This window comes from Glycomyces dulcitolivorans, from assembly GCF_003265355.1.
GTDB lineage: Bacteria > Actinomycetota > Actinomycetes > Mycobacteriales > Micromonosporaceae > Glycomyces > Glycomyces dulcitolivorans.
In genome coordinates this window covers 1-112907 of record NZ_QFRW01000083.1, presented here as the reverse complement: position 1 = coordinate 112907, position 112907 = coordinate 1, and the positions used below count along the sequence as shown (strand labels likewise).

Sequence of the window (112907 nt, the reverse complement as noted above, 5' to 3'; positions counted from 1 at the left end):
GTCCTCGGCCCGGAGATGAAGTCCACCGGCGAGGTCATGGGCATCGACTCGTCCTTCGGCCTCGCCTTCGCCAAGGCCACCCTCGCCGTCTACGGCAAGCTCCCCGTCTCCGGGAAGCTCTTCGTGTCGGTCGCCGACCGCGACAAGCGCGCCATCGTCTTCCCGGTGCGCCGCCTCGTCGACCTCGGCTTCACCGTCTACGCCACCGAAGGCACCGGCCTGGTCCTCAAGCGCCACGGCATCGACTTCACGCCCGTCGCCCGCCACTCTTCCGGCGAGGCCGTCGACGCCGTCAGCCTCATCGCCTCCGGCCAGGTCGACCTCGTCATCACCACGCCCTCGGCCTCCCCGGGCCCGCGCACCGACGGCTGGGAGATCCGCTCCGCCGCCGTCGTCGCCGACGTGAGCTGCGTAACCACCATCCAGGGCGCGGCCGCGGCCGTGCAGGCCATCGAGTCGGCCTCGCGCGGCGAGATCCGCGTCGCCTCGCTCCAGGAGCTCCACCGCCGCCTCCGCGGCGCCGAGAAGGCCGCGGCCTGAAAACCATGGCGAAGCTTGCGAGCCATGCCTGAGCACAGGACCGGGTGAGCGGAACCGGCTGTAGCCGTTCCGCTCACCCGGTGAATTGACGTATACAGGAAAGAACATGCTGTACCAGAATCTCGCCCGCCCCGTCCTGTTCCGGGTCGGCCGCGGCGACGCCGAGCGAGCGCACGACTTCACGATGCGCTGGCTGACGCGCCTGTCCGAGCAGCGGCAGGTGCGCAACGCGCTCATCAAGCTCAACCGGCTGAGCGCGCCCGTCACCGTCTGCGGCATCCCCTTCCCCAACCCGATCGGGCTCGCCGCGGGCCTCGACAAGAACGGCGTCGCCGTCGGCGCCTGGCCCGCCCTCGGCTTCGGCTTCGCCGAGATCGGCACCGTCACCGCGCAGGCCCAGCCCGGCAACCCCAAGCCGCGGATGTTCCGCGCCAGGCAGTCCCAGGCCATCGTCAACCGCATGGGCTTCAACAACGACGGCGCCCAGGCGCTCGCCGCCCGCCTCTCGGCCTCCCCGGCCGTGGACTGCCCGCTGGGGATCAGCATCGGCAAGTCCAAGGCCGTCCCGCTCGAAGGCGCGGTCGAGGACTACCTCCAGTCGCTGCGGTTCCTCTACCCCTTCGCCGACTACTTCGCGGTGAACGTGTCCTCGCCGAACACGCCCGGCCTGCGCCAGTTGCAGGACGCCGGCGCGCTCCGCGCCCTCCTCGGGGCCCTGCACGCCGAGGGCCAGCGCCTGGCCGCCGGGCGGCCCACCCGCCCGATCCTGGTCAAGATCGCGCCCGACCTCACCGAGCCGGCCCTCGCCCAGCTCCTGGAGGTCTGCCTCGACGCCGGGGTCGCCGGGGTCATCGCCACCAACACCACCCTCGGGCGCGACGGGATCATCCCCGCCGAGGACGCCGTCGCCGCCGAACCCGGCGGCATGTCCGGCAGGCCCCTGACGCAGGTCTCGCGCGAGATCGTCCGCTTCGTCCACCGCGAGACGAGCGGGCGCCTGCCGATCATCGGCTCGGGCGGGATCATGACCCCCGACGACGCGCAGGCCATGTTCGACGCCGGGGCCAGCCTCGTCCAGATCTACTCCGGCCTCATCTACAACGGGCCGGGCGTCGTGCGCGCGAGCGCGCGCCGCTACCGCAAGACCGCGAACCGCCACCGATCCAACGCCCACGCCTGATACGAGGAACCATGCCTACCAAGGAATTCGGCGCCCGCGCCTTCCGCCTCTCCCAGGAGCGCGGCCCGCTGTGCGCAGGTGTAGACCCGCACGGGTCGCAGCTCCTCCAGTGGGGCCTCGACGACGACCTGGCCGGCGCGGAGCGCTTCGCCCTCACCCTCACCGAGGCGATCGCCGACAAGTGCGCCTTCGTCAAGCCCCAGTCGGCGTTCTTCGAGCGCTTCGGCTCCGGCGGCGTCGCCCTCCTGGAGCGCGTCATCGCCGAGTGCCGCCGCGCCGGGGCCCTCGTCATTCTGGACGTCAAGCGCGGCGACATCGGCTCGACGATGGCCGCGTACGCGCAGGCGTACCTCGACCCGGCCTCGCCGCTGGCCGCCGACGCGATCACCGTCAGCCCCTACCTCGGGGTCGGATCGCTCCAGCCCGCGTTCGACACCGCGGCCGCGCACGGCAAGGGCCTGTTCGTCCTCGCCCGCACCTCCAACCCCGAGGGCAAGTACCTCCAGATGGCCAAGCGCCGCGACGGGCGCTCGGTGGCGCAGAGCGTCATCGACGAGGTGAACGAGCGCAACGGCGAGTCCGAGCCCATGGGCTCCTTCGGGATCGTCATGGGCGCGACGATCGGCGCGTGCGCCTCCGAGGGGGAGGCGCGCCTGCGTGAGTCGACTTACGGAATCACCCACACCACGGTGAGCCAACGTGACTCCGCTCACGACCTCTCGCAGTTCAACGGCCCCATCCTGGTCCCGGGCATGGGCGCCCAGGGCGGGCGCCCGAGTGATCTTCCGCGCGTCCTCGGCGCCGCAGCGAAGTTCGCAATCCCGTCCTATTCCCGGCAAATCGCACAGCCCGGTCCTGCCGTGGCGAGCATTCGCACCGCCGTCGAGGCGTTGCAGGAGGAATGCCGCGCCGCCATGGGGGAATAAAACCGCCGTTTTCAGTGCGCGGAATTTGCCCCACCCCCGGTCGCAGGCGTGTCGGTAGGTGGGGTTACCGTCTCCGAGCTGGGTATGCTTTGGCGATACCCGCACGTCAAGGTCCACAGGGACGAAACCATCGACTGCAAGGAGACCCCGTGCCGCTCCCTAAACTGACTCCGGAACAGCGCGCCGCCGCCCTTGAGAAGGCGGCTGCGGCCCGCAAGGCCCGCGCCGAGCTCAAGGAGAAGCTGAAGTCGGGCGAGACCACCCTGGAAGCGGTCCTCAAGTCCGCTGCCACCGACGACATCTCCGGGAAGATGAAGGTCTCGGCCGTGCTCAAGGCCCTCCCGGGCATCGGCGACAAGCGCGCCACCCAGATCATGGAGAAGCTCAAGATCGCCGACTCGCGTCGGCTGCGCGGCCTGGGCGAGCACCAGCGCGCCGCGCTTCTGGATGAATTCAAGGGCGACCAGGCCTAAGTTCGGGTAGTAGTAGTCGCGTGAGCATCGATCACCACCACGCCGCCCTCGCCCAGCGACTGACGGTCCTCTCCGGCCCGTCCGGCGTTGGCAAGGGCAGCGTCAAGGCACTCATCCAGGAGTACTACCCGTGGGTCTGGCTCTCCGTGAGCTGCACGACCCGCAAGCCGCGTCCTGGTGAGGTCGACGGCGCCGACTACCACTTCGTGTCGACTGAGCAGTTCGAGTCGATGATCGCCGCGGGGGAGTTCCTTGAATGGGCCTCCTACGCGGGGAACCTCTACGGAACCCCCCGCGGCCCGGTCGAGGAGCGCCTGCGCGCCGGACTCCCGGCGCTGCTGGAGATCGAACTGCAAGGGGCCCGCCAGGTCCGCCGGGCCATGCCCGACGCGCAGCTGGTGTTCCTGGCCCCGCCGTCGTGGGACGAACTCGTCCGCCGCCTCACCGGGCGCGGGACCGAGGACGCCGCGACCATCGCGCGCCGCCTGGACGCCGCGCGCGAAGAGCTCGACGCCGAAGCCGAGTTCGATCACACAGTCACGAACGTGTCGATCGAGCAGGCGGCCTCCGAGCTGGTAGAGTTGCTCAGTTCTCCGGCGGTAGTGAAGACCGGAGCGCGCTAGCAACACCCAAGTCACACGAAGGACAACACGTGTCAGGGACTGTCGCCGACCCCGTCGGCATCACCAACCCGCCGATCGACGACCTGCTCAAGAAGAGCCAGTCGAAGTATCAGCTGGTCATCTACTCGGCCAAGCGGGCGCGTCAGATCAACGCCTACTACTCGCAGCTCGGCGAAGGCCTGCTGGAGTACGTCGGTCCGCTCGTCGAGACCACTCCCGAGGAGAAGCCGCTGTCGATCGCCATGCGCGAGCTCGACAAGGGCCTCCTTGAGACGAAGGCGTTCGACGACAACGAGGCCTAGCCTCTCCGGTCGTCGAAGAGGGGTCAGTTGAACGTCGTCCTGGGCGTGTCGGGCGGCATCGCCGCCTACAAGGCGTGCATCCTGCTCCGCCTCCTCAAGGAGTCCGGTCACGAGGTGACCGTGATACCCACCGAGGCGGCGCTCAAGTTCGTCGGTGAAGCCACCTGGGAGGCCCTGTCGGGCCGCCCGGTGGCTTCCGGCGTGTTCTCGGACGTCTCGCAGGTCAAGCACGTGCGGCTCGGCCGCGAGGCCGACCTCGTCGTCGTCGCCCCGGCCACCGCCGACCTGCTCGCGCGGGCCGCGCACGGCCGCGCCGACGACCTGCTCACCTCGACGCTGCTGACCGCGACCTGCCCGGTGGTGTTCGCTCCGGCGATGCACACCGAGATGTGGGAGCACGCGGCCACGCGCGCCAACGTCGCCACTTTGCGCGAGCGCGGCGTCCACGTCGTCGAGCCCGACTCGGGGCGCCTGACGGGCGCCGACACCGGGCCCGGGCGCCTGCCCGAGCCGGAGTCGATCTTCGCGCTCCTCAAGGGCTTCCTGACTTCCCCGGCACGTGACCTGGTGGGCCGCAAGGTCCTCGTCACCGCCGGCGGCACCCGCGAGCCGATCGACCCGGTCCGCTTCATCGGCAACCACTCCTCGGGCCGCCAGGGCATCGCCATCGCCGCCGCGGCCGCCGCGCGCGGCGCCGACGTCACCCTCATCGCCGCGCACATCGACGCGCCCCTGCCCGCAGGCGTGCGCGTCGAGCGCGTCGGCACCACCGGCGAACTCCACGAGGCCACCGTGAAGACGGCGGTCGAGGCCGACGCGATGGTCCTGGCCGCGGCCCCGGCGGACTTCACGCCGAAGGAGACCTCGGACCGCAAACTCAAGCGCAAGGGCGACCTGGACCTGGCGCTCACGTCGACGCCGGACATCGCGGCGGCCGTGGGCCGGGCCAAGCGGCCCGGGCAGGTCCTCGTCGTCTTCGCGGCCGAGACCCACGACGGCCCCGAGCACGCGAAGGCCAAGCGCGAGGCGAAGGGCGCCGACCTGGTCGTCCTCAACGACGTCTCGGGCGGGGCGGTGTTCGGGCGCCTGGAGAACTCCGTCACTGTGTTCGACGCGACCGGCCCGGTCGCCGCGCTCGACGAGGCATCGAAAGAACTGGTCGCGGACGCCGTGTGGGACGCGGTGGCCTCCCGGCTCCCGCTGAGTGGACCCCACTGACGGGCCGGGTGCGCAGCGCGCCGACTTGGTGGCAAGATCTTGAACGCATAGACTTGTGAGCTGCGAAGGCAGTTGGTAGTGCGCCGCTGGGCGTGAAAATGGTTATGAGGAGTGCCGTGGCACGTCGCCTGTTCACCTCCGAGTCGGTCACCGAAGGCCACCCGGACAAGATCGCGGACCAGATCTCCGACGGGATCCTGGACGCACTGCTGTCCGAGGACCCCGGGAGCCGCGTCGCGGTCGAGACCCTCATCACCACCGGCCAGGTGCACGTCGCGGGCGAGGTGACCACCCACTCGTACGCCGACATCCCGCGGATCGTGCGCGACACGATCCTGCGCATCGGCTACGACTCCTCCAAGAAGGGCTTCGACGGCGCCTCGTGCGGCGTGAACGTCTCGATCGGCGGCCAGAGCCCCGACATCGCGCAGGGCGTCGACAAGGCGTGGGAGTCCCGTGTGGACTCCGGCGACATCGACGAGATGGACCTCCAGGGCGCGGGCGACCAGGGCCTGATGTTCGGCTTCGCGTGCCGCGAGACGCCCGAGCTGATGCCGCTGCCGATCGCCTTGGCCCACCGCCTGTCCCAGCGCCTCACCGAGGTCCGCAAGGACGGCACCGTCCCCTACCTGCGCCCCGACGGCAAGACCCAGGTGACGATCGAGTACCACAAGAACAAGCCGGTCCGGCTCGACACGGTGGTCGTCTCCAGCCAGCACGCGCCCGACATCTCGCTGGACTCGCTGCTGTCCCCCGACATCGCCGAGCACGTGATCGCGCCGGTCGTCTCCGGGCTCGACCTCGACATCGAGGACTACAAGCTCCTGGTCAACCCGACCGGCCGCTTCGAGATCGGCGGCCCCATGGGCGACGCCGGCCTGACCGGCCGCAAGATCATCGTCGACACGTACGGCGGCTACGCCCGCCACGGCGGCGGCGCGTTCTCCGGCAAGGACCCGTCGAAGGTCGACCGCTCCGCGGCGTACGCCGCCCGCTGGGTCGCGAAGAACGTCGTGGCCGCCGGCCTCGCCGAGCGCTGCGAGGTGCAGGTCGCCTACGCGATCGGCAAGGCCAAGCCCGTCAGCGTCGCCGTCGACGCCCAGGGCACCGAGACGGTGGACCCGGCCCTGATCGAGAAGGCCGTCCTGGAGGTCTTCGACCTCCGCCCGGCCGCGATCATCCGCGACCTCAACCTGATCCGCCCGATCTACTCCCAGACCGCCGCGTACGGCCACTTCGGCCGCGAGCTCCCGGAGTTCACCTGGGAGGCGACCGACCGCGCCGCGGCGCTGAAGGAAGCCGTCTCCTAGACGCCGCAATGCTTCGTACCGGGAGCTCTCGATCGTCGGGGGCGCCCGGTACTTTTATCGGATGACGGAGTCGGCGGCGAGATATGCGGCGGTGTGCGTGGACCACCCGCTGCCGCAGCTCAACCAGCTGTTCGACTACCGGATCCCGGTGGAGCTCGCCGACCAGGTGCAGGCGGGCTGCCGGGTGTCGGTGGGGTTCAGCAACCGCAAGCTCAAGGGCACGGTGCTGGCGGTGCGCGACCACGCGGACTTCCCGGGGAAGATCCTGCCGATCCTCGACGTCGTCCCACCGGGGCCGGTGCTGACGGCCGAGGTGGCCGAGCTGGCGCAGCGGATCGCCGACCGGTACGCGGGGAACCTCGCCGACGTGCTGCGGCTGGCGCTGCCGGAGCGGAAGATCCGCGTCGAGAAGGAGGACCCGGCCGAGCGGCTGCCGGTGGCCGCGCCGGACCTCGCTCACTGGGATAGATATAACGCTGGCGAGGCATTCCTGCGCGCGGTGCACGACGGCAAGGCGCCGAGGATCGCCTGGAGCGCCCTCCCCGGCGAGGACTGGGCCCTGCGGCTCGCCGAGGCCGCCGCTGCGGCCGCCGAAGCCGGGAGGGGTGCCCTGCTCGTGGTCCCGGACCAGTACGACCTGGAGCGGCTCGACAGGGCCCTCAACGCGGTGCTCGGCCCCGACCGCCACGTCACGCTCTCGAACGCCATGGGCCCGACCCCGCGGTACCGGTCGTTCCTCAAGGCGCTGCGCGGCGAGGTCCGGGTCGTGGCCGGGACGCAGGTCGCGATGTTCGCGCCCGTCGAGGACCTCGGCCTGGTCGCCGTCTGGGACGACGGCGACAAGAACCTGATCAGCCTCCACGCCCCGCACCCGCACGCCCGCGAGGTCCTGCTCACCCGCGCCGAGCTCGCCGGGGCCGCCTGCATCGTCGGCGGCTTCGCCCGCACCCCGCAGGCGCAGCTGCTGGTCGAGACCGGCTGGGCCGTCTCCGCGGCGGGCCGCCGGGAGGCCCTGCGCGCCTCCGCGCCGCGCGTGGTCCCCATCGGCGACGACGCCGACCTCAAGATCGACCCCTCCAGCTCGACCGCGCGCCTGCCGTCGGTCGCCTGGGAGGCCGCCCGAAAGGCCCTCACCGCCGACCTCCCGGTCCTGCTCCAGGTGCCCCGCCGCGGCTACGTCCCGGCCGTCTCCTGCCAGCGCTGCCGCACCCGCGCGCTGTGCCCCGACTGCACCGGCCCGCTCCGCCTGACCGGGCCCCGGCGGCCTCCGGTGTGCACCTGGTGCGGGCGCGTCGACGACCCGCACCGGTGCGCCGAGTGCGGCTCGAACCGCATCCGCGCGGTGGTCATCGGGGCCGCGCGCACTGCCGAGGAGATCGCGAGCGCGTTCCCCGGCGTCGAGGTGGTCGAGTCGAACGCCTCCGAGCGCCTCGACACCGTCCCCGCGGGCGCGCGGGTCGTCGTCTCCACGCCGGGGGTCGAACCGCGTGCACCGCAAGGCTACGGCGCGGTGCTCCTGGTGGACACGTGGGCGCAACTGACGCGGGCCGAGCTGACCGCTTCCGAAGAGGCCCTGCGGATCTGGATGAACGCAGTGGCCCTGTGCGCCCCCGGCGGCACCGCGGTGGTCACCGCCGACGGCGGCCTCCAGGTGGTCCAGGCCCTCATCCGCTGGGACGCCGCCTGGTTCGCGGGCCAGGAGCTGGCCGACCGCGCCGAGCTCGGCTTCCCCCCGGTCATGAAGTTCGCGGCCCTCACGGGACTGAACGGCGAGGCCGAGAAGCTCGCCGCCGACCTGCCCTCGGACCTCGACGTCGAGATTATCGGCCCCATCCCGGTCGACGAGCACCACGAGCGCCTCCTCCTGCGCGTGCGCCGCCGCGATGGGGCCGCCCTCGCCGCGGTCCTCGCGAAGGCCGTCGCCGAGCGCTCCAGCGCCAAGGCCGAGCAGGTCCGCGTCCAGATCGACCCGCGCGAGATCGCCTAGGCGTTCTGGGGGCCGCTGACGCGGTCGAGGTAGGCGGCGATGGCGTCGCGGTTCTTGAGGACGCATTCGGCCTTGCGGGTCATGCGGTCGCGCTGCTCGGCGAGCTGGGCGAGCATCTCGGGGTCGGGGACCGGGAAGTAGATCTGGCCGGGGCCGTCGAGGCAGGGGAGGATCTGCTTGATGATCTTGACGGGGACGCCGGCGTCGAGGAGGCCGCGGATCTGGCCGACGCGTTCGACGACGGCTTCGGGGAAGTCGCGGTAGCCGTTGGGGGTGCGGTCGGCGGCGATGAGGCCGTGCTGCTCGTAGTAGCGGAGCATCCGGGCGGGGGCGCCGGTGCGCTCCGCCAGTTCGCCGATCCTCATATGGCCCGCCTCACTCCGACTGGACTCTGACATTAGTGTCAAGGTTAGACGCTTCTGGGCATGAGCGAAACGACCCTCTCCGCCCCGCCCGAGGCGGCGCCGCGCGAGCGGCTGCCCCTGTCCGGGCTGCTGGCCCTGTCGACCGCCGTGTTCATCACCGTCATCACCGAGTCGCTGCCCGCGGGGCTGCTGCCGGGGATGCGCGCGAGCCTCGGCGTGAGCGAGGCGGCGATGGGCCAGGCGGTGACGGTGTACGCGATCGGGACGGCGCTGACGGTGATCCCGCTGTCGGCGCTGACCGCCGGGTGGGGCCGCAAGCCGGTGCTGCTCATGGCGATGGCCGGGTTCGTCGCGGCCAACACCGTCACCGCGCTCTCGACGGACTACGCGCTGACGATGGGCGCGAGGTTCGTCGCGGGCATGGCCGCGGGCCTGTCGTGGGCGCTCATGGTCGGGTACGCGCGCCGCCTAGCCCCGAAGGGCATGGAGGGCAAGGCGATCGCGATCGTCATGGCGGGCATTCCGCTGGCGCTGGCGCTGGGGGTCCCGGTCGGGACGTTCATCGGCGGGGTCCTGGGGTGGCGCGAGTCGTTCGGGGTCATGTCGGCGCTCGCGGTGCTGTCGATCGTGTGGATCAGCCTCGTCGTGCCGGACTTCGAAGGGCAGCGGGCGGGGCAGCGGACGCCGGTGCTGCGGGCGGTGGCGATCCCGGGGGTCGCGGCGATCATGGCGGTGATCGCGGTCTACGTGATCGCGTACAACGTGCTGTACACGTACATTGCGGCGTTCCTGGAGCGGTTCGGCATGGGCGGGTCGATCGACCGGGTGCTGCTGGTGTTCGGGCTGGCGTCGATCGCGTCGATCTGGGTCACCGGCGCGCACATCGACCGGCGGCTGCGGCTGCTGACGATCGGCGCGGCGGTTCTCACGGCGGTTGCGGCGGCCGTGCTCGCGGTGTTCGCGGAGGTCCCGGCGCTCGTGTATGTCGCGATCGCCTTGTGGGGATTGGGGCACGGCGGGGTGCCGACGCTGCTCCAGACCGCGGCCGGGCAGGCGGGGGCGAAGGCCGCCGACACGGTGCAGGCGGTGGTGGTGACGCTGTGGAACGCGGCGACGGCCGCGGGCGGGGCGCTCGGCGGGCTGCTGCTGGTCTGGTTCGGGCCGCTGTCACTGGCGTGGACGGTGACCGTGCTGGGCGTGCCGATCCTGCTGATCGCGCTGCTCGCCCGCCGGCACGCGTTCCCGGCGGCTCAGGCGAGCCGTTCGGCGAGTTCGGTCCTGCCGTAGGTGCCGAGCCGTTCGTGGAGGCGCAGCGCGCGGGTCCACTCGGCCCGGGCGGCGGCGTCGTCGCCGCGGGCGGCGTACGCGTCGCCGAGGCCGTGGCGGGCGCGGGCCTCCTCGTAGGGGTCGGGTGCGGATTCGGTGAGTTCGAGCGCTTCGCGGTGGAGGCGTTCGGCCCCTGAGGGGACGCCGATGGCCGCGAACGCGAATCCGGCGGTGTTGAGGACGTCCAGGGCGAGTTCGGGGCTGGAGGTGGCGACGGCCGCCTCGGCAGCCGCGCTCGCGAGCCGCGACGCCGTGTCGCGCTCGCCGAGCTGGGCGTGCGCGAGGGCCTGGAGGCTCTGGACGTAGATCTCCCCGAACGGGTCGCCGACCTGGCGGTAGGCGTCGAGCGCCTCGTCCAGCAGGGCCGCGGCGGCTCCGGCCTCGTGCTCGCGCAGGCGCAGCCGCGCGAGTGCGGCGAGGGCCGAGCCGAGGTTCTGCGTCCAGCCGCGGTCGGCGAAGGTCTTCACGGACCGGTCGAAGCCGGTGCGGGCCTCGCCGTCGTTGCCGCTGAGCATGTCGACGTGTGCGAGCTCGTCGAGGGCGTTGACCTCCCGGTCGGCGTCCCCGAGGTCGCGGAAGAGCCGTGCGGCCTCGGTGGCGCAGGTGCGGGCGTCGTCCAGGCGCCACTGCTGGATGTGGCACTGGGCGAGCGAACCGAGGGTGAGGGCGGCCTCCATGGTGTCGTCGAGTTCGGTCGCGGTCCGCAGCGCCCGGCCGAGGTTCGCCTCGGCCTCGTCGAGGCGCCCGAGGGCCTTCTGGGTGCTGCCGAGGGCGCGCAGGCTCGCGATCTGGTGGTGGCGGTCGCCGGCGGCGCGGTCGGATTCGAGGGCGATCTTCAGGTCCGCTTCGGCTTCGCCGAGGATGCCGCGGATGAACTGGTAGCGCCACAGGGCGCCGGCGAGGCGGCTGGCGTGCCAGTGCCGCTTGCCGGCCGCGGCGTGGCGGATCATCTCGCTCAGCGCGCCGTGGCGCGGGTCGAGCCAGGCGAGGGCCGCCTCGGGGCCGTCGAACCCCGGGACGGGGACTTCGGTCTCGGGGACGGCCTCGGGGTCGAGTCCGAAGATCGCCTGCCAGGTCCCGGCGACGGTCGCCAGGTGCCAGTCGTAGAGCCGCCCGAGTGCGGCTTCGCGGTCGTCGGCGGCGCGCCGGTCGGCGTGCTCCTTCGCGTAGGCGCGCACCAGGTCGTGGACGGTCCAGCGGCCGTCTCCGGTCGCGGAGGCCAGGTGGACGCCCGCGAGGCGCCGCAGCGCTCCGTCGGCTTCGGTGAGGCCGATGCCGGCCAGGGCCGCGATCCCGGTGGCCTCGAACTCGGTCGCCGGGTGGAGGCCGACGGCGTCGAGGACGTCGCGGTCGCCCGCGTCCAGGTGGGCGCGGGTGAGGTCGAGGCAGGCGCGCAGCCCGGCCGCCTCGTCGCCGGGCAGGTCCAGGTTCGCCAAGGGCGCCTGGGCGATCCGGTCGCGCAGTTCGCCGAGGGGCTGCTCGGGGCGGGCGAGGGTCTGGCACGCGGCCAGGCGCAGCGCCAGCGGCAGGTCCCCGCAGGCGGCGGCGAGCCCGCGCGCGGCCTCGGGGTCGGTGGCGACGCGTCCGCGCCCGATCATCGCGTCGAGGAGGTCCATGGACTCCTCGCGGGTGAGCGGCGCCAGGCGCAGGTGCGGGACGCCGTGGGTCGCGGTGAGTCCGAACAGGTCGGTGCGGGAGGTGATGAGCGCGGTCGAGCCGCCGGTGCCGGGGAGGAGGTCCCGCAGCTGCTCGGGGCTGCGGGCGTTGTCGAGGACGACCAGGACGCGCCGGTGGCCCAGGAGCGAGCGGAACATCGCGGCCCGCTCGTCGCCGTCGGCGGGGATCTCCTCGGGCCCGGTGCCGAGCGCGGTCAGGAACCGGTGCAGCACCGGCCCGGGCGCGAGCGGGTCGGTCCCGGAGAACCCGCGCAGGTCCACGTACAGCTGCCCGTCGGGGAACGCGTCGAACGCGCGGTGCGCCCAGTGCAGGGCCAGCGCGGTCTTGCCGATCCCGGCGGGTCCGGCGAGGACGACCGCGCGCGGGGAGGCGGTCTGGAGGTGCTCGTCGATGAGGTGGAGTTCGCGTTCGCGGCCGGTGAAGGCGTGGGGCGCGGAGGGGAGCTGGCGGGGGACCTGCCCGGTGTCGGCGACATCGGCGGCGCTGATGCGCGCGCACTGGGCGAGCCAGGCCTCGACGGCGGGTTCGTCGCCGCCGCAGGCGCGGACGATGGCGGCCACGACCTCGGCGCGGGGGATCGCGTCGCGGTTGAGGACGGCGGCGAGGGTGCTGGTGGGGAGCCAGTCGCCGCGGTCGCGGGCGCGGCGGCTGACTTCGCGGATGCTCAGGCCGGAGGCGGCGCGCAGCTCCCGCAGCAGGGCGACCAGCTGCGGCGCCGAGCCGGCCGCGGAGGGGTCCAGGCCGTCGAGGGGATGACGCACGTCACCGAGTCTAGCGGTGGCCCGTATCGACGGCGGTCCCTGTCCCGGACGGACCGGGACACCCGCACCCCTTGCGCCCCAACCTTCTCGGTGCTGGACTCGGGTGGACCCCCACGGCTTGAGGACGGCGGTGCCCAGTGGCGCAGTACATCGCAGGACCGGACCACTTCGCGCAGAACGTGGTGCCGGCGCTGGACCGGTTCTGGGCGGCGCTGATCCGGCGGTGGCAGAAGGAGGCCGCCGCCTCGTTCCTGGCCGGCAACGACATCAGCACCAGCGTCCAGCACCCCAAGCAGGTCCTGGACTGGCCCTACTTGCGCAAGCCGGTCGTCAACTACCACCGGGACGCCTGCGATTACCGCACCTGGGCCGGTGCCGCCGACAACGCGGCGCCGCCGGTGCGCTGCCAGGGGCGGATCCCGGCGACCCAGGCCGGCAACCCGGTCTTCGACGAGCACGACAACCCCGCCGGCGTGGTGCCCTCCGAGATCACGTGCCCGCTGCCGCAGGTGATGACGGCCGTGCACGCGTGGGCGAAGGCCGAGCGGGACCTGATCGAGGCCAAGGTCCCGCGCTTCGACGGGCACGACCTCGGCGCGCTCGACCGGGCGTTCAACGGCCTGAAGTCGATCCGCGAGCAGACCGCCGTCGCCGGAAGCTCCACGGAAGGCACCCGGAACGCGAGCGGCAGCGCGCTCTCGTCCCTGGTCACCGACCTCTCCGACGGGGACGGCACGTCCCAGCACTGGCTGGCCGACTGGACCGGGCTCGCCGCCGACGCGTTCAAGGGCGGGTTCCTCAAGTCCACGAACCCGACCACGACCAACCACTACATCCTCGCCAACGAGCTCGGGAAGCTCGTGCAGCAGCGGTCGGGGATCGTCCAGGTCGGCCGCAACGACGCGGTCCACCTCATCTCGGAGGCCGCGAAAGGCCTGGGCGCCACCGGGACCGCGGCGATCGCGAACAACTGGGAGGCCCTCGAAGGGCTCGCGAAGGCGGTCGGGTTCCTCCCGGTCGTCGGCGACGCCGTCTCCAAGGTCCTCGACCTCGGCGCGTTCCTCGGCGAGCAGTTCCTCGCCACCCACGACGCCGTCGTCTTCAAAGGCGAGTTCCGGGCCATCGTCACGAACCTCTCGGCCGGCATGGACGCGCTGGTGCAGCAGATCGAGACGTACGAGGGGAAGTACCGGGCCCTCACCGCCGCGCTCCGCTCGGCGCTCGGCGCGGTCGGCAGCTTCGACATCGAGCTGTACGCCCTGGGCGAGAACAAGGCCCAGGGCCTGCCGACCGCCCAGCACAGCGGCTTCAGCGCCGACCCCGCGGCGCTCTTCGAACTCGCCGAGAAGCTCGGGCGCGCCGGCGCCGAGTACGAGGAGATGCTCCCGCTGCTCGACCCCGTCGAGGACGCCGCGGCCCACTTCGCCGACAAGGACGGCAGGGCCACCGGCGCCGACACGGACGCGCTCGCCATGGCCGCGGAGTTCCGGGGCTTCCTGACGACCACCGCCGCCCGCTACTTCATCGCCCGCGACCAGGTCCGCCAGGGCGCCGAGGACTACAAGAAGAGCGACGGCGACGTCGCCGCGTCGTTCACCAAGGCGCTGGCGAGGTTCGACAAGAGCGAGGGCGGCTCCCACAAGCCCGGGTTCGACGCGAAGACCGAGGCCGACGCGACCGGCCGCGGCACCGGCGCCGACCGCAACCCCTACCGCGACCACGAAGGCGACCTGGCCTACAGCACTACGAAGAACCCGGGCGGGAGCGTCGCGAACCCGACCAGGGAACCGGTCTAGGTCAGCAGATCGAGCCGCGCGTGGCCGCGGTGGCGCGGGCGAGGTCGCGCACCAGCTCCACGTCCACTTTCGCGGGGGTGGAGAAGCGCAGGCAGCCCTTGCCCATGTCGTGGCCCGCGAGGCGGTCCTTGAACAGGTCCTTGAGGTCGGGGCGCAGCAGGTAGACCGAGATGTAGCGCTTCTGGGAGGCGAAGCCGACCTCGGTCTCGCCGTCGCGCTCGTAGCAGGGCATCCCGTAGGCCATGACCTCGGTGAACCCGGTCAGCTCGGTGCGCAGGGCCTCCCGGATCGCCGTCACCGCCGCGCGGCGGTCCTCGGGGAGTTCGGCCAGGTAGGCGTCCACGGTCTCGGCGCTGCTGCTCACCATGTGCCAAACCTAGCGCCGGGGGCCGACGAAGCGATGAGTTTCGGCGCGCGGCCTCGTCTCGACTGATGCAATCGGATATTGAGACCCGTTCGGAAGGACGCGACCAATGCAGAAGATCGTCACCAACATCTGGTACGCCGACGGCGCCGCCGAGGCGGCCGCCGAGTTCTACACCACCCTCTTCGAGGACGCCAAGATCACCAGCACCATCCCCTACGTCGAGGACGCGCACGGCGAGGTCGGGACGGCCATGGTCGTCAACTTCGAACTCGCCGGCCAGTCGTTCACCGGCATCAACGGCGACGACTCCGCCAAGCACGACCACGCCATGTCGCTGCTGGTCAACACCGCCGACCAGGCCGAGACCGACCGCCTCTGGGACGCGTTCCTGGCCAACGGCGGCAAGGAGATCCAGTGCGGCTGGATCGCCGACCAGTGGGGCGTCAACTGGCAGGTGTGGCCCGCCGAGGCCGACCGGTACGTCGGCGGCCCCGACAAGGACGGCGCCGTGCGCGCCGTCAAGGCCATGTACGAGATGAAGAAGATCGACCTCCAGGGCCTCAAGGACGCCTACGAGGGCAAATAGACGAATAGGGATGAGACCCGGTCCCCCGCGCGGGGGACCGGGCCCGCCCCCCGGAGGGATTCGGTCGCCCGCGCTCGCCGGGAATGCTGGAGGCGTGAACGTCCGCTGGCACAATGACCCCATGCGCCTCCTCGCCCCGCTCCGGTCCGGGGCCACCTACCGCGGCTGGGTCTGGCTCATCCTCGGCGGCGCCCTCATGATGCCGTTCATGCTCGTCGGCGCCATCGCCTACAACTGGGTCCACCCCGACGCCGGCTTCGAAGGCGCCCTGCACCCGGGCGTGTTCGCCGCCGTCATCCCGCTCGTCGCCGCCGTCTCGCTCCTCCTGCCCGACCGCGAGGTCGAGCGCACCGCCGCCCGCCGCCTCCTCGGCGCCCGGTTCACCCCGCCCGACGACGACGACACCTGGAACTCGCGCTGGCGCACCGCCTGCTGGTTCACCCTTCACGCGGTCGTCGGCGGCGCCCTCTCCGGCGTCACCCTCGCGCTCGTGCCGTTCTGCGCCTACCTGGCGGTCAACGGCGCCCGCGCCGTCCTCGGCCACGAGACCACCGGCGTCTACTCCGGCTGGCTCGCCCGCTGGGGCCTCGTCTCGGGCCCGATCCTGCTGGCCGCGTTGATCTTCCTCGTCGCCGCGGCCGCCGCCGGTATGAAGGCCCTCGCGCCGGGCCTGCTCGGGCAGGGCGCGGCCGACCGGCTCGCGGCCTCGCGCGCCGAGACCATCCGCCTGGCCGCGCGCAACCGCATCGCCCGCGAACTGCACGACTCGGTCGGGCACGCCCTCTCGGTGGTGGTGGTCCAGTCCGAGGCCGCCTCCCGCCTCATCGACAACGACCCCGCCTTCGCCTCCCGCGCCATGGCCGCGGTCGGCGAGACCGCCCGGGAGGCCCTCGCCGAACTCGACGCCGCCATCGGCGCCCTGCGCGAGGACCGCGACGAGACCCGCGGCCCCCAGAAGGACCTCGCCGACCTCGAAGCTCTCGCCGCCGAATCCGGCGTCGACGTCGACCTGCGCATCACCGGCGACCGGAATGCGGTGGGCCGCTTGACCTCCCGCGAGGCCTACCGCATCGTCCAGGAGGCCCTCACCAACGTCCTGCGCCACGCCGACGAGCCCCGCGCCGTGGTCGAACTCGGCATCGGCGAACTCGGCATCGCCGAGGAGGTCACGGTGCGCGTCGCCAGCCCTGCCGCCCGGCGGCCCCGCCCGCGACCGGGCGGGCGCGGCCTCATCGGCACCGCCGAACGGGCCGCCGTCCTCGGCGGCACCGCCGAGACCGACTGGGCCGACGGCACCTGGACCGTCCGCGTCGCACTGCCGAAAGGGACCGCATGACCGCGCCGCTGCGCATCGCCCTCGTCGACGACGAGGCGCTCATCCGCTCCGGGTTCGCCGCCGTCATCGGCGCCGAACCCGACCTCGACGTCGTCGCCGAAGGCGCCGACGGGATCGACGCGCTCGCCATCGCCCGCAAGGGGAACGTGGACGTCATGCTCATGGACGTGCGGATGCCGAAGGTCGACGGCATCGAGGCCACCGCCCGCATCACCGCCGAACTCGCCGCCCCGCCGAAGATCCTCGTCGTCACCACCTTCGACAACGACGACTACGTGTGGCAGGCGCTGCGCGCGGGCGCCGGCGGGTTCCTGCTCAAGCGCACCCGCCTCGAAGACCTCCTCGCCGCCGTCCGCCTCGTCGCCCGCACCGACGCCCTCCTGTTCCCCGAGGCCGTCCGCCGCCTCGCGGGGTCTGCGACGCTGAACCGCAACGCGCAGAACGGGATCGGGAACCTCAGTGAGCGCGAGCGCGAAGTCCTCACCCTCACGGCCCGCGGCCTGTCGAACGCCGAGATCGCCGCCGAGCTGTTCCTCGGCCGCGAGACCGTCAAGACCCACCTGAGCAGCGTCTACACCAAGCTCGGCGTCCGCGACCGCACCCAGGCCGTCATCGCCGCCTACGAAGGCGGCCTCGTCTAACAACCTCTGCCGAACCCGGGGCCACCCGCCCCGGGTTTCTTCGTGCTATGGTTCATTAGTCAAGTAATGAACCCCAGCACCGATGAACCCGTACCCACAAGTTAGGAGGCGAGATGTTCGATGACGGCACGCCGATCTATCGGCAGATCGCCGACCAGATCAAGGCCGAGATCATGAACGGATCGCTCGAACCGGGAGGCAAGGTCATGTCGACCAACCAGTACGCCGCGTTCTACCAGATCAACCCGGCCACGGCGCAGAAGGCGTTCCGGGAGCTGGTCGACGAGGGCGTCCTCTACAAGCAGCGCGGCGTCGGCATGTTCGTCGCCGACGACGCCCGCGACCGGCTCGCGGCCGACTTCCGCGACCGCTTCTTCGAACGCGTCCTGGCCCCCCTGGTCCGCGAGGCCCGCCAGGCCGGCATCCCCCTGACCGACATCATCGACTACCTCAAGGCCCAGGAAGGCGCCCTCCAATGAGCTTCACCGTCAACCTCCGCAACGTCACCCTGAAGTACGGCGCCGAGGCCGCCCTCGCCGACGTCGACCTCGACCTGGAGGCCGGCAAGATCTACGGGCTCCTCGGCCGCAACGGCGCCGGCAAGACCAGCCTGCTCAGCCTCCTCGCCGCCTTCCGCCGACCCACCTCCGGCGAGGTCCGCGTCGGCGGCGAGCCGGTGTGGGAGAACGCCCCGATCGTCTCCCGCGTCGCCCTCATCCGCGAAGGCGGCGACTTCGACGACTCCGAGACCGTCAAGGCCGTCATCGAGACCGGCCAGATCCGGCCCTCCTTCGACACCGACTACGCCTACAAGCTCGCCGACAAGTTCGAAGTGCCCCTGAAGAAGCGCGTCAGCGCCCTCTCCCGCGGCAAGCGCTCGGTCCTGGCCGCCGTCTGCGGCCTCGCCGCCCGCGCCGAGCTCACCATGTTCGACGAGGTCCACCTCGGCATGGACGCCCCCACCCGGGACGCGTTCTACAAGGAGCTCCTCGCCGAGTACATGGAGCGCCCGCACACGGTCGTGCTCTCCACGCACCTGATCGACGAGGTCGCCAACTACCTCGAAGAGGTGATCATCGTCGACAGGGGACGCATCCTGCGCCACGCCGACATCGAGGCCTTCCAGGGCATGGGCGCCACCCTCACCGGCCCGGCCGACGCCGTCGACGCCCTCGGCCTCGCCGCCCTCGCCGAGCAGCGCCTCGGCGGCACGAAGTCCATCACCGTCGCCGACGCCCTGGACAAGTCCGTCCGCGAGCGCGCCGCCGCTGCCGGGATCGAGATCGGCCCGGTCGGCCTCCAGGACCTCTTCATCCACCTCACCGACCCGAACCGGAACGGAGCCTGAGCATGTCCTCCCTCGCCAACCTGCGCCTGCCCACCCGCCGGTACGCCCTCGGCGCCGGCTTCGCCCTGGAGGGCCTGAAGTACTTCAAGTACTGGGTCCTCGCCGCCCTCGTCCTGTCCTTCGCGGTGCCGCTGGTGATCTCCCAGTACAGCGACGTCGCGCTCTCGGCCTGGTACTACACCGCGAACGTCGGCAAGTGGTTCACCGCGTTCGTCGGCGGCGGCTTCGTGTTCACGCTGGTGCCCAACATGATCGCCGCGGGCCTGACCCGCCGCGAGCTCGCCGTCTCCATGGGCGTCTTCGGCGTCCTGTGGTCGCTCGTCCTCGGCGCCGTCGCCTTCGCCGGCATCCTCGGCGAGCGCGCCTACTACGACGCCCTCGGCTGGTCCCAGGGGATCGACGCCAGCGACGCCATCGCCCCCATCGGGTCCCTCGGCGACACCATCGCGTTCGCCTCGTACTACCCGCTGCTGTACCTGGTGTACTTCGCGGCCGGCACCGTCATCGGCATCGCCTCCTACCGCTGGGAGGGCGCGGGCTGGCTGCTGCTCGTCCCGATCATCCCGGTCGTGTTCAGCCTCGACAACGGCCTGTACGACACCGAACCGGTCGGCCCCGGCTGGGCGGGCTTCCTCGGCCTGTTCATGGACGGGTGGGCCCGCGGCGTCGTCATCGCGACCATCGTCGCGGTCACCGCCGTCCTCGCGGCCGCCGCCTACCGCATCCTCATCGACGTCCCGCTCCGATCCAAGAAAGCATGACCATGGCCGACACCACCGCCCTCGCCAAGCGCCGCTACCGGCTCGGCCTCAGCCTCTTCCTCGGCTCCACCCGCTGGCTGCGCTGGGTGATGCTCGCCTGGGTCGTCCTCACCCCGTTCCTGTCGGTGCTGCTCATCAGCGCCATCGAGACCGGACTGTGGACGATCACCGCCACCGTCTTCCAGTGGTTCGTCGCCTGCACCGCCGGCATGCTGCTGTACCAGACCCTGCCCGGGACGCTCGCCAAAGGCGTCACCCGCCGCGAGCTCACCGTCGCCTACTTGGTGTTCGGGGTCCTCGCCTCGATCGGGACGGCCGCGATCGTGACCGCCGGGTTCGCCGCCGAGCACGCCCTGCTCGCCGTCTTCGCCGAACCGCTCGACACCTGGGGCCAGACCCTCGCCGACGGCGCCCGGTACGTGCTCATCGCGCCGATCTACTTCTTCACCGGCGTCCTCATCGGCGCCGCCGCGCTCCGCTTCGGCGGCAACCACTGGTTCACCGCGATCGTCCTGGTCGCGGCCGCCGGACACTACGCGGGCATCCTCGCCCTGGAGTTCGGCTCCTACGACACCGCCGTCGCCGCCTGGGCCGCCGTCGCCCTCGCAGTCACCGCCGTCCTGGTCGCGGGCACCGCGGCCACCCTCAGGTCCATTCCCGTCCGAGCGAAACGAGTCTGACCGTGACCGCGCTGCTCACCCACCGCAAGTACCGCCTCGCCGCCGCACTGTCGGCCGACGCGGCCCGGACCTTCGGCCTCTGGTCCGTCGCCGCCTTCGCCGCCCTGGCCCTCGCCTCGATCGTCGTCCGCGCCGCCACCGGCGAGTACCGGGAGTTCGCCTACTGGGTCGTCTTCTCGGTGCCGCTCATCGTGACCGCGCTCGCCTGGGTGCACCTGACCAAGTCCTACCCGCTCGCTCTCGCCAACGGCCTCACCCGCAAGGAGTTCCTGACCGCGTACGCCCTGTTCGGCGCGGCCACCGTCGTCGCCACGGCGGCCCTGACCCACCTCGGGCTCGCGGTCATCGGACTCTTCTCCACCTTCCGCGGCGCCGAATACCATCAGGGGTTTTACGGGACCGGACTGCTCGAATCGGTCGTCAGGCCCGCGGTGTACTTCGCGGTCGGCGCCGCCGCCGGCGCCGTCGTCATCCGGCTCGGCCGCCGCTGGCTCGGCGCCCTCGCCAGCGCCGTCCTCGTCTCCCTCGTCCTGTACCGCATGCCCGCCTACCTGGCGGCGAGGATGGCCGCCGACGAGCTCCCCATGAAGGACGGGATCAACCTGGAGATCCCGACCCAGCTGTCGCTCGCGCCGCTCGACGCCGTCCTCGCGGTCCTGTTCGCCCTCCTCGCCTGGGCCCTGCTCGCCAAGGCCCCGATGCGCACGAGACCGGCCTGAGCCATGGGACTCCTCCTCGCCGACGTCCCCTTCCCCGCGCTCGTGGTCGCCGCGTGCGTCGCGGCGGGGGTCGTCGCGGGCCTGCTGCTCACCACCGGGACCCCTCCCGGGCCGCCCGAGCCGAGACGCGCCACACGGCCCGCCGACCCGGCACCGCGCAGCACAGGCGAATGGGACACTGGTGAACGGCCAGTACACGCACCGGAAGGTCAGCACATTGTCGATCCAGCCCATCCGCATCTTCGGCGACCCGGTCCTGCGCACCGCGGCCGAGGACGTCGACACCTTTGACAAGGAGCTGCGGAACCTCGTGAAGGACCTGCTCGACACCATGCGCGACGAGGGCGGCGCCGGCCTCGCCGCCCCCCAGCTGGGCGTGAGCAAGCGGGTCTTCTCCTTCGACGTCGACGACGTCATCGGGCACATCGTCAACCCCGTCCTCGAATTCCCCGACGAGGAGGAGCAGGACGGCCCCGAGGGCTGCCTGTCCCTGCCCGGCCTGTACTTCGACACCGTGCGCCGCCAGAACGTCGTCGCCAAGGGCTTCAACGAGTACGGCGACCCCCTCCAGATCGTCGGCACCGGCCTCATGGCCCGCTGCCTCCAGCACGAGACCGACCACCTCGACGGCATCATCTTCATCGACCGCCTCGACTCCGAGCGCCGCAAGGCCGCGCTCACCGAGATCCAGTCCCAGGACTGGTACAACGAAGAGGTCAAGGTCAAAGTCACCCCCCACGACTCCAAGGGTGTGTTCTTCAAGCGATGAGGATCGTCTTCGCCGGGACCCCGGAGGTCGCCCTGCCGACCCTGGAGGCCCTCCACGCGTCCGCGCACGAGGTCGTCGCCGTCCTCACCCGCCCCGACGCCCCCACCGGGCGCGGGCGAAAGCTCCACCGCTCGCCCGTCGCCGAGTGGGCCGACGGGCACGGCGTCGAGGTCCTCGCCCCGGCCAAGCCCCGCGAACCCGAATTCCTCCAGCGCCTGCGCGACCTCGACGCCGACATCGTCCCCGTCGTCGCCTACGGCGCCCTCGTCCCGCCCGCCGCGCTCGACATCCCGCGGCTCGGCTGGATCAACCTCCACTTCTCCCTCCTCCCCGCCTGGCGCGGGGCCGCCCCCGTCCAGTACGCCGTCCTCAACGGCGACCAGATGACCGGCGCGTGCGTCTTCCAGCTCGAAGCCGGGCTCGACACCGGCCCCGTCTACGGCCGCCTCACCGAGCCTGTCGGCCCCCGTGACACCTCCGGCGACCTCCTCGACCGCCTCGCGGCCGCCGGGGCCCGCCTCACCGTCGACGTCGTCGACGGCCTCGAAGCCGGCGCCCTCACCGGCGAACCGCAGCCCGAGGACGGCGTCTCCTACGCCCCCAAGGTCACCGTCGAGGACGCCCGCGTCCGCTGGAGCGACCCCGCGTTCGCCGTCGACCGCCGCGTCCGCGCCGTCACCCCCGCCCCCGGCGCCTGGACCGACCTCGACGGCCAGCGCCTGCGCCTGGGCCCCGTCACGCCCGACCCCGACGGTCCGCCGCTCGCGCCCGGCGAGGTCGCCCTCGCCAAGAAAACGGTGCACGTCGGCACCGCCACCGAACCCGTGCTGCTGGGCCAGGTCCAGCCCGCCGGCAAGAAGCCCATGGACGCCGCATCGTGGGGCCGCGGCCTCCAGACCGCACCGAGGTTCACATGAGCGACAACAGGTCCCGCAATACCGGCCGCAAGCGCGCGCCCCGCCGCGACGACGACGAGCCGCGCCCCACGGTCAACCCGCGGCGCATCGCCTTCGACGCGATCCGCGCCGTCACCGCCGACAACGCCTACGCCAACATCGTGCTGCCGCGCATGATCAACGAGACCGGCCACACCGGCCGCGACGCCGGGCTCATCACCGAGCTCACCTACGGGACCCTGCGCAGCCTCGGCACCCTGGAGAAGATCCTCGCCGCCGCCTCCGGGCGCGACGTGCGCGAACTCCAGCAGGACCTCCTCGACGCGCTCTGCCTGGGCGCCTACCAGCTGCTGTACATGCGCATCCCCGCGCACGCGGCCGTCGCCACCACCGTCAGCCTCGTCAAGGCCGCCGTCAGCCCCCGCGTCTCCGGGCTCGCCAACGCCGTCCTGCGCAAGGTCGCCGCCAAGGACCTCGACCAGTGGTGCGCCGACCTCGCCACCGGCGACCGGCTCCACGACCTGTCCCTGCGCCACGCCCACCCCGAGTGGATCGCCCGCGAGTTCGAGGCCGTCCTCGGCCCCGAGGAACTCGCCCCGGCCCTCGCCGCCGACAACGTCGCGCCCCCGGTCCACCTGTGCGCCAAGCCCGGACGCATCACCAAGGGCGACCTGTCGCGCGAGACGCGCGGGGGCCTGCACGGGCAGTTCTCGCCGTACGCGGTGTACCTGCCCGGCGGCGACCCCGGCCGCATCAAGGCCGTCGCCACCGGGCTCGCCCACGTCCAGGACGAGGGCAGCCAGCTCGTCGCCGTCGCCCTCGCCGAGGCGCCCCTGGAGGGCCGCGACGAGTCCTGGGTCGACCTGTGCGCCGGGCCCGGCGGCAAGACCGGGCTCCTGGGCGCGCTCGCCGCGCAGCGGGGCGCGCACCTGGACGCGGTCGAGGTCCAGCCCCACCGCGCCGAGCTGGTCGCCAAGGCCGCCAGGGGACTGCCGGTCACCGTCCACACCGGCGACGGGCGCCTGTTCGGGGAGCCGAACTCGGCCGACCGGGTGCTGGTGGACGCCCCGTGCTCGGGGCTGGGCGCGCTGCGGCGGCGCCCGGAGGCGCGCTGGCGCAAGCAGCGGTCCGACCTGGACGCCCTGGTGCCGCTCCAGCGCGAGCTGCTGGCGGCGGGACTCCGGTTGGCGCGCAAGGGCGGTCTGGTCGCGTACGTGACGTGCTCGCCGGTGCTCGACGAGACCTCCGAGGCGGTCGAGTCGGTGCTCAAGGCCGGGGGAGCGGAGCTCGTGCGGCCCGAGTGGCTGCTCGACCGCGTCCCGGATTCGGCGCGGGGCGATTTCGTGCAGCTGTGGCCGCACCGGCACGGCACCGACGCGATGTTCATGGCGCTGCTGCGCAAGACCGGAAACCGCTAACACCCCAGTTCGACGGCGGTCGATGTCCCATGCTGCCCTTTTGACGGGTGGGGTCGCTTTAACACCCAGTTTGGAAGCGCTACCATACATTGACATAAGTGAATTTCCTCCGGGCTAACCGGCACCTAGACCCCAAGGAGCACCAGATGAACCGACGGCAGCGCCTCGCAGGCGTGGTCGCGGCGGCGGCCACCGCACTGGCGGCGGCACTCGGCGCGGGATTCCTCCTCAGCCCGAACGCGGGCGCGCAGGACGACGTCTCCGCGCAGGCCCAAGCACTGTGGACGAACCCCAATACGCAGGCGGCCCGCTGGGTCGCCCAGAACCCCAACGACTCCCGGACGGCGATGATCCGCGACCGCATCGCCGAGACCCCCGCGGGCACCTGGTTCACCCAGACCAGCCCCACCGGCGGCATCGCCGCGCAGGTCTCGGCCGTCGTCGACGGCGCGGCGGCCGCCGGGGCGGCCCCGATCATGGTCGTCTACAACATCCCCAACCGCGACTGCGGCGGCGCCTCCGGCGGCGGCGCGTCCAGCCACTCGGTCTACCGCGGCTGGATCGACCAGATCGCGGCCCAGATCGACGGCCCAGCGTACATCGTCCTCGAACCCGACGTCATCGCGCACGACTGCTACGGATCGAGCGAGCGGGCCCAGATCAACGCCTCGCTCGCCTACGCCGCGCAGACCCTCAACGCGGCCGACCCCGGCGTCAAGGTCTACATCGACTCCGGCCACTCCGGCTGGCTCGACGCCCCCGACGCCGCCTCGCGGCTCCAGGCCGCCGGCATCCAGTACGCCGACGGATTCTCGCTGAACACCTCGAACTACCGCACCACCGCGGAGTCCACGGCCTACGCGAACCAGGTCCGCAACATCGTCGGGACCAATAAGGGCGCCGTCATCGACACCTCCCGCAACGGCAACGGGCCCTTGGGGGACCAGTGGTGCGACCCGTCCGGGCGCGCGATCGGCGAGCACCCGACGACCGCGACCGGCGTCGCGGGCATCGACGCCTACCTGTGGGTCAAGCTCCCCGGCGAGGCCGACGGCTGCGCCGGCGCCGCGGGCCAGTTCATCCCCGACATCGCCTACCAGCTCGCCAACAACGCCGGATCGGGCTGGCCCGGCGACGTCGAGCCGACCGACCCGGTCACCACGCCGACCGGCACCGGCCCCACCTCCGAGGACCCGACGACCGGCGGGCCCTCGCAAGGGGACTGCACCGTCCACATCGACGTCGTCTCGTCGTGGGGCTCGGGCTGGCAGGGGAAGGTCTCGATGACGACCGACGACGCGGTCAACGGCTGGACGATCGGATGGACCTGGCCGGGCTCGCAGTCGATCCAGTCGAGCTGGAACGCGCAGGTCACGACCTCGGGCTCCACCGTCACGGCCAAGGACGTCGGATGGAACGCCGCCGTCGGCGCGGGCCAGACGAAGGAGCTGTTCGGCTTCGTCGCCTCCGGCTCTGCGGCCGACTTCGACGTCGACTGCTAGTACCCCGGCCCGGTGGCCAGGTCCGGTAAAGCTGACCTGAGCCACAGAAGGCACCAGGTGTCCGGCCTGCGTCGCGGTTTCGCGACCTACACTGTCCGTGTGGCACAGTTCCAAGCGGCGCAGGCCGACACCGTCATCGCTCCGAGCCTCCTGGCGGCCGACTTCGCCCGCCTCGCCGAGGCGGCCGACGCGGTCGAGGGCGCCGTGGACTGGCTCCACGTCGACGTGATGGACAACCACTTCGTCCCCAACCTCACGCTCGGACCCCCGATCGTCAAGTCCCTCAAGGCCGCCACCGACATCCCGCTCGACTGCCACCTCATGATCGAGGACCCCGCGCGGTGGGCTGTCGGCTACGCCGAACTGGGCGCCTACAACGTCACCTTCCACGCCGAGGCCAGCGACGACCCCGTCGCCCTCGCCAAGGACTTGCGCGCGGCAGGGTCGAAGGCCGGCCTCGCCATCGACCGCGACACCGCGGTCGAGGACTACCTGGACCTCCTCCCCGAGTTCGACACGCTCCTGATCATGACGATCAAGGCCGGGTTCGGCGGCCAGCAGTTCCTCCCCGCCATGCTCGACAAGGTCCGCGCGGCCCGCACCCACGCCGCCGCCGGACACCTCGAACTGCGCATCGAAGTCGACGGCGGCATCGCCGACGACACCATCGCGGCCGCCGCCGAGGCCGGAGCCGACGCGTTCGTCGCCGGCACCGCGGTCTACGGCGCGGCCGACCCAGCCGATGCGGCGAGGCGCCTGCGCGCCCGCGCCGACGCGGCGCGATCATCCTCCCTATGAGCACCCCATGGCCACCCCTGACCTGGTACTCATCGCCGACGCGGACCCCGAGATCGCGGAGTTCCTCGCCTCGCGCCTGAGAGCCGACGGCTTCGACACCGCGCTCGCCCGCGACGGCTACCAAGCCCTCGCCGGGATCGCCCTGCGCCGCCCCGGCATCGTCATGCTCGAAGCCGACCTGCCGTTCATCGACGGCCTCGCCCTCACCCGCCAGCTGCGGGCCGACCCCGCGACCGCGAGCCTGCCGATCATCCTCCTCGGCGCCCAGCCCTCCTCGGCCGACAAGATCGCCGGACTCAAGGCCGGCGCCGACGACTACATCGCCAAGCCCTTCGACCCCGCCGAGGTCTCCGCCCGCATCGACTCCGCGATCCGCCGCCACCGCGAGGTCCGCGAGTCCTCGCCGCTGACCGGCATGCCCGGCAACGACCGCATCCTCCGCGAACTCCAGTCCTGGATCAAGCGCGGCGACCCGTTCGCCTTGTGCTACATCGACATCGACCAGTTCAAAGCGGTCAACGACGTGTACGGGTTCGTGCGCGGCGACGAATTCATCCGGGCCCTCGCCGAATGCGTCTACGCCGCCGCGGGCGACGCCGGCGCCGCCCCGGTCTTCCTCGGCCACGTCGGCGGCGACGACTTCACCATCCTGTGCGTCCCCGACCACGCCGAGGCCGTCACCGGCTTCCTCAACGACCACTTCGCGCGCCGCGTCCGCCAGCTGTGCGACCCCGCCGACGCCGAGCGCGGCTACATCGAGCACGCCGACCGCACCTCCCGGCGCATGACCCGCTCGCGCCTGCCCACGCTCTCCATCGGCGTCGCCCTCTCGACCCAGCGCCGCTTCTCCGACGCCTACGAGGCCGTCGCCGAGGCCACCGCCCTCAAGAGCGTCGCCAAGTCCCACTCCGGCAACTACGTCGCCTACCCCGAGGGCCGTCCCCCCGGAAGGAACGGACGCCGCCCCGTGTTCTGGACGAACGAGCACTGACCTGCCTGCCGGCAAGTAGTCTGCGTCACAGTCGACACCGCGGCGGAATAACCCCGTGGCACAATTCCTTGTAGCAAACGCGCGTCAGCGGGGTCGGTGAAATTCCGAGCCGGCGGTGAGCGGCGAAAGCCGCAAGTCCGCGACCCGTCCGCAACCAGCGGACGGTTGACCTGGTGAGAATCCAGGACCGACGGTTAAAGTCCGGATGGGAGCAGACGCAACGCGGGAGGCCACTGAGGGCCCCTGCGAGCTATTCTTCTGCCCCGCCTGCGTGCCGTACACAAGTTGTTGCAGCAGGTAGGGGGTCCCACCCGTGTTCACCGGAATCGTCGAAGAGCTCGGCGAGGTCGTCAAGGCCAGTGAAGCGTTCCTGGCCGTACGCGGCCCGCTCGTCACCTCGGACGCCGGACTCGGCGACTCGATCAGCGTCAACGGCGTCTGCCTCACGGTCGTGCAGGTCGACGGCGACGTCTTCACCGCCGACGTCATGGCGGAGACCTACCGCCGCACCGCGATCGGCGACCTCCGCGAAGGCGACCGCGTCAACCTCGAACGCGCCGCCACCCTCACCACCCGCCTCGGCGGGCACCTCGTGCAGGGCCACGTCGACGGCGTCGCCCACATCGTCAAGCGCACGCCCGCCGCCGAGTGGGAGGAAGTCACCTTCCGCCTCCCCGCCGGCCTGGCGAAGTACGTCGTCGAGAAGGGGTCCATCACCGTCGACGGCACCTCCCTCACCGTCGCGTGGATCGAAGGCGACGAGTTCAGCGTCGGCCTGATCCCCACCACCCTGGAAGCGACCACCCTGGGCCGCAAGCAGGTCGGCGACCCGGTCCACATCGAGACCGACGTCGTCGCCAAGCACGTCGAAAAACTCCTTCAGAGCACTGGGAGCCAGCTGTGAACGACATCCGCATGAACTCCGTGGACGAGGCCATCGCCGCCATCAAGGCCGGCCGGCCCGTCATCGTCGCCGACGACGAGGGACGCGAGAACGAGGGCGACATCATCTTCGCCGCCGAGGACGCCACCCCCGAACTCGTCGCGTTCACGATCCGCCACACCGGCGGCTACCTGTGCGTCCCGATGCTCCCCGACCGCGCCGACCTCCTCCAACTGCCCCCGCAGGCCGCCGAGAACCAGGACCCGCGCGGCACCGCCTACACCGTGACCGTCGACGCCCGCCGCGGCATCGCCACCGGCATCTCGGCCGCCGACCGCGCGCACACCATCAACGTGCTCGCGAACCAGGCCACCGTCGCCGGCGACCTCAGCCGCCCCGGCCACGTCGTCCCCCTGCGCGCCAAGGAAGGCGGCGTGCTCGTGCGCACCGGCCACACCGAGGCCGCCGTGGACCTCGCGCGCCTCGCCGGCAAGCAGCCGGTCGGCGTCCTCAGCGAGATGATGAACGACGACGGCACCATGATGCGCCTGCCCGAGCTCCGCGAGTTCGCCGACGAGCACGGCCTCGCCCTCATCACCGTCGCCCAGCTCGTCGAATGGCGCCAGCGCAACGAGGTCCACGTCAAGCGCCTCGCCGAGGCCCGCCTCCCGCTCGAAGCGGGCGAGTTCACCGCCGTGGGCTACCGCGCCGTCTTCGACGGCAACGAGCACGTCGCGCTCGTCAAGGGCGACATCGGCGACGGCGAGGACGTCCTCGTCCGCGTCCACTCCGAGTGCCTCACCGGCGACGCCTTCGGCTCCCTGCGCTGCGACTGCGGTCCGCAGCTCCAGGCCGCCCTGCGCGCCGTCGAGGCCGAGGGCCGCGGCGTCGTCCTCTACATGCGCGGCCACGAGGGCCGCGGCATCGGCCTGGTCCACAAGCTCCAGGCGTACCAGCTCCAGGACCAGGGCCGCGACACCGTCGACGCGAACCTCGAACTGGGCCTGCCCGCCGACGCCCGCGACTGGGGCATCGGCGCGCAGATCCTCGAAGACCTCGGCATCAAGTCGATGCGGCTGCTGACCAACAACCCGGACAAGCGCGCCGGGATCGAGGGCCACGGCCTGAAGGTCGTCGACCGCGTGGCGCTGCCGACCTACGCCACGCCCGACAACATCGCCTACCTGACCACCAAGCGCGACCGCATGGGCCACCTGCTGGCCGACCTGCCCGCGCTCGCAGTGAAAGCCGCCTGACCATGTCCGGACACGGAGCACCCGAAGTCAAGGTCCCCGACGCCACCGGGCTCACGCTCGGCGTCGTCGCCACGGACTGGAACGCCCAAGTCGTGGGGCAGCTGCTCAAGCGCGCCCTCGACGCCGCCGAGGACGCGAAGGTCGCGGAGGTGAAGGTCCTGCACGTCGCCGGGGCGGTCGAACTCCCGGTCGCCGCCCAGGCGCTCGCCCGGAAGTACGACGCCGTGGTCGCCCTCGGCACCGTCATCCGCGGCGGCACCGCCCACTTCGACTACGTCTGCAAGTCGGTCACCGAGGGGCTCACCCGGGTGGCGCTCGACGAGTCGACCCCGGTCGCCCACGGTGTGCTCACCGTGGACGACCAGGAGCAGGCCCTCGCCCGAGCCGGGTTCGCCGACTCGACCGAGGACAAGGGCTACGAGGCGGTCGTGGCCGCCCTCGGTGCGGCCCTGGCGATCCGCTCGCTCGACTAACTGAAGTGCCGGAACTCCTCCCAGAGTTCCGTCCAGGGCAGGGCCGGTCCGCGGCACACGACCACGGACCGGCCCTGCTCCTCGTTGTCCACGCCCACACCGTTGTCCAGCTCCCCGGCGACCGCGCAGTCGTCGAAGTGCGCGCCGAGCTCGGCCGCGTCCATCCCCACGGCGAGCACGGTCTCGGCGCCGGCCGGGGGAGGGCCGTACTCGGCGAGGGCGTTGTGCCCGCTGTAGACCGGCGGCAGGTCCTCGCCGTACCGCTCCAGCGCCCCGGCCTCGCCGTAGTTCGACGTGATGATCACGGCGTCCTCCGGCAGGCCCTCGGCCGCGGCCTCGACCTGGTCGGTGTACGCCTGCCAGCCGACCTGGTCGGGCACCGAGTTGTTCATGTCCGGGATCGGCGTGTCCCCAACGGCCGCAACGGGGATCAGCGGCAGCGCCACGACCGCGGAGATCGCGCCGTTGAGTGCGACCCCGGTGACCAGCAGGCTCCGGCGGTTCTGGCTTCGCGCCCACTCGGCCACGGGCACGCACCCGGCCGCGTAGAACACGATGACCAGGCCCATCGGGTAGTAGAACTGCCCGCCGGTGGCGAGCACGACCGCCAGCAGCACCGGGTAGGCCACCGCGAGCGCCCGCGCCGGGCGCCACTCGGGGCGCTTGAACAGCGCCCAGATCCCGGCGAACCAGACCGGCACCAGGAACAGCCCCACGAGCAGGAACTGGAAGGGCACCAGCAGGACGCGGTTCTCCGCGCCGTCCTCCTCGTTGATCGCTGAGGCCATCTCCAGCTGAGGCCAGCCGTTCACGGCCTGGTAGACCAGGTTCGGCGACCCGACGACGAGCGCGATCGCGACCCCGGCCCACAGCCACTTCGAGGCCAGGGTCCGCCGCGGGCCCGCGACCAGCAGGCCGACCGCGAGGCTCAGGAGCAGCAGCACGATCAGGTGCTTGTTGTAGAGCCCGATCCCGGTGACCGCGCCGACCGCGAGCCACCAGCGCTCGTCGCGCATCAAAGCCCGGACGACGAAGAGCAGCACCGCGGTCCACACCAGCAGGTCCACAGTGGCGGTAGAAAGGGTGTGCCCGAAGGCGAGGGCGACCCCGGCGAACGCCAGGCCCCACGCGCACAGCGCCTGGGCCCCTTTGCCGCCGTCGAACTCGCGGGTGACGAGGACGGCGAGCCACAGCACGCCGACCATGCACAGGACCGAGGGAATCCGCAAGGCCCACACCGTGTCGCCGAAGAGCGCGACGGCCGCGTGGCCGAGCAGCGGGGTGAGCGGCGGCTGGTCGACGTAGCCCCACGCGGGGTCGAGCATGCGGAAGTACAGCTCGTCGCGGTGGTAGTCGTACCGGCCGTTGGTGAGGGCGAGGACGGCGGCGAGCGCGAGGCTCGCCAGGGTCGGATGGAGGCGGTGGAGAGGACGCATGCGGCGGCCTTTCGAGGGTGAGGGGGCCCGGAACCGAGCGTACCGGAGCCCCACCGCCCCACGGGTTTCAGTTGTCGATGCGCGCGAAGTAGGCGTCGACCAGGGGCTTGCCGACCCCGGTCATCCACTGCTCGAAGGTGAGCAGGCCCGGGTGGACCTTGCGCAGGCCCTCGATGTCGACCTCCATGCGCGTGCGGTTGATGACCTCCATCGCGTTCGCCGTCGAGGGGCTGAACTTGCGGATCTCCTCGGCGTCGATCTGCTGGTACGGCACGTCGCGGCCGGCGAGCCTGCCGATGAGCGCGGCCTTCTCGTCCTGCCGCAGGTCGTCGCCGGCCAGGAGGTACGCCTTGCCGTCGTGGGCCTCGGGGTCGGCGAACGCGATCGCGGCGATCGCGCCGATGTCGTCGGCGGCGATGAGCGGCTCGTACGTGCCGGGGCCGAGCGCGGTGGCGTGGACGCCGTTCTGGAGCTCCCTGGGGGAGTCGAAGGTGTTCTCCATGAACGCGCCCGGCCGCAGGATCGTGAGCGACAGGCCGGTGTCGCGCCAGGCCGCTTCGGCCTCGGCCTTGCGAGGGAGCGTCGGCAGCTGCGTTTCGAGGTCGGTGCCGACGCCGATCGACGAGGAGTGCACGACGTGGCGCGCGCCCGCGGCCTTGGCGGCCTCCCCGAGGTTCGCCGCGCTGCGGCGCTCGTGGTCGAGGTCGTGGCCGTACGGCCCGCCTTCATAGGACCCGGCGTGGACGCTGTAGACGCCCCACGCGCCCGCGGTCGCCGCCGCGAGCGACGCCGGGTCGTCGAGGTCCCCTTCGACGACTTCGGCTCCGGCCGCCTTGAGCGCCTTCGCCTTCGCGCTGGAGGCGTCCCGGGTCAGCGCCCGGACCTTCCAGCCGTCGGCGAGGAGGCGGGCCGCGACGGCCCCGCCCTGGCGGCCGGTCGCGCCGGTCACGAGAATGGTCTGATCAGTGGAGGGCATGATGCGGTCCTTTCCGTTCCTGGAGCCGCCGACTAGTATCGGAGTCGGCGACCCGGTTGATGAAACGGAACAGTACACCCGTTTAAGGACGGGCGCGAGAGGGGGCACCGTTGCAGACGGCAGTGAAGCGGGCCGAACGCGTTGACGCCCAGCGCAACCGGCTCAAGGTCCTGGAGACGGCCGACCGGCTCTTCGGCGAGCGCGGCACCGCGGTCTCCCTGGGGGAGATCGCCACGGCCGCGGGTGTCGGCGCGGGCACCGTCTACCGGCACTTCCCCACCAAGGACGCCCTGCTCGCGACGGTCCTCGACCACCGTTTGGCCCAGATCGCCGACTACGGCGAAGAGGCCCTGCGCGAGAGCGACCCCGAGACCGCGTTCTTCGGCTACCTGCGGTTCATCACCATCCGGGCCCTGGAGAACCGCGCCATCTGCGAGGCCCTGGCCGCCCGCGGCGACTGGATCGAGCCCGCGAAGGCGAGCGGCAAGTGCGTGGTCGACAACCCCCTGGGCGTGCTCCTGCACCGGGCCCAGCAGGCCGGGGCCGTGCGCGCCGACCTGGACGCGGGCGACGTGCGAGCCCTCATGTCCGGCTGCACCGGCATCGCCCAGTCCGTCGTCTCCCCCGAGCGCGCCCGGCGCCTCGCGGAGGTCCTGTGGGACGGTCTCCGTCCGGAACGGAACCCCGCGACCCGTAACGAAACCCCGGTCGCGATCGAACCGCGTAACGAAATCACCGTAACGGAAGGGTCCTGCCCGGTCTGCGGTACGCCGATCGCCCACGCCGGGACCGGCCGCCCCGCGAAGTACTGCTCCGCGGCCTGCCGCCAGAAGGCGTTCCGCGACAAGCGGAAAGCGGCCTGATCCGGCCCCTGGCAACCGGTTGGCAAACGTTCGCCTAGGATCGGCCGGAGTCCACCCGCGAAGGAGGCCGCCATGGCCCGCCGATTCTGCCAGCACGTGCTCCGCCCGGTCGCCGACCTCGACGGCGTCTGGGACTTCGCCTACCTCGGCGACGTCGACCCCGACGAGGTCGCGGCCGCCGAGATCGTCTTCGACGACGTCATGGCCGTCCCCGGCTGCTTCGACGCCACCCCCGGCTACGCGGGCCGCCGCGGCCTGGCCGCCTACCGCACCCGAGTCACCACTGCGCCCGGCCGCCAGCGCCTGGTCTTCGAAGGCGTCCAGCATTGGTGCCGCGTCCTGTGGAACGGCGAGCCGATCCGCGACCACGCGGGCGGCTTCACGCGATTCTGGGCCGAGACCGAATCCGAAGGCGGCGACGCCGAGATCACCGTCCTGGTCGACAACCGCTTCGGCGAGCGCTCGCCGCTCCACCTGGAGCACTTCGACTGGTACCACTTCGGCGGCATCAGTCGCAGCGTCGCCCTCCACACCCTCGGCTCGGTCCGCCTCGACGGGCTGAAGATCGACACCGTCTCGGTGGGGGACAAGCGCATCCAGGTCCGCATCGACTACACCGCCGACGCGCCCGCGACCGTTCCGCTCGCGATCGAGTGCGACGGTCGCCCGATCCTGGCCGAGGACGTAGCCCTCGACGCCGCCGGATCGCTCACCCGCACGCTCGACCTCCCTTGGGCCGCACCGTGGTCCACGGCCGACCCGAACTTGTCGGTCCTCGCGGTCGCCCTCGGGGAGGACGACCTGCGCGAGCGCTTCGGCCTGCGCGAGGTCGCGACCGCGAACGGCCGCATCACCGTCAACGGCGAGCCGGTCCGCCTCCTCGGCGTCAACCGCCACGAGCTCCACCCGCAGTTCGGCCACGCCCAGCCCGCCGCGCTGCTGGTCGCCGACGTCCAGCAGCTGAAGGACCTCGGTGCGAACTTCGTGCGCGGCAGCCACTACCCGCTCGACCCGCTGTTCCTGGACCTGTGCGACGAGGCCGGGCTCCTCGTCTGGTCGGAGTCCATCGGCTGGCAGTACCCCGTCGAGCACCTCACCGACCCCGCCTTCGTCGAGGCCCAGCTGGCGCACATCGGCGAGATGACCGCCGCCGCGCACAACCATCCGTCGGTCATCCTGTGGGGCATCCTCAACGAGTGCCCGAGCTGGTCCGAGGCCGGATACCCCGTCTACGAGAAGCTCCTGGGGCGCCTGCGCGAGCTCGACCCGACCCGCCCGGTCACGTACGCGAGCATCAACGCCCACGACGACAAGTGCTTCGACCTGGTCGACGTCGTCAGCGCCAACACCTACCCGGGCTGGTACTCCGGCGACGTCCCCGGCATCCCCGAGGCCCTCGACCGCATCGCCGCGCACGTGGACGCCCTCGGGCACGCCGACAAGCCGCTCATCATCTCCGAGATCGGCGCCGGCGCCGTGCCGGGCTGGAACGACGCCAACGCGTCGCTGTGGACCGAGGACTACCAGACGCTGCTGCTGACCACCGTGGTCGACCACGTCATCGGGCACGAGCGCATCTCCGGCCTCGGCATCTGGGTCTTCGGCGACTTCCGCACCACCGAGCACCGCGAGATGCTCCTCAAGCGCCCGCGCGGGGTCAACGACAAGGGCGTGGTCGACGAGTACCGCCGCCCCAAGCAGTCCTTCAAGGCCGTCCGCGAGCGCTTCAGGTCCGCCTGAGCCGGGCACGGGTGAGGGCCTCCCGTCCCAAGCCGGGAGGCCCTGTGCGGCAGCGCTAGAAGGTGAGCGAGTAGCTGTTGCAGTTGAAGTTCTTGCCCCCGGACGCGGAGGTGATCTCCCAGCCCAGCTGGATCTGGTCGATCCGCACGTTCGGCATCCGGCCGGTGTTGACCAGCCACTGGCAGATCGCGGTGATGTTCACCGACCCGCTGGTGAACTGGCTCTCCGCCAGGAAGCTGTAGACCGGGTTGGCGCCGTTGCTGCCCTGGTGGTAGCGCCAGTTGCGGCCGCCGAGGTTGACGGTGGTCTGGTGGGAGCCGATCGGCCCGACCGGGCCGTACCACTGCGTCCAGATCATGATCTCGTGGGCGTGGCCGTTGCCCCACACGTCGTACGCGGTGTTGTAGGCCAGGCCCGAACCGGTGGGCACCGAGACGTTGAGGTTGCTCGACACGTTCCCCATGCTGGAGACCGTGCGCCCGAGCGTGCGGGACACGTTCGGGTAGGACTTGATGCCGCCGGTGTTCGGGTGGTCGGCCCACACGCCCCAGTTGCTGGCGGAGTTCGCCCAGATCGTCTGCGGCCCGTAGCCGCTGCCCCAGACGTTGTTGTAGAGCGTGTAGGACCCGGTCTGCCAGGAGCCCCACCGGTCGGAGGAGGACCAGGTGGCGGCCTGTGCCGGGGATTGGACGGCGCCTACGGCGGCCGCGGTGGCCAGCGGCCCGGCCAGCGCGGCGGTGAGGAGCGATCTGCGTCGCATGGGGAGCGCCTTTCTCAAGAATCGCGGGTTCAGTCACCGACAGTCATTAGATGAATGTCGATGTATTAATTAGATCATGCGACCCAATTAATGTCCAGGCCCGAAACGTGCGAATTTGTCCCCGCCGTGATCTCAGTCTCCGCCGTCCCGCACTGCGGTCGCCGCGCCGCGTCGGCGACGGTCCCGGCCGGTGCGCCGCGTAGAATTCGCGGACGTGAAGACCTTCGAGCAGCTCTACGCCGAACTCGCCGAGAAAGCAGTCACCCGCCCCGAGGGCTCCGGCACCGTCGCCGCCCTCGACGCCGGCGTCCATGCCATCGGCAAGAAGATCGTCGAAGAGGCGGCCGAGGTCTGGATGGCCGCCGAGTACGAGTCCGACGAAGCCGCGGCCGAGGAGATCTCCCAGCTCCTCTACCACCTCCAGGTGATGATGGTCGCCCGCGGCATCAGCGTCGACGACGTCTACCGGTACCTCTAGAAAGGCCCGTCCGCCATGCTCCGCATCGCCGTGCCCAACAAGGGCGCGCTCTCACAGGGCGCCACCGACATGCTGACCGAGGCCGGTTACCGGCAGCGCCGGTCCAGCCGCGACCTCCAGTCCGTCGACGCCGACAACGGCGTCGAGTTCTTCTACCTGCGCCCCGGCGACATCGCCACCTACGTCGCCTCCGGCGACCTCGACCTGGGCATCACCGGCCGCGACCTCGCCGTCAACTCCGGCGCCGAGGTCGAAGAGGTCCTGGCGCTCGGCTTCGGCCGCTCCACGTTCCGCTACGCGGGCCGCCCCGGCGAGATCGACTCCGTCGCCGGCCTCGACGGGAAGCGCATCGCGACCTCCTACCCGGGCGTCGTCCAGCGCGACCTCGACGCCCACGGCGTCAAGACCGCCATCGTCGAACTCGCCGGCGCCGTGGAGAACGCGATCGCCCTCGGCGTCGCCGACGCCATCGCCGACGTCGTCGAGACCGGCACGACCCTCAAGCAGGCCGGACTCGCCGTCTTCGGCGACCCGATCATGCACTCCGAGGCCGTCCTGGTCCGCAAGACCGGCAACGGCGAGACCGCGAACATCGAGCAGCTGCTGCGGCGCCTGCGCGGCGTCCTGGTCGCCCGCTCGTACGTCATGCTCGCCTACGACGTGCGCGCCGAGCTCCTCGAATCCGCGGTCGAGCTGACCCCCGGCATCGAGTCCCCGACGATCTCCCCGCTGCATCGGGAAGGGTGGGTCGCCGTCCAGTCGATGACCGAGCGCGCCGACCTGCACCGCGTCATGGACGCCCTCTACGAGCTGGGCGCCCGCGGCATCCTCGCGTCGAACATCGACGCCTGCCGCCTCTAGATCAGGAGAGCCGCGGCCGCTCCAGGGCGGCCGCGGCATCGGCCCGGTCCCGCAGCTCCGCCGCCATCGCGACCGCCTCGCGCGCGTCCCGGTGGTACGCGACCGCGTCGTGCCCGACCCCGCCCGCAGCGAGGGCCCGCACCGTTGCCAGGCCCTGCATCCGCTGAATGCGGCCCTGGGTCACCTTCACCGACTGGATGCGCGCGTACGGCACCGCCACATGGGTGTTCACCCACAGCCCGTGCCGCACCACGAACGCCCGGTCCGTCAACGCCGCACCGGTCTTCTTCCACGCCAACGGCATCCGCCACCGCGCCCGCACCGGCGGCCGCTCGGTCTCGAACACGCTCGGCAGGTCCGGGACCGCCGCGGCCGCCACGATCGCGACCTGGTCCGGATCGCCCACCGGCAGCGCCGTGGTCGACCTCGTCGCCGTCGCGCTCTGCTGCGCCACCGCCGCCGTCCACACCTCCACGCGCCGCCACCGGCGCGAGCGCCACATGACCGGTTCGTCGAAGCTCACGCCCGTGACCCGGTCGACCGGGACGGTCTCGTGGCTGGTGTCGGTCAGGCCGCGCTGGATGAGCAGGTTGCCGCCGTCGCGGCCGATGCGGAAGCGGCCGTTGCGCAGGAACCGGTTCACCATCGCCACGGTGCTCTGGAGATACCCCAGCAGTGCTGGGGCGAAGAAGCCCACCCACAGCGTGGTCGCGACCGTGCTGAATCCGAAGATCGACCCGGTCACCCCGAACGCCGTCCCCAGCACCAGGATCGCCGTGATCTGCACCGGCAGCGCCTCCAGGAGCGACGCCAGCGCCAGGCGCTTCACCGTGACCTGCGGGACCAGCAGCCCCGCGTCCCGGTCCACCGGCTCCCCTTCGGGCGCCTCCGGCTCCGGGGCCGCGGCCGGGCGTCCCGCGATCGCCAGCAGCTCGGCGCGCAGCTCCAGGGCCCGGTCGGCCTTGAGGTACGCCAGCCTCGCGTCGGTCCCGTCGCCGCCGGCGACCTCGATGTTCAACTGCGCCAAGCCGAACAGCCGCGCCCTGATCGGGCGCACCAGGTCCACCGACTGGAGCCGGTCGAGCGGGACCGTGCGGTGGCTGCGGGTGAACACGCCGCCGTAGATGTGCAGTTCGCGGCCCCAGATCACGAAGCCGCGGTACTGGAGCGCGATGAGGCTCGCGATCCCGCCGACCACGGCGGCCGCGAGCGCGATGTAGATCGCGAACAGGAAGTTCCTTGAGGTGAACGCCTGGATGCCCGCCGCGGCGGCGGCCGCGGTCAGGAACCGGAAGCTCTCCAGCAGCGGCGTGAGCGGGTGCAGGCGCTGGCGCTGGAGGCCTTGAGGCGGGGCGGTCGGCGCGTACGGCTCGGGCCCGAGCGGCGCCTCCGCCAGCGGGGGAGCGGGCTCGTCGCTCACAGCCCCTCCCGGACCTCGGCGGCCCGGACGGCGAGCCGGTCGCGCAGCGCGGACGCGACGGGCGGGTCGAGCCCGGGGACCTCGGTGGTCGAGCCGAGGGCCGCGGTGCGCACCTGGACGGTGGTGAGGCCGAACATCCGCTCGATGGGCCCGGCGGAGAGGTCGATGAGCTGGATGCGGCCGTAGGGGACGATGCTCAATCGCCTGGTCAGGAGCCCGTGGCGCACCACCAGGTCCTCCTCGCGCTCGGCGTAGCCCCAGGTCCGCACCGTCCGCGCGACGGCCCAGGCGCGGAGACCCGCGAGGACGACGTACCCGCCGAGGGCCCACAGGAGCCCGTCCCAGCCCAGCCAGATGCACAGCGGCACGGCCGCGAGGATCGCCAGGAGGAGGACGTTGAGGAGGCTCCGCAGTACCCACACGGTGCGCAGCTGCGGGGACATCGGCTGCCACTGGAGGTCGCCGGGCCACAGGTCCCACACCGGGGTCGCTTTCGGGCTCATGCCTTGATCATTCCACTCTCTCCGTCTCGCACGGGAATCCGCGTGCGGTGAGGAAGTCGCGCAGCACCGGCAGGTGCTCCTCGCAGGCGGCCCAGCGCTTGACGCGCTCGGCGCCGTGGATGCGCGGGTTGCGCCACAGCAGCATCCAGGCCGCGTCGCGGCGGCAGCCGCGGGAGGAGCAGACGGGTGTGGTCTCGCTGTCGTTCGGAGCGGCACTGTCGGGCACAGTGCGATTGTGCGTCATCGCGGTCAGCCGTGGCGAGGCCACACCGCTGTGTCGATGAACGCCTCGACCGCCTCGATGACGTCGGCGAGCGCGTTCGCCGAGTCCACCAGGGGCCTCCCGCGCAGGAACATGCCGTGGTCGGCGCCGCGGATCTCGCACACCTCGCCGGGCAGCTCGCGTGCGAGCGCCTGGTTCCACGCCGGGTCGGCGGTGCCGCCGATGAGCAGGAACGGGGCGGTGGCGCGGCGCAGGGCCTGGACGATCGAGTAGTCCTTGAGCAGGGGCGTGAACCAGATCGCCGGGAGCCCGTGGTGGGCGGCGAGCACGGCCGCGGCGGTGCCGAGGGACTTGCCGACCAGCAGCGGCGGGTCGTCGTTGTGGACCCGGTCGAGGACCGTCTCGGTCTGCTCGCACACGCCCTCGACCATGGTCTGCTCGTCGGCGGCCAGCCGGTCGACGTCCTTCCATTCGATCGGGTACGTATGCGCCCCACGCGATTGCAGCGCCACGTGGGTGTACATCAGCAGCGGCCCTTGGACGCTGTAGTTGCGTCCGGGAAGGAGGAGGGCCTGGCGGCGGCGGGACATGAGAGTGATTCTAGTGGCGCGCGGACCTGCGGACGGGCCGTCGCGGCGCGCCGTGGTCCGGAGAACAGGAGACCCGCACGACCACGGGGGAAGTCGTGCGGGTTGGAGAAAGCATAGCGCTCCGACATTTCGCAGCAACGGATTGAATCCGCGCGGCGTGTCACGCTCCAGGGCAAACACCCCCCAGGGGTTTGCCGCCCGGGGCCGCGCGCAGTCTAGACCTGCTGCGCCGCAAGGGGTTCGGGCAGAACTGTCGGGTTCCCGACAAAAGGCGGTGGGAATGCGCCAAACGGGTCCCTCCGGCCCCCTGCGGCCCTCGTACGGGCGCACTACCATCGACAGCACCGGACCGCTGCGCCACCGAAGAACGACGAACTTGGAGCCGATATGGGATCACCCGAGGGATCGGGATCGAACGGCCTTCCCACCCCGGCGGAGAACGCCGCCCTGCTGGAGAAGGCCCTGTTCGAGATCAAGAAGGTCATCGTCGGCCAGGACGCCCTGGTGGAGCGGATGTTCGCGGCGCTCCTGGCGCGCGGCCACTGCCTCATCGAAGGCGTGCCCGGCGTGGCGAAGACCCTCGCGGTCGAGACCATGGCCAAGGTCGTCGGCGCCGACTTCAACCGCATCCAGTTCACGCCCGACCTGGTCCCCGCCGACATCGTCGGCACCCGCATCTACCGGCAGTCCTCGGAGTCCTTCGACGTCGAGCTGGGCCCGGTCTACACCAACTTCGTGCTCGCCGACGAGATCAACCGCGCCCCCGCGAAAGTCCAGTCCGCGATGCTGGAGGTCATGGCCGAGGGCCGCATCTCCATCGGCGGCCAGACCCACGTCCTGCCCAAGCCGTTCCTGGTCATGGCCACCCAGAACCCGATCGAGCAGGAGGGCGTCTACCCCCTCCCCGAGGCCCAGCGCGACCGCTTCCTGTTCAAGATCAACGTCGGCTACCCCACCGACGCCGAGGAGCGCGAGATCGTCTTCCGCATGGGCGTCGACTCGCCCGTGCCCGACCGGGTCCTCGACACCGACGACCTCCTGCGCCTCCAGCAGGCCTCCGACGGCGTGTTCATCCACAACGCCCTCGTCGACTACGCCGTGCGCATCGTCATGGCCACCCGCAACCCCGCCGCCGCGGGCCTCGGCGCCATCGCCCGCCACATCCAGTACGGGGCCAGCCCGCGCGCCTCGCTCGGCCTCATCCGCGCCACCCGCGCCATCGCGCTCCTGCGCGGCAGGGACTACGCGCTCCCGCAGGACCTCGACGACATCGCGCCCGACGTCCTGCGCCACCGGCTCGTGCTCTCCTACGACGCCATGGCCGACGGCATCACCGCCGACCGCCTCGTCGTCCAGCTGCTCCAGGCCGTCCCGGCCCCCACCGTGACCCCGCGCCAGGACGCCGCCCCGCGCACCGCCGAACCCGCCTACCAGCAGCCCCAGCAGCCGGGGGCCTGGTAGCCGCGTGAACGCCGCCGACCTGCGCGCCCTCGACCGCCTCCAGCTCATGGTCACCCGCCGCCTCGACGGGCTGCTCCACGGCGACTACCTGGGCCTGCTCCCCGGCGCCGGCTCCGAGCCCGGCGAGGCCCGCGAGTACCGGGCCGGAGACGACGTGCGCCGCATGGACTGGCCGGTCACCGCCCGCACCACCGTCCCGCACGTGCGCACCACCATCGCCGACCGCGAACTGGAGACGTGGCTGGCGATCGACCTGTCGCCGAGCCTGGACTTCGGGACCGTCGGCATGCTCAAGCGCGAACTCGCCGAAGGCGCCGTCGCCGCGTTCTCCTACCTCGCCGGGCGCGGCGGCAACCGCATCGGCGCCGTCGTCACCGAAGGCGGCCCCGCCAAGGCGATCCCGCCCCGTCCCGGCCGCGGCGGCGCCCGCTCGCTGCTGCGCACCGTCACGGCCCTGCCGCGCGGCGAAGGCGCGGACCGCATGAAGGCCGAAGGCCGGAATGCGCCTGTGCAAGGTCTCGCCGACCTCATCGACAAGACCCGCCGCCACGCCCGCCGCCGCGGCCTCGCCGTCGTCATCTCCGACTTCCTTGAAGATGAAGACAATCCGAGCGACTGGTCCCGCGAACTGCGCCGCCTCGCGGTGCGCCAGCAGGTCCTGTGCGTCGAGGTCCTCGACCCCGCCGAGCTCGCGCTCCCCGACGTCGGCGTCCTCGACCTCATCGACCCCGAGACCGGCGCCACCGTCGAGATCCAGACCGGCAACGCCCGCTTCCGCGCCCGCTACGCCGAGGCCGCCGCCGAGCAGCGCGCCCGCATCGCCGCGGGCATCCGCTCCGGCGGAGCCGCCCACCTGCGACTGTCCACCGGCTCCGACTGGCTGCGCGACATCGCCGCGTTCGTCGCCGAGCGCCGCCACCTCGCCGCTTACCGCTGACCCGCAAGGAGAACCGTTGATCCGCCTGCTCGAACCCGCATGGCTGCTGGCGCTCATCCCCGTCGCGATCCTCGCCGGGGTGTACGTCTGGGCCCAGTTCGCCAGACAGCGGGTCGCCGTCAGGTTCGCCAACGCCTCGCTCCTGGCCAAACTCGTCCCGCGCATCCCCGGCTGGCGCCGCCACCTGCCCGCCGGACTCCTCGTCATCGCCCTCGCCGTCCTCGTCGGCGGCATGACCCGCCCCGCGGTCGACGTCGACGAGCCCCAGGAGCGGGCCACGGTCATCCTCGCCATCGACGTGTCCCTGTCGATGATGGCCACCGACGTCGACCCCACCCGCATCGACGCCGCCAAGGCCGCGGCCGCCGACTTCGTCGCCGAACTGCCCGAGCAGTACAACGTCGGCCTCGTGTCCTTCGCCGGATACGCCTCGGTCGTCGTGCCCCCCACCAAGAACCGCGCCGAGGTCACCACCGCGATCAACGGCCTCACCCTCGCCGAGGCCACCGCCACCGGCGACGCCGTCTTCGCGTCCCTCCAGGCCGTCCAGCAGGTCATGGCCGACGAGACCGGGCAGCTCGCCCCCGCGCGCATCCTCCTGCTCTCCGACGGCTACCGCACCGCCGGGCGCACCGTCGAAGAGGCCGGCGAAGCCGCCGCCGCCGCCGAGATCCCCGTCTCCACCGTCGCCTTCGGCACCGACGAGGGCGTCATCGAACTCGACGAGGAACTCGTCTCCGTCCCCGTCGACCGCGAGGCCCTCGCCGGACTCGCCGAGGCCACCGGCGGCGACTACTACGAGGCCGTCACCGCCGACCAGCTCCGCGCCGTCTACGAGGACATGGGCTCCTCCCTCGGCTACCGCACGATCGCAGAAGACGTGTCGCAGTGGTTCATCGGCACCGCGATGATCCTCCTGTTCGCCGCCGCCGGACTCAGCCTCGCGTGGACCTCCCGCCTGACCTGAGTCCGACACCACACCCTCCGTGAAGGCCCCTTCGCCCCTGAAGTGGGCCGTCGCTACGATCGTCGGTGGCTTCGTACAAAGAACATGAGGGAGTTCGGACAATGGCGCGCACGGTCCTCGTCACCGGAGGCAACCGCGGAATCGGCCTGGCGATCGCCCGGGCCTTCGCGGCCCAGGGCGACAACGTCGCCGTCACCCACCGCGGCTCCGGCGCCCCCGACGGCCTCTACGGCGTCCAGTGCGACATCACCGACACCGCCTCGGTCGACGCCGCCTTCACCGAGGTCGAAGGCAAGTTCGGCCCCGTCGAGATCCTCGTCGCCAACGCCGGCGTCACCGAGGACACGCTGCTGCTGCGCATGAGCGAGGACCAGTTCGAGCGGGTGGTCGACACCAACCTCAAGGGCGCCTGGCGCGTCGCCAAGCGCGCCTCCTCGAAGATGCTCCGCGCCAAGTTCGGCCGCATGATCTTCATCTCCTCGGTCGTGGGCCTGTACGGCAACGCCGGGCAGACGAACTACGCCGCCTCCAAGGCCGGCCTGGTCGGCCTCGCCCGCTCCATCACCCGGGAGCTCGGCTCGCGCAACATCACCGCGAACATCGTCGCCCCCGGCTTCGTCCAGACCGACATGACCGACGCGCTCCCCGAGGCGCAGCGGCAGGCGTACCTCGACTCGATCCCCGCCAAGCGCTTCGCGACCGGCGACGAGATCGCCGGGGCCGTCACCTGGCTCGCCGGCGACTCCGCGGGCTACGTCAACGGCGCGGTCATCCCCGTCGACGGCGGCCTGGGCATGGGCCACTAGGCCCGGACTAGTTTTCAAGCAGATAACGACGGAGGAACTCACATGTCTGGAATCTTGGACGGCAAACGGCTGCTCGTCACCGGTGTCATCACCGAGCAGTCACTCGGCTTCGGCGTGGCCAAGTACGCGCAGGAGCAGGGCGCCGACGTGGTCCTCACCGGTTTCGGGCGCCTCTCCCTGGTCGAGCGCATCGCGAAGAAGCTCCCCAAGCCCGCCCCCGTGGTCGAGCTCGACGCGACCGACCCCGAGCAGCTGGCCGGCCTCGCCGACAAGGTCCGCGAGCACGTCCCCTCGATCGACGGCGTCCTCCACGCCATCGCCTTCGCCCCGCCCGGCGCCCTCGGCGGGAACTTCCTGAACACCGAGTGGGCCGACGTCGCCAAGGCCGTCGAGGTCTCCACGTTCACCTACAAGTCCCTCGCTGTCGCCGCCCTGCCGCTCATGGAGAACGGCGGCGCGGTCGTCGGCCTCGACTTCGACGCGCAGCAGGCCTGGCCGGTCTACGACTGGATGGGCGTCGCCAAGGCCGGCCTGGAGGCGGTCAACCGCTACCTCGCCCGCGACCTGGGCCCCAAGGGCATCCGCGTCAACCTCGTCTCCGCCGGCCCGCAGCGCACCATGGCCGCCAAGTCCATCCCCGGCTTCGAGGCCTTCGAGGAGGCCTGGACCAAGCGCGCCCCGCTCGGCTGGTCCCTCACCGACTCCGAGCCCGTGGCCAAGGCCTGCGTCGCGCTCCTGTCCGACCTGTTCCCGGCGACCAGCGGCGAGATCATCCACGTCGACGGCGGCTTCCACGCCGTCGGAGTCGAGCGCACTGAAAACGTGAGCACTGGGCAGTAGCGGAGCCGCAATGACAGCCATAGAAACCACCAACGGGTACGACGCGGTCCTGCTCGTCTCCTTCGGCGGCCCCGAAGGACCCGGCGACGTCCTGCCGTTCCTGCGCAACGTCACCCGCGGCCGCGGCATCCCCGACGAGCGCCTCGCCGAGGTCGCCGAGCACTACTACCACTTCGGCGGCATCTCGCCGATCAACCAGTGGTGCCGCGAGGTCATCGAGGCGCTCCGCCAGGAGTTCCGCAAGGCCGGCATCGACCTGCCCATCTACTGGGGCAACCGGAACTGGCCGCCGATGCTCGTCGACGCCGTCACCCAGATGACCGGCGACGGCGTCAAGCGCGCCCTCGCCTTGTGCACCAGCGCGTACGGCTCCTACTCCTCGTGCCGCCAGTACGTCGAGGACGTCAACGCCGCCCGCGCCGCCGTCGGCGAGACCGCGCCGGTCATCGACAAGATCCGCCACTTCTTCGACCACCCCGGCTTCGTCGGCGGCTTCGCCCGCCAGCTCCAGGCCTCGCTCGACCAGATCGAGGACCAGTCGAAGACCCGGGTCGTCTTCACCGCGCACTCCATCCCCGACGTCATGGAGGAGTGCTCGGGCCCCGAAGGCGCGCGCTACTCCGACCAGGTCGCCGAGGCCGCCGCGCTCGTCGCCGAACGCGCCGGCTGGACCGGGCCCTTCGATGTCGTCTGGCAGTCCCGCTCGGGCCCGCCGTCGATGCCGTGGCTCGAACCCGACGTCAACGACCACCTCAAGGTCCTCGCCGCCGAAGGCGTCGACACCGTCGTGGTCAGCCCCGTCGGCTTCCTGTCCGACCACATCGAGGTCCTGTGGGACCTCGACAACGAGGCCAAGGAGACCGCGGCCGACCTCGGCCTGCGCTACCTGCGCGCCGGGACGCCCACCGTCGACGCCGACCTCGTCGGCATGTTCCGCGACCTCGTCGCCGAGCGCGTCCAGGGCGCCCCCATCCGCCGCCTCGGCAAACTCCCCGTCTGGGACCCGACCGTCGAGGGCTGCTGCCCCGCGCGCCGGCCCCCGGCCCCGGAGAAGCACCGCAACCGCTGACCGGAACCGGGCCCGCGACCGCGCCGAACGCACTTCTTGCAAGCGGTGCGGCGTGGCGGGCCCGGACCGGAATCCCCGCAGGTCCCGTGCGCGTGACATGCTTGACGGGTGGACGACGTATTCATCTGGATCATCGTCGCCGTGATCCTCGGCGCAGTCGAGCTCTTCACCGGCACCCTGGTCCTCGCCATGGTCGCCGTCGGAGCAGTGCTCGCCGGCGTCGGGGCCGCCATCGGCGCGCCCCTCTGGCTTCAGGCCGTGCTCTTCGGCGTCGGCTCCGTCGCCTCGATCTTCGGCCTCCGCCCCTTCCTCAAGCAGGCCCTCGAATCCGACACCGGGGCCGACACCTCCCACCGCCCGTTCGGGACCCGCGCGATCCAGGGCGCCGAAGCCCGCGTCATCGAGAAGGTCGACTCCTCCGGCGGCCTCGTCGAGATCTCCGGCGACAACTGGACCGCCTACCCCCTCGAACCCGACCAGCTCCTCGAACCCGGGGACACCGTCACCGTCGTCGAGATCAAGGGCGCGACGGTGATCGTGTGGAAGCAGTCGTTAAGTAGTCTCTGCCCATAGCCCGCCGATCCGCCAGAACACTGGAGGCTGAGAACACCATGGAACCCGTAGGCATACTGCTCCTGATCGTCGCGATCTTCCTGATCATCGTGCTCTTCCGCTCGATCAAGATCGTGCCCCAGCAGTGGAACTACATCATCGAGCGCCTCGGCCGCTACCGGCGCACCCTCGAACCGGGGCCGCGCCTGCTGATCCCGTTCGTGGACTCCGTCCGCGCCAAAGTGGACCTGCGCGAGCGCGTCGTCAACTTCCCGCCCCAGCCGGTGATCACCGCCGACAACCTCGGCGTGCAGATCGACACCGTGCTGTACTACATCATCACGCAGCCCACCGCCGCCGTGTACAACATCGAGGACTACCTCGCCGGCGTCGAGCAGCTCACCACCACCACGCTCCGCAACGTCGTCGGCTCCATGGACCTGGAGAAGACGCTCACCAGCCGCGAGGAGATCAACGCCCGCCTCGCCGCCGAGCTCGACAAGGCCACCGACAAGTGGGGCCTCAAGGTCACCCGCGTCGAGCTGCGCTCCATCGAACCGCCGCTGAGCATCCGCGACGCCATGGAGAAGCAGATGCGCGCCGAGCGCGACCGCCGCGCCGCGATCCTGAACGCCGAAGGCACCAAGCGCTCCGCGATCCTGAACGCCGAAGGCGAGCAGCAGGCCCAGGTCCTGCGCGCCAAGGGCCAGCGCGACGCCGCCGTCCTGCGCGCCGACGGTGAGGCCAAGGCCATCCAGACCGTCTTCGCGGCGATCCACAAGGCCAAGCCGACCGACCGCCTGCTGACCTACCAGTACCTCCAGACGCTCCCGTCGATCGCCCAGGGCAGCGCCAACAAGGTCTGGGTCGTCCCCGCGGAGCTCACCAGGGCCCTCGGCAGCGTCGGCAACGCCTTCGGCGGCGACAAGTCCGGGCCCGCCGAGGAGGAAGAGGTCGAGATCGACACCAGCGCCCTCGAACTCGACGACGAGGCCAAGAAGGCCCTCGAAGCGGCCCAGTCCGCCGCCCGCGAGGTCCAGGACTTCGGCGAGGGCAAGACCACGCCGCAGCTCCCGCCGTCTCCGGCTTAAGACCGAGTGACGCCCCCGGTCGGCCTTCGGGCCGACCGGGGGCGTTTCGCGTGCTGGGGGAGAATCACCGGGTGCCCGACCACGCAACCGAGATCCACGACCCCGAAGACGACCGCCTGGCCGACTACCGGGCGCTCACCGACCTGGCCCTGCGCACCCGCTTCGAGCAGCCCCACGGCCTGTTCATCGCCGAGGGCCACCAGGTCATCGGCCGCGCCCTGCGCGCCGGATACCGCATGCGCTCCATGCTCATCGACGCCAAGCGCGCCGACCAGCTGGCCCACCTCGCCGAGGGCGCCCCGTGCTACACCGCCGGGCCCGACGTCCTCGAATCGGTGACCGGCTTCCACGTCCACAGGGGAGCGCTGGCGTCGTTCCACCGCAAGGAACTCCCGGCCCCGGTCGACCTGCTTCGACGCGTCAACCGCCTCGTCGTCCTCGAAGGTCTGAACAACCACACCAACATCGGGGCGATCTTCAGGGTCGCCGCAGGCCTCGGCTTCGACGGCGTGCTCCTCGCCCCCGACTGCGCCGACCCGCTGTACCGCCGCAGCGTCCGCGTGTCGATGGGGGAGGTGTTCGCGGTGCCGTACGCGTATCTCGACCCGTGGCCCTCGGGTCTGTCCCTGGTCCGCGAGGCGGGCTTCACCCTCCACGGCCTCAGCCCGTCCCGCGGCGCGGTCGACATCGGCCGCCTCACGGCCGCAGAACGCGAACGCCCGGCCCTGCTCTTCGGCGCCGAAGGCCCCGGCCTCACCGAGGCCGCCCTCGACGCCTGCGACCGCACGGTCGTCATCCCGATGCACGCAGGGGTCGACTCACTCAACGTCGCGGCCGCGACGGCCGTGGCGTGCTGGGAACTCTCGCAACCGACCCCGCGCGGCTAGATTGCGACGGTGGTGAACTCCGACTCGCAAGGCGGGCCCCAGGTGTAGGAGAACCGGAGCGCGTCGAGTTCGAGGTGCGCGGCGAACGCGGTGTGCGTCCGCAGCTCCTCCGGGTCGGTCTCGATCGGGTGCCGGCACAGGGCCAGCGGTCCGCCCTCGTGGTCGCGCATGGCCGCGTACAGGTGCTCGGTCGACACGGGGGATTCCTTGGCGAGCAGGTGCTCCATGCGCTCGCAGCGGTGGTAGGTCGACACGCGACCGGAGTCGAGCCAGCTCTGGTAGACCCCGAGCGCTTCGGGAGCGCGGAAGTGGTTGGCGTGCACCAGAGGAGTGGTGCCGTCCTCATAAATAACTCTCGACCCCAGGGGAGAAGTCTCAACGGTGGCAACCCCGGAGGCTGAACTCCCGATGAAGAAGTTCGCAGAGCAAGCGGGCCGCGGAGCGGTCGCATGCCCGACGGCCTCTGCCAGCGTCGCCGACTGAAGAATCCGCCACGTCCGCAGGTGGAACGGAACCGAGTCGATCTTCCAGTCGTCGGCACTCGCGCCGAGCCCGTTGACGCACAACCCGATACCGGCCGAGTTGATCCCGATCTTGGCCCCGGCGACCCCGGCCTCGGTGAATCCGACCACGGTCGTCTCGCCGTGCTTCCACTGGAGCAGCGCGCCCTCGACCCCGGTGAACCAGTCCCAGTTCTGCCCGATGTGCGTCCCGCCGGCCGTGAACACCCCGTCCGATCCGCCGAACGAAGTGCACTCGGACCGAATGCTGTCTAGCGTCGGTCGCCCGAACTCGCTCCAAGCGCTGTACAGCAGCTCGTACCGAGCATTCAGAAGCGCAATATCCAGCAGGTTCTGCCCGGACCCGTCAGCGATCCCGTCCATGATCGCCCGGTACAGCGAGTCCTCCCGGGTGAACACCCCGAGGTACCGCTGGGACCGCTCGGCGAGCTCGTCCTCCTTCAAACCGGAGGTCAGCATCCGCGACCGGTACACGGCCACGTTCGTGGCGATCTGCTCCCGGAGCTGCTCACCGTGCTGCACGCCTTGCCGGTAGGGGCTTCCCTGGAGGTGGATGAGGGGCAGTTCAGTCATGCGAGCCATTGTGACAGAAGCGATATCGCCCCGCCACCTCGATTTTCACCGGCCCATGAGCGACTGCTCGACCTGCGAGTAGTGGATGGTCCACCACTTCACGAGCCCGGTCTGCCCGGGCAGCAGGTGGTCGCAGGCAGAGTTGTGACGCACGTAATGCCACTCGATGACCCAGTTGTCGGTCAGCCGATCCCACCAGAGCTGATGCGTGGCCAGCCCGATCTCAGGCTCGCCAACGTCAAAAACGGACCGATACCCCCCGGCGAAAGCCCGGATCCGATCACAGTCAAGACCCCGCTCATCGCCATAAGTGAAGTAGAACACCGCAGCGCGAGCCATCTCCCGAGCATAGGACGAAACGGTCAACCGGTCCCAGTCCAAGATCGCCGAGATCCGATCGTCAGGCCCATGCAGAACGTTATGAGGATGCAAGTCGCCGTGCGTGTACCCCGTGTACTGCGGCGCCAGGTCCGGAGGCCGCCGATCCCCGAGCCGAACGAGCAGCCCCCGCTTCAACCGAAGCGTCTGCTCAGCGGTCGCCTCGAACCCGGTCTTGTCCCCACGCCCGGCCGCCACCAGCTCCAACAACCGGTCGACTTTCTGCAAAGCAGCCTCGGTAGTAGGAGGATTCTCAGGCTTGGGAGCCCGATCGGCAGGAATGGAAGCGTGCAGAGTCCGGTGCAGCCGCCCAATCACGGAACCCAAATCCCGGCAAGCATCACGAGACATGGACAAACCAGACCGGTGCCGGCCGCCGACCCAGGGGAAGACGCCGAACTCCTCGCCCTCCAAGAAAATGGTGGTGCGCCCATCCCGGCTCAACACCGGCAAGACGACCGGCACCCCCGACCCGCCCAGCGTCTGCAAGACATGAAACTGAAACTGAAGCTCAGGCCCGGTGACGTCCCGGAACAACTTCAGCAGGTACGACCCGCTCGACGTGTCCACCCGCCAAGACCGGTTCATCAACCCGGTCTGCACCCGCTGCATCTGGTAGATCTGGCCCAGATCCCAATGCGCCAGCGCCGCGTCGGGGAGTCGAGGCGCGGTCACGGTCATACCCCCAAGCGTAGCCGCCGCCCGCCCCCCACCCCGACCGCGAACCCCCCTTGCGCCGCCCTCGGATCAGTCGTGTAAAGTTTCGTCTCGTGCCGGGGCAAGCCAAAAGGCCCAACTGGCAGCCAAAACAAACTCCATATACACTCTCTCTGTGCACGCGCGGGTGGCGGAATGGCAGACGCGCTAGCTTGAGGTGCTAGTGTCCTTTAACGGACGTGGGGGTTCAAGTCCCCCCTCGCGCACAGATAAGAAGGCTTCGGGTAACCGGGGCCTTCTTTTTCATGGTTTCACACTCCTTTTGCCGTTGGTGCCTGCTAGGGGTGAGCCGGGAAGTGAGCCAATTATTTGCCAGTTCTCCGTCCTTTTTGGTTTGGACGCCAGTTGCCCAAGGCATCGTCGATCAGCTGGGCGCCCTCGGCGATGACCGGCTTCAACTGGTGCCGGTAGACTCCGCGGGTGGTCGCGATGTCCTTGTGTCCCACCAGGTCGGCGATGAGTTCGATCGGTGCGCCACGGTCGGACAGGACCGACACGTACGTGTGGCGCAATTCTCGCGGTGTCCATGAGCCGGCGATCCCCGCCTTGGCGACGACGGCCCGGAACTGGTCGCGGATGACCTGGGCCTGCTCGACCGGGTCGTAGCGTGTGCCGAAGGCGTAGACGATGTTTGTCGACTTCCAGCCGTGTGCGGCCCGCCACTGCTGTTGCTGGACGCGATGCTTGCCCAGCATCTCGATGACGAGTTGCGGGAGTGCGGACGTGCGCCGGCTCTTCGGGGTCTTTGTGTCGCCGCCTTCGCGTACCGAGTGCCACATCTCGACATGCGGGGGGAGATCGTGGTCGTGAACGCTCCCGCACGAGCACCGCTGCCCCTCAACCGGGTTGAGGTGAAGATGTCGCCATTCGAGCGGTCGGGCCTCCTCGGTCCGGATTCCCGCCAGCGCCGAGATCGCGATGTAGGCCGCGATCGAGGATGCCGCCATGTCCTGGGCCAGGTCGTTGAGCCAGTAATCGACGTCGTCGGCTCGGAGCCGCTTCAGCTTTACGCGGCCCAGGCCGGGGATGATCCGCGCATTCACGTGGTAGGCGAGATCTTCTACGGACTTCTTGGCGAGATGCCGGGTGCCGTTTGCGAGAAAGTCGCGTGCGGCATCGGCGACGGTGTACTTGTTGCCCGTATTGATGCCGCTGGCGACCTCATGCTTCAACACCTCGAGCTTGGCCCAGGTTTCCGCCTTCGTGTGGCCGATCACCGCTGGTCGGATCCTGCTCCCGTCAGGCCGGGATCCCAGAGACGGCGAACCGACGAAGCATCCGCGATTCTTGTCCCAGTAGACCGAGCCGGCACCGTTTGGCGCCCGCTTGTGAGGGTGTTCGCGTGCTTCTTGGCGGTCATCTCGTCGCCTCCTGGGGAGGTCTCACCTTCATGGTAGAAGCCGCGAACTCCGCCGGATGGGAAACACTTCCCATATCCGACCGGCCCGCCGAGAATGGCCACGGGTTCGACTCCCACTACCTCCGCAAACGGAAAAATAGAACAATAAGGACCTTCATGTTGAAGGTCCTTCTTTTCGCATACGGCTTGATATCGACCGCATGTTCTAACGCGAGAGCTGCGAAAGGTGACGTACGGTTGCGGGCGACCTTGCGCGCGTCTCTCAGTGCATTGAGGGTCGCCGGAGTGGCTCGCCACCGCAGCTCGGGATAGTCGTTGAGCAGCACCGAGATCGCTCCGCCGCCGTTCACCGCTCCGATCCCGTCGAACTGGCGGTCACCCGGGCCTTCCAGGAGTTCCACCACCTGGACCGGTTTTTCGCCGCCCGCAACGTCTCCTCGGAATGGTCAGTCGGTGATGTCGCCGTAGATCAGGCCGCGGCCGTTGGTGGCGATGTAGACCCGGCCGTAGACGTCGGGGTCACCGGAGACGGCCTTGCCGGTCCAGCCCCACTGGTGGGCGTCGTCGTTGATGCGGACCCAGTTGCGGCCCTCGTCGGTGGAGCGCCAGATGCCGCGCTGGCCACCGGCTTTCGCCGAGGTGTAGATCGCCGGGTAGCCGTACCGGGAGCGGCTTCTGCCGAAGCCGACCGCGTCGGCCTCTTCGAAGTCGCGCACCCGCCTCCAGGTGGTGCCGGCGTCGACCGAGCGCCACATGCCGTACGTCCTGTCGGCTTCGCCGCCGGCGAGCCACAGGTGCTTCGCTCTGCCGGGGACTGCGCGGAGGTCCACGGGCCCTTCGGAAGGCAGGCCGGCCGCTCCCGTCGCGGCGAAGGCACGGCCGCTGTTCGCGCTGGCGTAGCAGACGCCTGCGGCGAAGGCGTACAGGCGGTTCGGATCGGCACGGTCGGATCGCACGAGCGCTCCGGCGGGGAGTCCCTCGACGGAAGTCCAGGTCTGGCCGAGGTCGGTGCTGAACACCGGTGCGGTCGAGCCGGGAGACCAGACGATCACCGCGCCGTCGGCGCTCACCGCGACGGTGCCCGCGTTGCCGCCGCCGGCGACGCCGTCCAGACGCGTCGTGGTCGACCAGGTCGCGCCGCGATCGAGGGAGACGCCCACATGCCCGTCGACGTCGCCTTCGACGTCGCCCGTGCCGACGACGACGTCGGGGTTCAGGCCGGCGAAGTCGAGGCTGCGGCCGGACGTCCAGTTCGGGCGGCGGATCATGGCGCCGGGCTGGTCGAGGTCGGTCTGGACGAACCCGCCGAGGTCGCCCATGGCCGAGACGAGGGTTCCGCCGAGTGCGGCGATGTCCTGGACCGCGGTCTCCTCGATGCCGTGGACGCGGATGCCCACTTCGAACGGCTCGACCGGCAGCGGCACCTGGTGTCCGGCGGCGTCGTCCCAGCCGACGAGCGGGCCCTGCTCGTCCCAGGCCGTCAGCTGCTCGGTGCCCCAGATGGTCCCGCCGATCCACATGATCCGGTCGGAGTCGTGCGGGTCGATCGAGAGGGCGTCGATCATCCAGCCGTGCTTGATCGCGTAGGCCGGTCCGTCGTCGGTCTTGCCGAACGTCAGCCACTCGTTTCCAGTGGGGTCCAGGGTGAACCGGTCGGTGCGCTGCGGCGGCCACGACCAGTTCGCGTCCCACGCGTAGTCCCAGCTGGTCTGCCACGTCGCGCCGGAGTCGGTGGAGCGGAACAGGATCTCGTCGGGGTACCAGTGGTTCTCGGTCGCGGCCATCAGCGTCCCGGGTCGCTGGCGGTCGACGGTGAGGCCGCCGAACCCGGGGATGGTGCCGAGCGGGTCGTACGCGGGGGTGACATCGGTCCACTCGCCGGTGGCCAGTGACAGGCGCTGGATCGAGCCGCCCCGGCCGGTGGCGGGCGGGCCGTTGTAGGGGCCGGGATCCCAACTGGTGACGATGAACAGGTGGCCGTTCTCGTGGTCGATCGCGGCCTGCTTGGGGATGGTGCGGTTGCCGTCGGCGGTTCCGAGCGCGGCCGCCGCGCCGGGGACGGGCTGCCAGGTCGCGCCCCGGTCGGCGGAGACGTAGAGCGGGTCGGCCGGGTCGGCGACACCGACGAAGATCCGGCCGTCATCGGCGAACTCGACCCAGATGACGCCCTGGTTGTCGCCGGAGTAGGGGTCGCCGGGGGTGATAACGAAGTTCCCGGGATTGGGAAAGTCGGCGACCTCGGACCAGGTGCGGCCGTGATCGACCGACCGCCACAGGCCGTTGCCGTTCGGGGCTCCCAAGTAGACGTTCGCGTTGTCGTGCGGGTCGACGGCCAGGCGCTCGCCCATGCCGCGGCCGGGCATGTTGCCGCCCTGCTTGAACGGCAGCTCGGCGGCGCCCCAGGTCTCACCCTTGTCGTCGGAGTAGAGGACCGCGCCGTCGGTGGGGTCCCAGTCGTTCGTATAGGTCCCGACCGCCGCGTACACGCGGTTCGGCTCCACCGGGTCGGTCGCGACCGAGACGACGCCGGTCCAGCCCCAGTGGTCCCAGCCGATCCAGTCCAGGAGTGGCTTCCAGGTCTGCGAGCCCTCCTGCCAGCGGTAGAGGCCGCCGATGTCGGTGCGGGCGTAGATGAGATCGGCCTCGGTCTCGTTGAAGACGATGCCGGGGACCCAGCCGCCGCCGTTCACGATCGCGTTGCGCCAGGTGTAGGCGTCTTCGCAGTGGCCGGAGGCTTTGGCTTGGGCGCCGGCGGGAACGGAGGCGGCCGCGACAGCGGCGGCGCCGAGTGAGGCGGCGAGGGTGCGTCGTCGCACGAGTGCTCCAAAAGGGAGAGAGGAGTGGCCGGGGCGGTGGGGACCGGTAACCGCTTAGTTAGTTTTGAGTCCCAACATAACAAGCCGGTCCCTTCCGGGCAAGGGGCTCGGGCGATGTTCTGTTCAGCGGGTTGACCATCAGCGCCAGCGCGCTCGCAACTCGCCGAACATGGCCTTGGACTCGGGGCCGACCACGAGCCGAGGAGCTTGAGGGCCTCGTGCGGGGCCGCCCCGGGTTCGGCCGACCACCGCACGAGCCGCCGGCCGGGGTCGCCGGTGTCAGCGCACGCCGGCTGCGTCGAGCAGGATGGCCACCGTGGGGGCGAGGAAGCCGTCAAGGTGCTCGGCGCCGATGCCGGCGCGGGCGCTGGCACCGTCGAAGACCAGGGTGAGCTGCCGGGCGAGGAAGTCCGGATCGCCCGCCCCTCCCTGCTCGGCCTCGGCGCGGAAGAAGGAGGTCAAGTCGGCTTTGACCTGCCGTGCCACCCGGCTCGCGGGGTGGTCCGGGTCTTTGAGCTCGATCTCCGCCGACAGGTAGGGGCAGCCGCGGAACTCCGGGTCGGCCGACTGCGAGGTCACCCGCTCGAAGACGTGGGCGATCCGGTCGCGGGCCGCGCGGCCGTCGTCCGCGGCGGGCAGGAGGCCCGCGACGTACGCCGAGGCGCGCCGCTCCAGGCTGGCGGCCAGGAGCTCGTCCTTGCCGGCGAACAGCTGGTACATGGAGCGCTTGGACACCCCGGCCGCCTTGCACAGCGCCTCGATGCCGATGTTGACGCCTTCGCGGTAGGTGAGCGTCGCCGCCGCCTCCAGCAGCCGTTCGCGGGAACTGGGCTTCACGTCTGTCGTCATCGTGCCAGGTTAGCGCGGTTGCGGAAAAAAGAAAACCGATCGGTGTACATCACTTGCATTCAGGAAACCGATCGGTTTACACTTGCTGAAACCGATCGGTTTCCAATCGAGTCCGAGGAGCACCGCAATGTCGACCGAAAGTCCGCGTCCCACCATCCGCATCCCGGGGACGACCAGCCACACCATCGCGCCACGCCACGCCCGCGAGGGGGCGCTGCGCTACCTCAAGGCGGGCCGCGGCGCGCCCTTGGTCCTGCTGCACACCGTGCGCACCCAGGCCGAGCACTTCCGCGCCCTCATCCCGCTGGTCGCGGACCGGTACACCGTGTACGCCCTCGACCTGCCCGGCATGGGCTACTCCGAGATCGTGCCCGCCGCCTCCTACGACGAGCCCGCGATGCGCGCCGGGGTCGAACGGCTCCTGACCGAGCTCGACCTCCGCGACGTGACGCTGCTCGGCGAGTCCATGGGCGCCACGCTCGCCCTGACCGCCGCCGCCGACCTGCCCAAGCGGATCCGCCGCGTCATCGCGGTCAACACCTACGACTTCCGCGGCGGCATCGCCCGCTCCAGCTTCCTCGCCCGCGCCGTGACCGGCGGCGCCCGCGCCCCGCTCATCGGCCCCGTGATCGCCGGAGTCGAGCCCAAGCCGCTCTTCCGCGCCATCCTCCAGGGCGGACTCGGCGACACGACCGCCCTCCACGAGGACTACGTGGACGAACTCCTCCACGTCGGCACACGCCCCGGCTACCCGACCGTCGCCCGCGGCGTCTACCGCAACCTCCCGAGCCTCATCGCGGCCCGCTCCCGCTACCGCGAGGTCGAAGCGCCCGTCCACCTCGTCTACGGCGAGCAGGACTGGTCCCGGCCCTCGGACCGGGAGGCGAACCGGGCGCTGCTGCCCGATGCCGAGTTCACGCAGGTCCCGGGCGTCGGCCACTTCATCGCCCTGGAACGGCCCGACGTTCTGGCCGACCTCCTCACCCGCAAAGGGGCCGCGTCCGCGAACTGACGAATGCGAGGGTTGCATGCGCCACAAACCCTTCAATGAGAAAACCGATCGGTTTACAGTTGTTGAAACCGATCGGTTTCCCAATTTCGGGAGCCAGTTTCAGGAGGTAGTCATGACAGCGATCAAGGGCGCAGCCGTCCTCGTCACCGGCGGCAGCCGGGGCATCGGCAAGGCCATCGTCGAGGAGCTCTTCGTACGCGGCGCCGCCAAGGTCTACGCCACGGCCCGCGACCCGCGAACGGTCGCGCACCCCGGTGCCGTCCCGCTCGCGCTCGAGGTCACCGACCCGGCGTCGGTGGCGGCCGCCGCCGAGCAGGCCCAGGACGTCACCATCCTCATCAACAACGCCGGCGCCGCGACCGGCGCCTCATACCTCGACTCCCCGATGGAGGACGTGCGCCGGGACCTGGAGACCAACTTCTACGGCCCGCTGCTGGTCACCCGGGCCTTCGCCCCGATCATCGAACGCAACGGCGGCGGCCGGATCCTCAACGTCCACTCCGCACTGTCGTGGCTCGCCGACGGCACCCCTTACAGCGCCTCCAAGGCCGCGCTGTGGTCGCAGACCAACTCCCTGCGCCTGGCCCTGCAACCGCGCGGCATCGGCGTGACCGGACTCCACGTCGCCTACGTGGACACCGACATGACCGCAGGTCTCGACGCGCCCAAGTCCGACTCCCGCGACGTCGCCGCGGCCGCGCTCGACGGCATCGAAGCCGGAGCCCACGAAGTCCTCGCCGACGACACCACCCGCTGGGTCAAGTCCCAGGTCTCCGGCGACCTCGAAGCCCTCTACACCCAACTGCAGCTGTAACGCTCAACCCACCGAATCAAGGAGGCGATGGCGACGAAGGCGGCGATGTCGGCGCGGGAGACGGCGAAGCCGATCCGGTCGGTGCCGTAGAAGCCGACCCGGAGTTCCCCTGTCGGTGGCGTGTCCTTGGGTGCGGTGAACCGGACGATCGTCCAGTGGAGGCCGGAGTTCTTGATCAGGTCGCTCATACCGAGAAGCTCGCGGAAGGCGCGCGGCAGGAGGTTGCGTCCCATGAAGCCGATCAGCCGAGTCTGGAACGTGGGCCGCTCGCGGGGGTCCGAGAGGCCGGGGGTGCCGACCCAGGGCGCTGACGACCGCGTCGGCCCCGGCCACGGCGTTGTCGATCGCCTCGGCGTCGGACATCTCGCCGATCACGGTGCGGACGCGGTCGCCCCAGGAGGTGGGGATCTTCTTCGGGTTGCGGGCGTACGCGGTGACGGTGTGGCCGCGTTTCAGAAGCGACTCTACGGTGAGCGAGCCGATTGCGCCGGTGGCGCCGAAGACGGTGACGTGCATCGGGTTCGGCCTTTCTGGGTGTCGAGGACGTGGCGGACTGCCGAGACGACGGTCGCTCCGAAGCGGTTGATCGAGGCCGCGACCATGTCGGCGGGCATGCCGCCGAGGTCGACTTGGCCGAGGAACCTGTCGATGCCGAGCGCTGCCCGGAGGTCGAGGATCTTCTCGGCAACCTCGACCGGTCCCGCCGACCATGAGCGCGCCGCGGCGGGCCGCCAGTTGGGTCATGGCGGCGCGGTCGGCGCGGAAGCCCCTGCCGCCGTTGGTCTCCGGCTAGAGGTAGCGCCGGCAGTACGGGAAGAGCTCGTCCAGGGCCTGCTCGGTCGACTCGCCCACAAAGCAGTGACTGGTGACGCCGACGGTGAGGTGTTCGGGCGCGTGCCCGGCGGCGGCCCCGGCGCGCCGGTACAGGTCGACCAGGCCCTCGCGCAGACACCGAAGGCCTGCCCGAGAGCGTAGTCGAGGACTTGCTCGCCTCGCCGCGATCGACCGTGATCCTCGTCGGCAGCCATGAACGCGCCCGCAAGGTGCTCCAGGCGGTCAGTGAGCGGGGACTCTCCAACGCCGACGTATCCGTGGCCGGTTACGACGACGCCGACATTGCGGTTCACCCGGCGAACCGAAACGCTCACTCCGCCCTCGAACTTCTGGCTCCGTGCCCATGGCGCCAGCGGGTCCCGAAGGCTGTGCCGGGCGCCCAGAGGCGCTCGGGTCCGTCGGGAGCCGGCGAGGTCGCTTCGCTAGACCGGCCAGAGTGGTGGTATCCGTTCTGGTCTCGTAGGGTTGACGGCGGCTACGGGAGGTCATTGTGGGCGAGGCGATCGGGTCGGCGAAGGAGGCCGCCGGCAATGAGCTGGTGGTGGCGTTCGGGCGGTTCCTGGGGGCGGCGAACCGGCTGGAGCACGTGCTCGGGCGGGCGATCGAGGAGTCGTGCGGGATCTCGCACCTGATGTTCGAGGTGCTGCTGATCCTGGCCCGCGCGGGCGAGGCGGGCCTGCCGATGCGCGCGATCAGCCGCGAGCAGGTGCTGACCACCGGCGGGGTGACGCGGCTGATCGACAGGATGGAGGCCGCGGGCCTGGTCGCGCGCGGCGCCAACCCGGACGACCGGCGCGGGCGCATGGTGCGGTTGACGGAGGCCGGTGAGGCGAAGGCGGTCGAGGCCTCCCGCGTCCACGTGGAGAACGTCCGCCGGTACTTCCTGGAGCCGCTGCCCGCCGAGCACCGCGAAGTGTTCGTCGAGGACCTGCGGGTTCTCAGTCGTTCGGCGGGCGACGCGGTCGGGCGTCTGCGATAGTCGGGAGTGCTCCGCCGGGTGTGATCCACGCTGCGGACGAGCAGAAGGAAATATCTGACTACTCAGATACTGTTGTGTCAGGTGAACGGTTCCCGTGCCGCGCGGGACCCGCACGCGATACGAGGAGCACTCATGGCCGCGCTCGATTTCCACATCCATGACCTGGACTTCCCGGCCGGCAACCCGGCCAAGACCGCCACACTCGTCACCGGCGAGTCCGAGGCGCTGCTGGTCGACGCCGGGTTCACCCGCGCCGACGGCCACCGCCTCGCTGCTGCCGTCCTGGACTCCGGCAAGACGCTCACCACCGTCTACATCAGCCACGGCGACCCCGACTTCTACTTCGGCGCCGAAGTCCTCGCCGACGCCTTCCCCGACGCCCGTTTCGTCGCCACCGCGCCGGTCATCGAGCACATCAAGCACTCGTACGAAGGCAAGCTGAAGGCTTGGGCGTCCTCGGGCGCGAACCTGCCCACCCGCCTGGTCGACCTCGACGTCCTCGACGGCGACATCGACCTCGAAGGCCACCGCTTCGAGCTCAAGGGCGGCGCCCCCGGGCTCGCCGACCGCCACTACCTGTGGCAGGCCGAGCAGCGGGCCGTCCTGGGCGGCGTCCTCGTCTTCTCCGGCCAGCACGTGTGGACCGCCGACACCGACGAGGCCGCCCGCGCCGTCTGGCGCCGGGTGCTCGACGAGATCGAGGCCCTCGACCCGGCCCTGGTCGTGCCCGGCCACCGCGCTCCCGGCGCGGCCGCGACCGTGGAGGCCGTCCGCTACACCCGCGACTACCTGAACGCGTTCGAGGAGGTCCTCAAGGACCAGCCGAACGGCGAGGCCGTCACCGGCGAGCTCGTCCGCCGCTACCCGGACGCGCAACTCCTGGTCGCCGCCCAGATCGGCGGCAAGGTCGCGAAGGGCGAGATGGCATGGGGCTGAACGAGTTCGAGGCCTCGACCGCACCGCGGGACGTCGTGCGCCGCCAGTACCTGGCCTCCGCCGCAGGCGATCTGGAGGCGCTGCGCGCCACGCTCGCACCGGACGTGGAGTGGACCGAGATGGCGGGCTTCCCGCTCGCGGGGATCTACCGCACGCCCGAAGGCGTCACCGCGAACGTGATGGAGCGCCTCGGCGCCGACTGGATCGACTGGACCGCCCACGACGACGTCTATGTGGTCGACGGCGAGAACGTCGTGGTCCTGGCCCGCTACACCGCGGCCAACAAGGCCACCGGCGAACCGATCGACGTCCGCGTCGCCCACCACTTCACCGTCCGGGGCGGGCTGATCGTGCGCTTCGAGCAGTTCGTGGACACCGCCAAGGTCCGCGACGCCATGGCCTAGAAATACAGCTCCACCGGGTGAGGACCAGTCGCCGATCGCCGGAACACCAGGCAATCGCGTGCGCTGGTCCTCATCACCTCGGCTCCTCGCCTGCACCCACGGGCGGCAGGCTCAAACGGAGGCGCGTTCGATGACGGCCGCGCCCGGTCGCGGGACACCGGTGTGGTCCTGGCCGAGCGCGTCCCGCGCGGCCCGCAGCCCGAACTCCTCAGCGTCGATGCGAACACTGGACAGCGGCGGCATCGCGTACGCGCCGTAACCGGCATCGTCGAAGCCCATGACCGCGATCGCGTCGGGAACCGCCAGGCCGATCTCGCGAAGGCCGTCTTCGGCGCCGGCCCGATCGGCCTCGGCGCCGCCATCGGCTTCAAACTCAGTGGCGCCTCGCACGTCACCGTCATCGACATCCAGCCCTCGCGCCTCGAGAAGGCCCTCGCGATCGGCGCCGACTCGGTGATCAACTCCGCCGAAGAGGACGTCGCCGAGCGCCTGACCGAGCTGCACGGCAAGGGCGCCACCGCCTTCGGCAAGCCCCGCGCCGGCACCGACGTCTACCTCGACGCTGCCGGCGCCCCGGCGGTGATCGCCACCGCGCTCGCCAACGCCAAGCACAACGCGACCCTCGGCATCGTCGCCGTCCACAAGCAGCCGGTCGAGGTCCCCTTCGGCGACTTGCTCGACTCCGAGGTGAACATCGTCCTCTCGATGGGCTACCCGAAAGTGGTAGTCACCTTCGACTGAGCGAATCGGCTCTTGTTCGGACTCGACTCGGTCGGGTTCGGCGCAGTCCGGGCATGAGGTGTACCCGGTCCGGTGGTGGATCTGGGTTGTCCGTGTCAGAGCCAGGCTGCGGCGAGGGCGTGTTCGAGGGTGTGCTGCCATCCGTGGGGGGCGTGGGTTTCGCGGCTGGCGATGCCGGCGAGCCAGAGCAGGTTGAGCATGTCGGCTTCGGTGAAGTCGGGTGAGAGGACGCCGTCGCGGTGGGCCTGGCGGACCAGGTCCTTGCCGAGGGCGGTCGAGTGCTCGCAGATGCCCAGGAGCGCGACGGCGTCAGGGTAGCGGAGCAGGACGGCGTCGTTCAGGGCCGGGTCCTGCCGCTGGAGCTCGATCATGCCGTGGACGAAGGCTTCGCGTCGGTCATGTCCCTCCCATCACATGTTGAGGATGCCCTCAATTTAGATGCTACAGTCATATCTTGAGGCACCACTCAAGATACAGGAAGGCGGTCCTCCCATGGCCACGCGAACCGCGACCGAGCCCTCGACCCGACTGGTCGTCGACGTCTGGGCAGACGTGCTCTGCCCCTGGTGCTACATCGGCGAGCACCGCCTGGAAGCCGCGATAGCGCAGTCGCCGCATGCCGATCGGATCGACGTGAGCGTCCGCACCTTCGAGATCAACCCGCACGCGAGCAGCGCGGTGGTCCCCACCTTGGAGTTCTTGACGGCCAAGCACGGCGTCTCGGCCGCGCAGGGAAGGGCGATGGAGCAGCGCATGGCCGGCCTGGCTGCGGCCGAGGGACTTCCTTTCGCGATCGACCGGCCCGCGGGCAACACCGGCGACATGCTGCGGCTGATCCACCTCGGGGCCGAGCACGGCCGCGCCTGGGAGTACCTGCGTGCGATGCAGGCCGAGGTCTTCCGCGGCGACTACCGGGCCTTCGGACACGCCACGCTCATCCGCCTCGGCGAGGAGCTCGGCATCCCCTCCGGCGAGATCCGCGACGTCCTGGGAAGCGACCGGTACGCCGCGGCGGTCCGTGCCGACCACGCCGAAGCCCTGGAGCTCGGCGCTCGGGGCGTCCCGTTCACCGTCCTGGGAAAGCGCCTCGGGATCCCCGGCGCGGTCAGCACCGGCGAGTACGCCGCCGCGATCGAGCAGGCATGGGAGCAGGTCAATGGCTGACGCCGCGACGACGACCGACCCGCCGCTGTACCTGATCACGGCCGAAGCCGAGGGCTACTGCGACCCCGAGACCGGCGCCTGCGCCCTCCCCGGCGGCACCGACCAGGGCGAGGCCGACCAGGTCGCGCCCGCAACACCCACCACCGACCGCTGAACACCGAACAGAAGGAGCACCATCATGCCCGTCATCGCCATCGTCGGGGCCGGTCCCGGCCTCGGATACGAGATCGCCCGCGCCTTCGGCGCCAAGGGCTTCACCGTCGCCCTCCTCGCCCGCAGCGCCGAGAAGCTCGACGCCCTCGCCGCCAAGCTCGAAGGCGAGGGCATCGAGGCCGCCGGATTCACCGCCGACATCACCCGGCCCGAGACCATCGCCGCAGCGTTCACGCAGATCAAGGACCGCTTCGGGCGCATCGACGTCCTGGAGTTCTCTCCCGCCGATGCGACCCTGGGCGCGGCCGGCGTCCTGGACGTGACCCCGGAGAACCTGCAGCCGCAGTTCGACTTCTACCTCGGCGCGATCGCGGCGGTCAAGCAGGTCGCCCCCGACATGATCACGGCGAAGGACGGCACGATCCTCATCACCACCGGCGGCGGCTCGATCGACCCGGTCCCGTTCCTGGCCAACATCAACGTCGCCGCGGCCGGGCTCCGCAACTGGACCCTGAACCTGCACAACGAACTCAAAGCACACGGCGTCTACGTCGCCCACCTCGCGATCACCGCCTGGATCGGCGCCGGACACCCCGACGCCGAACCCGACGTCATCGCCCGCAACTACATCGAGCTCTACCAGACCCGCACCGAACCCGAACACCACCACATCGCACTCGACCAATAGCCCGCCTGGGTTCAGGCAGTCGGGATGGTCCAGTCCTGCCGTGCGGCCCACTGCGCAAACGTGGTCGTGGTCAGGCCGTAGCGGGCCGCGTGGTGCGGGCGCGCGGGGTATCCGACGCGGTCGTTCCAGACCTGGCTGTCCGCAAAGGGTGCGCCCAAGCGCTGCTCCTGCTCCTTCCAGGAGAGGGAGACGGCGGTGATCTCGCGGCCAGCGGCTTTGGAGAGCGCGTCCGCGATTTCAGGGAAGGTCAATACGTCGCCTGAGAACTCGATCTCGGCTTCGCGGAACTCCACGGGATCGGCCACGGCGGCGGCGACGGCTGCACCGAAGTCGTCGGCGTTGATGAGCGCCAGCTTGGCCTGCGGGCTCGTAGCCGTGATCAGTTTGCCCTCGGCCAGGCCGGGGGACTGGGTGTCCTGCCTGGCGGGAAGAAAGTTGTCCATGTAGAAGGCGGGTTTGAAAATGGTCCAGTGGTCCAGGCCCGCTTGCCGGATCGCGTCCTCGGCGGCCTCCTTCTCGTCCCAGTACGCCGTCATCAGGTCGCCCAGCTCGTAGCCCGGGTGCTGGCTGCGCCACCCGGTCGCGGACACGGAGGTGTGGATGATCTGCGTGAGACCGGCCCGCTTGGCCGCGGTGGCGATGTTGCGGGCTTTGCGCTGCTCGGCACCCGGATCGGCCGGGTCGACACCTGCCAGCTGCATGGAAAAGACCGTGTCGTGCCCGGCCGCGGCAGCCTCCCGTTCGAGCGGGCCCGCGCGATCGCCGGTCCGCCTCGCTCAATCGGACGACGTGAGCGGGGTCCAGACGCCGAACCACTGTTCGGCGTCCCATTCCTCGAACCGCTTCACTACGGTGAACCCCAGCTTCGCCGCCAGGCGCAACGAGGGTTCGTTGGCGGTCTGCGTCGTGAGCACGACCGGCTCGCCGGGCAATGCTCGGGCGCACCACTCCAGTGCGGCCGCGCACGCCTCGGCAGCGTACCCGTTTCCCCACGCCTGCGGCAGAAACATGTACCCCAGCTCAACCTCCGAGGCCCCCGGGCGGACGTGGACCGGATGTTCGCGATCGCGACGGTCAAGCGTGACGATCCCGATCATCGCCCCGTCGAGATCGACCGCGAACAGGCCGGGACGCCGCTTCGGGACCTGGGGCATCGCACGTTCGAACTCCTCACGCGGTCGAGGGCCGCCGATGTAAGCGCCTACCTCGGGGGAGGTGAACAGCTCGATGATCGCCGCCCTGTCTCCCACCTCGGGCTCGCGAAGCACGAGCCGCTCGGTCTTGATCGGGTCGGGCGGCCAGGCGACAGGTCCGAGTTCAGGCATGGCAGACAACCTACCGCCACCGTGAAAGCGATCCGAACGAACCAGGGTCTGTCCTGTGAGTCGTTGAGCCAGCTCATGGATCGGGGATCATATCGTGCGGTTGGCGGGCTCGATGGCTCGTTCCTTTACGGCTGGGGACGATCTGGGCGTCACGGTGGTCGCGGACAGGAGTGCGCCCAGGCCGCAGAGCACAGCGGTCCAACCCAGGGCGGCACCGGGGGTGGTGTGGTCGGCGAGTGCGCCGGCGAGCCAGGGGCCCGCCGTCTGTCCGGCGGCGAATACGGCGGTGAAGACCGCCATGGTGCCGGTCAGCCGCTCCGGCGGCGTGGCGGCCCCCACGAGCGCGGTGACCGCGGCCGGGACGGCCATGAAGGTCGCGCCGTAGACGAGCGCGGACGTCATCACGACCGGTTGGGCGGGTGCGAGCAGCGGGAGTGCGGCGGTGGCAGCGATGACGCCGAGCAGAACGGCGAGGAGCCGACCGCCCGGCCGCCGAGCGATATGCCGCTGCCACAGGGCGGGTGCGGCCATGACCGCGACACCGAGCAGTGTCCAGGTGAGCGTCGTCTGCGTCGTCGTCGCGTGCCGGTCGGCGAGGTAGGCGGACAGGAACGTGATGTACGTGATGTAGCCGGCGGCGAACAGCAGGTATGCGACCGCGACCGCCCAGAGTCGATGGCCTGCGGCCGTATGCGTGTTGCTTGCGGAGGTTTCGGGGGGACGGGCGGCGGTCCAGCTCACCGCCGCGGCCAGGCCGCCCGCCGCGGCGAGTCCCGCCCAGGCAAGCGGCCAGCGTTCGGGGTGCTGGTCGAGCAGGAGCGGGAGGGCCGCGCCGCTGAGTGCGATCCCGAGTCCCGTGCCGGCGAAGTAGACGATGGTCGGTGTCATGACGGCCCCGGCGACGAATACGAGCGCTCCGGCGAACCCGGCCAGGGCCCTGGCAGCGAGCAGTGCGGGGTACTCGCCGCTCGCGGCGGTGGCGGCGAGCGCGACCGCGCACAGGACCATCCCCAGTCGGAACGTCGCAGCGGTGCCGATCCTCCGGGACACCGCGGCCGTGGTCATCGCGCCGACGAGGTAGCCGAAGCCGTTCGCTGTGGTCATCGCGCCGGCCTGGGTCAGGTTCCACCCCAGCTGGTCGCTCATGGCCGGCAGCACCAGCCCGTAGGCGAAACGGCCGAGCCCCAGTGCCGACGCGGTCCCCAGCGCGAGTCGCGCTGATCGCCAAGCGTTCTCGGTCACGAGGACGTCCGCAGGTGCCGGCCGATGAAGTCCACAATGGTGCGAGCCAGCTCGAGGCGGTGATCGGACAGCGCGTGATCGGTCGGAAAGACCCGGTCCTCCAGTCGGCCGACCGGATGTGCTCGATACGCCGCGACCAGCGGCCGGTGGTGCAACTCGGCGGGTGTGACGGGATCCCGGCCGGTGCCGATCAGGAGGACCGGCCGATCAGCCAGGCGGGGCGCGAGCCGGGCCAGGCTCCACGCCTGCCCGGCGGCCTCCATCTCGGCGACGAGCGCCTCGCCGCTGGTGCCCCGCAGCGGCAGCAGCTCGCCGTCCCAGTCCTCGACATACGCGGACCGTTGCGCCGGATCCGCACGGCTGAGCGAGGCCGCCGCGCCGAAGTCGAAGCCGGCTACTGAGACGACCGCGCCGACGGCCGCATCAGCGGCAGCCGCCATCAGCGCCGCGAAACCACCGAGGCTGTGGCCCACGACCGCCACCTTCCCGGGATCGAGGCGGTGGGTGGAGCAGAACTCGCGCTCGCGCACCGCGGCCGCCACGCGGGCGGCGTCGTCGAGCACGTTGCGCCATGACCAGGAACCGCCCACGCCCCAAGAGCCGCGGTAGTGGAACACCAGTGCCGCGTATCCGGCCCGGCGCAGCGCCTGGGCGAGGTCGAAGTTGCGCTCGTTCCCTGGAAACCCGTGCAGCAGCACCGCGATCGGATGCGGGCCGGGGCCGGCCGGCACGTGCAGGACGCCCAGCAGCGTCTCGCCGCCGCTGGTGAAGGTCACCGCTGGGGTGCTCGCCACCGGCGTGACCGTGGGCAGGGGGTCGCTTACGAGGAAGTCGGTCGACATGCGCGCCTCTCAGATGGTACCGATCAGTTCGATGTGAGGCTAGCAGCAGCTTCGAACCGATCGGTACCATGTGTGGCATGCCAGTTCCCAAAGGCGCCGTGCTCGATCCCGCCCAGACCCGCGCGGCCATCCTCGATGCGGCCACCGTCCTGCTCTATCAGCGCGGCCTCGACGGCATCGGGGTGGCAAAGCTCTGCGCGGCCATCGGCATCTCCAAAGAGACGCTGTACCGCCACTTCGGCTCCAAGGACGGGCTCGTGCAGGACGTCCTGGATGCCCGCCACGACCGACTGGCGCGGTCGCTCGACGACGCGGTCGACGCCGGCGCCGATCCCACCGACCAGCTCGCCGCCGTGTTCGACGTCCTTGCACGCTGGCACGCCGAGCCCGACTTCCGGGGCTGCGCCATCCTCAACGCGGCCACGCAGCACCACGCCGGCCCCGCGCGCGCCGTGGCCGCCCGACTCCTGGACCACCGCCTCGACCTGCTGACCGGGATCGCGGCCCGCTCGGGCGCATCCGACCCGGCCCGCCTGGGCCGGCAACTGCTGACCCTGCTGACGGGCGCCACGGTCCTCGCCGACCACCACGGCGACGCCGACGCAGCCGAGCACGCCAAGCAAGCGGCGCTCGCTCTCCTGCGGTCCGCCGGTCCGACCGCAACGCTATAAGGGACCGACGTCCGAGCGATAATTGCACCAGCCGGGCGCAAGCGGCGCGGTCCTCACCTTCGGACCGGACCGGCCACGGGACGGCGCCGCTCCCGATGGAGCACGATCCTGCGCACCGAGCCGGTCAGGCCACGCTCTGCATTCCGACGCCACTGACGCCGCTGCGGGCGGCCTCCACCAGAGCTGCATGTAGCCGAGCTCGTCGATGCGGAGCAGGTCAACTCTGCCGTTGCCTTCGTCAGCCTGAGTCCGGACTCGAACAGGTGCGGGTGGTGGTTATCGGGCGGCTGCCACGGGGTCGGGGTTTGGGGTCGGGGCGGGCTTGGCGTCCTGGGGTGTGTGCAGGGCGCGGATGCGCCGGGCGAACATGGGCAGGGCCGAGATCGCGAGTCCCGCGGTGCCGACGGCGACGCCGATGCGGCTGTCGGCGGTCGATCCGATGAGTCCGCCGATCAGACTTCCCAAGGGCAGCACGCCGAACGTGAGGACGCGGTATCCGCCGTTGGTGCGCGCCAGGGCCCCGGGGGCGACGACCTGGCGCAGGGTGACCGACAGGACGTTCGCCGAGCCGAGCCCGATCCCGGCCGCGAACATGACGGCCGTGAACCCCGAGGCCAGCACCGCCCCGTCGCCGGGGAGCAGCGCGAGCAGAAGCGGCAGCCCGGTCGAGAACGTCAGCGACATCGCGAAGGCGTGGCCGAATCCGAAGCGCCCGGCCAGGCGCAGTGCGAGCATGGTGCCGACGAAGGCGCCCGCGCCCGAGGCGCTGAGGGCCAGACCGTACATGCCGGCGCTGAGGCCGCGGTCGTTGACGGCGTACACGATCAGGTTCACCGTCAGGATCTGCGCGGCGCCGTTGTAGAGCATGGCGTGCGCGGTGAGCGCGCGCAGGAACGGGTTCGCAGCGATCGTGCGGATGCCGCTGAAGATGCCGAGCCGCTGCTCGGGCTGGGGCGGTGCGGGTTCGGATCGACGGGCCCCGGCCACGCCGATCGCGCTGGCGAGGTAGCTGAGGGCATCGATCACGATCGCCAGCGCGGGGCCGGCCAGTTGGGCGAGGCCGCCGGCGAGGCCGGGGCCGGCGACCTGCGCGGCCGTGGACGAGCCCTGGATGTCGCGGTTGGCCGCGCCGAGGTCCTCTTCGTCGACCAGGGTCGGGACGTAGGCGAAGCCGCCGATCTCGAAGACCACACTCGCCGATCCGACGAGGAACGCGACCGCGACCAGGAGCGGCACCGACAGCGCGTCGAGGAGGTAGGCGGCGGGGACGACCAGGAGGACGGCGGCGCGGGCAAGGTCGGTGGCGACCAGGATGCGGCGGCGGCGGCGCTGTTCGAGCCAGTGGCCGACGAGCAGGGGCAGCAGGAGGTTCGGCAGGTACGCGGCGGTGGCGATCGCGGCGACGCCTGCGGCGCCTGCGTCCATGGTCAGGGTCGCCAGCAGCGGGAGGGCGACGGCGGTGACATGGGTGCCGGCCACCGAGAGGGTGTGCCCGGTCCAGAAGCGGCGGAAGTCGCGGTTGCGACGCAGCAGACCTGGAGATGTTACTACCATGAGGCTCCTTCAGGTAACGGTTACTTGTTGATAGTGCCATAGTGGTAACGTCGGGTCCATGCGGCAGCCAGGCGACCGCGCCCCGGCACCGGAGGCGCTGGTGATCCTCCAAGACCTCGTCAACACGATCGACATCGAAGAAGACCGCGATGCCCTGCGAACCGTCGGCGACCTCGCGGGGTTCTGCTCCGGGCACGGCCTCGACGACCTTGTCTTCGACGAAGCGGACGTCGACGGGGCCCGGCGGCTGCGCGAGGCGCTCCGGGAGGTGTGCCAGGCCCACACCGGCATCGACGTGCCGTCCGCGACGCAGGCCGCGCTCGACGAGCTGCTCGCCGCGGCGCCGCTGCGACTGGTCATCGGCGCCGACGGGTCGGCCCGTCCCGAACCGGCCCCGGGCCCGGCCGGTCTGCCCGCGCTCACCGCCCGGATTGCCACCGGCATCCTCACCGCGGTCGCCGACGGCACCTGGCCCCGGCTCAAGGCCTGCAACGCGCACGAATGCCGCTGGGTCTACTACGACCGCAGCCCGGCCGGGCGCAGCCGCTGGTGCACCATGAGCATCTGCGGCAGCCGCGCCAAGATGCGCAACTACCGCAACCGAAGCCGATGACACCCATAGAGAACGCAGCCACTGCGACGGCCGCTCGAGATCCCTGGTCTGCGCCTCCACGACCGAGCGGAAGAAGCGGGCCTTCCGGGTCGGGCGGCCCTTCGCCCTGCAGTCGTCGATCAGCTTCTGAAGTGGTTAGAGACCATAACCGGATATACAGGTAGTTACATCTCATGACTGATGATCCAGGTTTGGTTATCACTGGTTGCGACCAGAAATCCCCGGTCCCAGTCCCCCAAGCTCAGTCAAAAGCTGCTTTTGAGTGATGGCGGTACATCTGGAGTTTGATCCGAGCCTGAAGTGTCCGGTTCTTCTCGGCAGGGGCCGGCGGTGGCCGGTGGCGAGAACCTTCCCAGACCGCGGGTCGTGCCGGCGGGTTGGTCGAGACGACGCCTGCGGGTCAGGCCCCTTGGGCACGGCCGTCCCGATATCGGCGGGGATCGGCCCCCAGCTTCAGGGAACTGCCGGCCCCAGCAAGGACTGATTTTCTCGGCCGGGTTCGAGAGCATTTCGGCCCTGCCGAGTGTCGGGTTCCTTCAGTGCTTTCCCGGGTGCCTTGGCGCCCACTACGTAGCGTGGGTCCGATCTTCCGACTTCCGACCCTGGCATGAGGAGACCCCATCTCAGAACCGTCCCGGCCTCCGGCCAAGCCCGAGGTCGTCACCGTGACGCAGGCGCTGCTGTGGGTCCACTTCGCCCACGGGTTCGCCGTCATGGGATACGAGTTCATCCGAACGCAGTCCGGGGGCAAGGGGTTGGTCGGGCGCCGGTTGTCACAGCGGCGAGGATCAGGTGCCACTGTCGCTGGTGACCTCGATGTTCGCGAGGTTCGGCGACACGCTCCGGGCGAGTTCGCCGGCTTGGTCCAGATCCGTGCCCGCAGCCACGACGATGCCCGCGCGGTCAGGGGCCAGGCCCGCGCTGACGACCGAGTACTCAGCGGCCACCGCCTCATAGGCGGCGATCGCCGCGGCGGGGACATTCCCGTCCTGGCCGGTTTCGACCCTGAGCGACGGCCTCGTATCCTGCCTGGTGTTGACCAGCAGATACGTTACGGCCGAGGAGAACGGCCGGTACAGGTCGGCATCGGCGGCCATGTCCTTGAACAATGCCAGCGCGCTTGCGGCATCGACCGCAACGATCTCGACGTTCCAGTCGTCTTCGTTCCGGTATCCGTTGCCGATGAGGCCGCTCGCCACCCGGTCGTCAGCTGCCAGCGACTCCCACAGCGCCACTACGTCACCGGTGCGCCCGCTGTCCGGGGCGACGGCGAAGGTGATGCCGTCCGCCGAGATCTCGCCGGTGACCTCGTCGTGGTCGGCGATGTACTCCCCGAGCTCGTTCGCCAGCTCGGCCACGCGGTCGGTCGAAGCGCCGTCCTCGAGAATCAGCGTGCCAGTCGCCGATCCGGCGAAGGGCAGCGTGTTGTCGCCGTGGGTGTCGATCTCCGCGACATCGGGGGCGTCGGCCCAGTCTTCCTCGAAGTCCGCGGCGAGCGCCGTGCCCTTGTCGATTGCGCACCCGGCCAAGAGGGTCAGGCCCAGCGCGAGCGTTGTGGTCCGCATGAGCCATCGCAGGGCGTCCGTATTCAGTGTCATCTCCTTGGAAGCGGGCCGAGCCTGGTCGGCGACCTCGGCTATCGCGGTGTCGTGCCGCTCACCCCGTATCGGAGGCCGGACTACCGCGAGCTGACCGCCGCCGAGGGGCTGCCGCCGCTGGGTCGTCGAGCAGGGTATCGCACATCTTTGCTCGTGGAAGGTTCTCGCCACCGGCTACCGCCGGCTCGCAGTCCGCCATGGGGCCACCATCCTCGACCGGCAACCAGGCTCGTAGATACGGCCTAAAGCCGGGACCCCTCCCTCGGCTCCCGGGATAGCGTCCTTATTGCGGTTGCGGGCCTCGGAAACAAAGGTAGATGTGGGCGCCGTCCGCCAGCCAAAAAACCAGCCATTTGGATCTAAGAACCATGACTATTGATGCCCACCGTTGACCAATAGTAACGACATCATGGTATGTTTTACCTGCGAGAACGGCTCTCATAACGGACAAAGCTGCCCTCCAAATAGACTTGAGGTGCTAGTGTCCTATTATGGACGTGGGGGTTCAAGTCCCCCCTCGCGCACAATGAGAGCATTATCCTGACTCGGATGATGTTGATAATCATTACCAGTGGCGCGGCTCGCAAGAGCCGCGCCACTGGCGTTTCTACGCTCCATAAACCTGATCACTGGACCCGCCGCCTCACCGTGTTCGACTCCGAGCACCATCGGCCCGAATTGGCTTTTGTCGAGGAACAGCGTTCCGAAGCAGATCTGGTTGAGCGTCCGCCGCTGGTCATCAGACGCCTCGACGTAGACCCGCTTCGGCGAAGCAAGCAGTTCAAGGAGCAGTCCCACGGCGCCCTGCGCTGACTGGAGCCGGTCTGAATGAGCGTCTTTGAGCTTCGCCGTGATGGCTTCCCGTTGATCCCGCAGCCGGCGGATCTTCTCCGTCAGCATGTCCGTCGGCCAGTCGGGGTGCCCGATGAGCTCGACGCACTGCTCTTCCGAGATCGTGATCCGGCGAAGCTCCCGCTCAAGCTCACGCCGCATAGCGGTCGTCACCGCTCCCTCCGCTTCAAGTGCGCACGCAAGATCCGTACGAACCCGGTCAGCCTCGATGCGGTCGATGCCGAGTGTCGCCGAATGCACCGCAACTTGGTCCTCGACCGCAGGGACTTGCAGGCGGGGGAGGTCGCACGCTCCTTCAGCCCGACCGAGGCACAGGTAGTAGAAGTAGAACCGCCCCGTCTTTGACTTCGCCCGCTCCAACGTCAGGAGCCGCCGACAGCGGGCGCACCGTACGGTCCCCTTGAGGTAGTGCTGCCACTTGCGATCCCGCGTACCGGCGTTCCGCTGCCGGTAGAGCACCTGCTGCACCTGCTCGAACAGCTCTGGTGCCACCAGGGCCTCATGCCGTCCCTCGTACTCCTGCCCCTTGTAGGGGACCTTCCCCAGGTAGTAGCGATCCCGCAGGATCTTCCCTATGGCGTGGATAGACAGTTCGCTCCCGGCTGGGTACGCCTTCGTCGGCCGCGTCCGCAGCCCTGCGTCAATCGAAGCCTGGCGCAACTGCACGAAGGTGAACCGCCCGGTGGCGTACTTCTCGAAGATCGCTTTGACCAACTGCGCCCGTTCAGGATCGGGAATCACCGTCCGCACGGGCCGACCCTCGACGGTCTCGGTCACGTTCAAGTACCCCAACCGAGCCCGGTTCGGCGTCCCACCCCGCTGTGCCTTCGCCTCCATCTTGTAGGTGATATCGTCCCCGGCCGCACGGGACTGGTACTCGTTCACCACATCGAGGATTCCGGCCAGCATGTCGCCGGATATCGAGTCGGCGGTCGGGTCCTTCACCGACAGCAGCGAGACACCGAGCTGCTTGAGTTCCCTTCGGGTGAGTGCCGCATCGGCCGCGTTGCGAAAGATCCGCGACCGCATGTAGATGACGATCGCATCGACATCACGCCGCTTCCGCACGCGCTCCATCATCGTGTTGAACCGTGGCCTGCGGTCGATCGTCTTCGCGGACTTGCCCGGCTCGACGTATTCCTCGACTACTTCCAGCCCGAGCTCGCCAGCCAGCTGCATGCACGCTTTCCGCTGCGCTGGAATGGAGTTCCCCTCGGGGTCGTAGTCGGTGTTGACCTGCTTCGGGTCTGACACCCGAAGGTAGAGCACTGCTCGACCACCCCGAGTGATCTTGTCGCCCTGGTTGGTCTGCTTTCGCGAAGTCATCTGCCGTCCGCCCTCTCCGCCTCATCGATTCGGTAGACGCCCTGGCGCGGATGCGGCCCGCTGGGGTCGCGCTTGCGGTCGGCTATCGCGATGAGCAGGTGCGCGAGCTGGCGCGTGTCGATCGTCTCGCGCCGCTCGCCGGTGACCCGTATCGAGTCGTCACGGCAGCTCATCGCACCCACCGCCCGCTAAGACCGCAGGCCAGGGCGTCTGTGCCGACCGTAGCGAGACTTCGCCGCAGCGACGAGCACTCGGCATTCCCGTCGATTCGAAGGGCAGGAGAATGCTGACGTCGAACTTTGGTTCGGTGATTCGGCGAGAACGGCAGGCACGCGGAAGTCAGGTAGAACAAGGCGAGGTCTCGTCGCTACCGATACAGCCTGGACAGGCATCCATTTTACCGGCGGGAGCGCTCGAGCTCAACCTGCCGCTGTTGGAGGCAGAGCTGGCAGGTAGAGAAGCTGCCTCTTCGCGAAGGTTACTGGCTTGGTTACCGGCCACCTACGAATCTCGACATGCGAGCGGTGGTTCAGCGTGCGAGGACTCGTGACACTGCTACGAAGATCCGCAGTGTGCCTCCGATTGACTGCCTTGCAGCAGTTCTGCGATCTCGATCCTGCACCCCTTCCGGACCGGGGCTTCCAGACTGGGGCTTCCAGATCCCCCCTTCCACGGCTACTTCCACGTCACCAAGCCCAGTAACCAAGCGTTTCCGCAGGATGAGCGGCAGTTTAAGCCAGCCGTAGAAACTCGAATATATACATACCCCCCGAAGACGCTATAGGGAAAAGTTGCCCAGCGGCACCTCAGACTGGGCCTGAAGCCATGCCTGCGCGCCGAAGCGACAGCAGAAGCCACCTTGAGACCGGGGCCTCCCCAAGCTCGTCAAGGTTACTGATCCAGCGGGCTTCGGCGAGCTCAGGCGAGCAGGTGACGCTCCTCGCGGGAGCAGTGGCAATCAGAATGGTCAACGTGTCCCGCTTCGCCTCCAGAGCCGTCGCAACGGTGTCCAGAACGGTGAACGAGGACGAAGGTATCGCAATGCCCAGCTCCTCACCTACCTCGCGTGCAGCGGCCTGCTGAGGCGTCTCACGCTCTGGACGAAAGCCCCCACCCGGCAGTCCCCAGCGGCGGGTGTCCGCGTACGAGTGCCTGACAACAAGAAATCGGGTGGGCTCGTCGGGATGAAGCAACAGAGCCTTGACACCGAACGTCGTGGGCCTGCGGATACGCCACCACCACCGCATCACCGGCGAGATCACTCGAAGCACCGGTGCGGGGAGACGGACGAACCTCATCGGCCGAGTATGACGGTCCGGTAATGCGGATCGTCGTACCGGTAGCGGGCCATTACCCGCCGGCCGGTGAACGGCTGCCGAGCATGAACCATGATCCGGTTGTTCACGATGACCAGATCACCTGGCCGCCACCGATGAACCACTGCGACGGCATCAGACAGGTGCGATTCCACGCAGGCGTACATCTGCGCCTCCGTTAGACCGTTCGGGAGGGGGTGTTCAACCGAGTTGGTCTCCAGCGCTGATCGATAACGCAGCACCGGCCCGTGTTCGGGATCAATCGCGATCAAGGGGTGCGTGGCGGTGCTTGAGCGCCACATCGTGGCATAGGTGATCCTGACGTGCTCCAACTCCGGGCGCTCCTCCAGAAGCGCGCTGGCCGCCAATCGCCCGTCGTACAGGCAGGTTGCTCCGCCTTTTGCGGCCGCCTCCAAGCACCCCAGCGCGAAGTAGCGGAGCGGCTCAAGATCGTCGAGCTGCTCAGTGTGCCGAGGCAGCCAATCGACGGAGTCCATTCCTTCAAGCAGCCTCGATCCCATCGAGGCTGCCCCGATATGGGCTCCGAACTGCTCGGCTAGAGCAGTCAACGCCTCGAATGTCGCGTCGGTCCGCACCAGGGCATATCCGCGAACTTCCAAATCCTGCATCAGGTCATCGAGATCAAGAGCGACAGCAGACACAGGTCTCCTTTGACGTCGTGAGAATGCGGGGCCGCCGCCCACCCGGCGACCCCGCGAAGGGGGAGGAGGTCAGATCAGCCCTCGCTCGGCTGCCCGGGTCAGGATGGCTTCCGATTCGAATCGCCAGAGCCGTCTGCGCTCCTCTGGGGTGCCCTTCCAGCCAGGTCTTGTCGCCATGCCGCAGATTCGTCCAGCATCGTGAAGAAGGTCGGCGACCGGGGTGAGGACGTTCTCGATGTTCACGACGCTCAAGACCGCGTGCTCTGAAGCCACCGTCGGCTCAACGGCGAACCGGAAGCCGTCGACGTTGAACGTGCCGACCACGCTTGATGGCAGTGAAGGAGTCGGCGCTTCCCGAACACCTTCGGCATGCCAGACTGCAAAGAGCGAGGCGATCTGACTACGCTGCTGCGCCTTCCACGCATCGGTCTGTTCGGACCAGAGGACCTCCCACCCAACCTCCCGAACGACCCCTCCGGAGTGCACGGCGTAGCCGATCTTGACCGGATGCCCGTTGTAGTCCAACCAGACTGAGGCATACCCCGTCCTGCGACGGGCCTTGAGCGACAACCAGTTTCCCGTGCTCGACTGCCACCGCCCCAACACCTCGAAGCCGCTTTTGCCTCCGCTACCAGCTACCTGCGCACCCTGACCCGCCACGGGCAAGCTCCCCTCGTACGTCCCCATCGACAACACCGCTCAAGTCAGCAACCCAATCCCGGCGTAGTCCTATGGTCACGAATCTGGAGATTCGTCAGCTAGCCCTCTTTTGGTATCTCACGATGAGATGTAGGCTCGATTCCATGGACATTCCGATGTTCGTGCCGGTCGATCTGCCAGACACCCTCTGGAACCGCGACGCCATGCGCCAGGCCCTCGCCGCCCGCGACATCGCCGCTGTCTTCGGCCTCGCGCGCCAATACGGCGGCCTCTCCCAATCCCGCATAGGCATCGCCACAGGCATCGGCCAGGGCCGCACCAACGAAGTCTTCAACGGCAAACGCAAGATCGTCAGCATCGAAGTCCTCGAACGCATCGCCGACGGCCTCGGCATGCCCGACCGCGCCCGTCAACTCCTCGGTCTCGCCCCCGCCATAGGCGAACCCCAGGACTCCGAAGCCCAAGCTGCCCGCATCGGCATCACCAGAGTCTTCGCCGCCCAAGCCACCGCCGCTCAAGAGATCCGCGACGCCGCCTGGCAAGCCCGAGAAGTCGACCTCCTCGCCGTCCGAGCCCTCGGCCTGATCGGCCTCAACGACTCACTCCTCCGCGAACCCCTCACCACCGAACGCCCCGAACCCGTCAAAGTCCGAGTCCTACTCCTCGACCCCGAATCGGCCGCCGCATCCCACCGAGCCCGAGAGATCGGCGAGTCAGAAGAAACCTTCAAGGCCGGCATCCACCTATCGATAGCCCGCCTCCGCGAACTCACCGACAACCCGAACCTCAACCTCAGCGTCGCCCTCTACAACATGCTCCCCACCTGGCGACTCTTCCGCATCGACCAGACCATCTACCTCTCAATGTTCAACGGCGCCACCGAAGGCCACCAATCAGCCATCTACCGCCTCAGCGCCGCCCAGTACAACCTCCTCCACACCGGCTTCACCCGCCAATACGAAGACCTCTGGACCACCGCTGAACACCTGATCTGAGAGGAGCCCGCCATGATCGAAGCAGAACTCAAAGCTCGTGTAAAGGACATAGAAACGGTCCGAGCTTGGCTTCAAGCTCGAGCCAAGGAAGAGAGAGCCACTTACAATGACACTTACTACGACTGGCCCGATCATCGCCTAAATACGGAAGGCCGAGAAATCCGCGTCCGGACCATCACAACTACGGATGGCAAGATCGATCTCCTAACATACAAGAGACCTCCGGTGGAAATCAAAAGCGGATCAAAGCCTGAGTTTGAGTCAACTATCACTGACCCTATGGTTGTTAAATTCATGTTGGAAGATCTCGGATTGATCGAGCTAGTTCGGATTACCAAGTATTGTCAGAACTACAGTTTTCACTATGATGGCCGCCTGGTCATTGCCACACTTGTGGTTGTTCCTGAACTCAATGGAACATTTATCGAGGTTGAAACTCAAGCAGATCCTGACGAGCTCGGTCCCGCTCTAGAGGTGGTTCAATCAGTTATGGTAGATCTTGCAGTTATTGACGATCTAGAATCTGCCGCATACACTGAATCGGTTATTCAAGCTCGAACCTAAGCAACGATATTGGAAAGTGTCACTGATATTCTCCTGTTGCCTGGGGACGGTCTAAGGAATGGCAGTGATAGGTCTTTCTATGACTGTTGATTTTTGTCGGGCGGCTGCTCAAGCTGCTGTTCGCGTTTGCGCTGCTCATCCTTGATCCGCTCGACTTTCTCTGCGAACCGTGCATATGAGGGGATGAGATCGTCATCAGATTTTCTCTTATATTCGTAGATTCCAAGTTCGACTGCAGTGTGCTCATGCTCTATATCATCGGCCGCTTGTTGTGAGTTCATACTGCGCTCTTTGTGTTTGAAATACCCGGACATCCCCGCAGAGATTCCAACCGTGAGGGCGATAATAGGCGCCACTGCGCGCAATACTTCAAATTGGCCGGCCGCACTTGTGACGCTGGTAGTGATAATTGATCCGATGATTACAAGAGTTTGATAGAAGTTGTGAATCCTACGAAATTTTCCGGCTTTGGATCGATATTCTTCGATGTCTGATAGAATTGAAGAATGATAATTTCGCAATATGACGAGATCTCCCGACTGCGTCATTCTTGAAATCAGTATCTTTCGTGACGCCCTGCAGCGGAATATTTTCCTGTATAGTTCACGTTCTCGTTTTAGGCGTCGAATGAGCACCATCAAATAGCTGATCCATATTGCCAGAAACACCGCTGCGGCGCCAATGGATGCTGCTAGTTGCCAGATCTTTTCTTCGATAAGGTCGGCATACAAGGAGTATATGAATATTCCGGCAATTAGGATGGAAGAAATTAGAGAAGTGGTTAGTGAAAACCTTATCCACCACTTGTTTACTTCAATGTCGCGCTGAGCATCTCGAACTTGCTCGTCGACTTCGTCAATGTCATGTTGCAGTGTCGTATCAGATTCTGCGCCGGGCATGCGACCTCGTTTTGATTGAGCGGCTAGAGTCTCGTCCTTAATACTCTCTAACTCGCGCTCCATCGCCTGTCTGTTACCTGACACAAGGTGGTCTGTATGGTTCAGCGGGCCGGAATCTACGATTTGAACGCCCCGCAAAGGAAGCCCACAGCCAGCGTTTCTGGGCGCCCGCTGAGGCCCGGGCCGAGCGCTACGCACGCGCCGCCTGAACCTCAACCGTTTCGAGATCCGTGTCCAGCATCCTTGCTGCACCTCACCGCCGGCCGACTTCGAGATCCCGAACAGTGGGGCGATCCGGTGCAAGGTCAGGTTGGTAGACCAGTAGGTCGCGACCAGCAGCACCTGGTCGGCCAGTTGCAGGCTCCAAAGACGACCTGGCCGAAGAGGATCGGGGCTTTCGCCAGCTAGCGCGATCGCAGCCACGAGAACGGCTCGAGCCGGGACCCCTCACGCGCCTTCACCACATCTACCGCGAAATCGTAAAGTCCAGCATCCCAACGGAATCAAGTAGACCGGTCTCACAACGCAAGGCTCAGTGACGCAGGTTCAGCATCTTGACCTGGACATGCCGTAGCAGGGCGATGGCGTCACCACAGCTGAGACCCGTGGTCGCTTCTCAGTCGAAGCCCGAACCGTAGATGTCGCTGCTGAACAGGATCTCGCAAGCCAGCTGGTTCCGTTTGAGGCCGACCTCGGCGATATACTCTTCCAGGTCCACTCGGGCTGCTATGTCGTGGCAGCGCTTGACCATGTCGTTCGCATCTGCGAAGCCGACGAACACCGCCAACGGGTCGGTGACCTGAGCCGGACCACCGCTCTCTTCAAGCACACGAGCGAAGAACTCCCGCTCATCATGGTCAAACCTCAGTGCGATTATCTCCGCCATGCCTCGTCTGCCCACGCCCGATCAGGCTACCTTCGGGCTCCTCCATGACAGCAGAGAATCGGGACAGGCTTAGGTCGTGTTTACGAACTGAGGAAGCCTCTTCTTGAATCTGTTGTGCTGCAACGGATTTCAACAGGAGGCTTCTGTGTCGAGCCTATCAGGGCGCGGGGATCTGACCGATAAGCAGTGGGAACGCCTGCGCAGGTGGATCCCCGCTCCGGCAACGACCGCCCGGCCGATCACCAGGTCGAGGCGCCAACTGGTCAACGGTGTCGCCTGGCGGGTCCGCGTCGGATCGCCCTGGCGCGACATCCCCGAGGCATACGGGCCCTGGCCGACGGTCTACCGGCCCTTCGCCACCTGACAACTGCTGGGCACCTGGGCACTGATGGTGAAGCCGATCCTGGCGTTCCTTGACCGGCAGGCCCGTCTGACCTGGACCGTCAGCGTCGACTCCACGACCATCCGCGCCCACCAGGCCGCGGCCGGAGCGCGGCGCCGCCCGGTCCCCGGCGAACCCGTAGACCATGCCCTCGGACGCTCACGTGGCGGCTGGACCACCAAGATCCACCTCGCCGCCGACACCACCCAGACCATCATGGCGCTCAAGCTCACCGCCGGTCAGCGGGCCGACTCGCCCCAGCTCGGGCCGGTGCTCGATGTGATCAGCGTGCCTCGGTCCGGAGCCGGCCGGCCCCGCACCCGGCCGGTCACCGTCCTGGCCGACAAGGGCTATCCGAGCCGGGCGAACCGCACCTACCTGCTCAAGCGCGGGATCCAGGCAGTGATTCCGGACCGGAAGGACCAGCGGCGCAACCGCAAGGCCAAGGGCCGCCTCGGCGTACGGCCCCCGGCCTTCGATACCGAGGTCTGCAAACAGCGCAACACCGTCGAGCGGACCATCGGCCGCCTCAAGCGATACCGCGCCGTCTCGACCAGGTTCGACAAGCTGGCTGTCCGATACGAGGCCACCATCCAGATCGCGACCATCCTCGACTGGAAACCGACTTCGTAAACACGACCTAATCCGCCAACTGTGGGCTGGAGAGCTCCGGTCCGGTGGTCAGAGGCCGACCTCGAAGCTTCTCCTTGGAGAACCGAATCAGGTTGGTCGAGGGTGGAAAACCGTCGCCTACTCATCAGCACCGTGGTTCAGCTTGCTCCAACTTTCCGTACGGCGAGCCGACAGGGACGAGCCCCCCGATCCTCATAGCACTTTTTCGGACCGATCGACACATGGTGGTTGGAGCGGATTTCACCCGGTCGGTGGCGGTGGTCTTATCAATAGTTATACCTATATGCGCCTAAATTCGACGTTTTAGATAGATTCTAGTCGGACAATTTGGGGAATCTTACGAGTAGATTACTTGTAACTCTTAAGCATCAGTAGTCTCTAATTTACTCAGATGACTATGCGGGGAGGTGCGACGCCACCGTTCACTGCGGTAAAGTGAGTCCATGTCAAATCCCTCTCTGGGCGAAGCCCTGTCAAGCCTTAGAAATGAACTTCGTGATGCACATCTCACATCTGATCCTGAGCTTCGATTGGTAATCAAAGAGATTCAACTAGACCTTGCGGTTGAGTTTGTAGGAGATGTTGAAGTCAAGGCCGGGGCTACTGCATGGCGGGTTCTGAAAGCCGAGGCATCGGGGAGAGTGTCTTCAACCAATTCTCACCACATATCATTGAAAATTGAGCCGGAGCTCGTGAAAAATGAAACCGCTCGCGTAAGTTTCGAGGTTTCTACGGAGCCAATTCGAGACACAATTTAGAATCCTTGTGATATGACAGCAAATCTCTCCGATGCTGTGGGTTCTCGTGCGGTAAAGATCAAGATCCGAAATAAGGATGACAATGAGAATCTGATCGGCAGTGGTTATTTGATATCCGAGACGTTGGTGCTCACTGCCGAGCATGTTGTCAAACCCTATGAAGAATCACGATTGATTGTGGCGCTGCTGGATGGCTCGAAGCGGTCGGTTGCTAAAGTCATCTCGCTTAGCGGTGGAAACTCGCCTATTGACGTCGTGGCAATTCGCATAACACCTGGCATTGAAATGATGCAAAAAGCCATCGGGGCCGTATTCAGGGGAGACCAACCTCTTGAGCAATGCTCTATCGTCGGGTTCCCTCGTGCAAACGCTCGAGATGGTGGAGTACCTGCAACCCATGTAGAGGCCCGACTTCAGCCGATCTCGGGCGGAGAAACGGGAGATCTATCGCTGCAAATTACGTCTCCACTTCCCCGTCAAGAAGACGGATGGAAAGGGATCTCGGGTTCCGCGGTGATTGACCCGGAAGGTAAAATACTTGGAATCGTGCCGACGCGCTCGGTAGGCTGGTACGGGGTATTGGATGCAATTCCCATCTCGGTTATCAGAGACGCTGCGATAGGTACGAAGGCAGTTGATGTTGCGGAACTGGTAATCGCTGAAGTATTTACCAACGACAGCCTGCTCGATCCCGACAAGGTGAACCCCCGCCTTTTGGATATCCGCCGACGTTCACTCTTCGAGGCTCTACACTTTAGGAATCGTGTCGTCCCATTCGTAGCAGATCAGCATAGAACGCGAATCATTCACGATTTGCTTGGCTGGACGAAAGTTTCGATTCTTGAACCCGACGTTCAAGTCAGCGTCTTGACCGGCCCCGCCGGCACGGGCAAGTCAAGGCTTGCAACCGAGATCTGCGATCAGCTTCTAAAGGAGCGATCGAATTGGCGTGCTGGATTCATCGATTACGAGAAGCTTCCGATCGCGGCAGTTCCTCGACAGCCCCTCTTTGCTATTTGCGACTACCCTGAGCGAGAACCTGAGGCTATCGGTGAATACCTTGCTCGAATTCAGAAGCTTCAATTCGGAAACAAGCTTCAGGCGCCAGTACGGTTTCTGCTTCTCGCCCGTCACGACGGAAGCTGGCTTCAAAGGCTCTGCGATCGTGCTGAAGATGATCAAGCTCTCAGGATTAGTCATCAGTCCCTCAATCTAACCGACTTCGAATTCGAAGAACGGTACCGTCATGCAGAAGCGTCGTACAAGGCGTTCTGCTCTGCGCTCGGCGTTTCGGAAAAACATGCGCCTTATCTTGATTTCGAGTGGCAGACATATGATCGCCCATTGACCGTTCATATCAAGGCACTGCTGGCAGCGTGCGGGGATGATCTTAGCGAGATCAACCAAACTGGTTCAATGAATCAGCTTTTGGATAGGCTGATTCGCCGCGAGAGCAAGCGTTGGCTAAATTACCGAACGGAAGCTGGAAGACCGGTATTCGAGGACCGACAAGAGGGGATGGAGGCTCTCTGTGTTACCACCCTCACTGCCCCAGCAAAGCAGCACCTTCCCGAACTGCTTCAGACGACCGAAGTGTTCAGATCAGTAACCAGCAAGACTCTTGTCGCAACCGCCAACGCTCTCGCGGACCTCTATCCCGGGTCCCACGAATCAGTCCAACCGAACAGCCCGGCCGAGCCGCACGTGGCACCCATTGAACCAGACCTGATCGCCGCCCGACTACTGGCGACCACTCCACGGCGGCCTGAGATCATCCGAAGGCTTGTGGGAAGTCGCCTGGTAAATGCCTTCCCTTCTTATCACGCGCGTCTACTGCTGACACTCATGCTTGCCGCAGACGACTATCCTGAAGTGAAGGATGATCTCGAAAGAAACCTTGCCGCGTCCCTAGCTGCAATCGTCGAAGCGCCGCTCCGAAGTCGTACCCTAATTGAACTACTCGAACAGGGACTGGGTAACCTTGTGGGTGTTTTGCTCCGAGGATCGGCAGGTGGACAGCACGTCGGAGCAGTTCGACAAACGGTATCCGCGTTGAGAATCCCGGAAACCCTCCGTAGTCCACGAATCACAACTGCGGCGGCAGAGCTTCTGGAGCGAATTGATCCGGGCGAATTCGACTCTACGACTTTGGCTTTGGCCGAGGTGCTCTCACGGCTCGCCGTCCAACATTGGGAGGGTCAGTATGCGGCTTCCCCCACGCTGTTCTCGAGGCAGCTCTCAGAGGCTCATGCGCGCCTATCCCACTGGCGCTTTCTTATCCGCGATGTCAGCGGCATGATTGAATCTTCCAGGAGATGCGTCGAGATTCTTGAGGCCCATTGGCCAGACAACCCTGAGCGATTTCTCCCGGCGTTGGCTCGAGGCTACCTAATGTTCAGCAAGCGTCTCGTTGCCGTGGACCACAAGACAATTTCTCCATTCAGCCCTGGTTTGTATGCGGTGAGGACATACAAAGAAGTGGTTGAAATCAACAGGGCTTTCCGCTCGGAATACGCTGAAGCTCTGTCTCATTACTCCTACCTGCTGGGGAAGAGTTCGTACAAGGCTATGGCTGTTACTCCGACGATAGATGCAATCGTTGAATACACTGATGTTGTTAATTCGGGTCGACTTCGTGCTCTGATGCCACTGTCATATCAACTAAGGCAATTGGCCCGCCGTATTGACTCCACGATTTGGAGTCGAGGGTTGGATGGTCCCGTGCTGGGGGCGGTACGTCCGTATGTGCGTAAGAGAGTCTTGAATCCTCTAGAATATGCCGATTCTCTTCACCAGGCAATGGACAGATTGATTTCAGTCTTGTGTCGATCATTCGAGGAGCATAAGGATGCTAAGGGGATTCAGGAGCAGCTGGAGAAGTTGAAAGAGTCGTTCCACGTTGAGCCGATTCGAGGGATCTGGGACTTGGCGGAGCTGATCGAGACTTACTATTTCCCCACTGCAGTCACCGAGTGAATGAGCTCCGTCCTGCGGAGGCGTGTCCCGCCAGGTCCATACGCGGGCAAAATGTACGTGAGAAGTTCCAGAAGCTTTCGGGAGATCAGGTCTGAGGGCTGAACACTGCTTGAGTTCATAAGGCCATCGACCCGAGCCCACTCAGCAACGCCCTGACCTGGGGTGATGGGTTTAGGTAGGGCATCGCTAGGTGCACAGAATTTGTTATCCGAACCCGGCAGGTTACCCTGCCGGGTTCGGTGTTCTTGTTACCAGTCCTGCTCGAAGGTGTCTTCGTCGTCTTGGGGTCTGCCGTTGTCGATGAGGAGCATGTCGCTGAGGAAGCAGGTGACGGCTCCGGTGTCGTCTCGGCCGATCCAGGTCGGGTAGGAGCCATCGCCGTAGTAGCAGTTGTAGGCGTAGAGGTTGTGGTCAGTTCTGGGGATCGCGAACTCTTCGCGGAGCGGCATCTCGTCGATGAGGCGGTGGAGGTCACCGTCGATGTGTGCGATGAGTGGCTCCTGGGCGGAGTCGTCCATGAGACAACCTAGGCCAGCATCGACTCCGAATCCGTAGAATTGCCCTTCTTCGAGGAGGCTCATGTCCTGCCCTGGGCGGAGGGCCATCTCCCATGTCAAGGTCGGCTGGTCGGAGATCCTGAGCAGGTATCCGGCGCCGGCCCAAGAGTCGTTCGATTCGCTGTGGATCTGGATCTCCAGGACCGGGTACTCGCCAGGCTCGACGGATACCGTGAAGGGTTCGAGTCTCTTGAGCCAAGTCGGATCGCACGCGACCAGTTTCCCTGTGGGAAGGCCGAGAAGACCCAGGTATTCATGTCGGACACGCATGCGTGAGCCGGAATCTTCGTGGACGACGCTGGCATCCTCGACCAGCAGTTGGTCGAGGTAGGGAGCTTGGAACGACATTGGGGGGTCCCAGGGTCGTTTCGCGCGCTCATCGAAGGGAAGGCGCTGGATGGGTGTGCCGACGGTGAGGGCCAGCGAGTCTGCGCCTTCCAGCAGGACACCCCAGCGTTCGAAGGACACAGCGGGGCGGACGAATTGCTCGAACGGCTCGTGCTTTGACGTGTGTCCGCCTCCACCTCCTCGGGAGCGGTGGTAGATCTGGGTGCGACCATTGAACTGCCGCTTGAAGGTCCTGCGAGGGACAGTTGGCGTCCCATCTGGTTCACCGTCGTCGTACTGCCATTCGGTGAGCTTCCGCTCGAAGAGCGAGCCGCCATCCATCCGGACGTAAACGGCACGGGTGCTGCGCCGTCCATGGTCGTCGAACGTCCATCGGGCCAGGTAATTCTGCCGCCAGGCGATGTCGAGGATGAATCGCGGGCGGTCGTCGTCAACGATCAGCACTGAGTAGGGATGGCCCATCTCGTTTCTGCTTCGTGCTTCCTCTCGGCTGAGGAGACCGATCGGCCTTGCTTTCTCGCCGTCCCAGCCTTCGCAGTACATCGCTGTCCAAGTGTTGCTCATGTGTGGGATGTTATTGAAGAGGCCCGACACCCCTCCTGTGGGCGTCTGGTCGAGGTTCGATCTCATACTGGTGCTTGGAGGATTCCGGCTGCTGGGCTTGCAGAGAATGAAGCCTTTGGTGCAGTGCCGTTTGTCTCTGATTCTGACTTTGGTGATGGTTTGTGGATCTGTTGCGACGCGTGGCAAGATGTCAGACTCACTTGCATGGGTCTTGCGGATCGAATCTTCAGTAGGAGAGATCGCCGACAGTCGAGGGAGACCGGCCATTCCCCTTATGTCGAGTACACCATTGCGATTGAATCCAGTCCGCTGGTGAAGATTTCAGGGACCACGACGGTTGCGGCATTGGCGGTAGAAGCACTGGTCAAACGTCATGGAACCGCTCAACGAGCTCTGCTTGAGGTTGGCTCGAAGTTGGTTCGGGAGCCTGACAACCCAGTAGATCCGCTGGCGGTCGCGGTTTGGGTCGAGGGGGAGCGGGTCGGGTACCTGCCTGGGTACCTTGCCAAATCCCTCCCCCTTCGCGCGGGCGAGGCCTGGCCGGTTCCCTTGCAGTTGTTCAGCGTCGTGCAGGGTCATGGGATTCGGGGCGAGGCATGGGTCTGGCTGGGTGAAGGGCCGCCTCAGTGGGAGTACAGCGCTGCCAACCCTCCGCCGTTGACAACGGAGGAGAAGCGGGCTGCGGAGCATCGAGCACGTTCTGAAATGGTCCGGAAGGGCCTCTTCGAGGGCGGCTCTCGCGAGCGAGAGCTTCGAGCCGGGATGGTGAACGGGGTCCATTATCTGGAGCTCGTCGAACCCATCAAGCAGTTGAAGCGTGAGGGGAAACTCCGCGAAGCACTGGTGCTCTGCTACGGGGCCATCGAGGCCGCGGAACGCGGTGCCGACGGGAGGGAGTCAGCTCCTTGGTATACGGAACAGGCAGCCATCGTGCACCGCAAGCTGGGCGAACGCGATGAAGAGATCGCCGTACTTCGCCGCTGGATCGAGTTCGCACCCGCGGATCGACGAGACGGGCGGATCTCCGAGCGCTTGTCGAAGTTGTTGGGCAGCAGCTAGCGGTCGCCTTGGAACCGGACGAAGTTCCGAGCATTTTCAGGCCGGGTCGGCGTACACGGTGCTCAGTTGAGCAAGTAGGGCGGTGACCTGGGGTGATGGGTTTAGGTAGGGCATCGCTAGGTGCACAGATAAGAAGGCCCTGGTAACAGAGCCTTTTTTGTGTCCTCTGGTTCGGTTAGGCGGTACGGAGCCTTCCGCGCAGCCACGAGGCGATCTGGAGGAGCGCGCCCAGGGCGATCGTCCCCACGAGGAGGTACAGGAGCACCTCGTCCGTGGTGGCGATCGCCGATTCCAGGTGTTCGCCGGTCCGCAATTGCGGTACCTGGACGCTGATCGCGAAGGCCGCGCAGCCCAGGGCGGGCAGGCCGTAGGCGAGGCGGCGGCTGGGCAGGGGCCAGGCGGCCGCGATGAGGACCGCCGCGGTGGCGGCGTACGCCGCGGTGAAGCCGGGTGACGCCGTCTCGTTCGGATTGGCGGCGCCCAGGAAGTACACGGCGGTGACGAAGAGCGAGAGCAGCATCGCGGCCAGGGCGCCTCCTTCGGCGAGGTAGGTCTTGACGCGTGGGCGCGGCATTCGCCATGAGGCCCAGAGCAACCAGGGGGCGGGCAGGGACAGGAGCGCGATGCCGAGCGCGGTCTGGACCGGGCCGGACAGCTCCCCGTCCAGGTCGAGCCAGCCCACGAGAAGGAAGAACCATGCGAACGGGGCGAGTCCCCAGAGGACGGCGGGCACGATGCCCTTTGCGGCGGTGGTCTGCGAAGTCGTGTTCATGGGGCCAGTGTCGCAACCGTGCGCAAGGGCCTCACCACGGAAATCGCGCCTCAGTTGTACCGCTCCTACAACGGATCCCTGCGATCGGGGCGCGATGCCCCCGTTTTTTCTCGGATATCCACAAGCGGTCTGCCGCGGTCGCCCGGTCGGACCGTTGATGGACCCTCGGACTTGCAGTTTCTCGGTAACCTGCGGTCATGTCCACAATCCCTGTCAAGGCGAAATGGTCCCGCGGCCGAAAACTCGCGATTGCCGCCCTCTGCGCGGGAGTGGCGGCGGCCGGGACGCTCGCATACGTTCTCCTTCGCGGAGACGAGGCCACGACTCCCGAGTTCCACGGCGACGACCATGTGATCATCTATCTCGATCGCGACATCGAGGACGACGTCCTGGAGCAGCTCGAATCGGCGCTCCAAGAGCATCCGCTGATCGAGGAGGTCGAGTTCGAGTCCCAGGCGGAAGCCTTGGAGCGATTCCAGGACACCTTCGAAGACTCCCCGGACCTCGTGGATTCCGTAGAGGCCGATCAGCTCCCGGCAGCCTTCCGAATCACACTGACCGATGCCGACAGGTCCGTGGAGATCGTCGAAGAGTTCCAGGACGCCGAGGGCGTCTACGAGATCAGCGACCTCATGGAGCTCTACCGGTACTGGGTGCCGGCCTGCATCGAGTTCGAGGACGAGGGCATCGGTCCTGCCGAGGGCGACACCGAGTCGCTCCTCTACGAGGCGCAGCAGGTATGCAGCAGCTTCGGTTACGAACTCTGAGCTAGAAGGGCCATTCCATGTCGAAGGGTTTGGTCGAGTTGAGTTCGGCGCGGATGACGCGGGCTTCGTGGGTGCGGCCGGTGTGGTCGAGGCATTCGGACAGGAGGAAGAGGGAGACGCAGAATTCGCTGAGGTGCTCGCGGTCCAGTCGGTGAAGCTTGCGCAGGAGCTCGACCGCGCGGCTGGCATTCGGTACGGCTGCGCGCCATTCGCCGCGATCGTGGTGCAGGACCGCGATTTTGATCGACGCAAGGGCGAGGAGACTCTCGACGTCCTTCGACTGATCGACGAGGTAGAGACGTTCAGTGATGCCGACGGCCCGTTCCAGCAGCGGCTGCGCCTCGGACAACCGGCCTTCGCTTGTGGCTTCGTCGGCCTTCTCGATCAGGTCGAACGCCTCGATCGGGTCGGTCGAATCGGGACCGCCGGTGTCGGCCGCCTTGTCGAACGAGCGTTGGAGCAGTTCGCCCGGGATGTTGAAGGTGAAGGTTCCCTCGGTTCCGAGCGTGCCCTTCGTGCCCGGCTTTGCGAGTGCGTCCGAGATGTGTTTGAGGTTCAGTTCGGCGCTTCGCCTGATGGAGGCGAATACGCCAGGACTGCGTGGTTCGAGCATTTCGCACAGCTCGACCACCCGGGTCAGCGGCTCGTGGGCCTCCTCGTAGTGTCCGGCCTCACCTGCGATGGAGCCGTAGTTGAACAGCATCTTGGTGAGGGAGACCAGGCTGTCCTCATCGTCCTCGGACCGCTCGCGTTCGAACCGGGCGCACGCCTCTCGAATCTCGGTGAGCGCCTCCTCCAGTCGGCCTTGTGCGCGCAGGGCGAGCGCGCGGGTCACGGCGGAGCTCGCCATCGTCGCAACGTGCACCTGTTCCCCTCCCGGCAGAGTGACGAGCATTGCGTCGACCTCCTCGGCTGCGGCTCGGGCATCGTCGATGCGGCCGGCGCCTTGCAAGACCGCCGATTTGATCGAGAGGATCTGGACGAGGTGGGACGGGTCGAGCATGCCCAACGGCTCCTGGTACCGGCGGCTGAGCTGTTCGGCTTCGTTGATGGTGGTGACCGCCTGGTCGAATTGGAGCCGCGAACCGAGAGTCTGGGCGTACAGGGCGAGCGCGGAGCTCAGCGATGCGATGTGTCGTTGCGGGTATTCATCGGCGAGGAGTCGCAGGTAGGCGATCGCCGCAGAGACGGCCTCGTCGGAGCCCTGGAAGTCGCCGATTCGGAGACGCCGCTGGGCGACCTCCCAGAGAAGGTAGGCGCGATCGGTCGGGGAGCTCTCGGGCTTGGACAGGTGGCGGTCGGTGATCGCGGAGATGATCGCCTCCGCTCCCGGGGCGAGGTCGAGGCTGATTTTGGACGGCAGGTGCTCGGCGACCTGTTCGAGTGTTTCGACGTCGAGGCCCGGTACGGCGGCGATCGCGTGGAGTGCGGCACCGCCGCCGAGCACGGCGAGCGCAGGGTCGGTCTGGAGGACTCTGGTGAGCGTCTGGGCCAGGTGCGGCCAGCGGGACGAGGCGGCGGTGAGGAAGATCAGCGCCTGGGAGGTGTACGCGAACGGCTCCTCTCCCGTCCGCCGCCGCAGCAGGTCGGTGGGGGCAATCGCCGCCCATGGATTCGTTTGGAACGACACGCCGTGGCCCGGGGTGAGCAGCCCCAGGAAGTCCTCGGCGAGTCGGTCGGGGTAGAGTGGTTCGAGGCTGTACCGGCCGTCGGCGGGCGGATACAGGGCGCGGTGATCGTCGAGGAGCTGGTCGAGATTGTCCCCGATCCCGGTCCGGCCCAGCGCGCCGCGCGCATCCCGGTAGTCCGCGTGCGGCCCGGTGAGGACCGCGGTGAACACCGCCTGCGTCAAGGCGCGGTAGCCGCTCAGGAAGTCGCGCCCCGCGACGCGCAGCCGCTCCCAGTTGCGAATCTCCCGTGCGAGCAGGAACGCCGCGACCTCGTCGATCTCCTCCGGCGGGCGATCGAGCTCGCCCTCTGTGGGAACCGCGGCGAGCGCGGCCATGTGGACGGCCAGGACCGAGGCGTACTGCTCGGTGTCGATGGACCGCGGTGTCAGGCCGGTCCGCTCCAGCGGCACTTCGAACAACTCGGCGAACTGCGATTTCGCCGCCTCGAACAGTGCACCTCGCCCGCCGGGGGCCTCGATCGGCTGGAGGTGCAGGTCCGTGTAGTCCACTTCGAGCTCGTCGAGCTCGCCGCGCAGCGCCCACCAGCCCCGCAAGGTGCGGGACACGAGCAGGAGGCGGACGCCCTCGCCCGGATCGGATGCGGCCGAGGCGCAGAGCGCGTGCAGTGCCCGATGGCTCCAGCGGTCGGCATAGTCCGCCACGACCAGGTGGCGTCCGCCTGAGGCTCCGACCGCGTAGACGGCCGTTCCGCGTTCGGCCGGGTCGTGGGCGTGGCGCGCGTGCCAGGTGCGCCAGCCGGCGCGCGCGGAGTCCTCGGTGAACTCCAGTGCCAAGCGGGTCTTCCCGTGGCCGCCCGGTGCGTGGACGAGCATGACCCGCACTGGGATCGGGGAGTCCCGCCATTGCCGCAGCAGGCGGACCTCATCGGATCGGCCGGTGAACTCGATGAAGCGGTGCTGTGCGTGGAGCAGGCGGCTGGGCTGTCTGCGCAGTGCCTGCGGGTCGGTCCGGACCCGGGCGTCGACCTCTTCGACCCAGTACGGAGGTTCACCGTCGTACAGGGACACGTTGCCGAAGACCGGCGCGATGATGCGTCCGGCGCTGTTGTACTGGTTGATCGACGGGATGAAGGTCACGGCATCGGCTCCTTTCCTTTTGGTTCGTTGCCGAGGTTGACGTCGCCGATGATCGGCGCGATCACCTGGCCGTCGCGACTGGCGCGGTTGTGCTGTTCGATCGAGATGGCGGGCGCGGCAGGAGCGGAGGGAGCGGGCTGCTCGGTGCGCCCGCGCCGGAAGATCCAGGCGAGGCATCGTTTCAGCGCCCGCCACACCCAGGCGGCCGCGTGCTTGGCGAACTCGACGGCGGCCGTCTCGCTCACCGGGTCTGGGAGAACCATGGCCCGTCCCCTTCTCCCTTGCGGGGCCGATTGACGACGACCTGGGCATGGCGGATGACCGTCTCGCCGCTCGCGTAGCCTCGGGCCCACACGGCGACCACCGCGCCGGGCGCCGCTTCCGGCTGCTCCACCACTCGGACCACCCGGTGCAATGAGGAGTCGACTGCGCCTCGGCACTCCACGGGGTGGACGCCGTTGAGCGCCAGGAGCTCCAGCAGGTCGTCCCGCACCGATCCCGCTGACGCGGGGTCGGATCCGGCATAGGCGTCGAGCCGGTCGATGATCGCGGCGATTCCGAGGACGAGGCCGCTGCTGATCCGCTGCTCGCTCATTCGCGCCCGGCCTCCAGCTCCAGCAGGGTCCGACGGCTCGCCTCTTTGGCCTCGCGGGTCATGTTCTCCGGCCGGCTGAGCTGGTACTCGCCGAGGAACCGCTCGTTCGTGACGTCGAACAGTCCTATGTACATGGTGGCGTCGGCGTCGAAGCCCATGCCGACCCGCAGTGGCGCCTGCTCGGGCAGGTCCGGTGGCAGCGCGATCATGTCGAGCACGGTCACCTCGACCTCGTCGATGTCCTCCGAGTCGCCCTCGGTCAGTTCGAAGCACACCTCGGCCTGGTTCGCCCTGGTGGTGTAGAAGTCCCGCAGGCGCTTGCAGGGAATCGGCGTGTTGCGGGGGATGACCACGGTGTTGCTTCTGACGCCGCGGTCGTCGAGAGCGGCGATGCCCATGCCGTGCGAGGTGACGTCCCGGAACCCGCCGGCGCCCGGGCCGACGACCACGGGCCTGTCTTCCGGCTCGATCTGGTCGGCCAGCAGTGCCGCTCCGAGCGCCACCGCCTCGTCGGGATTGATGTCCATCGACGGTCGCCTCCCCGTGAGCCGCTGGAGCATGTCGGCGACCATCGGCATCCGGCTCGACCCGCCCACCAGCAGCACCTTGTCGATGTCGGTCCAGCCGAGGTTCGACTGCGCCAGGACGCTCTCCGAGATGTCCTCGGTGCGGGCCAGGAGCCCTGCAGTGATCTCCTCGAACCGCCGCCGCGTGACGGGAACCTGATGCAGCCGGTCGGGCCCGGCCACGCGGATCATCGCCCGGTCCAGCTGCGACAGCCGCCGCTTGGCGTCCTCGCAGGCGGCGCGCAGCCGCGCCTCGCCCTGGCCTCCGTCCCGCAGCTCGGGGCCGCCGGTTGCGAGGATCTCCAAGGCCGCGTAGGTGATCAGGATGTTGTCGAAGTCGAATCCGCCGAGTGCGCGGTTCCCGTCGGTCGCGATCACCTCCAGGTCGTCGCCGCCGACGCGCATGACCGTGACGTCGAAGGTGCCGCCGCCGAGGTCGTAGACCATGAACGTCCCGGACTCGCTCCGCAGGAGTCCGTAGGCGATTCCGGCCGCGGTGGGCTCGTTGAGGATGCGCAGCGGCCGCAGTCCGGCGATCTCGGCGGCGTCCCTGGTGGCCTTCCGCGCCGCGTCGCCGAAGTACGCGGGAACGGTGATGACCGCTTCGCGCACTTCGCCGCCGAGCGACAGGCCCGCCTGGGAGGCCAGGTGCGCCAGGATGATCGCCGACATCTCCTCGGGTCGGTATTCTCGGCCCTTCTCGTCGATGTGGACCGGTCCGGGCATCCCCATGCGGCGCTTGACGAGATCCACATAGTCTTCCGGACTCACCGCCGCCATGTTTTTGGCGGACATGCCGACCACCGGTCGGCCGTCGTCGAAGAACACCGCGGAGGGCGTCAGACGCCCGTCCTGGCAGTCGACGATCTCGGCGGTGCCGCCGCGCACGGCCGCCACCGCCGAGTACGTCGTCCCCAGGTCGATGCCGATCCGCATCAGTAGACTCCGCTCCCGGTGCTGACGATGCCGGTGACCGACGGATCCAGCACACCGTACTTGTGCAGCTTGGCGACCTCGGCGTTCACCTCCCACTGGAATTTGCGGCGGTCGCCGATGACCCACACGATGTAGCCGATCGAGATGCCGACCACCAGGATCCCGAACAGCGCCCAGCCCGCGCTCACGGTTCCGGCGCAGGCGAACGACGTGATCGCGAGGGCCAGGCCGACGACGCTCGCCTTGAGCACCTCGCCGACGGGGAAGTCCGGCCAGTACGTCTCGACATCGCAGCTGGCGAGGTACTTCTGCTTCCTCCGGACCTCCGCGAGCAGTTCGGCGTCCTCGGTGACGTTCGGGACCCTGGCGAGCAGGGGCCGCATCGCGGCCATCTCCTCGGCGGTGGTGATCAGGTACCCGGTGACCGTCCGGACCTTCGGGATCTGCTCGACGCGGAAGATCAGCGCGATCGCGAGGTAGCGGCCGACCACCGCCTTGAACCCGCCGCTCGCCGACTCGCGGAGGCGGTCGAGGAGTTTGATCGCCTCCTGGAACCGGTCGGTGCTGATGTAGGCGTTGGCGATGCCCATGTCGGCTTCGTCCGCCGCACCGGGCATCACCCGCACCTGCTCGTAGATCCCGATCGCCTCCGACCAGTTGCCCATCGACTCCAGGACGTCGGCGACCAGGAAGTGCCGCTCGGACCGGTCCTGCTCCAGCCGGGCCGCCTCCTTGGCCTCGTAGAGCGCCTCGTCGAGCCGGTTGAGCCCGTAGTTGGCCCGGGCCAGCGTCGCCCAGACCTCGCCGATGTCCCCGACCTCTTTTCGCGCCTCCCGTGCGGCGTACGCGGCCGAGTGGTAGTCGTTGCGCCCCAAGTATGTCGTGGCACGTTCGAGCCAGTTGCCTCCCTCGGCTCCGGTCGGCGCCGGCGCGGCAGCGGGGGGTGATGCGGCCAGAACCCGGTCGTACTCGGCGCGCTTGGCCTTGTCGAGCAGGATCCGCCGGGCCTCCTCCAGCCGCGCCAGGCGCGTCTCGGCCTCCTGTCGGCGGCTGAGGTCCGAGCTGTTGACGCGCTTGTTCCAGATGCGGAACTTCTGCTTGATGGCGGTTTCGATGTCGCTTTTCGACGCGGTTCGGCTCACGCCGACCGCGAGGTACAGATCTTCCATGGGAGTGTTTCCTCCATGCGAGGGGAATCGATGTATCCGAAACAGCATCGCATGAATTACCGCAGTCGCAATAAAGGCAAACCGGCGCATAGTCCGGCAATGGCGCCTCATTCTTTCGTGTTGCCTGTTGCCATTTCTATTGACGATGGCAACGCCCGCCACGGAGACTGATAATTGCTCGGAGCGACCCCTTGTCGATCACTCGCGAAGCATTTCGACGGACCCGAGAAGGACCCCCAATTGGATCACCCATCGCACGAGTTCGGTGCCGCCGTTCGAAGACGCCGCCTCGACAACCACCTGTCTCTCGCGCAGCTCGCCGCGAAAATTCACTATTCCAGGGGGCATCTGAGCAAAATCGAGACCGGCAAGCGAACTCCTTCCCCACAACTCGCCTCGCTTATCGACACGGCACTCCGAGCGGGCGGGGCGATCGCGGCACTGCTCGACTTCGCCGAGATGGGCGACGACCTCGACTACTCATGGGACGCGCCCAGCGACGCAGGCGCCGACGACGCCATCGGGAGTGTCGACCTCCCGCCCGACCTGGCCGGGTCCACGGCCGTCAACGGCGATGCCATCGCCCTCGCCTTCGAGCACAGCCTCGTCCAGATCCGAAAGCTCGGACAGACCACCAGCCCCGGCGCGATCTTCCCGATCCTCGAAGGCTCGCTCCGGTCGCTTCGGGCACTGCTGGGGAACACCCCGGGGTCCGGTCGAATTCGCCTGCTCGGGGTCACCGCCCGCTACGCCGAGTACTTCGGCTGGATGAAACAGGAGGCCGGCAACGACGCCGAAGCCCTCGCCTGGACCGCACGCGCCGTCCGTCTCGGCAAGGACTGCGGCAGTACTGACATGCACAGCCACGCACTGGTTCGCCAAGCACTCATCCGGCTGTACCTCGGCGACGGCCCGGGCACCGTCTCGCTGGCACTCAAAGCCCAGGCCGATCCGCACACCCCCTCCCGCATTCTCGGGTTCGCCGCCATGAGGGAAGCCCAGGGACACGCCCTCAACCGCGACTACGAACGCTTCCGCGAGGCGATGACCCGAGCGCGTGAACTCCTGGAGACCAACGGGAACGATCCGACCGACGCGCTGTACGGCCCCTACACCCTCGACGATCCGGTGAGGATCGCCGAGGGCTGGTCGCTGTACCACCTCGGCAGGCCGGCCGACGGAGCCAGGATCCTCGCCGAGGAGCTGCCGCACCTGCCGCACTTCGCCGCCCGGTCGTACGGCCGGTACGCCACCCGCTGCGCCCTCCAGTACGTCGTGTGCGGCGAACTCGACCGCGCCTGCGAGGTCATCGCCGAGCTGCTGCCGCGCATCACCGACGTCGTGTCGGCCACGATCCTCGCCGACCTGCGCGAGCTCAGCCGGCAGCTGATCCGACGGCGCGAGCACTCGCGGGTACGCGAACTGCTCCCCGACCTCGCCTCCGCCATCCACTACCAGACCAACATGATCGGAACGACCTCGAATGAATGACCTCAAAGTCTTCGTCAACTTCCGCAACGGCGACGGCCAGCAGGCCGCAGCCCACCTGTACGACGCGCTCGTTGACCGCTACGAGCCCCACCAGATATTCCGTTCGAGCGAGACCATTCCTCCCGGAGGCGACTACGTCAAAGCGCTCAGCACCGCCCCCGCCGACAGCGAGGTCACGCTCTCCCTGATCGGCTCGCGCTGGCTCGAGATCGAGGACGCTCAGGGCCGGCCGCGGCTGGCGGACCCCGACGACTGGGTCCGCAGGGAGATCCGCGCCGCCCTCGACGCAGGCAGACGGGTGATCCCGGTACTCCTGGACGAGGCCCGTCCGCTCCAGGAGCACCAGTTGCCCGCCGACATCGCGCTGCTCGCCCGGAACCAGTACGTGCGCTGGTACTCCAGAGACACGAGCAGCAGTTTCGAGGCGATCGCCGGAAAGCTGGACCGTCTGGTTCCGGGATTGCGCAAGAATCCCTCCGCATCGGAGGGAGCAGTGGTGCAGCACAACAGCCCCTCGAACGGCGGAATCGTCATGGCCCCGATGTTCGGCGACAACAAGACGAACTGGCCGCCCCAGGCCGGGCAGAACTAGAAGAGTCCGGACGAGAACGATCTTGAGGCGAGTCGACCGCCCCGCGAATTCGACTCCCTCAGGAGTGATCCGACGACCCTGGACGCGCATTCGGCGTCCATCGAACGAGAAAGGCATCGTCATGAAGTGCAACAAGTGCCATCGACAGCTGCACGATTGCCAGTCCTGCAAAGGGCAGGGAGGCGGAAACGGCATCTTCGGGAAGATCAACTGCTCGAAGTGCAACGGCGGACTGGTCTGCCCCACGCACGGGAAACACTGGTAGCCAACCGGAAATCGAGCGCCTCGGCCGGCCGTTGCCGCGCTCCGACGTCGTGGTCGTCCGGGGCGGTCGACTCCGCTCGCCAGGATACTGCGGGATCCGGGGTGCGCGAGGGGTTGTTGTGCACCCCGGCTTTGGTTCGGGGCCATTATCATTCGAGGGCCTGCCCATTCCGTCTTCATGCGCGCGGACCTGTCACATCCGTTGCCCCGCGCCGACTCTGGCGAAAGGACCCCTCTGTGGCCGAAGTACCCCTCATCGGGCTGGGTGTGGTCATCCAGCTGTACGTCGTCCTGCTCCTCGCCTACGCAGACCGGGTCGCCGAGATCGGCATTCTGCACCTGACCTCGGCGATGTTCCCCGCAGGGGCGGCGCCGACGCAGCGGCCGTCCGCGGGGCGGCTGCTCGCGGTGTGGGTGCTGCGGGTGGTCGTCGCGGTCGCGACCCTGTTGATCGCGGTGCTGCCGTTCGCGCTGGTGGAGGCGGTCACCGTGGAGTACACGCTGGAGGGGCCGACGTGGCGGTGGTTCTACGCGACGTCGGCGATCGCGATCGGCGCCGGGATGCTGATCTGGGTGATGATGCTGCGAGGCAAGCGGTCCGAGGCCAAGATCCGGCGCGGCGCGCTGGTGCTGCCCACATTGGAGTCCATCGGCGGGCATGCCGCCGCGGCCGACCCGGAAGACCAGATCCGGGCGGCGGGGCTGATCAGCCGCCGCGGCTTCTTCACGCGGACGGTCGGATTCACCGCGACCATCGCGACCTGCCTCGTCTACGCCTCCGGCCCCGCGCTCGTCTCCTACACGCGCGCCGAACCCGACGGCATCGGCTACGCGATGCTCATGGCCGGGGCCGTGATCGTCGGCGTCGCCTCGTACGTGTTCGGACGCCTCCAGATCCCGGCGGGAGAGGCGCTGCGGCGCATCGAGTACCTGTACGGGGCGCGCCTGACCGACGCGCAGCGCGACTACCGGCTCGTCACCGCCTACCGGGCCTCGCTCCCGCGGTACCTGCGAGCGGCGGCCGTCCGCTACCTGCGGAAGGACTGGTTCGCCGACGTGGACACCAAAGGCCCCCGCATGGCGTCCATGGCGCTCATCGCGGCCGCGGACATCATCGAGAAGGCCGACTTCAACGGCCACGCGTTCGCCGCCTCGCCTCCGCCGCAGGTCCGCGAGGTCGGACTGCGGGCCGGCGCCGTGCTCGTCTCCCCGTGGGACCCCGCCGCGCTCGCGGCCCTGGCGCGGGCCGCAGAGGTCCTCGACGAACGCGGCGAGGTCCGCTCCGAACTGGTCGAGGCCACGGAATACCGCCTCCAGCGCCGCCTGCGCGACATGACCGACCTCAGTGGACGCGTCATCGCCGCGATCGCCGGCGCTATTGCCGCGGTGACCTCGATCGTGACCCTCATGAACGTCTTCCAGTGACCTCCGGACGGCTTCGCCGGGGAGGCGCGGCGTTCGCCTGAGGGCCGTGATCGCACCGGCCACGACCGGCGGACTCGGTGGGCACGGCACCGAAGGAGCCGACCTGCCGGTGTCCCGCCGTTCTTTCGCCTCGCAACTGAACGACAGCGCTGCTTGACTGGTCCTCATCGGACTCGTTCCGGGATCCCCTCCGCCCCTACTGGAAGGTCTCCAGCGCCATGACCGAGCACGACGACGCCCCACCGGACCCCGTACCCTCCCGCCGCGGCCCGAGCCGCCGACTCGTCGCCCTCGTCGCGGCCGGCGCCGTCGCGCTGGCTGCGGCCGGGGTCACCAGTTGGGCGCTGTGGCCCGACGCAGTCGACGACCCGTACCCCGATGTGCCCGAAGGGGTCTACCACGCGGCCGACGTGCGCGCCTTCGACGACCTCGCCGTCATGACCGCCAGCTCCGCCCTGGTGGTCAAGGGGACCGCCGTCGAGATCCGTCCCGGGGCCGAGGTCGTGTACGACGACGGGTCCGAGGCCGCGGTGACCGACCGCGAAGTCGTCGTGGACGTCGACAAGGTCGTCTACGACCGCTACGGCATCGGGGCGCCCGAGACCGTCGTCGTGGTGGAGGGCTACTGGGAGAACGGCATCGGCTACACCCGCGAGGGCATGCCGTGGACCGAGGTCGGCCAGTCCGGCTACTTCTACCTCACTGCGCCGCCCCCGGACGTCCTCGCGACCGAGACCTACGCCTACATCCACGAGGCCGGCCGGGTCCTGATCGGATCGGGCTCGGCGGTCTCCATCCCGGGCCACTGGCAGGAAGAGGGGCCCTGGACCGCCGTCGACCACGTCAACGGGGGCGCCCCGGCCTTCGAGACCGCGATCCAGTCCGCCGCCGATGCGGCGGCCGCCGGCGAGGCCGTGCCCGAGCTCATCTCGGTCTGCGTGCCCTCCGATCCCGCAGTCGAGGACTCCGCACCGCTGTGCTGGGAGGAATGATGACCACGTCGACCCAATCGAAAGCGAACCGCGCCTTGCGATCCCGTCCGATGCGAATCCTACTGGCGACCGCGTCCGCCGCGCTCGTACTCCTGGCGGGCGCCGCTCCCGTCCAGGCCTCGCACGGAGGCGACGCGAACAGCGGTCCCCCCGACAACACGACCCACTACCTCGAACGCTTCAACCTCACCCGCGCCGCCAGCGGCGCCACCACGCACGGCCTCGGCCAGCTCGACCGGTCCGTCATGGACGCGACCTACGCTGACGGCCCCGAGACCGACGTGCTCATCTACGACGCCTACTACGGCAGGACGGGCTCCTGGCAGGGCATCGCGGGCCGGACCAACTGCCAGGAGGACGAGTGGTGGTGGGACGGCGACTGCGACGTCTACCGGCTGCGCTACAACCTGTCCTACGCCGCCTCCTACGGCATCGACTCGTGGAGGTCGCTCGCCTGCCACGAACTGGGCCACACCGCCGGGCTCGGCCACCGGTCCGCCCCCAGCGACACCGACAACAACTCGTGCATGCGCAACAAGATCGACTCCAGCCGGCCGCGCTTCGACGCGCACGACATCAGCGCGATCAATGCGACGTTCTAAGGCGAACGCCCGCATGGCGATCGCGGCAGCGGCCGTGGCGGTCGCCGCCGCAGCCGCCGCGGTCGCCTTCGTGAACCGCACCCTGGACGACTGGCCGCAGCGCGAGGCGTTCTGCGACCAGGCCACCGCCCTGGAGGTCGGCGCGGTGGGCTTCGAAGAGCCGGGGGAGAAGGCCGAAGTCCTGGCGGCGCTCGCCGAGACCGCGCCCGACGAACTCGCCGACGAGTTCGAAGGCATCCTCCACGCCAACGAGCACGACGACCGCGCCATGGTCGACGAGGAGCACGTGACCACCGTCGGCGTCTTCATCGAGGAGACCTGTGGCGTCAACCTCCCCGGCGTCACCACCTGAGACCGGCAGGGGCCCAAGCGGTCCCTGCCGGTCTTTTTGCGGTGTCGTCCTCTCAGATCCGCGTCGGAGTCGGACGCGTCGGGGTGAGGGCGAGTTCTCGTCGGAGCATGCGGCCCCCGTCGTCGGTGAGGCGGAGGTAGTAGTCGGAGGAGCAGGGGGTGCCGTCCTCGTCGAGGGCCCAGATGCCCGAGCCCGCGGGGACGTCGCCGGCGACCGCGGCGGTCTTGGCGATCTGGTTGCCCTCGTTGTACTCGTCGAACATGGAGATGTAGGTGCTGGTGACGCCGGCGCGGGCGTGGTTGTAGAACTGGCGCCACATGAAGTCGCCATGGGCGCGCTGGCGTTCCTGGAGGTCGCCGGGGAGCGTGCAGGGCTGGTAGTCGATGCCGAGGCGGTTGCACTCGGCGAGGTCGGGGACGGTCGCGGCCGAGTAGAAGTTGTCGGCGCCCGCGGCATTGCCGATGCGGCCGACGAGCCACGGCGAGATCATGTCGAACGAGCGGTAGACGTTCGCGAATCCGGGCCGCGAGTCCTCGCCGAGGGTGCGCCACCAGGTGGGGACGCCGCCCATGACGTAGCAGCCCTGGGCGTGGAACCAGTCGACGACCTCCTGGCACTCCTGCGGGGTGAACGGGCGCTGCGGGTCGTTGAACCCGAAGCCCCAGATGCCGACCACGGGCTTGCCGTTCTGGCGGGCGTAGGCGGAGGAGGCGGTGTGGGCGGACATCTTCGTCGCCCAGTCCTGCGTGATCTGCGATCGCATTGCGAGCCAGTCGCTCACGTCGTACATGATGTAGTACTTCGTGCCGGTTCGCTCTGCGGCGGAACGGACCCGGTTGGCGACGGCGTCGCGCGTGGGGCCTTCGGAGCCGAACGGGTTGAACCGCTGGAGCGCCGCGGTGTGGATGCCGTGCTGGGCCATCCAGCGCAGGTGGACGTCGACGGTCTGCTGGTCGTGCGAGGAGAACAGGTGCGCCAGGCGGCCGTCGTTCAGCGGCGGGAAGTTGGTGCCGTAGGTCGTCGCGTACTCGCGGGTGTCGGGCCACGACTTGATCGCCGAGTTGGAGATCGACGGCGGCTGGTCGGCCTGGCGGGCCCAGTGCCACCACGCGTCGATCGGGGCGCCGTCGCCGCGGCACGCGAACCAGCCCTGGTAACCGGCCGTGACCTTGCCGACGACGTCGCCGGGCGGGCTCGCCGCCGAAGCGGCCGTCGGGAGGGCGGTGGTCGCCGTGGCGGCGACCGCCGCGGTGAGGCCGAGGAAGGAACGTCGGGAGATGCTCATCGTTGAGGTCCTTTCGTCGTGTGTCGGAACGCTGGTCAGCGGCAGTTGACGGCTTCGTATCGCAGGGTCAGGACGCCGGTTGCGCCTTCGGCGTCCTTCACCGTCACCTCGACTTCGCCGGCCTGGATCCTGGTGGAGCGGGTCGGGATCTGGAGGCGGGCCCCTGAGTCGGGGTCGAGCTCGTCCACCTCGCGCTGGCCGTACGGGGTTGAGAGTTGGATCGAGACGGTCTCGGTTCCGGTGTTGTAGAGGCGGACCACGATGTGGGCCTTCTTGCCGGTGCACTTGCTGACCGCCACCGCTTCGATCCACGTTTCGGGTGCGGGTTCGAATACGGCGACCAGTGCGGTGTCCGCCTGGAGTGCGAAGGTGTAGCGGGCGTCGGTCGAGACGGTTTCGCCGGAGCCGTTGCGCCACTCGGTGAACCGTGCGCCCTCGGCCGGTTCGGCGACCGCGGTGACGGTGCTGCCGGTCTCGTACCGTCCGGGCGCGACCTCGTTGCCGTCGATCCGGATGGTGCCGTTGCCCTCGGGTGCCGCGGTCAGCGACGAGGTCGCCATGTTGATGGCCATCGGGTTGACGATCGTGACCGGACCCCTGCTGGTGGTGCCGTTGTACCGCATCAGGTTCACGACCGTGACGGCGCTCGATTCGTCGGCGTCCACTGTGTATCCGCCCGGCCCGAGGTTGTCGGTGCCGAGGTTGAAGGCCGTCACGGTCGCGCCGTCGCTCGCGACGATCCCGTCGTGCGAGCCGTAGGCGAACGTGTTGCGGACTTCGAGGTCCTGCGCGCCGATCGCTCGGACGAGGACTTCGCGCTGGCGGCTGACGCCGTCGATGACCTGCGCGAAGAGGTTCGCCTCCTCGACCCGGCCGGGGAGCCCGTATGCGTTGCGGGTCATGACGTTGCCGTTGGACAGCACGCCGTCCACGACGCCGTCCGAAGCCCCGTCGACGCGCACACCTTCGGCGAGGAAGATGCCGAGCGCGCGCCGCACCAGGAATCCGTCGGCGTCCTCGGTGAGGTCGATCGCGTTCCAGGCGTTGTCGAGGCCGACGTTCACCGCGTACACGCCCGGGGCGTCGCCTCTGATCGCGAACGGGTACGGCACGGCGCCCTCATTCGAGGCCGGATTGTTCTCCGGGTACAGCACCCGCAGGCCCCGCACGCCGGCGTCCTCGCCCGCGAGCGTCACGACCGCGGTCGCTTCGGCTGCGGTCTCCACCGACGCATCGTCGGTGTCGTATTGGCGGCCTGCGTAAGCCATCAAGACCGTGCCCGAGGACTCCACGAGCGACGTGCGGTTCGGCACCGCCGAGGCGCCGCGCAGTTCGACGCCCGCGGGGACGGAGAGGTGCCCGCGCACGGTGTACCAGCCCGCGGGCAGGTAGACGATGCCGCCGCCGGCTTCGCCCGCGTCGTCAAGCGCCGCTTGGATTCCCGCGGTCGCATCGGTGTCGGAGAACTGCTTCGGCGTGCGCGGGACGTCGTACGGCGAGGCCGTGACGTCGAAGAGGAGTTCCTCCGGGCGCGGGGCAATGCGGGTGTCGGTGAGATCGGGGACGTCGTCCGGGCCGTCGAGCACGTGCACGGTGCCTTCGATCGAACCGTCCACTTCGGTGTCGGTGAGTTTGACGTAGCCGCCGGAGGTGTTGCGCACGGCCGCGTCGGAGCCTTCGAGGACGCTCGATGCGAACGACGTCCCCCAGCGCTCGTCGGCGTCCTCGACCAGGACCGCGATGCCCGAATCCACGATCTCGGCGTCGACGAAGACGCCGGTGAACGAGGCCCGCGGGCCCTCGACCGCCTTGATGCCCACCGCGTAGTCGGCGGCGTGGAGCCCGGTGAACTGGTCCCATTCGAGGTCGGCGAGCACGAAACCGGTGCCGTGCTCGCGGGTCCACGCGTTCAGGACCTCGCGGTCGGGCGCGCCGTACTCCTCTCCCGCCCCGGCCCAGTAGCCGTTGTCGAAGCGCACGTCCTCCCACACGCCGACGTCGGCGCCGTTGTACCCGGCCGCGCCTTCGAAGAGGACGGTGCCGGACACGTTGCGCACGTTCGCGAGTTCGTGCCCCTGCGCTCCGGGACCCTCGCCGCGGTCGTTGCGCATTGTCGAGATGCCAAGGCCGCGATAGGAGTTGAGGAAGGTGACGTCCTCGACCGTGCCGAGCATGTAGTTCTCGTTGCCGATCCACGCGAGCCCGGGGATCTCCACGGTCCACCCGTACGGCACCGGGTCCGCGGCGTCCTGCTCCGGGTAGTAGGTCGTCAGGCCGACGACCCCCGCCGATCCGCCGACGCGCAGCAGCGCGGGGCCGTCCTCGCCCGAGGGCAGGTGCGCTTCGAGCACGGTCCCAAGCCCTTCGGGGGCTTCGGGGTCGCCGAGCGGCTGCTCGTCGAGGTCGCGGTGGTCTCCGCGCAGCGTGCAGTAGGCGAACACCTCAAGGGTGTCGCTCACCTGGTAGGTCCCGGCCGGCGCCCACACGGTGCCGCCGCCGGCGTCGCGGCAGGTGGCGAGGGCCTCCTGGATCGCGGCCGTGGAATCCGTCTGGCCGGTGGGGTCGGCGCCGAAGTCGGTGACGTCGAGGTCGGCGACGATCACGTCGTCGCTGGGGAACACGGTCTCCACGATGCGCGAATCAAGGTCTACAAGGGATGCATTGCGGACCTCGAACGACCTGAGGCCGTAAGCACCGCGCTGGGTGGCCTTCTCGTCGAGCGCGAGGCGCACGTAGCGGCCGGTCGTCTCCTCGAAGCGGGTGCGGATCGGTCCGCCGCCGAGCGCCCCCGACGTCGCCACCGTCTCGAACTCCTCGCCGTCGTCGGACACCTGGACCCGGTAGACGTGCGCGTAGTCCCCGCTCCAGTCCGCGACGACCTCGTCGATCGCGGTCGGCGCGCCGAGGTCGACCTGGACCCAGGCCGTCTCCTCGTCGCGACCGGACACCCAGGTCGAGTCGGTCCCGTCGGTGACGGCGCCGGGTTCGCCTGCGCTGGTGGAACTCGCGGTGACCGCGGCGCCGCGCGCGAGGTCGGTCGTGACCTCGGCGGCGAGGAACGTCTCCAGCGCGTTCTGCAAGGCGTCGATGGCCGCATCGATCTCGACTTCGGTCGCTCCAGGGTCGTCGACCACGGCCTGAGCCGCCTCGATCTCCCCGCGCAGCACGGACTTCGACCCCGCGGGGTACTGTCCGTCGCGCTCGCCCTCTCTGGCGGCGTAGTGCGCGATGTCGGCCTGCTCGACGAGCTCGCGGAGCCCGACGGCGGGGTCGATCTCGTCAGGCACCACGGTCACCGCGAGGGCGTCGATCCGCACGTCCTGAGTGGAGTCCTCGACCGAGACGCGGAAGTCGGACCCGTTGGAGCGGTTGGTGAGGATGGCGTCGTCGAGCAGCCAGGAGCTGGACGTCCAGGACCCGTCGTCGCCCAGCTGGTGCCGGGCGGACGGCTTGAACATGTCGGGGATGGTGTCGCCCGGCGAGTCGTACTGGAGGAACAGCGACCCGCCGCCCTGCTGCACGGTGGCGTCGACGAGTACCCGGTCGGTGGTGTTGAGCGCGTAGGTGTTCGAGACGTTCGCGTAGACGAAGTTCGTGCCGAGAGCCCGGCCGGTCTGCCAGTAGCCGCGCCCGTCGTCGGTGCCGGTGACGAGTCCGGCGGTGTCGTCGCCGGCGCGGACGGCGATGCCGTTCTCTGTCACCGTGGGGCCGAGGTCCACGCTCGTCCCTTGGGCGACGACGCGAACCGACGCGACCGTGAGGTCGCCCTCGGCAGCCGCGAGTTCGACCTCGGGGTCGGCGGCCGCGTCGAGGGTCCCGGCGGGCAGGGTCACGACGGTGGTGGTCCAGCCGTCCCCGTCGCCGTCCGCTTCTGCGACACCGGCATCGAGGGTCTCGGTCCCGCTCGTGGCGACCAGAGCCTCTCCCGCGCGGTGGTCCACGACGAGGTATCCGGGGGTGCCGGCGAGCCGGCCCACGTACTCGTCGACCAGGTCCAGCGCGAGGCGCTCGGCTCCCGCGGCGGTGTCGGTTCGCCAGTACTCGCGCCCGCTCTCCTCGCCCGTGACCTGCGCGTCCGGTGTGGGCGCAGTGGCGACGGCGATCCCGTGAGTGCGCGGGGCCGCGGCGAGATCGGCGCCGATCCCGGTGGGGTAGCGGTCGACCTCGACGGTCGGCGCGGCCGCCGCCGGTGGCGCAGCACCGATCAGCGTCATCGCGAGGACCGCGGTCGCGACGACCACCCGGCCCGTGAGAGCTCTCGTGGCGTCAGTCGCGAACGCATGCCGCCGTGACGGTTTCGTCATTGAAACTCCTGTGTGGGGGGTGGCCGTGATCGGTTGGGGGATCGGTCACGGTGTCGCCAACAAATTAACTCCATAGGTGTTAGTAAGTCAAGCGGTGTGCGGGACCGGCTTGCGCCGACGCGTCCCCGAAAAAACTTCCACGGGAGTTGTCGAAACGGGGCGGGCCCGTTCGTGGAGGGGGTGAGGCCGCCCGCGAGGGGCGGTGCGGACACGAGAAGGAGCACCATCATGAGCGCGACTTTCACCGTCGACTTCTTCTGCAGCCTCGACGGCTACGGGATGGCCCGGGGCTGGCCCGGGTACTGGGGGAAGGAGGGGCCCGAGATCCGCGAGGACCGGGTGCGGACCTTCGCGCAGGAGCAGGTCCTGGTGTTCGGGGCGACGACGTTCCGGCAGTTCCGGAAGTTCGTCGTCGAGTACGACGAGCCGTACTACGACAGCCTGAACGCGCTGCCGAAGATCGTCTTCTCCAGCACGCTCACCGAGCCGCTCGGGTGGGAGAACTCGACGGTGATCAGCGAGGACGCCGTGACCGCGATCAAGCGCCTGAAGCGCACCACCGACGTCCCGATGCGCTGCCACGGCAGCGTCGCGCTCAACCGCGCGCTGCTCGCCGCCGGGCTCGTCGACCGGATCGAGGTCGTCATCTTCCCGGCCATCACGGGCCGCTCGGGGGAGGCCGCGCTCTTCCACGGCGGGGCCGAGTTCGACCTGGAGCTGGTCGAGTCGACCGTCCTCGACGGACGGACGCAGAAGCTCGTCTACCTCCCGCACCCGCACGGCGCGGTCCCCGCAGACGCCGGGCCGCAGCGCCGCACCACGGACTAGAGGGGGAGAATCCCAGCATGCAGTACCTGGTCAACGTCATCCACCACCGCAGCAACGACGGCACCGCCGAAGAGGGGGTCGCGATCGACGCGTTCAACGACCGGCTCCGCGCCGGCGGGCACTGGGTGTTCGCCGCCGGGCTGGCCGACCCCGCCGTCTCCACCGTCGTCGACGGCCGCGGCGACGAGCCGGTGTTCACCGACGGCCCGTTCGTCGAGACCAAGGAGTGGGCCGCCGGCTTCTGGATCATCGAAGCGCCCGACCTCGACGTGGCCCTGGCGCTGGTCGCCGAAGGCTCCAAGGCCTGCAACCGCCGCCTTGAGATCAGGCCGTTCCTGTAGACGACGTCGAAGAGGCCCTGGCCCGCGCCCACCGCGACGAGTGGGCGCGGGTGGTGGCGAGCCTCGCCAAGCGGTTCGGGAACCTCGGCACCGCCGAGGACGCGGCCGCCGAGGCCTTCACGACCGCGGCCGAGCGCTGGCCGGCCGCCGGCGTCCCGCCCAACCCCGGCGCCTGGCTCACCACGACCGCGGCCCGCAAGGCGATCGACCAGATCCGCCGCGAGCACAAGCGCGACGGCAAGCACGAGGAGGCGCAGCGCATGTACGGTGCCCCGCCCGAACCGCCCGGCGCGATCGACGACGACCGCCTGCGGCTGATCTTCACCTGCTGCCACCCGGCGCTCGCCATCGAAGCGCGCGTGGCGCTGACGCTGCGGATGGTCGGCGGCCTGTCCGTGCCCGAGATCGCCCGCGCGTTCCTGGTGCAGGACACCGCGATGGGCGCCCGCATCACCCGCGCCAAGGCGAAGATCGCGGCCGCCCGCATCCCCTACCGCGTGCCGTCCGCCGCCGACCTGCCCGGCCGCGTCTCGGGTGTGCTGGCCGTGCTGTTCCTGATCTTCAACGAGGGCTACTTCGCGTCCGGGCCCGGCACCGCGCCGGTCCGCGAAGACCTGACCGGCGAGGCGATCCGGCTCGCGCGGCTGCTCCGTGAACTGCTCCCCGGCGACGGCGAGGTCACCGGGATGCTCGCCCTCATGCTCCTCACCGACGCCCGCCGCGCCGCACGCGTCTCCACGGCCCGCGAACTCGTCCCGCTGGACGAGCAGGACCGCGGCCTCTGGAGCACCGCGCTCATCGCCGAAGGCCATGCGCTGGTTCGCGAACGGCTCGCCTCCGGCCTCGCACCCGGCCGGTACCAGCTGCTCGCCGCGATCAACGCCGTCCACACCGACGGCGACGCGACCGACTGGACGCAGGTCGTCGCCCTCTACGACCACCTGCTGCGGCTCGACGGCTCACCGGTCGTCCGCCTCAACCGCGCGATCGCGGTCGGCGAACGCGACGGCCCGCAGGCCGGACTCGCCCTCGTCGACGACCTCGGCCCCCACCTGTCCGGCTACCACGCGTACCACGCCGCCCGCGCCGACCTGCTGCGCCGCCTGAACCGCGCCGACGAGGCCCGCGACGCCTACGACGCCGCGATCGCATTGGCGGGCAACACGGCCGAGATCGCCTTCCTCACGAGACGACGCGACGCGACCTGACCGGCCTCCGGTCTATTTCGGAGGGATCTCTCCGCTGCCCCGCACGATCAGGGTGGTGCCCACGACGATGCGCTGCGACGGGGAGTCGTTGCCGTCGAGGCGGGCGAAGACGCGTTCGGCCGCAAGGCGGCCGAGGTCTTCGGGGTGCTGGGCGACCACCGTGACGCCGGGGTCGAGGAGGTCGGCCAGGGCGACGTCGTCGAAGCCGACCAGGGCGGTGTCGCGGTGGCGCCCGCGCTCGCGGAGAGCGTGGAGCGCGCCGATCGTGATGAGGTTCTGGGCGCTGAAGACCGCGGTCGGCGGGTCCGGGGCGTCGAGCAGGCGCACGAGCGCCTCGCGGGCGGCGTCCTGGTCGTGGAGGTCCTCGGTCACCGAGGCGGCGGTGACGCCGGCGCGGGCGAGGGCGTCGAGGAAGCCGCGGAGGCGCTCGCGGGCGGTCTGGATGCTGCGGAGGTCGCCCAGGTACGCGATGCGCCGATGTCCTTGCGCGAGCAGGTGTTCCGCGGCCCGGGCGGCGCCCCCGGCGTTGTCGCTGACGACGGCGTCGGTCTCGATGCCCGAAGGTTCGCGGTCGACGAACACGATCGGGGTGCCACGCCGCAGCTCCGGCTCCAGATAGGTCTGGTCGGCCGTCGCCGTGACGAGGATGAGGCCGTCCACGCGGCGGCGCAGGAACGCGGCCACCGCCTCGCGCTCGCGCTGGGGGTCGTCGTCCAGGCTGGAGGCGAAGACGGCGACGCCGCGGCCGACCGCGGCGTCCTCGACCGCGCGGTGGACCGCGCCGGAGAACGGGTTGTCGACGCTGCCGACGAGCAGGCCGAGGGTCCGGGTGCGGCGGTCGGAGCGCCGGAGGTTGCCGGCGTGCAGGTCGGGCTGGTAGTCGAGGGCGCCGGCGGCGTCGAGCACGCGCTGGGCGGTCTCGGGGGTGACGTTCGGTTCGCCGTTGATGACGCGGGAGACGGTCTTGATGCCGACGCCGGCGAGTTCCGCGACTTGTCGCATGGTGGGGCGGGACCCGCTGCCCGGGTCTCGCGCTGACAACGATGTCACGAATTGACCTCCAGAATTCAACTGGTCTTGACCTTACACGCCCCCATGCTCTAGAACTAGTGATGACATCGTTGTCAAACGGGCGGCGATGGCAACGCCTCATGGGAGATTCACCGATGAATCGCAATCGACGCGGCGGCCTCCGCCGGACCCTCGTGACCACCAGCGCGCTCACGATCGGCGCCGCACTCGCGCTGACCGGGTGCAGTTCCGGCGACGGAGGCGACGACGACACCGTCGGCGTCTCGCTCATCGTCAAGACCACCTCCAACCCCTTCTTCGTGTCCATGCAGGAGGGCGCCGAAGCCGCCGCCGAGGAGATCGGCGTCGAGCTGACCTTCGCCGCCGGCCGCGAGGACGGCGACGAGGACACCCAGATCCAGGCGGTCGAGAACGCCATCTCGCGCGGCGACAAGGGCATCCTCATCACCCCGAACGGACCGGGCGTCGAGGACGCGCTGATCCGGGCGCGCGACGCGGGCCTCTACGTCATCGCCCTCGACACGCCCCCGTCCGACCCCGAGTCGGTCGACATCACCTTCGCCACCGACAACTTCCTCGCGGGGCAGCGCATCGGCGAGTGGACCGCGGCCCAGCTCGGCGGCGAGAAGGCCGTCATCGCCATGATCGACCTGTTCGACGACAAGGTCGTCTCCGTCGACGTGCAGCGCGACCAGGGATTCCTCGACGGGATGGGCATCGAAACCGCCGACGCCGCCGTGATCGGCGACGAGGCCGCCACCGGCTCCTACTCCGGCGGCGAGTACGAGATCGTCGGGCACGAGGCCTCCCAAGGGGCCGAGGACGGCGGGCGCACCGCCGCCGAGAACCTCCTGTCGATCAACCCCGACGTCAACGTCGTCTACACGATCAACGAGCCGGCCGCCTACGGCGCGTACGAGGCCTTCGACGCCGCCGACGCCACCGAGGGCCTCATCGTCGCGTCGGTCGACGGCGGCTGCGCCGGCGTCACCGCCGTGACCGACGGCGTCATCTCCGCGACCAGCCAGCAGTACCCGGTGCGCATGGCCGAACTCGGCGTCGAGGCCATCCACGCGCTCGCCACCACCGGCGAGGCCCCCGAGACCTCCGAAGGGCTCGACTTCTTCGACACCGGCGTCGAACTGGTCACCGACCAGCCGCACGAGGGCGTCGAGTCGATCACCTCCGCCGAGGCCGCCGAGGTCTGCTGGGGCTAGGTCCCGGCCGTCCTGAGAACAACGGAGCACACGTGAACCAGCACGCCGCCGCGCCGTCCGGGCCCGACCTGGCCGAGGAGTTCCTCGACCGGTCGACGCCCCTCGGCGCGATCCGCAACCTCCTGCACCGCTACCCGGCGATCAGTCCGGCCGTCGTCCTGATCGCCGCGGTCGCCGTGTTCGGCGCCCTCAACGAGCGCTTCCTCGAACCGTCGAACCTCTCGCTGGTGAGCCAGCAGGTCGCGGTGGTCGGGACGCTCGCCCTGGCCCAGACCCTCGTCATCCTCACCGCCGGGATCGACCTGTCGGTCGGCGCGGTCATGGTCCTCGGCTCCATGGTGGTCGCGCAGACCACCGTGCAGAACGGCGTCCCGGCGCCGGTCGGGCTCGCGCTCGGCCTCGCCGTCGGGCTCGGCGCGGGCGCCCTGAACGGATTTTTGGTCACCCGATTGAAACTCCCGCCGTTCATCGTCACCCTCGGGTCGCTCAACGTCTTCCTGGCCCTGACACTGCTGTACTCGGGCGGCGCGACCGTCCGCGGCGGCGACATGCCGGCGCTGCTGACGCTGACCGGCGAGACCTTCGCCGTCGGCGGGGTCAACGTCACCGTCGGGGTGGTGATGATGCTGGTGCTGTACATCGCGCTGGCGCTGATCCTCCAGGGGACGGCGTGGGGCCGGCACGTGTACGCGTGCGGCGACGACCCGGAGGCCGCGCGCCTGGCGGGCATCAGGGTCCAGCGGGTGCTGGCGAGCGTGTACCTCGCGGCCGGGGCGATCCTCGCCGTCGCCGCGTGGATCCAGATCGGACGGTCGAACGCCGCGTCGCCCAACACCGGCGTCGACCTGAACCTCGACTCGATCACGGCCGTGGTGATCGGCGGGACGAGCCTGTTCGGCGGCCGCGGCACCGTGTGGGGGACGCTGCTGGGCGCGCTCATCGTCGGCGTCTTCCGCAACGGGCTGTCCCTGGTGGGCGTCGACGTCCTGTGGCAGACGTTCGCGGTCGGCGTGCTCATCATCGCGGCGGTCTCGATCGACCAGTGGATTCGGAAGGCGCGCACATGACCGCGAACAGCACCAGCGAGCCGATCCTCCAGGCGACCGGCCTGGTCAAGACCTTCGGCCGCGTCGTCGGCCTCGACGGGGTGGACCTGGAGCTCCACCACGGCGAGGTCCTGGCCGTCATAGGCGACAACGGCGCCGGCAAGTCCACGCTGATCAAGTGCCTCACCGGCGCCGAGGTCCCCGACGAAGGGGAGATCCGGCTCGAAGGGGAGCGCGTGCACTTCAAGCGTCCCCAGGACGCCCGCGCGCACGGCATCGAGACGGTGTACCAGACCCTCGCCGTCTCGCCCGCGCTCGACGTCGCCGCCAACCTGTTCCTGGGCCGCGAACTCCGCAAACCGGGTCCACTGGGGACGGTGCTGCGCGCGGTCGACAAGAAGCGGATGCGCCAGCGGGCCAAGGAGGAGCTCGCCGCACTCGGGATCACCACCCTCCAGGACGTGACGGTCCCGGTCGAGAACCTCTCGGGCGGGCAGCGCCAGGCCGTGGCGGTCGCGAGGGCGGCCGCCTTCGGCTCCAAGGTTGTCGTGCTCGACGAGCCGACCGCGGCCCTGGGCGTGCGCGAGTCGCAGCAGGTCCTGGAGATGATCGCGAACCTGCGCGACCGGGGCGTCCCGGTCATCCTCATCTCGCACAACATGCCGCAGGTCTTCGAGGTGGCCGACCGCATCCACATCCAGCGGCTCGGCAAGCGGGCGGCCGTGATCACGCCGAAGACGCACTCGATGACCGACGCGGTGGCGATCATGACCGGTGCCGCGCAGGAGGACCCGCGTTGATCGGCGTCGTCGGCGAGGCATTGATCGACCTGGTGGTCCCCGAGTCCGACCCGTCCCGGCCGGCGGCGCATCCGGGCGGCAGCCCGATGAACGTCGCGGTCGCCTTGGGGCGCTTGGAGTCGCCGGTGGCGTTCCTCGGACGCCTGGCCGGTGACGCGTTCGGCGAGCTGCTCCGGGGCCACCTGAAGGAGTCCGGAGTGGACCTGCGGTGGGCGGTAGACGCGCCGGAGCCGACCAGTCTGGCGGTCGTGTCGGTCGCCCCCGGCGGCGGCGCGAACTACCGCTTCCACGTGCACGGGACCGCCGACTGGCAGTGGGCGGCAGCCGAACTCGCCGCGGCACCCGGGTTCGACGCCGTGCACGCCGGGTCGCTCGCTTTGGCGCTCGACCCCGGCGGGCCGGTGGTCGAGGCGTGGCTCGGAAGCCTGCGCGGAGAGACCACGATCAGCCTGGACCCCAACGTGCGACCGGAACTCCTGGGCGACCGGGACCGGTACCGGGCGCGGCTGGACCGCTGGCTGTCGTTCGCCGACCTCGTCAAGGTCTCCGACGAGGACCTGGCGTGGGTGCGGCCCGGTCGCGACCCCGCCGAGCTGGCGCGCGGCTGGGTCGACGCGGGGCGCCGCCTGGTCGTCGTGACCCACGGCGGGGACGGCTCGCGGGTCTTCGGGCCCGGCTTCGAGTTCACGGTGGCGGCGCACCGCACGTCCATCGTGGACACCGTCGGTGCGGGCGACTCCTTCAGCGGCGGCCTGCTGCACTGGCTCGACCGCGCCGACCGGCTCCGCCCGGACCGGCTGGCGCGCCTCCACGAAAGCGAGGCCCGCGCGGCGGTCGAGTTCGCCTCCGCGGTCGCCGCCGCCACGTGCTCGCGCGCCGGGGCGAATCCGCCGCGCCGCAGCGAACTCGCGGTCTGAAGTCCCGCAACGCAAAGGGCCGCGCCGCATGATCGCTCACCGATCATGCG

112 protein-coding genes, 1 tRNA gene, 5 pseudogenes and 1 riboswitch (1 of these 119 running past the window's edge) are annotated in these 112907 nt (G+C 69.0%); of the genes and pseudogenes, 74 read left to right on the top strand and 44 right to left on the bottom strand.

The genetic code is table 11. From position 1 onward, the window contains the following. From carB to DI269_RS09010, 9 genes are all read left to right on the top strand, one after another. Positions 1-540: the 3' end of a carbamoyl-phosphate synthase large subunit gene (carB, locus tag DI269_RS09050; protein WP_112134926.1), read on the top strand. The gene continues 2781 nt to the left of window position 1, outside the view; only the last 540 of its 3321 coding nucleotides appear in the window; its start codon lies beyond the left edge, outside the window; it ends in the stop codon at positions 538-540. Between the two features lie 106 nt (positions 541-646). Next, on the top strand, positions 647-1720 hold the full coding sequence (locus DI269_RS09045; RefSeq protein ID WP_112134924.1) for a quinone-dependent dihydroorotate dehydrogenase: 1074 nt from the start codon (positions 647-649) through the stop codon (positions 1718-1720). Positions 1721-1731: 11 nt separating this feature from the next. After that, positions 1732-2646, top strand: coding sequence for an orotidine-5'-phosphate decarboxylase (gene pyrF, locus DI269_RS09040; protein WP_112134923.1), 915 nt, complete (start codon positions 1732-1734; stop codon positions 2644-2646). A gap of 149 nt (positions 2647-2795) precedes the next feature. Next, positions 2796-3119 carry an integration host factor, actinobacterial type gene (gene mihF / locus DI269_RS09035; RefSeq protein ID WP_030156658.1) on the top strand — a complete coding sequence of 108 codons (324 nt, stop codon included), beginning with the start codon at positions 2796-2798 and terminating at the stop codon, positions 3117-3119. 20 nt (positions 3120-3139) lie between these two features. Next, the gene (gmk, locus tag DI269_RS09030) at positions 3140-3742 is read left to right on the top strand and encodes a guanylate kinase (RefSeq protein WP_112134921.1); all 603 of its coding nucleotides are present in this window, start codon (positions 3140-3142) and stop codon (positions 3740-3742) included. A 29-nt stretch (positions 3743-3771) separates the two neighbouring features. Continuing rightward, a complete protein-coding gene (gene rpoZ, locus DI269_RS09025; RefSeq protein WP_112134919.1) occupies positions 3772-4044 on the top strand; it encodes a DNA-directed RNA polymerase subunit omega in 273 nt (90 codons plus the stop codon). 27 nt (positions 4045-4071) lie between these two features. Continuing rightward, complete coding sequence (gene coaBC / locus DI269_RS09020) at positions 4072-5262, top strand: bifunctional phosphopantothenoylcysteine decarboxylase/phosphopantothenate--cysteine ligase CoaBC (RefSeq protein ID WP_112134917.1); 1191 nt, start codon at positions 4072-4074, stop codon at positions 5260-5262. A 116-nt stretch (positions 5263-5378) separates the two neighbouring features. Beyond that, positions 5379-6572 carry a methionine adenosyltransferase gene (gene metK, locus DI269_RS09015; RefSeq protein WP_112134915.1) on the top strand — a complete coding sequence of 398 codons (1194 nt, stop codon included), beginning with the start codon at positions 5379-5381 and terminating at the stop codon, positions 6570-6572. Between the two features lie 61 nt (positions 6573-6633). Next, positions 6634-8559, top strand: coding sequence for a primosomal protein N' family DNA-binding protein (locus DI269_RS09010; RefSeq protein ID WP_157974858.1), 1926 nt, complete (start codon positions 6634-6636; stop codon positions 8557-8559). Here the strand turns inward: DI269_RS09010 and DI269_RS09005 are convergent. After that, positions 8556-8924, bottom strand: coding sequence for a MerR family transcriptional regulator (locus DI269_RS09005; protein WP_112134911.1), 369 nt, complete (start codon positions 8922-8924; stop codon positions 8556-8558). The genes DI269_RS09010 and DI269_RS09005 overlap by 4 nt on opposite strands. A 60-nt stretch (positions 8925-8984) precedes the next feature. Between DI269_RS09005 and DI269_RS09000 the strand changes: the two genes are divergently transcribed. Next, positions 8985-10211, top strand: coding sequence for an MFS transporter (locus DI269_RS09000; protein ID WP_112134909.1), 1227 nt, complete (start codon positions 8985-8987; stop codon positions 10209-10211). On the opposite strand, the gene DI269_RS08995 is transcribed toward DI269_RS09000, so the two are convergent. Further along, on the bottom strand, positions 10175-12688 hold the full coding sequence (locus DI269_RS08995; RefSeq protein WP_112134907.1) for an ATP-binding protein: 2514 nt from the start codon (positions 12686-12688) through the stop codon (positions 10175-10177). The two genes, DI269_RS09000 and DI269_RS08995, sit on opposite strands and share 37 nt — an antisense overlap. Positions 12689-12825: 137 nt before the next feature. Between DI269_RS08995 and DI269_RS08990 the strand changes: the two genes are divergently transcribed. Beyond that, positions 12826-14484, top strand: a complete 1659-nt coding sequence (locus DI269_RS08990) for a hypothetical protein (protein ID WP_112134905.1) — start codon at positions 12826-12828, stop codon at positions 14482-14484. A gap of 1 nt (position 14485) precedes the next feature. Here the strand turns inward: DI269_RS08990 and DI269_RS08985 are convergent, their stop codons facing one another. Further along, on the bottom strand, positions 14486-14851 hold the full coding sequence (locus tag DI269_RS08985; protein ID WP_112134903.1) for an iron chaperone: 366 nt from the start codon (positions 14849-14851) through the stop codon (positions 14486-14488). A gap of 106 nt (positions 14852-14957) precedes the next feature. Between DI269_RS08985 and DI269_RS08980 the strand changes: the two genes are divergently transcribed. From DI269_RS08980 to ribH, 17 genes are all read left to right on the top strand, one after another. Beyond that, positions 14958-15437 carry a VOC family protein gene (locus DI269_RS08980; RefSeq protein ID WP_112134901.1) on the top strand — a complete coding sequence of 160 codons (480 nt, stop codon included), beginning with the start codon at positions 14958-14960 and terminating at the stop codon, positions 15435-15437. A gap of 94 nt (positions 15438-15531) precedes the next feature. After that, entirely contained in the window at positions 15532-16773 is a 1242-nt protein-coding gene (locus DI269_RS08975; protein WP_157974857.1) for a sensor histidine kinase, read from the top strand. Further along, positions 16770-17414, top strand: coding sequence for a response regulator transcription factor (locus tag DI269_RS08970; RefSeq protein ID WP_112134897.1), 645 nt, complete (start codon positions 16770-16772; stop codon positions 17412-17414). The genes DI269_RS08975 and DI269_RS08970 overlap by 4 nt, the downstream gene beginning before the upstream one ends. 113 nt (positions 17415-17527) lie before the next feature. Continuing rightward, positions 17528-17893: a GntR family transcriptional regulator gene (locus DI269_RS08965; RefSeq protein WP_112134895.1), complete on the top strand. Its 366-nt coding sequence runs from the start codon at positions 17528-17530 to the stop codon at positions 17891-17893. Beyond that, positions 17890-18762: an ATP-binding cassette domain-containing protein gene (locus DI269_RS08960; protein WP_112134893.1), complete on the top strand. Its 873-nt coding sequence runs from the start codon at positions 17890-17892 to the stop codon at positions 18760-18762. Before DI269_RS08965 ends, DI269_RS08960 begins: the two co-directional genes overlap by 4 nt. A 2-nt stretch (positions 18763-18764) precedes the next feature. Further along, positions 18765-19523, top strand: a complete 759-nt coding sequence (locus DI269_RS08955) for a hypothetical protein (RefSeq protein ID WP_112134891.1) — start codon at positions 18765-18767, stop codon at positions 19521-19523. Positions 19524-19525: 2 nt separating this feature from the next. Then, positions 19526-20203, top strand: coding sequence for a hypothetical protein (locus DI269_RS08950; protein ID WP_157974856.1), 678 nt, complete (start codon positions 19526-19528; stop codon positions 20201-20203). A 2-nt stretch (positions 20204-20205) separates the two neighbouring features. Next, on the top strand, positions 20206-20922 hold the full coding sequence (locus tag DI269_RS08945; RefSeq protein ID WP_112134887.1) for a hypothetical protein: 717 nt from the start codon (positions 20206-20208) through the stop codon (positions 20920-20922). A gap of 217 nt (positions 20923-21139) precedes the next feature. Next, positions 21140-21691: a peptide deformylase gene (gene def / locus DI269_RS08940; RefSeq protein WP_112134885.1), complete on the top strand. Its 552-nt coding sequence runs from the start codon at positions 21140-21142 to the stop codon at positions 21689-21691. Continuing rightward, entirely contained in the window at positions 21688-22608 is a 921-nt protein-coding gene (gene fmt, locus DI269_RS08935) for a methionyl-tRNA formyltransferase (RefSeq protein ID WP_112134883.1), read from the top strand. Before def ends, fmt begins: the two co-directional genes overlap by 4 nt. Then, the gene (locus tag DI269_RS08930) at positions 22605-24005 is read left to right on the top strand and encodes an RsmB/NOP family class I SAM-dependent RNA methyltransferase (RefSeq protein ID WP_112134881.1); all 1401 of its coding nucleotides are present in this window, start codon (positions 22605-22607) and stop codon (positions 24003-24005) included. The genes fmt and DI269_RS08930 overlap by 4 nt, the downstream gene beginning before the upstream one ends. 146 nt (positions 24006-24151) lie before the next feature. Continuing rightward, complete coding sequence (locus tag DI269_RS08925; protein WP_112134879.1) at positions 24152-25507, top strand: glycoside hydrolase family 6 protein; 1356 nt, start codon at positions 24152-24154, stop codon at positions 25505-25507. Positions 25508-25606: 99 nt separating this feature from the next. Beyond that, complete coding sequence (gene rpe, locus DI269_RS08920) at positions 25607-26305, top strand: ribulose-phosphate 3-epimerase (RefSeq protein ID WP_112134877.1); 699 nt, start codon at positions 25607-25609, stop codon at positions 26303-26305. Between the two features lie 7 nt (positions 26306-26312). After that, positions 26313-27296, top strand: coding sequence for a GGDEF domain-containing response regulator (locus tag DI269_RS08915; RefSeq protein WP_112134875.1), 984 nt, complete (start codon positions 26313-26315; stop codon positions 27294-27296). A gap of 79 nt (positions 27297-27375) precedes the next feature. Further along, positions 27376-27517: riboswitch (FMN riboswitch) on the top strand. 92 nt (positions 27518-27609) lie between these two features. After that, positions 27610-28200, top strand: coding sequence for a riboflavin synthase (locus tag DI269_RS08910; RefSeq protein WP_112134873.1), 591 nt, complete (start codon positions 27610-27612; stop codon positions 28198-28200). Between the two features lie 11 nt (positions 28201-28211). Then, the gene (locus DI269_RS08905; RefSeq protein WP_112134970.1) at positions 28212-29435 is read left to right on the top strand and encodes a bifunctional 3,4-dihydroxy-2-butanone-4-phosphate synthase/GTP cyclohydrolase II; all 1224 of its coding nucleotides are present in this window, start codon (positions 28212-28214) and stop codon (positions 29433-29435) included. Between the two features lie 2 nt (positions 29436-29437). After that, positions 29438-29908, top strand: a complete 471-nt coding sequence (ribH, locus tag DI269_RS08900; RefSeq protein ID WP_112134871.1) for a 6,7-dimethyl-8-ribityllumazine synthase — start codon at positions 29438-29440, stop codon at positions 29906-29908. On the opposite strand, the gene DI269_RS08895 is transcribed toward ribH, so the two are convergent. Next, positions 29905-31344 carry a glycosyltransferase family 39 protein gene (locus DI269_RS08895; protein WP_112134869.1) on the bottom strand — a complete coding sequence of 480 codons (1440 nt, stop codon included), beginning with the start codon at positions 31342-31344 and terminating at the stop codon, positions 29905-29907. The genes ribH and DI269_RS08895 overlap by 4 nt on opposite strands. A gap of 67 nt (positions 31345-31411) precedes the next feature. Further along, positions 31412-32320 (bottom strand): NmrA family NAD(P)-binding protein, encoded by a 909-nt coding sequence (locus tag DI269_RS08890; protein ID WP_112134867.1) that lies wholly within the window; start codon positions 32318-32320, stop codon positions 31412-31414. Between the two features lie 110 nt (positions 32321-32430). On the opposite strand from DI269_RS08890, the gene DI269_RS08885 reads away from it, so the two are divergent. Both DI269_RS08885 and DI269_RS08880 read left to right on the top strand, forming a co-directional pair. Continuing rightward, on the top strand, positions 32431-33183 hold the full coding sequence (locus DI269_RS08885) for a TetR/AcrR family transcriptional regulator (protein ID WP_112134865.1): 753 nt from the start codon (positions 32431-32433) through the stop codon (positions 33181-33183). Positions 33184-33255: 72 nt separating this feature from the next. Then, positions 33256-34923 carry a glycoside hydrolase family 2 protein gene (locus DI269_RS08880; protein WP_112134864.1) on the top strand — a complete coding sequence of 556 codons (1668 nt, stop codon included), beginning with the start codon at positions 33256-33258 and terminating at the stop codon, positions 34921-34923. A 55-nt stretch (positions 34924-34978) separates the two neighbouring features. Here DI269_RS08880 and DI269_RS08875 read toward each other — a convergent pair whose 3' ends face one another. After that, entirely contained in the window at positions 34979-35683 is a 705-nt protein-coding gene (locus DI269_RS08875) for a GH12 family glycosyl hydrolase domain-containing protein (RefSeq protein WP_112134862.1), read from the bottom strand. Positions 35684-35897: 214 nt separating this feature from the next. On the opposite strand from DI269_RS08875, the gene DI269_RS08870 reads away from it, so the two are divergent. Further along, complete coding sequence (locus tag DI269_RS08870) at positions 35898-36161, top strand: phosphoribosyl-ATP diphosphatase (protein ID WP_091034543.1); 264 nt, start codon at positions 35898-35900, stop codon at positions 36159-36161. 15 nt (positions 36162-36176) lie between these two features. Beyond that, positions 36177-37022, top strand: coding sequence for an ATP phosphoribosyltransferase (gene hisG / locus DI269_RS08865; protein ID WP_112134860.1), 846 nt, complete (start codon positions 36177-36179; stop codon positions 37020-37022). Between the two features lies 1 nt (position 37023). On the opposite strand, the gene DI269_RS08860 is transcribed toward hisG, so the two are convergent. The 4 genes from DI269_RS08860 to DI269_RS08845 are packed head-to-tail and all read right to left on the bottom strand — an operon-like array spanning position 37024 to position 39758. Then, positions 37024-38442 (bottom strand): PH domain-containing protein, encoded by a 1419-nt coding sequence (locus DI269_RS08860; RefSeq protein WP_112134858.1) that lies wholly within the window; start codon positions 38440-38442, stop codon positions 37024-37026. Next, positions 38439-38945: a PH domain-containing protein gene (locus tag DI269_RS08855; RefSeq protein WP_112134856.1), complete on the bottom strand. Its 507-nt coding sequence runs from the start codon at positions 38943-38945 to the stop codon at positions 38439-38441. Before DI269_RS08855 ends, DI269_RS08860 begins: the two co-directional genes overlap by 4 nt. A gap of 7 nt (positions 38946-38952) precedes the next feature. Further along, positions 38953-39171, bottom strand: a complete 219-nt coding sequence (locus DI269_RS08850) for a hypothetical protein (protein WP_112134968.1) — start codon at positions 39169-39171, stop codon at positions 38953-38955. 23 nt (positions 39172-39194) lie between these two features. Continuing rightward, on the bottom strand, positions 39195-39758 hold the full coding sequence (locus tag DI269_RS08845) for an alpha/beta fold hydrolase (protein WP_198667269.1): 564 nt from the start codon (positions 39756-39758) through the stop codon (positions 39195-39197). A gap of 387 nt (positions 39759-40145) precedes the next feature. Here DI269_RS08845 and DI269_RS08840 point away from each other — a divergent pair, with 387 nt between their 5' ends. The 9 genes from DI269_RS08840 to DI269_RS08800 all read left to right on the top strand — a co-directional run bounded on the left by DI269_RS08840 (position 40146) and on the right by DI269_RS08800 (position 48368). Beyond that, positions 40146-41219, top strand: coding sequence for an AAA family ATPase (locus DI269_RS08840; protein WP_112134854.1), 1074 nt, complete (start codon positions 40146-40148; stop codon positions 41217-41219). Positions 41220-41265: 46 nt separating this feature from the next. Next, complete coding sequence (locus DI269_RS08835; protein ID WP_112134966.1) at positions 41266-42156, top strand: DUF58 domain-containing protein; 891 nt, start codon at positions 41266-41268, stop codon at positions 42154-42156. Positions 42157-42172: 16 nt separating this feature from the next. Continuing rightward, positions 42173-43123 (top strand): VWA domain-containing protein, encoded by a 951-nt coding sequence (locus DI269_RS08830; RefSeq protein WP_112134853.1) that lies wholly within the window; start codon positions 42173-42175, stop codon positions 43121-43123. A 101-nt stretch (positions 43124-43224) separates the two neighbouring features. After that, the gene (fabG, locus tag DI269_RS08825) at positions 43225-43929 is read left to right on the top strand and encodes a 3-oxoacyl-ACP reductase FabG (protein WP_112134851.1); all 705 of its coding nucleotides are present in this window, start codon (positions 43225-43227) and stop codon (positions 43927-43929) included. 42 nt (positions 43930-43971) lie between these two features. After that, complete coding sequence (fabI, locus tag DI269_RS08820; protein ID WP_112134849.1) at positions 43972-44769, top strand: enoyl-ACP reductase FabI; 798 nt, start codon at positions 43972-43974, stop codon at positions 44767-44769. A 10-nt stretch (positions 44770-44779) separates the two neighbouring features. Beyond that, on the top strand, positions 44780-45838 hold the full coding sequence (locus tag DI269_RS08815; RefSeq protein WP_112134847.1) for a ferrochelatase: 1059 nt from the start codon (positions 44780-44782) through the stop codon (positions 45836-45838). 108 nt (positions 45839-45946) lie between these two features. Further along, entirely contained in the window at positions 45947-46411 is a 465-nt protein-coding gene (locus tag DI269_RS08810) for an NfeD family protein (RefSeq protein WP_112134845.1), read from the top strand. A 38-nt stretch (positions 46412-46449) separates the two neighbouring features. After that, positions 46450-47481, top strand: a complete 1032-nt coding sequence (locus tag DI269_RS08805) for an SPFH domain-containing protein (RefSeq protein ID WP_112134843.1) — start codon at positions 46450-46452, stop codon at positions 47479-47481. A gap of 50 nt (positions 47482-47531) precedes the next feature. Further along, positions 47532-48368, top strand: coding sequence for a TrmH family RNA methyltransferase (locus DI269_RS08800; protein ID WP_408612280.1), 837 nt, complete (start codon positions 47532-47534; stop codon positions 48366-48368). Here the strand turns inward: DI269_RS08800 and DI269_RS08795 are convergent. Both DI269_RS08795 and DI269_RS08790 read right to left on the bottom strand, forming a co-directional pair. After that, entirely contained in the window at positions 48365-49462 is a 1098-nt protein-coding gene (locus DI269_RS08795) for a C45 family autoproteolytic acyltransferase/hydolase (protein WP_157974855.1), read from the bottom strand. The two genes, DI269_RS08800 and DI269_RS08795, sit on opposite strands and share 4 nt — an antisense overlap. A gap of 45 nt (positions 49463-49507) precedes the next feature. Then, entirely contained in the window at positions 49508-50521 is a 1014-nt protein-coding gene (locus DI269_RS08790) for a phosphotransferase (protein ID WP_112134837.1), read from the bottom strand. A gap of 157 nt (positions 50522-50678) precedes the next feature. On the opposite strand from DI269_RS08790, the gene DI269_RS08785 reads away from it, so the two are divergent. Next, a tRNA-Leu gene (locus tag DI269_RS08785) sits at positions 50679-50763 on the top strand. Positions 50764-50862: 99 nt separating this feature from the next. On the opposite strand, the gene DI269_RS08780 is transcribed toward DI269_RS08785, so the two are convergent. The 4 genes from DI269_RS08780 to DI269_RS08770 form a co-directional block, all read right to left on the bottom strand. Then, positions 50863-51774, bottom strand: coding sequence for a tyrosine-type recombinase/integrase (locus DI269_RS08780; protein WP_198667268.1), 912 nt, complete (start codon positions 51772-51774; stop codon positions 50863-50865). A gap of 259 nt (positions 51775-52033) precedes the next feature. Then, complete coding sequence (locus DI269_RS26940; protein ID WP_157974854.1) at positions 52034-52321, bottom strand: hypothetical protein; 288 nt, start codon at positions 52319-52321, stop codon at positions 52034-52036. Positions 52322-52363: 42 nt separating this feature from the next. Beyond that, on the bottom strand, positions 52364-54733 hold the full coding sequence (locus DI269_RS08775) for a beta propeller repeat protein (RefSeq protein ID WP_112134833.1): 2370 nt from the start codon (positions 54731-54733) through the stop codon (positions 52364-52366). A gap of 279 nt (positions 54734-55012) precedes the next feature. After that, a complete protein-coding gene (locus DI269_RS08770; RefSeq protein WP_112134831.1) occupies positions 55013-55582 on the bottom strand; it encodes a TetR/AcrR family transcriptional regulator in 570 nt (189 codons plus the stop codon). Between the two features lie 127 nt (positions 55583-55709). Between DI269_RS08770 and DI269_RS08765 the strand changes: the two genes are divergently transcribed. Both DI269_RS08765 and DI269_RS08760 read left to right on the top strand, forming a co-directional pair. After that, on the top strand, positions 55710-56594 hold the full coding sequence (locus tag DI269_RS08765) for an alpha/beta fold hydrolase (RefSeq protein WP_112134829.1): 885 nt from the start codon (positions 55710-55712) through the stop codon (positions 56592-56594). 112 nt (positions 56595-56706) lie between these two features. After that, positions 56707-57408, top strand: a complete 702-nt coding sequence (locus DI269_RS08760) for an SDR family oxidoreductase (protein WP_112134827.1) — start codon at positions 56707-56709, stop codon at positions 57406-57408. Here the strand turns inward: DI269_RS08760 and DI269_RS28610 are convergent. Then, complete coding sequence (locus DI269_RS28610) at positions 57387-57641, bottom strand: NAD(P)H-binding protein (protein ID WP_198667267.1); 255 nt, start codon at positions 57639-57641, stop codon at positions 57387-57389. The two genes, DI269_RS08760 and DI269_RS28610, sit on opposite strands and share 22 nt — an antisense overlap. 112 nt (positions 57642-57753) lie before the next feature. Then, positions 57754-57924: pseudogene (locus tag DI269_RS29040) on the bottom strand (NAD(P)H-binding protein); the annotation flags it as partial. Positions 57925-58732: 808 nt separating this feature from the next. On the opposite strand from DI269_RS29040, the gene DI269_RS08745 reads away from it, so the two are divergent. The 3 genes from DI269_RS08745 (at position 58733) to DI269_RS08735 (ending at position 60561) form a co-directional block, all read left to right on the top strand. Next, on the top strand, positions 58733-59221 hold the full coding sequence (locus DI269_RS08745) for a MarR family winged helix-turn-helix transcriptional regulator (RefSeq protein WP_112134823.1): 489 nt from the start codon (positions 58733-58735) through the stop codon (positions 59219-59221). Between the two features lie 132 nt (positions 59222-59353). Continuing rightward, positions 59354-60157 carry an MBL fold metallo-hydrolase gene (locus DI269_RS08740; protein WP_112134821.1) on the top strand — a complete coding sequence of 268 codons (804 nt, stop codon included), beginning with the start codon at positions 59354-59356 and terminating at the stop codon, positions 60155-60157. Next, positions 60148-60561: a nuclear transport factor 2 family protein gene (locus DI269_RS08735; RefSeq protein WP_112134819.1), complete on the top strand. Its 414-nt coding sequence runs from the start codon at positions 60148-60150 to the stop codon at positions 60559-60561. Before DI269_RS08740 ends, DI269_RS08735 begins: the two co-directional genes overlap by 10 nt. Before the next feature lie 111 nt (positions 60562-60672). On the opposite strand, the gene DI269_RS29035 is transcribed toward DI269_RS08735, so the two are convergent. Further along, a complete protein-coding gene (locus tag DI269_RS29035) occupies positions 60673-60840 on the bottom strand; it encodes a hypothetical protein (protein ID WP_408612279.1) in 168 nt (55 codons plus the stop codon). Between DI269_RS29035 and DI269_RS08730 the strand changes: the two genes are divergently transcribed. Beyond that, on the top strand, positions 60826-61302 hold the full coding sequence (locus DI269_RS08730; protein ID WP_408612282.1) for a zinc-binding dehydrogenase: 477 nt from the start codon (positions 60826-60828) through the stop codon (positions 61300-61302). The genes DI269_RS29035 and DI269_RS08730 overlap by 15 nt on opposite strands. A 95-nt stretch (positions 61303-61397) precedes the next feature. Here DI269_RS08730 and DI269_RS08725 read toward each other — a convergent pair whose 3' ends face one another. Further along, positions 61398-61673: a hypothetical protein gene (locus DI269_RS08725; protein ID WP_112134815.1), complete on the bottom strand. Its 276-nt coding sequence runs from the start codon at positions 61671-61673 to the stop codon at positions 61398-61400. Between the two features lie 121 nt (positions 61674-61794). On the opposite strand from DI269_RS08725, the gene DI269_RS08720 reads away from it, so the two are divergent. Genes DI269_RS08720 through DI269_RS08715 form a run of 3 tightly spaced genes read left to right on the top strand, consistent with a single transcriptional unit; the run spans position 61795 to position 63307 of the window. Then, complete coding sequence (locus DI269_RS08720; RefSeq protein WP_112134813.1) at positions 61795-62466, top strand: DsbA family oxidoreductase; 672 nt, start codon at positions 61795-61797, stop codon at positions 62464-62466. Further along, entirely contained in the window at positions 62459-62620 is a 162-nt protein-coding gene (locus DI269_RS26935) for a hypothetical protein (RefSeq protein ID WP_157974853.1), read from the top strand. Before DI269_RS08720 ends, DI269_RS26935 begins: the two co-directional genes overlap by 8 nt. Positions 62621-62644: 24 nt before the next feature. Next, positions 62645-63307, top strand: coding sequence for an SDR family NAD(P)-dependent oxidoreductase (locus DI269_RS08715; protein WP_112134811.1), 663 nt, complete (start codon positions 62645-62647; stop codon positions 63305-63307). 11 nt (positions 63308-63318) lie between these two features. On the opposite strand, the pseudogene DI269_RS08710 reads toward DI269_RS08715, so the two are convergent. The 4 genes and pseudogenes from DI269_RS08710 to DI269_RS08695 form a co-directional block, all read right to left on the bottom strand. Then, a pseudogene (locus DI269_RS08710) lies at positions 63319-64047 on the bottom strand (NmrA family NAD(P)-binding protein); the annotation flags it as partial. A 36-nt stretch (positions 64048-64083) separates the two neighbouring features. Then, the gene (locus tag DI269_RS08705; RefSeq protein ID WP_112134807.1) at positions 64084-64632 is read right to left on the bottom strand and encodes a GNAT family N-acetyltransferase; all 549 of its coding nucleotides are present in this window, start codon (positions 64630-64632) and stop codon (positions 64084-64086) included. A gap of 87 nt (positions 64633-64719) precedes the next feature. Then, positions 64720-65874 carry a YbfB/YjiJ family MFS transporter gene (locus tag DI269_RS08700; protein WP_112134805.1) on the bottom strand — a complete coding sequence of 385 codons (1155 nt, stop codon included), beginning with the start codon at positions 65872-65874 and terminating at the stop codon, positions 64720-64722. Further along, positions 65871-66716: an alpha/beta hydrolase family protein gene (locus tag DI269_RS08695; RefSeq protein ID WP_112134803.1), complete on the bottom strand. Its 846-nt coding sequence runs from the start codon at positions 66714-66716 to the stop codon at positions 65871-65873. Before DI269_RS08695 ends, DI269_RS08700 begins: the two co-directional genes overlap by 4 nt. Before the next feature lie 77 nt (positions 66717-66793). Between DI269_RS08695 and DI269_RS08690 the strand changes: the two genes are divergently transcribed. Next, positions 66794-67387: a TetR/AcrR family transcriptional regulator gene (locus DI269_RS08690; RefSeq protein WP_112134801.1), complete on the top strand. Its 594-nt coding sequence runs from the start codon at positions 66794-66796 to the stop codon at positions 67385-67387. Between the two features lie 276 nt (positions 67388-67663). Here DI269_RS08690 and DI269_RS08685 read toward each other — a convergent pair whose 3' ends face one another. Continuing rightward, positions 67664-68941, bottom strand: a complete 1278-nt coding sequence (locus DI269_RS08685) for an MFS transporter (RefSeq protein ID WP_112134799.1) — start codon at positions 68939-68941, stop codon at positions 67664-67666. 58 nt (positions 68942-68999) lie between these two features. Between DI269_RS08685 and DI269_RS08680 the strand changes: the two genes are divergently transcribed. Next, the gene (locus DI269_RS08680) at positions 69000-69554 is read left to right on the top strand and encodes a CGNR zinc finger domain-containing protein (RefSeq protein ID WP_112134797.1); all 555 of its coding nucleotides are present in this window, start codon (positions 69000-69002) and stop codon (positions 69552-69554) included. Between the two features lie 788 nt (positions 69555-70342). Here the strand turns inward: DI269_RS08680 and DI269_RS08675 are convergent. The 6 genes from DI269_RS08675 to DI269_RS08655 form a co-directional block, all read right to left on the bottom strand. Further along, entirely contained in the window at positions 70343-71152 is an 810-nt protein-coding gene (locus DI269_RS08675; RefSeq protein WP_157974852.1) for a hypothetical protein, read from the bottom strand. Positions 71153-71641: 489 nt separating this feature from the next. Then, entirely contained in the window at positions 71642-73330 is a 1689-nt protein-coding gene (locus DI269_RS08670) for a recombinase family protein (protein ID WP_112134793.1), read from the bottom strand. Further along, positions 73327-73503 (bottom strand): hypothetical protein, encoded by a 177-nt coding sequence (locus tag DI269_RS26930; protein WP_157974851.1) that lies wholly within the window; start codon positions 73501-73503, stop codon positions 73327-73329. The genes DI269_RS08670 and DI269_RS26930 overlap by 4 nt, the downstream gene beginning before the upstream one ends. A gap of 633 nt (positions 73504-74136) precedes the next feature. Continuing rightward, entirely contained in the window at positions 74137-74628 is a 492-nt protein-coding gene (locus tag DI269_RS08665; protein WP_112134791.1) for an NUDIX domain-containing protein, read from the bottom strand. Continuing rightward, complete coding sequence (locus DI269_RS08660; RefSeq protein WP_112134790.1) at positions 74625-75308, bottom strand: TauD/TfdA family dioxygenase; 684 nt, start codon at positions 75306-75308, stop codon at positions 74625-74627. The genes DI269_RS08665 and DI269_RS08660 overlap by 4 nt, the downstream gene beginning before the upstream one ends. A gap of 69 nt (positions 75309-75377) precedes the next feature. After that, positions 75378-75833, bottom strand: a complete 456-nt coding sequence (locus DI269_RS08655) for a hypothetical protein (RefSeq protein ID WP_157974850.1) — start codon at positions 75831-75833, stop codon at positions 75378-75380. 206 nt (positions 75834-76039) lie between these two features. On the opposite strand from DI269_RS08655, the gene DI269_RS08650 reads away from it, so the two are divergent. Both DI269_RS08650 and DI269_RS08645 read left to right on the top strand, forming a co-directional pair. Further along, the gene (locus DI269_RS08650) at positions 76040-76963 is read left to right on the top strand and encodes a helix-turn-helix domain-containing protein (RefSeq protein ID WP_198667265.1); all 924 of its coding nucleotides are present in this window, start codon (positions 76040-76042) and stop codon (positions 76961-76963) included. A gap of 12 nt (positions 76964-76975) precedes the next feature. Beyond that, positions 76976-77527, top strand: a complete 552-nt coding sequence (locus DI269_RS08645; protein WP_112134784.1) for a class IV adenylate cyclase — start codon at positions 76976-76978, stop codon at positions 77525-77527. A 77-nt stretch (positions 77528-77604) separates the two neighbouring features. Here DI269_RS08645 and DI269_RS29030 read toward each other — a convergent pair whose 3' ends face one another. From DI269_RS29030 to DI269_RS08630, 3 genes and pseudogenes are all read right to left on the bottom strand, one after another. Further along, complete coding sequence (locus DI269_RS29030) at positions 77605-78426, bottom strand: DUF4231 domain-containing protein (RefSeq protein WP_408612281.1); 822 nt, start codon at positions 78424-78426, stop codon at positions 77605-77607. A 249-nt stretch (positions 78427-78675) separates the two neighbouring features. Beyond that, positions 78676-78810, bottom strand: a pseudogene (locus DI269_RS28125) (transposase family protein); the annotation flags it as partial. 232 nt (positions 78811-79042) lie between these two features. Beyond that, positions 79043-79327 (bottom strand): hypothetical protein, encoded by a 285-nt coding sequence (locus DI269_RS08630; protein WP_157974849.1) that lies wholly within the window; start codon positions 79325-79327, stop codon positions 79043-79045. 130 nt (positions 79328-79457) lie between these two features. Here DI269_RS08630 and DI269_RS08625 point away from each other — a divergent pair. The 3 genes and pseudogenes from DI269_RS08625 (at position 79458) to DI269_RS08620 (ending at position 84061) form a co-directional block, all read left to right on the top strand. Continuing rightward, positions 79458-80327: pseudogene (locus tag DI269_RS08625) on the top strand (IS5 family transposase). A 443-nt stretch (positions 80328-80770) separates the two neighbouring features. Beyond that, on the top strand, positions 80771-81085 hold the full coding sequence (locus tag DI269_RS26925) for a trypco2 family protein (protein ID WP_157974848.1): 315 nt from the start codon (positions 80771-80773) through the stop codon (positions 81083-81085). A gap of 12 nt (positions 81086-81097) precedes the next feature. Next, on the top strand, positions 81098-84061 hold the full coding sequence (locus tag DI269_RS08620) for a S1 family peptidase (RefSeq protein ID WP_112134961.1): 2964 nt from the start codon (positions 81098-81100) through the stop codon (positions 84059-84061). A 248-nt stretch (positions 84062-84309) separates the two neighbouring features. On the opposite strand, the gene DI269_RS08615 is transcribed toward DI269_RS08620, so the two are convergent. Then, the gene (locus tag DI269_RS08615) at positions 84310-85530 is read right to left on the bottom strand and encodes a DUF4241 domain-containing protein (protein ID WP_157974847.1); all 1221 of its coding nucleotides are present in this window, start codon (positions 85528-85530) and stop codon (positions 84310-84312) included. A gap of 204 nt (positions 85531-85734) precedes the next feature. Here DI269_RS08615 and DI269_RS26920 point away from each other — a divergent pair, with 204 nt between their 5' ends. Beyond that, complete coding sequence (locus DI269_RS26920; protein WP_157974846.1) at positions 85735-86589, top strand: hypothetical protein; 855 nt, start codon at positions 85735-85737, stop codon at positions 86587-86589. A 175-nt stretch (positions 86590-86764) separates the two neighbouring features. Here DI269_RS26920 and DI269_RS08605 read toward each other — a convergent pair whose 3' ends face one another. Beyond that, positions 86765-87361: a hypothetical protein gene (locus DI269_RS08605; RefSeq protein ID WP_112134770.1), complete on the bottom strand. Its 597-nt coding sequence runs from the start codon at positions 87359-87361 to the stop codon at positions 86765-86767. A gap of 197 nt (positions 87362-87558) precedes the next feature. On the opposite strand from DI269_RS08605, the gene DI269_RS08600 reads away from it, so the two are divergent. Beyond that, positions 87559-88128, top strand: coding sequence for a permease-like cell division protein FtsX (locus DI269_RS08600; protein ID WP_157974845.1), 570 nt, complete (start codon positions 87559-87561; stop codon positions 88126-88128). A gap of 1 nt (position 88129) precedes the next feature. On the opposite strand, the gene DI269_RS08595 is transcribed toward DI269_RS08600, so the two are convergent. The 5 genes from DI269_RS08595 to DI269_RS08575 are packed head-to-tail and all read right to left on the bottom strand — an operon-like array spanning position 88130 to position 94161. After that, positions 88130-90895 carry a tetratricopeptide repeat protein gene (locus tag DI269_RS08595; protein ID WP_112134766.1) on the bottom strand — a complete coding sequence of 922 codons (2766 nt, stop codon included), beginning with the start codon at positions 90893-90895 and terminating at the stop codon, positions 88130-88132. Next, positions 90892-91140 carry a hypothetical protein gene (locus tag DI269_RS08590; RefSeq protein WP_112134764.1) on the bottom strand — a complete coding sequence of 83 codons (249 nt, stop codon included), beginning with the start codon at positions 91138-91140 and terminating at the stop codon, positions 90892-90894. Before DI269_RS08590 ends, DI269_RS08595 begins: the two co-directional genes overlap by 4 nt. Further along, positions 91137-91490 (bottom strand): nucleotide exchange factor GrpE, encoded by a 354-nt coding sequence (locus DI269_RS08585; protein ID WP_112134763.1) that lies wholly within the window; start codon positions 91488-91490, stop codon positions 91137-91139. Before DI269_RS08585 ends, DI269_RS08590 begins: the two co-directional genes overlap by 4 nt. Next, the gene (locus DI269_RS08580; protein ID WP_112134761.1) at positions 91487-92992 is read right to left on the bottom strand and encodes an Hsp70 family protein; all 1506 of its coding nucleotides are present in this window, start codon (positions 92990-92992) and stop codon (positions 91487-91489) included. The genes DI269_RS08585 and DI269_RS08580 overlap by 4 nt, the downstream gene beginning before the upstream one ends. Further along, positions 92992-94161, bottom strand: a complete 1170-nt coding sequence (locus tag DI269_RS08575; protein WP_157974843.1) for a tetratricopeptide repeat protein — start codon at positions 94159-94161, stop codon at positions 92992-92994. The genes DI269_RS08580 and DI269_RS08575 overlap by 1 nt, the downstream gene beginning before the upstream one ends. 174 nt (positions 94162-94335) lie before the next feature. Here DI269_RS08575 and DI269_RS29025 point away from each other — a divergent pair. The 7 genes and pseudogenes from DI269_RS29025 to DI269_RS08545 form a co-directional block, all read left to right on the top strand. Further along, a pseudogene (locus DI269_RS29025) lies at positions 94336-94590 on the top strand (helix-turn-helix domain-containing protein); the annotation flags it as partial. Between the two features lie 30 nt (positions 94591-94620). Next, positions 94621-95652 carry a hypothetical protein gene (locus tag DI269_RS08570; protein ID WP_232822673.1) on the top strand — a complete coding sequence of 344 codons (1032 nt, stop codon included), beginning with the start codon at positions 94621-94623 and terminating at the stop codon, positions 95650-95652. Beyond that, entirely contained in the window at positions 95645-96244 is a 600-nt protein-coding gene (locus tag DI269_RS08565) for a toll/interleukin-1 receptor domain-containing protein (protein WP_112134755.1), read from the top strand. Before DI269_RS08570 ends, DI269_RS08565 begins: the two co-directional genes overlap by 8 nt. Before the next feature lie 501 nt (positions 96245-96745). Further along, entirely contained in the window at positions 96746-97933 is a 1188-nt protein-coding gene (locus tag DI269_RS08560; RefSeq protein ID WP_112134753.1) for a hypothetical protein, read from the top strand. Positions 97934-98151: 218 nt separating this feature from the next. Next, on the top strand, positions 98152-98925 hold the full coding sequence (locus DI269_RS08555; RefSeq protein WP_112134751.1) for a hypothetical protein: 774 nt from the start codon (positions 98152-98154) through the stop codon (positions 98923-98925). Between the two features lie 50 nt (positions 98926-98975). Next, positions 98976-99527, top strand: coding sequence for a matrixin family metalloprotease (locus tag DI269_RS08550; protein WP_112134749.1), 552 nt, complete (start codon positions 98976-98978; stop codon positions 99525-99527). 13 nt (positions 99528-99540) lie between these two features. After that, positions 99541-99879 carry a hypothetical protein gene (locus tag DI269_RS08545; protein ID WP_112134747.1) on the top strand — a complete coding sequence of 113 codons (339 nt, stop codon included), beginning with the start codon at positions 99541-99543 and terminating at the stop codon, positions 99877-99879. Positions 99880-99931: 52 nt separating this feature from the next. Here DI269_RS08545 and DI269_RS08540 read toward each other — a convergent pair whose 3' ends face one another. After that, the gene (locus tag DI269_RS08540) at positions 99932-101164 is read right to left on the bottom strand and encodes a glycoside hydrolase family 71/99-like protein (protein WP_112134745.1); all 1233 of its coding nucleotides are present in this window, start codon (positions 101162-101164) and stop codon (positions 99932-99934) included. Between the two features lie 35 nt (positions 101165-101199). Further along, positions 101200-105468 (bottom strand): glycosyl hydrolase family 28-related protein, encoded by a 4269-nt coding sequence (locus tag DI269_RS08535; protein WP_157974841.1) that lies wholly within the window; start codon positions 105466-105468, stop codon positions 101200-101202. Positions 105469-105696: 228 nt separating this feature from the next. On the opposite strand from DI269_RS08535, the gene DI269_RS08530 reads away from it, so the two are divergent. Genes DI269_RS08530 through DI269_RS08520 form a run of 3 tightly spaced genes read left to right on the top strand, consistent with a single transcriptional unit; the run spans position 105697 to position 107845 of the window. After that, positions 105697-106296, top strand: coding sequence for a dihydrofolate reductase family protein (locus DI269_RS08530; RefSeq protein WP_112134741.1), 600 nt, complete (start codon positions 105697-105699; stop codon positions 106294-106296). 17 nt (positions 106297-106313) lie between these two features. Further along, positions 106314-106637 (top strand): YciI family protein, encoded by a 324-nt coding sequence (locus DI269_RS08525; RefSeq protein WP_112134739.1) that lies wholly within the window; start codon positions 106314-106316, stop codon positions 106635-106637. A gap of 53 nt (positions 106638-106690) precedes the next feature. Further along, complete coding sequence (locus tag DI269_RS08520) at positions 106691-107845, top strand: RNA polymerase sigma factor (protein WP_232822672.1); 1155 nt, start codon at positions 106691-106693, stop codon at positions 107843-107845. A 12-nt stretch (positions 107846-107857) separates the two neighbouring features. Here DI269_RS08520 and DI269_RS08515 read toward each other — a convergent pair whose 3' ends face one another. Continuing rightward, positions 107858-108847 (bottom strand): LacI family DNA-binding transcriptional regulator, encoded by a 990-nt coding sequence (locus DI269_RS08515; RefSeq protein WP_112134735.1) that lies wholly within the window; start codon positions 108845-108847, stop codon positions 107858-107860. A 164-nt stretch (positions 108848-109011) separates the two neighbouring features. Between DI269_RS08515 and DI269_RS08510 the strand changes: the two genes are divergently transcribed. From DI269_RS08510 to DI269_RS08495, 4 genes are read left to right on the top strand one after another with little or no spacing between them, the layout of a single operon-like run. After that, positions 109012-110094, top strand: coding sequence for a substrate-binding domain-containing protein (locus DI269_RS08510; RefSeq protein WP_112134733.1), 1083 nt, complete (start codon positions 109012-109014; stop codon positions 110092-110094). Between the two features lie 32 nt (positions 110095-110126). Continuing rightward, positions 110127-111161, top strand: coding sequence for an ABC transporter permease (locus tag DI269_RS08505; protein WP_112134731.1), 1035 nt, complete (start codon positions 110127-110129; stop codon positions 111159-111161). Continuing rightward, the gene (locus tag DI269_RS08500; protein WP_112134730.1) at positions 111158-111940 is read left to right on the top strand and encodes an ATP-binding cassette domain-containing protein; all 783 of its coding nucleotides are present in this window, start codon (positions 111158-111160) and stop codon (positions 111938-111940) included. Before DI269_RS08505 ends, DI269_RS08500 begins: the two co-directional genes overlap by 4 nt. Continuing rightward, positions 111937-112857 carry a carbohydrate kinase family protein gene (locus DI269_RS08495; RefSeq protein ID WP_112134728.1) on the top strand — a complete coding sequence of 307 codons (921 nt, stop codon included), beginning with the start codon at positions 111937-111939 and terminating at the stop codon, positions 112855-112857. Before DI269_RS08500 ends, DI269_RS08495 begins: the two co-directional genes overlap by 4 nt. Positions 112858-112907 lie beyond the last annotated feature (50 nt).

What these genes read in the sequence shown, in the direction of transcription:
- DI269_RS08905 (WP_112134970.1), top strand. Translation starts at nt 28,212, where the DNA reads ATGAACTCCGTGGACGAGGCCATCGCCGCCATCAAGGCCGGCCGGCCC.
- DI269_RS08925 (WP_112134879.1), top strand. Translation starts at nt 24,152, where the DNA reads ATGAACCGACGGCAGCGCCTCGCAGGCGTGGTCGCGGCGGCGGCCACC.
- DI269_RS08970 (WP_112134897.1), top strand. Translation starts at nt 16,770, where the DNA reads ATGACCGCGCCGCTGCGCATCGCCCTCGTCGACGACGAGGCGCTCATC.
- DI269_RS26930 (WP_157974851.1), bottom strand. Translation starts at nt 73,503, where the DNA reads ATGAGCTGCCGTGACGACTCGATACGGGTCACCGGCGAGCGGCGCGAG.
- DI269_RS08960 (WP_112134893.1), top strand. Translation starts at nt 17,890, where the DNA reads ATGAGCTTCACCGTCAACCTCCGCAACGTCACCCTGAAGTACGGCGCC.
- DI269_RS28610 (WP_198667267.1), bottom strand. Translation starts at nt 57,641, where the DNA reads ATGGGACGCAACCTCCTGCCGCGCGCCTTCCGCGAGCTTCTCGGTATG.
- DI269_RS08895 (WP_112134869.1), bottom strand. Translation starts at nt 31,344, where the DNA reads ATGCGTCCTCTCCACCGCCTCCATCCGACCCTGGCGAGCCTCGCGCTC.
- fabI (WP_112134849.1), top strand. Translation starts at nt 43,972, where the DNA reads ATGTCTGGAATCTTGGACGGCAAACGGCTGCTCGTCACCGGTGTCATC.
- DI269_RS08765 (WP_112134829.1), top strand. Translation starts at nt 55,710, where the DNA reads ATGTCGACCGAAAGTCCGCGTCCCACCATCCGCATCCCGGGGACGACC.
- DI269_RS09005 (WP_112134911.1), bottom strand. Translation starts at nt 8,924, where the DNA reads ATGAGGATCGGCGAACTGGCGGAGCGCACCGGCGCCCCCGCCCGGATG.
- DI269_RS08725 (WP_112134815.1), bottom strand. Translation starts at nt 61,673, where the DNA reads ATGATCGAGCTCCAGCGGCAGGACCCGGCCCTGAACGACGCCGTCCTG.
- fmt (WP_112134883.1), top strand. Translation starts at nt 21,688, where the DNA reads ATGAGGATCGTCTTCGCCGGGACCCCGGAGGTCGCCCTGCCGACCCTG.
- DI269_RS08715 (WP_112134811.1), top strand. Translation starts at nt 62,645, where the DNA reads ATGCCCGTCATCGCCATCGTCGGGGCCGGTCCCGGCCTCGGATACGAG.
- DI269_RS08760 (WP_112134827.1), top strand. Translation starts at nt 56,707, where the DNA reads ATGACAGCGATCAAGGGCGCAGCCGTCCTCGTCACCGGCGGCAGCCGG.
- DI269_RS08690 (WP_112134801.1), top strand. Translation starts at nt 66,794, where the DNA reads ATGCCAGTTCCCAAAGGCGCCGTGCTCGATCCCGCCCAGACCCGCGCG.
- DI269_RS08565 (WP_112134755.1), top strand. Translation starts at nt 95,645, where the DNA reads ATGAATGACCTCAAAGTCTTCGTCAACTTCCGCAACGGCGACGGCCAG.
- DI269_RS29035 (WP_408612279.1), bottom strand. Translation starts at nt 60,840, where the DNA reads ATGGGCTTCGACGATGCCGGTTACGGCGCGTACGCGATGCCGCCGCTG.
- DI269_RS08705 (WP_112134807.1), bottom strand. Translation starts at nt 64,632, where the DNA reads ATGCCTGAACTCGGACCTGTCGCCTGGCCGCCCGACCCGATCAAGACC.
- DI269_RS08510 (WP_112134733.1), top strand. Translation starts at nt 109,012, where the DNA reads ATGAATCGCAATCGACGCGGCGGCCTCCGCCGGACCCTCGTGACCACC.
- DI269_RS09010 (WP_157974858.1), top strand. Translation starts at nt 6,634, where the DNA reads ATGACGGAGTCGGCGGCGAGATATGCGGCGGTGTGCGTGGACCACCCG.
- DI269_RS08570 (WP_232822673.1), top strand. Translation starts at nt 94,621, where the DNA reads ATGGGCGACGACCTCGACTACTCATGGGACGCGCCCAGCGACGCAGGC.
- DI269_RS26920 (WP_157974846.1), top strand. Translation starts at nt 85,735, where the DNA reads ATGGGTCTTGCGGATCGAATCTTCAGTAGGAGAGATCGCCGACAGTCG.
- DI269_RS08695 (WP_112134803.1), bottom strand. Translation starts at nt 66,716, where the DNA reads ATGTCGACCGACTTCCTCGTAAGCGACCCCCTGCCCACGGTCACGCCG.
- DI269_RS08555 (WP_112134751.1), top strand. Translation starts at nt 98,152, where the DNA reads ATGACCGAGCACGACGACGCCCCACCGGACCCCGTACCCTCCCGCCGC.
- DI269_RS08675 (WP_157974852.1), bottom strand. Translation starts at nt 71,152, where the DNA reads ATGACACTGAATACGGACGCCCTGCGATGGCTCATGCGGACCACAACG.
- DI269_RS08535 (WP_157974841.1), bottom strand. Translation starts at nt 105,468, where the DNA reads ATGACGAAACCGTCACGGCGGCATGCGTTCGCGACTGACGCCACGAGA.
- DI269_RS08670 (WP_112134793.1), bottom strand. Translation starts at nt 73,330, where the DNA reads ATGACTTCGCGAAAGCAGACCAACCAGGGCGACAAGATCACTCGGGGT.
- DI269_RS08950 (WP_157974856.1), top strand. Translation starts at nt 19,526, where the DNA reads ATGGCCGACACCACCGCCCTCGCCAAGCGCCGCTACCGGCTCGGCCTC.
- DI269_RS08500 (WP_112134730.1), top strand. Translation starts at nt 111,158, where the DNA reads ATGACCGCGAACAGCACCAGCGAGCCGATCCTCCAGGCGACCGGCCTG.
- DI269_RS08720 (WP_112134813.1), top strand. Translation starts at nt 61,795, where the DNA reads ATGGCCACGCGAACCGCGACCGAGCCCTCGACCCGACTGGTCGTCGAC.
- DI269_RS08665 (WP_112134791.1), bottom strand. Translation starts at nt 74,628, where the DNA reads ATGAGGTTCGTCCGTCTCCCCGCACCGGTGCTTCGAGTGATCTCGCCG.
- DI269_RS08875 (WP_112134862.1), bottom strand. Translation starts at nt 35,683, where the DNA reads ATGCGACGCAGATCGCTCCTCACCGCCGCGCTGGCCGGGCCGCTGGCC.
- fabG (WP_112134851.1), top strand. Translation starts at nt 43,225, where the DNA reads ATGGCGCGCACGGTCCTCGTCACCGGAGGCAACCGCGGAATCGGCCTG.
- DI269_RS08600 (WP_157974845.1), top strand. Translation starts at nt 87,559, where the DNA reads ATGTCCACAATCCCTGTCAAGGCGAAATGGTCCCGCGGCCGAAAACTC.
- DI269_RS08835 (WP_112134966.1), top strand. Translation starts at nt 41,266, where the DNA reads ATGGTCACCCGCCGCCTCGACGGGCTGCTCCACGGCGACTACCTGGGC.
- DI269_RS08965 (WP_112134895.1), top strand. Translation starts at nt 17,528, where the DNA reads ATGTTCGATGACGGCACGCCGATCTATCGGCAGATCGCCGACCAGATC.
- DI269_RS08985 (WP_112134903.1), bottom strand. Translation starts at nt 14,851, where the DNA reads ATGGTGAGCAGCAGCGCCGAGACCGTGGACGCCTACCTGGCCGAACTC.
- DI269_RS08790 (WP_112134837.1), bottom strand. Translation starts at nt 50,521, where the DNA reads ATGACCGTGACCGCGCCTCGACTCCCCGACGCGGCGCTGGCGCATTGG.
- DI269_RS29030 (WP_408612281.1), bottom strand. Translation starts at nt 78,426, where the DNA reads ATGCCCGGCGCAGAATCTGATACGACACTGCAACATGACATTGACGAA.
- DI269_RS08615 (WP_157974847.1), bottom strand. Translation starts at nt 85,530, where the DNA reads ATGAGCAACACTTGGACAGCGATGTACTGCGAAGGCTGGGACGGCGAG.
- DI269_RS08880 (WP_112134864.1), top strand. Translation starts at nt 33,256, where the DNA reads ATGGCCCGCCGATTCTGCCAGCACGTGCTCCGCCCGGTCGCCGACCTC.
- DI269_RS08685 (WP_112134799.1), bottom strand. Translation starts at nt 68,941, where the DNA reads ATGGTAGTAACATCTCCAGGTCTGCTGCGTCGCAACCGCGACTTCCGC.
- DI269_RS08645 (WP_112134784.1), top strand. Translation starts at nt 76,976, where the DNA reads ATGATCGAAGCAGAACTCAAAGCTCGTGTAAAGGACATAGAAACGGTC.
- DI269_RS08805 (WP_112134843.1), top strand. Translation starts at nt 46,450, where the DNA reads ATGGAACCCGTAGGCATACTGCTCCTGATCGTCGCGATCTTCCTGATC.
- hisG (WP_112134860.1), top strand. Translation starts at nt 36,177, where the DNA reads ATGCTCCGCATCGCCGTGCCCAACAAGGGCGCGCTCTCACAGGGCGCC.
- DI269_RS08740 (WP_112134821.1), top strand. Translation starts at nt 59,354, where the DNA reads ATGGCCGCGCTCGATTTCCACATCCATGACCTGGACTTCCCGGCCGGC.
- DI269_RS08550 (WP_112134749.1), top strand. Translation starts at nt 98,976, where the DNA reads ATGCGAATCCTACTGGCGACCGCGTCCGCCGCGCTCGTACTCCTGGCG.
- DI269_RS08575 (WP_157974843.1), bottom strand. Translation starts at nt 94,161, where the DNA reads ATGGAAGATCTGTACCTCGCGGTCGGCGTGAGCCGAACCGCGTCGAAA.
- DI269_RS08530 (WP_112134741.1), top strand. Translation starts at nt 105,697, where the DNA reads ATGAGCGCGACTTTCACCGTCGACTTCTTCTGCAGCCTCGACGGCTAC.
- DI269_RS08770 (WP_112134831.1), bottom strand. Translation starts at nt 55,582, where the DNA reads ATGACGACAGACGTGAAGCCCAGTTCCCGCGAACGGCTGCTGGAGGCG.
- DI269_RS08525 (WP_112134739.1), top strand. Translation starts at nt 106,314, where the DNA reads ATGCAGTACCTGGTCAACGTCATCCACCACCGCAGCAACGACGGCACC.
- DI269_RS08585 (WP_112134763.1), bottom strand. Translation starts at nt 91,490, where the DNA reads ATGAGCGAGCAGCGGATCAGCAGCGGCCTCGTCCTCGGAATCGCCGCG.
- DI269_RS08980 (WP_112134901.1), top strand. Translation starts at nt 14,958, where the DNA reads ATGCAGAAGATCGTCACCAACATCTGGTACGCCGACGGCGCCGCCGAG.
- DI269_RS08650 (WP_198667265.1), top strand. Translation starts at nt 76,040, where the DNA reads ATGGTCACGAATCTGGAGATTCGTCAGCTAGCCCTCTTTTGGTATCTC.
- DI269_RS08915 (WP_112134875.1), top strand. Translation starts at nt 26,313, where the DNA reads ATGGCCACCCCTGACCTGGTACTCATCGCCGACGCGGACCCCGAGATC.
- DI269_RS08795 (WP_157974855.1), bottom strand. Translation starts at nt 49,462, where the DNA reads ATGACTGAACTGCCCCTCATCCACCTCCAGGGAAGCCCCTACCGGCAA.
- DI269_RS08735 (WP_112134819.1), top strand. Translation starts at nt 60,148, where the DNA reads ATGGGGCTGAACGAGTTCGAGGCCTCGACCGCACCGCGGGACGTCGTG.
- DI269_RS08620 (WP_112134961.1), top strand. Translation starts at nt 81,098, where the DNA reads ATGACAGCAAATCTCTCCGATGCTGTGGGTTCTCGTGCGGTAAAGATC.
- DI269_RS08890 (WP_112134867.1), bottom strand. Translation starts at nt 32,320, where the DNA reads ATGCCCTCCACTGATCAGACCATTCTCGTGACCGGCGCGACCGGCCGC.
- DI269_RS08845 (WP_198667269.1), bottom strand. Translation starts at nt 39,758, where the DNA reads ATGTCCCGCCGCCGCCAGGCCCTCCTCCTTCCCGGACGCAACTACAGC.
- DI269_RS09000 (WP_112134909.1), top strand. Translation starts at nt 8,985, where the DNA reads ATGAGCGAAACGACCCTCTCCGCCCCGCCCGAGGCGGCGCCGCGCGAG.
- DI269_RS08955 (WP_112134891.1), top strand. Translation starts at nt 18,765, where the DNA reads ATGTCCTCCCTCGCCAACCTGCGCCTGCCCACCCGCCGGTACGCCCTC.
- DI269_RS08540 (WP_112134745.1), bottom strand. Translation starts at nt 101,164, where the DNA reads ATGAGCATCTCCCGACGTTCCTTCCTCGGCCTCACCGCGGCGGTCGCC.
- pyrF (WP_112134923.1), top strand. Translation starts at nt 1,732, where the DNA reads ATGCCTACCAAGGAATTCGGCGCCCGCGCCTTCCGCCTCTCCCAGGAG.
- DI269_RS08515 (WP_112134735.1), bottom strand. Translation starts at nt 108,847, where the DNA reads ATGCGACAAGTCGCGGAACTCGCCGGCGTCGGCATCAAGACCGTCTCC.
- DI269_RS26935 (WP_157974853.1), top strand. Translation starts at nt 62,459, where the DNA reads ATGGCTGACGCCGCGACGACGACCGACCCGCCGCTGTACCTGATCACG.
- DI269_RS08840 (WP_112134854.1), top strand. Translation starts at nt 40,146, where the DNA reads ATGGGATCACCCGAGGGATCGGGATCGAACGGCCTTCCCACCCCGGCG.
- DI269_RS08680 (WP_112134797.1), top strand. Translation starts at nt 69,000, where the DNA reads ATGCGGCAGCCAGGCGACCGCGCCCCGGCACCGGAGGCGCTGGTGATC.
- DI269_RS08815 (WP_112134847.1), top strand. Translation starts at nt 44,780, where the DNA reads ATGACAGCCATAGAAACCACCAACGGGTACGACGCGGTCCTGCTCGTC.
- DI269_RS08855 (WP_112134856.1), bottom strand. Translation starts at nt 38,945, where the DNA reads ATGAGCCCGAAAGCGACCCCGGTGTGGGACCTGTGGCCCGGCGACCTC.
- DI269_RS08545 (WP_112134747.1), top strand. Translation starts at nt 99,541, where the DNA reads ATGGCGATCGCGGCAGCGGCCGTGGCGGTCGCCGCCGCAGCCGCCGCG.
- DI269_RS08930 (WP_112134881.1), top strand. Translation starts at nt 22,605, where the DNA reads ATGAGCGACAACAGGTCCCGCAATACCGGCCGCAAGCGCGCGCCCCGC.
- DI269_RS08605 (WP_112134770.1), bottom strand. Translation starts at nt 87,361, where the DNA reads ATGAACACGACTTCGCAGACCACCGCCGCAAAGGGCATCGTGCCCGCC.
- DI269_RS26925 (WP_157974848.1), top strand. Translation starts at nt 80,771, where the DNA reads ATGTCAAATCCCTCTCTGGGCGAAGCCCTGTCAAGCCTTAGAAATGAA.
- ribH (WP_112134871.1), top strand. Translation starts at nt 29,438, where the DNA reads ATGTCCGGACACGGAGCACCCGAAGTCAAGGTCCCCGACGCCACCGGG.
- DI269_RS09045 (WP_112134924.1), top strand. Translation starts at nt 647, where the DNA reads ATGCTGTACCAGAATCTCGCCCGCCCCGTCCTGTTCCGGGTCGGCCGC.
- DI269_RS08580 (WP_112134761.1), bottom strand. Translation starts at nt 92,992, where the DNA reads ATGCGGATCGGCATCGACCTGGGGACGACGTACTCGGCGGTGGCGGCC.